The organism is Mycobacterium sp. NGS41, assembly GCF_059812725.1.
In genome coordinates this window covers 1-85,800 of record NZ_JCALDF010000021.1, presented here as the reverse complement: position 1 = coordinate 85,800, position 85,800 = coordinate 1, and the positions used below count along the sequence as shown (strand labels likewise).

General features: G+C 63.1%; 77 protein-coding genes, 1 tRNA gene and 1 pseudogene. 54 read left to right on the top strand and 25 right to left on the bottom strand.

Going from position 1 to position 85,800, the window contains the following annotated elements:
* The first annotated feature begins 1 nt into the window (after position 1).
* Positions 2-988, top strand: a complete 987-nt coding sequence (gene eccE, locus AC5Y21_RS18440; RefSeq protein WP_499914430.1) for a type VII secretion protein EccE — start codon at positions 2-4, stop codon at positions 986-988.
* Here eccE and AC5Y21_RS18435 read toward each other — a convergent pair.
* Positions 975-2,168 carry an alpha/beta hydrolase gene (locus AC5Y21_RS18435; protein WP_499914428.1) on the bottom strand — a complete coding sequence of 398 codons (1,194 nt, stop codon included), beginning with the start codon at positions 2,166-2,168 and terminating at the stop codon, positions 975-977. The two genes, eccE and AC5Y21_RS18435, sit on opposite strands and share 14 nt — an antisense overlap.
* A 139-nt stretch (positions 2,169-2,307) precedes the next feature.
* On the opposite strand from AC5Y21_RS18435, the gene AC5Y21_RS18430 reads away from it, so the two are divergent.
* Positions 2,308-3,090 carry a trans-aconitate 2-methyltransferase gene (locus AC5Y21_RS18430; RefSeq protein WP_499914425.1) on the top strand — a complete coding sequence of 261 codons (783 nt, stop codon included), beginning with the start codon at positions 2,308-2,310 and terminating at the stop codon, positions 3,088-3,090.
* A gap of 18 nt (positions 3,091-3,108) precedes the next feature.
* Here the strand turns inward: AC5Y21_RS18430 and AC5Y21_RS18425 are convergent, their stop codons facing one another.
* The 3 genes from AC5Y21_RS18425 to AC5Y21_RS18415 are packed head-to-tail and all read right to left on the bottom strand — an operon-like array spanning position 3,109 to position 5,797.
* On the bottom strand, positions 3,109-4,569 hold the full coding sequence (locus AC5Y21_RS18425; protein WP_499914423.1) for a sulfatase family protein: 1,461 nt from the start codon (positions 4,567-4,569) through the stop codon (positions 3,109-3,111).
* Positions 4,570-4,602: 33 nt separating this feature from the next.
* Positions 4,603-5,292, bottom strand: a complete 690-nt coding sequence (gene bluB / locus AC5Y21_RS18420; RefSeq protein WP_499914421.1) for a 5,6-dimethylbenzimidazole synthase — start codon at positions 5,290-5,292, stop codon at positions 4,603-4,605.
* Between the two features lie 22 nt (positions 5,293-5,314).
* Positions 5,315-5,797 carry a hypothetical protein gene (locus AC5Y21_RS18415; RefSeq protein ID WP_499914419.1) on the bottom strand — a complete coding sequence of 161 codons (483 nt, stop codon included), beginning with the start codon at positions 5,795-5,797 and terminating at the stop codon, positions 5,315-5,317.
* A gap of 47 nt (positions 5,798-5,844) precedes the next feature.
* Between AC5Y21_RS18415 and AC5Y21_RS18410 the strand changes: the two genes are divergently transcribed.
* A complete protein-coding gene (locus tag AC5Y21_RS18410) occupies positions 5,845-6,546 on the top strand; it encodes a phosphatase PAP2 family protein (RefSeq protein WP_499914417.1) in 702 nt (233 codons plus the stop codon).
* 4 nt (positions 6,547-6,550) lie between these two features.
* Positions 6,551-7,207 (top strand): L,D-transpeptidase family protein, encoded by a 657-nt coding sequence (locus AC5Y21_RS18405; protein WP_499914415.1) that lies wholly within the window; start codon positions 6,551-6,553, stop codon positions 7,205-7,207.
* Positions 7,208-7,228: 21 nt separating this feature from the next.
* On the opposite strand, the gene AC5Y21_RS18400 is transcribed toward AC5Y21_RS18405, so the two are convergent.
* Both AC5Y21_RS18400 and AC5Y21_RS18395 read right to left on the bottom strand, forming a co-directional pair.
* A complete protein-coding gene (locus AC5Y21_RS18400) occupies positions 7,229-7,705 on the bottom strand; it encodes a nuclear transport factor 2 family protein (RefSeq protein ID WP_499914413.1) in 477 nt (158 codons plus the stop codon).
* A gap of 186 nt (positions 7,706-7,891) precedes the next feature.
* Entirely contained in the window at positions 7,892-8,536 is a 645-nt protein-coding gene (locus AC5Y21_RS18395; RefSeq protein WP_499914411.1) for a TetR/AcrR family transcriptional regulator, read from the bottom strand.
* A 38-nt stretch (positions 8,537-8,574) separates the two neighbouring features.
* Here AC5Y21_RS18395 and AC5Y21_RS18390 point away from each other — a divergent pair, with 38 nt between their 5' ends.
* From AC5Y21_RS18390 to AC5Y21_RS18375, 4 genes are all read left to right on the top strand, one after another.
* Positions 8,575-9,801: a hypothetical protein gene (locus tag AC5Y21_RS18390; RefSeq protein ID WP_499914409.1), complete on the top strand. Its 1,227-nt coding sequence runs from the start codon at positions 8,575-8,577 to the stop codon at positions 9,799-9,801.
* A gap of 154 nt (positions 9,802-9,955) precedes the next feature.
* The gene (locus AC5Y21_RS18385) at positions 9,956-11,863 is read left to right on the top strand and encodes an Hsp70 family protein (protein ID WP_499914407.1); all 1,908 of its coding nucleotides are present in this window, start codon (positions 9,956-9,958) and stop codon (positions 11,861-11,863) included.
* A gap of 140 nt (positions 11,864-12,003) precedes the next feature.
* Positions 12,004-12,384: an Rv0313 family protein gene (locus AC5Y21_RS18380; protein ID WP_499914404.1), complete on the top strand. Its 381-nt coding sequence runs from the start codon at positions 12,004-12,006 to the stop codon at positions 12,382-12,384.
* Positions 12,385-12,467: 83 nt separating this feature from the next.
* Positions 12,468-13,496, top strand: a complete 1,029-nt coding sequence (locus AC5Y21_RS18375) for an NADP-dependent oxidoreductase (RefSeq protein ID WP_499914401.1) — start codon at positions 12,468-12,470, stop codon at positions 13,494-13,496.
* On the opposite strand, the gene AC5Y21_RS18370 is transcribed toward AC5Y21_RS18375, so the two are convergent.
* The 5 genes from AC5Y21_RS18370 to AC5Y21_RS18350 all read right to left on the bottom strand — a co-directional run bounded on the left by AC5Y21_RS18370 (position 13,493) and on the right by AC5Y21_RS18350 (position 18,809).
* The gene (locus AC5Y21_RS18370; protein ID WP_499914399.1) at positions 13,493-13,984 is read right to left on the bottom strand and encodes a hypothetical protein; all 492 of its coding nucleotides are present in this window, start codon (positions 13,982-13,984) and stop codon (positions 13,493-13,495) included. The two genes, AC5Y21_RS18375 and AC5Y21_RS18370, sit on opposite strands and share 4 nt — an antisense overlap.
* Positions 13,985-14,144: 160 nt before the next feature.
* Positions 14,145-15,122, bottom strand: coding sequence for an NAD-dependent epimerase/dehydratase family protein (locus tag AC5Y21_RS18365; RefSeq protein WP_499914396.1), 978 nt, complete (start codon positions 15,120-15,122; stop codon positions 14,145-14,147).
* Between the two features lie 3 nt (positions 15,123-15,125).
* Positions 15,126-16,820, bottom strand: a complete 1,695-nt coding sequence (locus tag AC5Y21_RS18360) for a nitric oxide reductase activation protein NorD (protein WP_499914394.1) — start codon at positions 16,818-16,820, stop codon at positions 15,126-15,128.
* On the bottom strand, positions 16,817-17,635 hold the full coding sequence (locus AC5Y21_RS18355) for a CbbQ/NirQ/NorQ/GpvN family protein (RefSeq protein ID WP_499914392.1): 819 nt from the start codon (positions 17,633-17,635) through the stop codon (positions 16,817-16,819). The genes AC5Y21_RS18360 and AC5Y21_RS18355 overlap by 4 nt, the downstream gene beginning before the upstream one ends.
* Before the next feature lies 1 nt (position 17,636).
* Positions 17,637-18,809 carry a spirocyclase AveC family protein gene (locus AC5Y21_RS18350; protein ID WP_499914390.1) on the bottom strand — a complete coding sequence of 391 codons (1,173 nt, stop codon included), beginning with the start codon at positions 18,807-18,809 and terminating at the stop codon, positions 17,637-17,639.
* A gap of 105 nt (positions 18,810-18,914) precedes the next feature.
* Between AC5Y21_RS18350 and AC5Y21_RS18345 the strand changes: the two genes are divergently transcribed.
* The 13 genes and pseudogenes from AC5Y21_RS18345 (at position 18,915) to AC5Y21_RS18285 (ending at position 28,944) form a co-directional block, all read left to right on the top strand.
* The gene (locus tag AC5Y21_RS18345; RefSeq protein ID WP_499914388.1) at positions 18,915-19,517 is read left to right on the top strand and encodes a TetR/AcrR family transcriptional regulator; all 603 of its coding nucleotides are present in this window, start codon (positions 18,915-18,917) and stop codon (positions 19,515-19,517) included.
* Positions 19,518-19,647: 130 nt separating this feature from the next.
* Positions 19,648-20,916 (top strand): aromatic ring-hydroxylating oxygenase subunit alpha, encoded by a 1,269-nt coding sequence (locus AC5Y21_RS18340; protein WP_499914387.1) that lies wholly within the window; start codon positions 19,648-19,650, stop codon positions 20,914-20,916.
* Positions 20,913-21,248: a hypothetical protein gene (locus AC5Y21_RS18335; RefSeq protein WP_499914385.1), complete on the top strand. Its 336-nt coding sequence runs from the start codon at positions 20,913-20,915 to the stop codon at positions 21,246-21,248. Before AC5Y21_RS18340 ends, AC5Y21_RS18335 begins: the two co-directional genes overlap by 4 nt.
* Positions 21,245-22,510, top strand: coding sequence for a metal-dependent hydrolase family protein (locus AC5Y21_RS18330; protein ID WP_499914383.1), 1,266 nt, complete (start codon positions 21,245-21,247; stop codon positions 22,508-22,510). The genes AC5Y21_RS18335 and AC5Y21_RS18330 overlap by 4 nt, the downstream gene beginning before the upstream one ends.
* 11 nt (positions 22,511-22,521) lie before the next feature.
* Positions 22,522-22,974, top strand: coding sequence for a MarR family winged helix-turn-helix transcriptional regulator (locus AC5Y21_RS18325; RefSeq protein WP_499914440.1), 453 nt, complete (start codon positions 22,522-22,524; stop codon positions 22,972-22,974).
* Positions 22,975-23,118: 144 nt separating this feature from the next.
* A pseudogene (locus AC5Y21_RS18320) lies at positions 23,119-23,400 on the top strand (2Fe-2S iron-sulfur cluster-binding protein); the annotation flags it as partial.
* A 35-nt stretch (positions 23,401-23,435) separates the two neighbouring features.
* Entirely contained in the window at positions 23,436-24,179 is a 744-nt protein-coding gene (locus AC5Y21_RS18315; protein WP_499914381.1) for an SDR family NAD(P)-dependent oxidoreductase, read from the top strand.
* Between the two features lie 13 nt (positions 24,180-24,192).
* Positions 24,193-25,464, top strand: coding sequence for an aromatic ring-hydroxylating oxygenase subunit alpha (locus tag AC5Y21_RS18310; RefSeq protein WP_499914379.1), 1,272 nt, complete (start codon positions 24,193-24,195; stop codon positions 25,462-25,464).
* Entirely contained in the window at positions 25,461-25,802 is a 342-nt protein-coding gene (locus AC5Y21_RS18305; protein ID WP_499914377.1) for a hypothetical protein, read from the top strand. The genes AC5Y21_RS18310 and AC5Y21_RS18305 overlap by 4 nt, the downstream gene beginning before the upstream one ends.
* Before the next feature lie 75 nt (positions 25,803-25,877).
* Entirely contained in the window at positions 25,878-26,723 is an 846-nt protein-coding gene (locus tag AC5Y21_RS18300; protein WP_499914375.1) for a TauD/TfdA dioxygenase family protein, read from the top strand.
* A 10-nt stretch (positions 26,724-26,733) separates the two neighbouring features.
* On the top strand, positions 26,734-27,048 hold the full coding sequence (locus AC5Y21_RS18295) for a hypothetical protein (RefSeq protein WP_499914373.1): 315 nt from the start codon (positions 26,734-26,736) through the stop codon (positions 27,046-27,048).
* A gap of 46 nt (positions 27,049-27,094) precedes the next feature.
* Positions 27,095-27,976 (top strand): glycoside hydrolase family 16 protein, encoded by an 882-nt coding sequence (locus AC5Y21_RS18290; protein WP_499914371.1) that lies wholly within the window; start codon positions 27,095-27,097, stop codon positions 27,974-27,976.
* A gap of 149 nt (positions 27,977-28,125) precedes the next feature.
* Complete coding sequence (locus tag AC5Y21_RS18285; protein ID WP_499914369.1) at positions 28,126-28,944, top strand: glycoside hydrolase family 16 protein; 819 nt, start codon at positions 28,126-28,128, stop codon at positions 28,942-28,944.
* A 3-nt stretch (positions 28,945-28,947) separates the two neighbouring features.
* On the opposite strand, the gene AC5Y21_RS18280 is transcribed toward AC5Y21_RS18285, so the two are convergent.
* Positions 28,948-30,390 (bottom strand): glycosyltransferase family 39 protein, encoded by a 1,443-nt coding sequence (locus AC5Y21_RS18280; protein ID WP_499914438.1) that lies wholly within the window; start codon positions 30,388-30,390, stop codon positions 28,948-28,950.
* Between the two features lie 138 nt (positions 30,391-30,528).
* On the opposite strand from AC5Y21_RS18280, the gene AC5Y21_RS18275 reads away from it, so the two are divergent.
* Positions 30,529-30,834 (top strand): hypothetical protein, encoded by a 306-nt coding sequence (locus AC5Y21_RS18275; protein ID WP_499914367.1) that lies wholly within the window; start codon positions 30,529-30,531, stop codon positions 30,832-30,834.
* Between the two features lie 3 nt (positions 30,835-30,837).
* Here AC5Y21_RS18275 and AC5Y21_RS18270 read toward each other — a convergent pair whose 3' ends face one another.
* Entirely contained in the window at positions 30,838-32,259 is a 1,422-nt protein-coding gene (locus tag AC5Y21_RS18270) for an amidohydrolase family protein (RefSeq protein WP_499914365.1), read from the bottom strand.
* A gap of 133 nt (positions 32,260-32,392) precedes the next feature.
* On the opposite strand from AC5Y21_RS18270, the gene AC5Y21_RS18265 reads away from it, so the two are divergent.
* On the top strand, positions 32,393-33,067 hold the full coding sequence (locus tag AC5Y21_RS18265) for a GAP family protein (protein ID WP_499914363.1): 675 nt from the start codon (positions 32,393-32,395) through the stop codon (positions 33,065-33,067).
* Here the strand turns inward: AC5Y21_RS18265 and AC5Y21_RS18260 are convergent.
* A complete protein-coding gene (locus tag AC5Y21_RS18260; protein WP_499914361.1) occupies positions 33,052-34,794 on the bottom strand; it encodes a hydroxysqualene dehydroxylase in 1,743 nt (580 codons plus the stop codon). The genes AC5Y21_RS18265 and AC5Y21_RS18260 overlap by 16 nt on opposite strands.
* Before the next feature lie 64 nt (positions 34,795-34,858).
* Between AC5Y21_RS18260 and AC5Y21_RS18255 the strand changes: the two genes are divergently transcribed.
* Complete coding sequence (locus tag AC5Y21_RS18255; protein WP_499914359.1) at positions 34,859-35,644, top strand: DUF5995 family protein; 786 nt, start codon at positions 34,859-34,861, stop codon at positions 35,642-35,644.
* 14 nt (positions 35,645-35,658) lie between these two features.
* Here AC5Y21_RS18255 and AC5Y21_RS18250 read toward each other — a convergent pair whose 3' ends face one another.
* A complete protein-coding gene (locus AC5Y21_RS18250) occupies positions 35,659-39,150 on the bottom strand; it encodes a protein kinase domain-containing protein (protein ID WP_499914357.1) in 3,492 nt (1,163 codons plus the stop codon).
* Between the two features lie 156 nt (positions 39,151-39,306).
* Here AC5Y21_RS18250 and AC5Y21_RS18245 point away from each other — a divergent pair, with 156 nt between their 5' ends.
* Entirely contained in the window at positions 39,307-40,806 is a 1,500-nt protein-coding gene (locus tag AC5Y21_RS18245; RefSeq protein WP_499914355.1) for a bifunctional phosphatase PAP2/diacylglycerol kinase family protein, read from the top strand.
* Positions 40,807-40,999: 193 nt separating this feature from the next.
* Here AC5Y21_RS18245 and AC5Y21_RS18240 read toward each other — a convergent pair whose 3' ends face one another.
* Entirely contained in the window at positions 41,000-41,758 is a 759-nt protein-coding gene (locus AC5Y21_RS18240) for a helix-turn-helix transcriptional regulator (protein ID WP_499914353.1), read from the bottom strand.
* Between the two features lie 90 nt (positions 41,759-41,848).
* On the opposite strand from AC5Y21_RS18240, the gene AC5Y21_RS18235 reads away from it, so the two are divergent.
* Both AC5Y21_RS18235 and AC5Y21_RS18230 read left to right on the top strand, forming a co-directional pair.
* Positions 41,849-42,526: a class I SAM-dependent methyltransferase gene (locus AC5Y21_RS18235; protein ID WP_499914352.1), complete on the top strand. Its 678-nt coding sequence runs from the start codon at positions 41,849-41,851 to the stop codon at positions 42,524-42,526.
* A gap of 99 nt (positions 42,527-42,625) precedes the next feature.
* Complete coding sequence (locus AC5Y21_RS18230) at positions 42,626-43,696, top strand: hypothetical protein (RefSeq protein ID WP_499914350.1); 1,071 nt, start codon at positions 42,626-42,628, stop codon at positions 43,694-43,696.
* Positions 43,697-43,720: 24 nt separating this feature from the next.
* On the opposite strand, the gene AC5Y21_RS18225 is transcribed toward AC5Y21_RS18230, so the two are convergent.
* Positions 43,721-44,149, bottom strand: a complete 429-nt coding sequence (locus AC5Y21_RS18225) for a hypothetical protein (RefSeq protein WP_499914348.1) — start codon at positions 44,147-44,149, stop codon at positions 43,721-43,723.
* Positions 44,150-44,303: 154 nt separating this feature from the next.
* Between AC5Y21_RS18225 and AC5Y21_RS18220 the strand changes: the two genes are divergently transcribed.
* Entirely contained in the window at positions 44,304-45,062 is a 759-nt protein-coding gene (locus tag AC5Y21_RS18220; RefSeq protein ID WP_499914346.1) for a sensor domain-containing protein, read from the top strand.
* A 22-nt stretch (positions 45,063-45,084) separates the two neighbouring features.
* Here AC5Y21_RS18220 and AC5Y21_RS18215 read toward each other — a convergent pair whose 3' ends face one another.
* The 3 genes from AC5Y21_RS18215 to AC5Y21_RS18205 form a co-directional block, all read right to left on the bottom strand.
* The gene (locus AC5Y21_RS18215) at positions 45,085-45,909 is read right to left on the bottom strand and encodes a class I SAM-dependent methyltransferase (protein WP_499914345.1); all 825 of its coding nucleotides are present in this window, start codon (positions 45,907-45,909) and stop codon (positions 45,085-45,087) included.
* Between the two features lie 612 nt (positions 45,910-46,521).
* Positions 46,522-46,878 (bottom strand): hypothetical protein, encoded by a 357-nt coding sequence (locus tag AC5Y21_RS18210; protein WP_499914343.1) that lies wholly within the window; start codon positions 46,876-46,878, stop codon positions 46,522-46,524.
* 873 nt (positions 46,879-47,751) lie between these two features.
* Complete coding sequence (locus AC5Y21_RS18205; RefSeq protein WP_499914342.1) at positions 47,752-48,573, bottom strand: endonuclease/exonuclease/phosphatase family protein; 822 nt, start codon at positions 48,571-48,573, stop codon at positions 47,752-47,754.
* 126 nt (positions 48,574-48,699) lie between these two features.
* Here AC5Y21_RS18205 and AC5Y21_RS18200 point away from each other — a divergent pair, with 126 nt between their 5' ends.
* Positions 48,700-49,185, top strand: coding sequence for a DUF456 domain-containing protein (locus AC5Y21_RS18200; protein WP_499914341.1), 486 nt, complete (start codon positions 48,700-48,702; stop codon positions 49,183-49,185).
* Between the two features lie 280 nt (positions 49,186-49,465).
* On the opposite strand, the gene AC5Y21_RS18195 is transcribed toward AC5Y21_RS18200, so the two are convergent.
* Positions 49,466-50,287, bottom strand: a complete 822-nt coding sequence (locus tag AC5Y21_RS18195; protein WP_499914436.1) for an alpha/beta hydrolase — start codon at positions 50,285-50,287, stop codon at positions 49,466-49,468.
* Positions 50,288-51,318: 1,031 nt separating this feature from the next.
* Between AC5Y21_RS18195 and AC5Y21_RS18190 the strand changes: the two genes are divergently transcribed.
* The 15 genes from AC5Y21_RS18190 to AC5Y21_RS18120 all read left to right on the top strand — a co-directional run bounded on the left by AC5Y21_RS18190 (position 51,319) and on the right by AC5Y21_RS18120 (position 71,899).
* Complete coding sequence (locus tag AC5Y21_RS18190; protein WP_499914340.1) at positions 51,319-52,551, top strand: DEAD/DEAH box helicase; 1,233 nt, start codon at positions 51,319-51,321, stop codon at positions 52,549-52,551.
* A 787-nt stretch (positions 52,552-53,338) separates the two neighbouring features.
* Positions 53,339-54,841, top strand: a complete 1,503-nt coding sequence (locus AC5Y21_RS18185; protein ID WP_499914338.1) for an ATP-binding protein — start codon at positions 53,339-53,341, stop codon at positions 54,839-54,841.
* A gap of 279 nt (positions 54,842-55,120) precedes the next feature.
* Complete coding sequence (locus AC5Y21_RS18180; protein WP_499914336.1) at positions 55,121-55,942, top strand: ParB/RepB/Spo0J family partition protein; 822 nt, start codon at positions 55,121-55,123, stop codon at positions 55,940-55,942.
* Positions 55,939-56,814 carry a ParB/RepB/Spo0J family partition protein gene (locus AC5Y21_RS18175; protein ID WP_499914334.1) on the top strand — a complete coding sequence of 292 codons (876 nt, stop codon included), beginning with the start codon at positions 55,939-55,941 and terminating at the stop codon, positions 56,812-56,814. The genes AC5Y21_RS18180 and AC5Y21_RS18175 overlap by 4 nt, the downstream gene beginning before the upstream one ends.
* Complete coding sequence (locus tag AC5Y21_RS18170) at positions 56,811-58,172, top strand: DNA methyltransferase (RefSeq protein WP_499914332.1); 1,362 nt, start codon at positions 56,811-56,813, stop codon at positions 58,170-58,172. The genes AC5Y21_RS18175 and AC5Y21_RS18170 overlap by 4 nt, the downstream gene beginning before the upstream one ends.
* 167 nt (positions 58,173-58,339) lie before the next feature.
* Positions 58,340-59,767, top strand: a complete 1,428-nt coding sequence (locus AC5Y21_RS18165) for a hypothetical protein (RefSeq protein WP_499914330.1) — start codon at positions 58,340-58,342, stop codon at positions 59,765-59,767.
* A 467-nt stretch (positions 59,768-60,234) separates the two neighbouring features.
* Positions 60,235-60,516, top strand: a complete 282-nt coding sequence (locus tag AC5Y21_RS18160; RefSeq protein ID WP_499914328.1) for a hypothetical protein — start codon at positions 60,235-60,237, stop codon at positions 60,514-60,516.
* 189 nt (positions 60,517-60,705) lie between these two features.
* Positions 60,706-60,969 (top strand): hypothetical protein, encoded by a 264-nt coding sequence (locus tag AC5Y21_RS18155; RefSeq protein ID WP_499914326.1) that lies wholly within the window; start codon positions 60,706-60,708, stop codon positions 60,967-60,969.
* 69 nt (positions 60,970-61,038) lie between these two features.
* Positions 61,039-63,267, top strand: a complete 2,229-nt coding sequence (locus AC5Y21_RS18150) for an AAA family ATPase (protein WP_499914324.1) — start codon at positions 61,039-61,041, stop codon at positions 63,265-63,267.
* Positions 63,268-63,780: 513 nt separating this feature from the next.
* Entirely contained in the window at positions 63,781-64,221 is a 441-nt protein-coding gene (locus tag AC5Y21_RS18145) for a hypothetical protein (RefSeq protein ID WP_499914322.1), read from the top strand.
* Positions 64,222-64,418: 197 nt separating this feature from the next.
* Entirely contained in the window at positions 64,419-64,676 is a 258-nt protein-coding gene (locus AC5Y21_RS18140; protein ID WP_499914320.1) for a hypothetical protein, read from the top strand.
* Positions 64,673-65,407, top strand: a complete 735-nt coding sequence (locus AC5Y21_RS18135; protein WP_499914318.1) for a recombinase family protein — start codon at positions 64,673-64,675, stop codon at positions 65,405-65,407. The genes AC5Y21_RS18140 and AC5Y21_RS18135 overlap by 4 nt, the downstream gene beginning before the upstream one ends.
* A gap of 145 nt (positions 65,408-65,552) precedes the next feature.
* Complete coding sequence (locus AC5Y21_RS18130) at positions 65,553-66,944, top strand: site-specific integrase (RefSeq protein ID WP_499914316.1); 1,392 nt, start codon at positions 65,553-65,555, stop codon at positions 66,942-66,944.
* A 184-nt stretch (positions 66,945-67,128) separates the two neighbouring features.
* On the top strand, positions 67,129-70,539 hold the full coding sequence (locus AC5Y21_RS18125) for an AAA domain-containing protein (protein ID WP_499914314.1): 3,411 nt from the start codon (positions 67,129-67,131) through the stop codon (positions 70,537-70,539).
* A gap of 13 nt (positions 70,540-70,552) precedes the next feature.
* Positions 70,553-71,899: a phospholipase D-like domain-containing protein gene (locus tag AC5Y21_RS18120; protein WP_499914312.1), complete on the top strand. Its 1,347-nt coding sequence runs from the start codon at positions 70,553-70,555 to the stop codon at positions 71,897-71,899.
* Positions 71,900-71,917: 18 nt separating this feature from the next.
* Here the strand turns inward: AC5Y21_RS18120 and AC5Y21_RS18115 are convergent, their stop codons facing one another.
* Positions 71,918-73,159, bottom strand: coding sequence for a GTP pyrophosphokinase (locus AC5Y21_RS18115; RefSeq protein ID WP_499914310.1), 1,242 nt, complete (start codon positions 73,157-73,159; stop codon positions 71,918-71,920).
* 122 nt (positions 73,160-73,281) lie between these two features.
* Positions 73,282-73,355: transfer RNA gene (locus AC5Y21_RS18110), tRNA-Gly, on the bottom strand.
* Between the two features lie 188 nt (positions 73,356-73,543).
* Here AC5Y21_RS18110 and AC5Y21_RS18105 point away from each other — a divergent pair.
* The 6 genes from AC5Y21_RS18105 (at position 73,544) to AC5Y21_RS18080 (ending at position 81,364) form a co-directional block, all read left to right on the top strand.
* A complete protein-coding gene (locus AC5Y21_RS18105; protein ID WP_499914434.1) occupies positions 73,544-74,203 on the top strand; it encodes a VldE C-terminal domain-containing protein in 660 nt (219 codons plus the stop codon).
* A gap of 39 nt (positions 74,204-74,242) precedes the next feature.
* The gene (gene dcd / locus AC5Y21_RS18100) at positions 74,243-74,815 is read left to right on the top strand and encodes a dCTP deaminase (protein WP_499914308.1); all 573 of its coding nucleotides are present in this window, start codon (positions 74,243-74,245) and stop codon (positions 74,813-74,815) included.
* Positions 74,816-74,926: 111 nt separating this feature from the next.
* Positions 74,927-76,747, top strand: a complete 1,821-nt coding sequence (locus tag AC5Y21_RS18095; protein WP_499914432.1) for a DUF7159 family protein — start codon at positions 74,927-74,929, stop codon at positions 76,745-76,747.
* Between the two features lie 183 nt (positions 76,748-76,930).
* Positions 76,931-78,340: a DUF7159 family protein gene (locus AC5Y21_RS18090; RefSeq protein WP_499914306.1), complete on the top strand. Its 1,410-nt coding sequence runs from the start codon at positions 76,931-76,933 to the stop codon at positions 78,338-78,340.
* 144 nt (positions 78,341-78,484) lie between these two features.
* A complete protein-coding gene (locus AC5Y21_RS18085; RefSeq protein WP_499914303.1) occupies positions 78,485-79,948 on the top strand; it encodes a DUF7159 family protein in 1,464 nt (487 codons plus the stop codon).
* Positions 79,949-80,041: 93 nt separating this feature from the next.
* Positions 80,042-81,364 carry a UDP-glucose dehydrogenase family protein gene (locus tag AC5Y21_RS18080; protein WP_499914301.1) on the top strand — a complete coding sequence of 441 codons (1,323 nt, stop codon included), beginning with the start codon at positions 80,042-80,044 and terminating at the stop codon, positions 81,362-81,364.
* A gap of 27 nt (positions 81,365-81,391) precedes the next feature.
* On the opposite strand, the gene AC5Y21_RS18075 is transcribed toward AC5Y21_RS18080, so the two are convergent.
* Positions 81,392-82,000 carry a TetR/AcrR family transcriptional regulator gene (locus tag AC5Y21_RS18075; RefSeq protein ID WP_499914299.1) on the bottom strand — a complete coding sequence of 203 codons (609 nt, stop codon included), beginning with the start codon at positions 81,998-82,000 and terminating at the stop codon, positions 81,392-81,394.
* A 119-nt stretch (positions 82,001-82,119) separates the two neighbouring features.
* Between AC5Y21_RS18075 and AC5Y21_RS18070 the strand changes: the two genes are divergently transcribed.
* The 3 genes from AC5Y21_RS18070 (at position 82,120) to AC5Y21_RS18060 (ending at position 84,310) form a co-directional block, all read left to right on the top strand.
* The gene (locus AC5Y21_RS18070) at positions 82,120-83,235 is read left to right on the top strand and encodes a mandelate racemase/muconate lactonizing enzyme family protein (protein WP_499914297.1); all 1,116 of its coding nucleotides are present in this window, start codon (positions 82,120-82,122) and stop codon (positions 83,233-83,235) included.
* 111 nt (positions 83,236-83,346) lie between these two features.
* Complete coding sequence (locus AC5Y21_RS18065; RefSeq protein ID WP_499914295.1) at positions 83,347-83,814, top strand: OsmC family peroxiredoxin; 468 nt, start codon at positions 83,347-83,349, stop codon at positions 83,812-83,814.
* A 16-nt stretch (positions 83,815-83,830) separates the two neighbouring features.
* On the top strand, positions 83,831-84,310 hold the full coding sequence (locus AC5Y21_RS18060; protein ID WP_499914293.1) for a hemerythrin domain-containing protein: 480 nt from the start codon (positions 83,831-83,833) through the stop codon (positions 84,308-84,310).
* A 3-nt stretch (positions 84,311-84,313) separates the two neighbouring features.
* Here AC5Y21_RS18060 and AC5Y21_RS18055 read toward each other — a convergent pair whose 3' ends face one another.
* Positions 84,314-84,934, bottom strand: a complete 621-nt coding sequence (locus AC5Y21_RS18055) for a hypothetical protein (protein WP_499914292.1) — start codon at positions 84,932-84,934, stop codon at positions 84,314-84,316.
* A 167-nt stretch (positions 84,935-85,101) separates the two neighbouring features.
* On the opposite strand from AC5Y21_RS18055, the gene AC5Y21_RS18050 reads away from it, so the two are divergent.
* Positions 85,102-85,593, top strand: a complete 492-nt coding sequence (locus AC5Y21_RS18050; protein ID WP_499914290.1) for a hypothetical protein — start codon at positions 85,102-85,104, stop codon at positions 85,591-85,593.
* Positions 85,594-85,800 lie beyond the last annotated feature (207 nt).

Genomic DNA, 85,800 nt, shown 5'->3' with positions numbered 1-85,800 from the left:
CGTGAGCCAATCGATCGTGTGGCCGGGAACCGGCCGCATCACGCTGGCGCTGCTGGCGGTGGTGCCCGCCGCGATGGCCTACCCCTGGCACACCACCCGCGATTACTGGCTGATCGGTATCGCGGCTGCCGTTGTGATCGTGCTGTTCAGCTGGTGGCGTGGCTTGCACTTCACGACCATCCTGGGCCGCCGAGTGGCGATGCTGTTCCGGCCAGGCCAATCCGCGCACGAGTTCGGCAGTACCACAAGCACAACGGCGCTGCTGCGGATCGGGCCGCCCGCCGGCGACTCGGACGTGTTCCCGCTGCCGCTGATCGCCCGGTACCTGAACTGCTACGGTATTCGCGCCGACGCGCTGCGAATCACCAGCCGCGGCAACGGATCCGGTGTCCGGGATACCTGGATCGGGCTGACCATATCGGCGGTCGACAACCTCGCGGCGCTGCAAGCGCGCTCGGCGCGCATCCCGTTGCACGAGACCGCGCAGGTCGCGGCGCGCCGGCTCGCTGACCACCTTCGGGAAATCGGCTGGGACGCCGCCACTGTGAGTCCCGAAGAGGCGCCGCGCCTGGTCACCTCTGCAGGCCGCGAGACGTGGCGCGGACTGCCGCAAGGCCAGGATTACCTGGCGGCGTACCGGGTCATCGTGGATGGCGGGCTGCCCGACAAGTTGGCTGCCATCCGGTCGCATCCGGCGCGCGAGACCTGGACGGCGTTGGAGATCGCCGGGGAGCCAACGAGTTACACGGTTGCGGCCGCATGTGCCTTCCGCACCGAGAGCCGGCCCGAGGGCGCTGGGCCGCTGACCGGTCTGATCCCGCAACGCGGAAACCATCTCCCGGCGCTGAAGGCATTGAGTCTCTTGTCCACTCAGCGACTCGACGGGCACACCGCTGCGCCCGCCGACCTGCTGGATCGGCTGAACTGGCCTACTCCGCTCACTGGCGCCCATCGCGCGGCGCTGACCGAGGTGATTACTCGAACATGAAACTGTGCAGAAACGGGGTCATCCGCCGCAGGTAGTCCAGCTGGCTGATGTGCATCACGTGGCTGCCGGGAAACCAGTGCAGCCGGCAGCGATCCCAATGCTCCCAAAGTGTTACGGCGTGTTCGGGTGGAGCCATTCGGTCGCCGAGGCCGGTGATGATCATCCGGCGATCTTTGGGGATCACCGGCGAATAGTTCAGTGGACAGTGGTAGGCCATGCCGGCATTCAACTCGTCGCGGTTGATGTTGGTGAGCCACAGGCCAAGCTTGACCAGTTGGTTGGCCGGGAACCACTCGTCGAACAACTTCGCCGGGCTGACGACGGGACAGTTGGGAATCACCGCCTCGAGCCGGTCTTCGACGGTGGCAAGCAGTGCGGACGTGTAGCCGCCCAGCGATAGCCCGGTCAATGCCACGCGTTCGACACCGGTGTGGTGCAGATAGTCCACGATTGATCGAAAGTCGTGCACGGCCTGGGCCATCGACTCGGCGAAACCGCTTAGCCCGCTGGCGAAATAGCCGAAGCCGCTGAAGGGCGAATGCCTTTCGGCTCGCCGCCCGTGAAACGGCAAGGTGTACAACAGCACGTCGTAGCCTGACCGGTAGTACCACGGCAGCGAGAAAAACAAGCCATTGAGTACATATGACGAACCCATGAAGCCGTGGATGACGCACAGCGTCGGGCGTGGCCCGTCGTCGTGGCGCCAGTGCTGCGCCCGCACGATGTTGTTGGACCTGAGTCCGCTCCACTGTTTGCGCAGCGCGGGATTGATTGCCCTGAAGCTGCTGCGGAACTCGATGTTGTCGACGGTCCCGCGCGCGAGTCGCTCCGCAATCACGTTGGCCCGACGCGATGAAACCCGCGGAATCTCGGTGGGCGCCGGAAACGACTTGGCCGTGTCCCGCTCGGCCGCCAGGTCGGCATAGAAGCTCAGGTTGCCGCGTTCGCTACCGGATTGGCGTAGGACGTTGGCGATAACGACCGGCGTCACCGTCGTCGTGAGCACCGACGCTACGGCGGTGCGCATCGCGAGGTCGCCCATCGCGGCCGCGTCGACAATCAAGCGCTGGCGCAGCGGCAAGGCGGAACGTGGGGGTAGTCCGTCGGCGTCGGCCGGCACGTCGGCGCCGGGCGCCTCCGCTACGGGAAGGGGCGGATCTATCGTTTCTGCGTCGGACATCGCTGTCAGCTCGCCTTTCTTGCCGGTGAACGAGATGGTATCCCGCCGACTACCGATACGGTGCGCGCCCGAGAACCATTCGGTAATACGGTTTGTCTAACCGTGCCGACGAGCGACGGTGTTGATCGGGAGGACCGACATGTGGGATCCGGAAGTCTACCTGGCCTTTGCGGACCACCGCAGCCGCCCGTTTTACGACTTGCTGTCGCGAGTGGGTGCCGAACGGGCGCGGCGGGTGGTCGATCTCGGCTGTGGACCGGGCCACCTGACCAGGTACCTCGCCAAGCGCTGGCCCGACGCGGTGATCGAGGCGCTGGACAGCTCGCCGGAAATGGTGGCCGCGGCCCGGGAACGTGGAATCGACGCCACCACCGGGGACTTGCGCAGCTGGAGGCCGAAGCCGGACACCGACGTCGTAGTCAGCAATGCGGCCTTGCATTGGGTGCCCGAACACGCCGACCTGCTGCTTCGGTGGACCGGGCAGCTGGCGCCGGGATCCTGGATCGCCGTCCAGATCCCGGGCAACTTCGAAACGCCGTCGCATGCCGCCGTACGGGCGCTGGCCCGTCGAGAGCCCTATGCAAAGATCATGCGCGACATACCATTTCGAGTCGGAGCGGTGGTTCAGCCACCGGTGCACTACGCCGACCTGCTGATGGACGCCGGATGCCGAGTCGACGTTTGGGAGACCACATACCTGCACCAACTGACCGGTGAGCACCCGGTATTGGAATGGATCACCGGCACCGCCCTGGTCCCGGTGCGCGACCGGCTCGACGACGAGGGCTGGGAGCGTTTCCGCCGAGAGCTCATCCCGTTGCTGGACGACGCCTACCCGGCCCGGCCCGACGGCACGACAATCTTCCCCTTCCGGCGGGTCTTCATCGTCGCGGAGGTCGGTGGAGCGCGCCGCCCAGGCTAGCCCAGCCGGGCGTGTTCCCTACGGATTGGTCTGCGTGGGCTGTTCCTCGATGCCCCGGTCGAAAGCGATGGCCGACCGGCTGGTCACCTTCGCATGATGCGTCTTCAGATACGTTTCGGTGTAGCGCGCGGCAATACGGGAACCAGCGAAATCCGAGGGTATGACGTCGTCGGTCCGCTGGCGCCAATCATGCAGGCGCACAGCCAAATCGGTTGCGATCTCGGCTATCACCCCGGAGTGATTAGTGATAAGCAGGTTGTTGGTTTCGGTGGGATCGGCACGCAGATCGTATAGTTCGCGCTCCGGACGTGGCGCCGTGACCAAGGGCGCCACCGCCAGACCGGAGGGGCTTTCCTGGATGTCCCAGGGCAGGTCCAGCATCGGCCGCGGTACGTAGTTCTCGATATAGCTGTATTCCTTGGTGCGGATTGCCCGGATGGGGTCGAACGCATCGTGATAGGTCTTCATGGTGTACACATGGTCGCGCACCGGATCGGTTTCCTCGTCCGGCGCCAGCAGCTGGGGTGCGTGCGACAGCCCCTCGACGTCGGCCGGTACATGGATACCGAGCAGCTCCAGCAGCGTCGGGACCAGATCGACGCCGCTGAACAGGTCGTCATAGATTCTGGGGGACGAGGCCCGGCCGGTGGGCGGACGGACAATCATGGCAATGCCGGTTCCGGCGTCATACAGCGTGGACTTCGCGCGGGGAAACGCCGGACCGTGATCGGTGAGGAACACCACCCAGGTGTTGGCATCCAGGCCAGTCTCGGTCAACGTGTCCAACAGCTGACCGACGGCCGCGTCGGCCGTGGCGATGGAACCGTAGAAGTCAGCGAGGTCCTGGCGCACCTCGGGGGTGTCGGGCAGGTAGTCGGGGAGCTTGACGGCCGAGCTGTCGGCCGGTTCATAGCGCTCCGGCGGAAAGGGCCGGTGGGTCTCGAAGAATCCGGCCGTCAACAGGAACGGCTGACCGGAAATTACCGGGGCGCCCTCGCGCATCCATTCCTGGACCTTGTCCACGACGTACTCGCAATAGGAGTTCGACACGTCGAACTCGTCGAAGCCCAGCCGCTTCGGGTAGGTCGTCTCGTGCTGCATACCGAAAAGTGCTGAATACCAGCCTGATTCGGACAGTATCTGGGGTAGGGTGCGGACCCCGGCGCGGTATTCCCAGCCGTGATGGGCCAGACCGACGAGCCCGTTGCTCTGCGGGTACCGGCCGGTGAACAGTGATCCTCGTGACGGGGAGCACAGCGGCGCGGTGGAATGGGCGCGGGTGAACAAAATGCCCTCTGCGGCAAGCCGGTCTAGCCGCGGGCTGGACACATCGGGGTGCCCGTAGACGCCCAGATAGCGCCCCAGGTCGTGCCAGTGCACCAGCAGCACATTGTCACGGCCGGCCGTCACAGCTTCAGTCTCATTTCGGTCACCTCGACCGGCGACGATACCTGAGTGGGCCGAAGCAACGACGGGCATGTTGACCGCATTAACCGGTCCTGGTGGCCCTCCTCACACCTCGTTGCGGTCACCGTCCGGGGTCTCAGGCCGCTCCCACCGGTTCTCGGAGACGAACTCGGCCAGCGGCCGCGCATAGGCCCATCCGTCCAGTTCCAGGGCGGGCCGGTCCGGAAATTCAGGTACCGGTCCCAGGCACAGGATGGCCACCGGTTCTGCATCCGCCGGCATGCCCAGTAGGTCCGCCAGCCGGCGCGGGTCGAACAGGGACACCCAACCCATGCCGAGGCCTTCGGACCGGGCCGCCAGCCACAGGTTCTGGATGGCGCACGACACCGACGCGAGATCCATTTGCGGCAGTGTTCGGCGGCCGAAGATGTGCGCATCGCGGTCCTCGCCGAGCGCCACCACCAGAAGTTCGGCGCACTCGCGAATGCCCTCGACCTTCAGCCGCAGAAATTCCTCGGCCCGCGGTCCCAGGGCTTGCGCGGTGAGCGCGCGTTCTTCGTCGACCAGGGCGTGGATGCGTCCTCGCAGCTGCCCGTCGGTGATCCGGAGGAAACGCCACGGCTGCATCAGGCCCACGCTGGGCGCGGCGTGCGCGGCCTGCAGCAGCCGCGCCAGCACATCCTCGCCAACCACGCCGCCGGGCACGAACCGGCGCATGTCGCGTCGTTCGGAGATCACCCGATACACGGCCTGCCGCTCCTGGGGACTGAACGCATAGTCGCGCACAGGAGTCATCGTAGAAAATCGCCGATCATCGTCACGGACTGAACGTGACGCCGACCGCGCGGAAGACGTATTCGGCCGGCACTTCGAAGGCCAGCGATCGACTCGGCAGGCGGGCCAGCACCTGTTCGGGGATGGCGTCCTTGTAATTCAACGAGAGGTGACCGCTGAATTTCGGGTCGACGTGGGCGACGTCGAGATCGAGGTGCAGGCCCGTTGGGGAGATCTCGGCTTTGGCGGCGCCGGCCCGCGCCTCGTCCCAGCGTACGTCGATCATGCGGCCGGCCAGCCTCGGCACCACCGACAATGTCGCGAGCGCCCGCTCTGCGGTGAAGGCCAGCGAGCCCACGAAGCTGCCGACGGTGTGTGACACGCGTAGACCGGGGACCGCCCCGCTGAACCGCCTGGTGACCGCGACGTACTCGGCGAGATAGAGAAGCCCTTCGGCCTCCAACTGGGCACGCATGTCGGCGGGCAGCTTGCCAATGCCGAACAGCTTGCGAACATAAACCGCCATACGACAGTATGACGGACCGCGGCGTAGGTGCTGGTATCGATGGAGTGGTGACCCGCCCCCGGATCCTGGCCGTTTCTTGCGCTCTGGTCGCCCTGGTGGTCTACGCCGTGATGTGGCTGGGCTATCGCCAGAACTGGGGCTGGCTGCACAGCTTCGACTGGTCATTGTTGAATGCCGCGCACAGCATCGGGATCAAGCACCCGGTCTGGGTGCAGTTCTGGGACGCCGTGTCGTTCGCGCTGGGGCCGATCCCGTTTCGGGTGCTGGGGATGGTCGGCGCGGTGGTTTCCGCGGTCAAGGGCCAGGTGCGGGCAGCGCTGTTGCTGCTGACTTGTCTGCCGCTCAACGGTTACGTGGCCAGTGGAGCCAAGGGCCTGGCCAACCGTCCGCGACCGGTCACCGCGCTGGTACCCGTACCGGAGACCTCGTTCCCGTCCGGGCACGCGCTCGAGGCGACGGCCGGCGCGCTGGCGCTGCTGACCGTCATGCTGCCGGTATTGAGCAGTTCGCTGCGCCGGGTCGCGATCGCGCTGGCCGCGGTCATTGTGCTTGCGGTCGGGACCGCCCGGGTGGCGTTGAACGTGCATAATCCATCCGACGTGCTGGCCGGCTGGGCGCTGGGATATCTGTATTTCCTGTTGTGTCTGTGGGTAATACACTTCCGCCCGCGAAGATTCCGGTCACGGCGCGGTGACCGAACCGGGTCTAAACCTTTACTTGACCCCGGGGTTGGATCCAGCCGACGATGAACGGATGCGCCGACTGGGAGCTCTGCTGTGCGCTGCGGCATGCCTGGTTGGCGGATGGCTTGTGCTTGCGCCCGTGAGTTGCGCGGTCGGCAGTCCCTGGTTCACGAACTCGGTTGGCAATGCCACACAGGTGATTTCGGTTTTGGGGACCGGCGGTTCGAACGCGAAGATGGATGTCTACCAGCGCACCACCGCCGGCTGGCAGCCGATCAAGACCGGCATTCCCACCCACATCGGCTCGGCCGGTCTGGCCCCGCAGGCCAAGAGCGGGTATCCGGCCACCCCGATGGGGGTTTACAGCCTCGACTCCGCCTTCGGCACCGCACCGAATCCCGGTGGCGGACTGCCGTATACCCAAGTGGGGCCCAACCATTGGTGGAGCGGCGACGACCACAGCCCCACCTTCAACACCATGCAGGTGTGCCAGAAATCCCAGTGCCCGTTCAACACTGCTGAGAGCGAGAACCTGCAGATTCCGCAGTACAAGCATGCGGTGGTGATGGGGGTCAACAAGAACAAGGTGCCGGGCGGCGGCGCCGCGTTCTTCTTTCACACCACCGACGGTGGCCCCACCGAAGGCTGTGTCGCCATTGACGACGCCACACTGGTGCAGATCATCCGCTGGCTGCGGCCCGGCGCGGTGATCGCGATCGCCAAGTAGTACCGCGTCTGCTCGCCGGCCTTAGTCGGCCATTGCGCGGCCGGGCTTGACTTTGAAGTTCATGTCCGCAACCGACATCGTTGCCTCGTAGGTGCGGTCGTAGCCGGTGGCGCTGATCCGCCATCCTTCGTCGGTGCGCCGGTACTGGTCGCGGTAGAAGGCCGCGCCGATCAACATGAAGTTGAATTCCGGGACGATGACCCGGTCTTGCAGATACCAACTGCCCGAGGCGGTATCCCCGGTCACGTCGATTTCCGGATGAGTTACCCGATGTTCGGTGACGACGTTCGGGCCACACGCGGAACGCATGTAGTCCACCAGGTCGGTGCGGTTGGTGAAGTGCAGCTCCTTGCCGACCGAGGACCCGTAGTCGCCGCGGACATCCTCGGTCAGGGTGTCGGCGAAGTCGTCCCAGTGCTTGGTGTCCAGCGCGCGCAGGTAGCGGTACTTGACCCGTTTGATCGCTTCCAGGTCGGCCGCTGCATCGTTGAGGCTCATCAGGTCATTGCAGCACACGGCGATAGAGCCGGCGCCGAGACTTAAGCCAATGTGACGTTCTTCGGCGCGCCGTATGCGTGGTTTACGTGTCGGGAGAATCGAAGGCGCGCGATCATTCGTGCCTCAGCTGGACCTTCGTCGAGACGTAAACCACGCACGCGCGCACCGGCATGGCGTATGCGTGAGTTAAGTGTCGCGGTCTGCCCGGGCGGCGCCCAGGTAATGCGTGACCATGTCGATCAGCGCGCGCCGCTCCTGGCGCCAGTCGACCGCCGTACCGGTGACCATCTGGGCCAGCACCACGCCCCGCAGCGTGGCCCAGATGACCTCGGCCACGCCGGCATTGGCCGGGTCGTCGGCTATCAGCCGTCCGAGCTTGCCGATCGCCTCGTTCATTTCCAGCAGGTGGCGCCGCGACGATTCGTCCGGCCCGCCCCGGGTGGCCCGCAGGATTTCGAAGGCTGCCAGCGAAGTGGGACTGCTGTAGCAGCTCCACGCGGTGTCCACCACGACCTCGATGCGCTCGCGCAACGGTAGTTCGCTGACATCGGCTGACGACAGGCTGTCGACCAGCCGGGCTACCCCTTCGTCGACGACCGCCATCAGCATGCCGTTGCGGTCTCCGAAGTGATATTGAATGACGCCCCAGGTCACACCGGCGCGTTCGGCCACATGCTTGGCGGTCGCGGCGCCGAATCCCTCCTCAACGATGCAGCGGACCGTTTCGTCGATGATTTTCGACCTCGTGTCGTCGCCGCGTTTGCGCGGCGCACTGGTGCGCCGGGTGGGGGCGACGGAGCGGCCGGGTCTCTGGCCTGCGGCAATAGACATTGTTGACTTTATAACATAAACACATCTATTTTGTGCAGGTGAGCCAGTCTCGATATGCGACGTTGTCCCGCGCAGAGCTGACCGTCCTGGTCCCCGAGCTGCTGCTGATCGGGCACATGATCGACCGCTCCGGCATGGCATGGTGCATTCAGGAATTCGGGCATGAAGAAATGCTGCAGATCGCCATCGAGGAGTGGGCGGGTGCCAGCCCGATCTACACCAGGCGCATGCAGCGGGCGCTGAACTTCGAGGGCGACGACGTGCCCACCATCTTCAAGGGCCTCCAGCTCGATATCGGTGCGCCGCCGCAATTCATGGACTTCCGGTACACCCTGCACGACCGCTGGCACGGCGAATTCCACCTCGACCACTGCGGCGCCCTGCTCGACGTGGAGCCGATGGGTGACCAGTTCGTCTTCGGCATGTGTCACACCATCGAGGACCCGACGTTCGACGCGACGGCCGTGGCCACCAACGCGCGCGCGCAGATGCGGCCCGTCCACCGCCCGCCGCGCACGCCGGCGGATCGGCATCCGCACTGCGCGTGGACCGTCATCATCGACGAGTCCTACCCAGAGGCTCAGGGCATTCCGGCGCTGGACGTGATTCGTCAAACCAAGGCGGCCAGCTGGGAGTTGGCCGCTATCGACCCGTCGGACAAAGGGCTGGCGGAGTATTCGGGTCCGCTGTTGTCGGACTTCGACTTCGGCGCCTTCTCGCACTCGGCGCTGGTCCGGATGGCGGACGAAATCTGTTTGCAGATGCACCTGCTGAACTTGTCGTACGCGCTCGCTGTGCGGCAGCGAACCAAAGACGAAGAAACGGCCATCTCGATAAACACTCGCCAGCTGATCGGCCTGGCCGGGCTCGCCGCCGAGCGGATTCATCGCGCTCTGCAACTACCCGCCGGAATTAAAGGAATAATAAGGGTTTTCGAGTTGCACCCGCTACTGAACCCGGCCGGTTATGTTGTCGCCGAAGCGGAATCGGGCCTGCTGACCGTGCACCGCTCGCCGGCTCACGACGACCGCGCCTGGATTTCGTTGTGCTCACCCGAATCCGTGCAGCCGCTGCAGGCGATCGTCACCGCGGTCGACCCCCTCGTCCAGGTTCAGGTCAGCGGGACGAGCACCGACTGGGTTGCTGAGCTCGTCGAATCCGACACCACTGCAACCGAATTGCCAGAGGTCATGGTGGCCAAGGTCAGTCGCGGCTCCACGTTCCAGTTCGAGCCGAGGCGTTCGCTGCCGCTTACCGTGGTATGACCTGACGCCGCCTGTCAAGGGGTTTGTGATACCGCTTCGGTGACGACACGGCATCGACCATGTACCAATGGGCTTGCGACCCAACCGCATCGGACCCGTCCGCGGATATGGTTGACGCTGGCCAAAGACCCCTATCGACGAAAGTTTTCACTGCATGTACGACCCTTTGGGGTTGTCGATCGGTACCACCAATCTCGTCGCAGCGCGTAGCGCAAGTCCGCCGGTCACGCGTCGGGCTGTGCTGACGCTTTATCCGCACTGCGCACCGAAAGTTGGTGTACCGGAAGAGAACCCGAACCTGACCGAGCCCGGCGTGCTGATGAGTGGTTTCGTCGAGCGCATCGGCGACTCGGTGGCACTCGTGTCCAGCGACGGGTCCGCTCACGACCCCGACCTGCTGATGGTCGAGGCCCTCGACGCGATGGTCGGCGCCGCCGGTGCCGATGCGGGTTCGTCGGAGATCTCGATCGCGGCACCCGCGTACTGGAAACCCGCGACGGTACAGGCGCTGCGCGACGCGCTGCGCACCCACGTGGGCTTCGTCCGCAGCGGCCTGGCACCGAGCCTTGTGCCGGACGTCGTTGCGGCGTTGACCGCGGTGGACTGCGAACTGGGGCTCCCGGACGATGGCGTTGTCGGGCTGCTCGATTTCGGTGGCGCCGGTACGTCGGCCACGTTGCTGAAGCTCGGCGCGGACTTCGAGCCCGTCAGCCCCACAATGCGTTCCAGGGATTTCTCCGGCAACGAGGTCGATCAAGCGTTGCTGCTGCATGTCTTCGAAGAACTCGGACACAGCGGCGATACCGCCAGCACCGAGGCGGTTGGGCAGATCGGCCAGCTCACCGAGCAGTGCCGGGAAGCCAAAGAGCGGCTGTCCACCGACCCGGTCACGCAACTGACCACGGACTTCCGCGGGTACAACTGCAGCATCGAGATAACGCGGAACCAGCTCGAGGACCTCATCCAGGATCGGCTGACCAGCGTCATCTACGCGTTCGACCACATGCTGGTGCGCTGCAAGAAGGGCTGGCCGGAGCTGGCGGCGCTGGTCGTCGTCGGGGGTAGCGCCAGTATTCCGCTTGTCACACACCGTCTTTCGAGGCACGCTCGGATACCGGTCCTGACGCCGTCGCAGCCGGCGCTGGCGGCCGCGACCGGCGCGTTGCTGATCGCCTCTCGCGGCGATCAGCTGGATTCGCGGACGCGAACGTCGATCGGCCTGCTTACCGCGGCCGCCGGTACCGGCGTCATCGAACTGCCGGCCGGCGACGTGATGGTGATCGACGGCGATGCCATGACCGACCGCGAGTTGGCCTGGTCGCAGACCGAATTCCCCGGCGAGGCACCGACACGCTTCGCTGCCCCCGAGACCTACGACGACGACGGCGGCCCCGCCGGCTGGTCGATGCGTCTGAACATGATCGAGGCGCCCAAAGTACGCCGGCGCCGGTTCAGGTTTTCGCAACTGGTTATCGGGCTGTGCTCCGTAGTGGCCATGACCGCGATCGGCGGGGTGGCATACACGTTGACCGGCATCGAAAACCGCCCGGCACCCGTGGTGCCCAACATCGCGCCACTGCCCTCACCGCCGCCCAAATCCATGGCCCCCAGTCCCGTCCCCCCGCCCCCGTCGGCCGCGCCGCTACCGAGCGCGGCACCTGTCCCGAGCGCCGCGCCGCCACCTCCGCCACCTTCGCCGCCGTCGCCCACGCCGCCGCCGGTGGTGATGCCGACCACCGTGCCGCCCCCGGTGGCTACGACACCGACTTGGCGGCCTACGACGACCGTCCGGCCGACCCCGACAACCACGACTCCGCCGCCGACCACTACCACGACAACCACGACTGAGACCACGACTGAAACCACCCCGCCCACCACGACGACCACCACGACAACCGTGCCGATGACCACCGAGTGGCTACGTATCCCACTGCTACCGGTGCCGATACCGGTTCAGGTTCCGCAGAACCAGGTACCGCCTACGCAGACGGCGCCAGCTCCGCAGTACCCGCAGTACCCGCAGTACCCCCAGAACCCGTACCAGGGTCCGGGCGGCTACTGATCGCGTATCGGGGCTTTCCGGGGGCACGTGGCGGATCGCGTCGAGTGAGCGCACACTGGGCGGTATCGGCCTAGCAACAAATGGCGCTGGCCAGGACATGACGCTAGCCAAGAAATGGCTTTGAGCCGCAAGGAGGTCGCGTGGGCGACTACGGTGCGTTCGGTTTCGATCCGGACGACTTCGATCGAGTGATCCGCGAGGGCAGCGAGGGGCTGCGCGATGCGTTCGAGCGGATCGGCAGGTTCTTCAGTGCCCCATCGGGTGTGCGGACGGGTTGGTCGGCGGTGTTCGACGACCTGTCTCGGCGGCCGCGGCCGGAAACCGCCGGTGAGGCCGGTGATGGGGTTTGGGCCATCTACACCGTGGACGACGAGGGTGGCGCCCGTGTCGAGCAGGTGTATGCCTCCGAGCTCGATGCGCTGCGGGCAAACAAGAACAATGTCGACCCGACGCGCAAGGTGCGCTTCCTGCCGTACGGCATAGCGGCCAGCGTCCTCGACGATTCTGACGAGCCGACCTAACAGGACTTGTCGGCGGCGTCGAGCCGGCCAGATGCACCCACGTCATCGTTGGGAAGGGGCACGTTCCTCTGTAGTTTCGGGGAGTGCCCGAATTGCCGAACCGTCAGATCCTGTTGCGTCGCCGCCCCGCCGGGCTGGTCCAGCCGGGTGACACCGAGCTGATCAGCTCGCCGGCACCCGAACCCGGCGACGGTGAGGCGCTGCTTCGCACCACCTACGTGGGCATCGACGCCGCGGCGCGCACCTGGCTCGACGACCAGCCCGGCTACCTGCCGCCGGTGCAGCTGGGCGAAGTGATCCGGGCCGCCGGCATCGGCGAGGTGGTGGCGTCGCGTTGTGACGCCTACGCCGTCGGCGATGTGGTCACCACGCTGACCGGCTTTCAGGAGTACGTGATCATCCGCGACGACGTGTTCAGCACGCCCATACCCGGCGAGGACGACCAGCTGGCGATCATGTCGGTGTATGGCCCGACGGGCGCCACCGCGTACTTCGGGATGACGGACATCGGCCGTCCGCAGGCGGGGGAGACCGTGGTGGTCTCGGCGGCGGCGGGCGCCACCGGATCGGTGGCCGGGCAGATCGCCAAGATCGCCGGAGCCCGGGTGGTGGGCATCGCGGGCGGCCCGGAGAAGTGCCGGGCGGTGGTCGAGGACTTCGGGTTCGACGCGTGCATCGACTACAAGAACGACGAGCTGCCGGCCGCGCTCAAAGAGCACTGCCCCCGACGGGTGGACGTCTATTTCGACAACGTCGGCGGGCCGATCCTCGATGCGGTGCTGGGCCGGCTGAACTCCAACGCGCGGGTGGTGCTGTGCGGCGTCATCTCCAGCTATCTGACCGGAGAGCACCCCGGGCCGGCCAACTACGTGAACCTGTTGTCCAAGACCGCGCTCATGCAGGGATTCAACTCACTGCACCAGTGGGGCCGTTTCGACGAGGCCTTCGCCAACCTGCGTACGTGGGAGGCCGACGGACGCTTGCGGCACCGGCAGACGATCTTCGACGGCATCGAGTCATGCGTCGACGCCCTCAACGGGTTGTTCGAAGGAGCCAACATCGGCAAGACGTTGGTCAAGCTCAGCGAACCCCAAAAGCCGCCACCGGCTTAGGCTTTCGAGCTCTCCGCCAGCACGCGGTGCAGCGTCTCCTTGGCATCGGTCAGCACTTCCAGCACCTTGGTCCGGGTTTCGGCGAGCTGTTGCTTCTGCTCGTCGGTACCGCTTCGGGTGATGCTGCGGTCGAGTCCGGCGACATCGGAGAGAGTCTTGCGGATTCTGACGACGTCGCCGGCCTGTGCCGTTCGCGACAAAAATTCCTGAGCTGTCTCGCGGTTGACGCCACGCCACGCCAGCACACGCTTGCCGAGCTCGGTCAGGCTGGCCACGCCGTCGTCGACCTTCACCACGCCGCGATGCGCGAGCAGTCCGATGCCGAGCTGGGCCAGCTCCGGGGGCGGGGCCATTGCGCCGTCGGTCATGTCGGCCACTCGCTCAGCGACCTGCGCGGCGTCCGCCGGCCCGTCGAGCAGGCCCGCCGCGGTACCGAGTGCCACCCGCTGCAGACCACAGCGGTCCCGTTTGCCGAATGGGCCGTCCATGCTAGGGCTCCCGAAACGAGGGCTTCCGAAACCAAGGCGAAAGAATCCACCGCCGAACATATCCACTGCTTCCTTCCCGTGCCCGACACGGTCACCGCCAAATCAAATTACTTGATACCGGAGACGGGCGCAGGTAAACGGAATTGAAGGACAAGCGCGGTTAGCCGACAACGGCGCGCCGGTTCTCCTTGAGGTAAGCAGAACTGCGGGTCACGAACCACGCCGCGAGCGGGCGCACAAGACGGATGACGGGCACCAGCAAGCCGAAGTCTTTCTTCATGTCTGCCAATTGTTCGTCGAGTCCCCGCTTCTGATATTCGAGAAGTCGCTGGCTTTCGTCGGTATCCACCCAGTCGCCGAAAAAGCGGGGAGGCCATGTTCGCACGAAGGCATCGGTCGGGATGGCGCCGATGCCGATCGCAGTCATCAGAGCATTGACGAAGTCGTGGTAGGTCATCCGGCAATTCGGGCCGCCGGCGATGTATAGCGTCTTTCCGAGCGAGTCCGCGCACGCCGCAGCGCGAGCGAACGCCGTTCCGGCGTCGGCGGGATGGAGGAATTCAAACCGTGCATCGGGGCTGAATTCGAACATGATGCTGGGATCCTGAGCCTGCAAGTGAATTGGCGTCACTGCGGACAACCGCAGGATGCTCCAGCGCAGTTGCGACTGCCGGATCGCTCGCTCGCAGGCGACCTTATGGTGCCCATACTCGTCGGTCGGGGAGACCGGCGTGTCGGCGCGCAGAGGTGGTTCACGATCCTGGACGTCGCCGAAGACACCCTGGGACGACGCGAAGACGAGCCTCTTGGCCGTGGGCGAAGCTTCCATCTCTTCGATCAGGCTGCACGTGGCGTCGACATTCACCCTGCGGGCGAGTTCCGGTATTCGTTCCGAAGCGGGCGGGATGATGGCGGCCAGATGGATTACCGCATCCGCGCCGTCGAGGGCGTGGCGCAGCGACTCACGAGAGGTGATGTCGCCCCAAACGAAGCGCACTCGTCCATCGAAGCCGGAGGCAAGCTTTCGCGCCCTGCGGGACTCGAGGTCGAAGGCGACCACATCGTGGCCTTCTGCGAGCAACGCCTCCATCGTGGGAAGGCCGATGTTGCCCAGCGCACCTGTCACTAAAACCTTCATGGGTCATCCTCGCTGTGGTCTCGGCGCGCCGAGTTCTCTTAGCGCAGAGAGAAATAACTCGTCCATCTGTGAGCTCAATTCGGCCAGGGTCGCGGCGCTGGCATAGCTGGCGGAGCCGAAGACGCGGGCGAGCGCGTCGGTGGGAGTGCCGGCGCCGATGGAAAGGCACAGGCAGGCAAAGCCATCCGTGCGGAGCTCCTCAAGTGCCTGGTAAGCGTCGGCTTCCGCGTAGCGACCTTCGTAGCCGTCGTCGTAGGGGAAACCATCCGAGAGGACGACCAGCAGCCGATTCGGTGTGCCGGCCTCGGTTTTGAGTATTTCGCCCGCACCGCGTATTCCGGCGCCGAGGCGGGTGTAGCCGGATGGCTGCAGCTGGTTGAGTCGGGCACGGCCGACGGCGCCGAAGCGTTGCCCGAAGGTTTTGATCGCCGGGAGGTGGACAGCGTGCCGGCTGTGCGAGCGGAATGCGTACACGGCGACGCGGTCGCCGAGTTCTTCGAGCGTGGCGGCCAAGGTGGCGGCCGCGCGTCGCTGGTGGTCATGGATGGTGAGGCCGTCGGAATCGGTATCGGTGGCCGAACCGGAGGCATCGAGCAGGATGAGTACGCCGAGATTGCGGGCAAGCTTGCGGCGTTCTGTATAAACGTCTTCCGGTGGTGAATAGCCGGAGCGCAGATCGATGAACAGATCGATGAGCGCCTCGATGTCGAGCTCGTCGCCATCGGAACGCCCGCGTAACAGCTTGGGTCCCAAGCCCACCCGCGACAGACGCCGGCGCAGCACGGTGTCCTGAGGAACGGCGGCCGCGGACATGTCCGCGGTGCCGGTCAGCGGAAAGTCGATGACCCGGCACCACTCCGGCCGATACCGGTTGTGGTGGACGTCCCACTCCGGATAGAGGGCACCGCCCACGCCGACCGCGGCACCGGGCTTATCGTCGTCGGTGAACCGGATCGGGGTGGGCAGCGGCCGGGCGTGTGGTCCGACCGCGGGCGCCCGCCGCAGGGCGCGAACCTGCATCTCGGCGCCGGCAGCGCCGTCCCCGGCCGTGCGCGAGCCGCCGAGCAGCTTACGGAAGTAGTCCGACAGAGCCCGGGAGCTAAAGAGCGGGTTCTCAAATAGCTTGAGTATCTTGCTTTCTCCGGCCTGCTCCTGATCGCCGTCGTCATCGGACTCAGGCAGGTCGATGGGATCGAATTTCAGGCGCAGGTCTTTGCCGGTGGGCTGCACACCTGGTCCGGAAGAAGACGCGAGCAGCCGCGAAGGTCTGATGACACCAAACCATTCGGGCGGGTCCGCGACTTCCGCTCGGCCTCTTGCTATTTCAAGTGATTCGTCGGCGGTCGCGGTGCGCGGTTCCACCTCGGGGCGCAGCGCGGCCGCGAGCGGTATCCGCGTGGCAAGTTCGGCAAGCACGCGCTGACCTTCCAGAGCCAGGTAGCGGCGCGCTACCGACGGCCGCGCGCGTAACGCCTTGACCAAACGCGGATCCAGGCTTCGCGCACCGAGAAGAGCGCTCTGGATCAACGTCTCGCGGCGTTGCTCATCGACAGAACTGCCCGCCGAGACGAATATGACCTGACCGTTCGTGTGGGCGGCGTCGCCGTTCGATGCCTCGGCTACCTCGACCGACCTACCGGCTACGCAGGTAGCGAGGAGTCGAAACCGGTTAGGGCCCTGTGGGACTGAGCCTGTCACGTCCGGGGCAGCACCGCGTCGACGAGTTCGCACAGGGCGCAGACGACATCGCGGTCGTCGGACAGGACTCGGACGATGGCTGACTGGACGGCGCTGCGCAGGCTCAGTCCTTCGGCGACCAGGCCGCCGGCGAGTATCAACATCCGGGTGGACGACACTTCGCGCAGCGGTGAGCCGTCCAGGTTTCGGATGGCAGTACCGAGCCTGACCAAAGTACGCGCGATCTCGGAGTCGATGCCGGCTTCGTGGGCGACGACCTCCGTCTCGATTTCGGCGGGCGGGAAGTCGAGCTCGATTGCGACGAAACGCTGACGGGTCGACTCCTTGATGTTCTTCAGGACGCTCTGGTAGCCGGGGTTGTAGGAAATCACCAGCTGGAATCCTTGCGCCGCCGGCAATGTCGTGGCGAGCCGGTCGACCGGCAGTTCACGGCGGTGATCGGCGAGCGGATGGATGACCACCGTGGTGTCTTGGCGCGCCTCTACCACCTCGTCGAGGTAACAGATGGCACCCTCCCGCACGGCCCGAGTCAACGGCCCGTCCACCCAGACGGTTTCACCGCCCTTGAGCAGGAAGCGGCCCACCAGATCCGCCGACGTCATATCCTCGTGGCCCGCAACGGTAATGAGATCGCGGCCAAGCTCATGGGCCATGGCCTCCACGAAGCGAGTTTTTCCACATCCCGTGGGGCCCTTCAAGAGAACGGGCAGGCCACGGCGTGCCGCCGCGCGGAATACCTCCACCTCGTCGCCGACCGCCTTGTAGAACGGCGCCTGCGGAGCGGAAAGTATCGGGGTAGGTCGATTGTTCACCATCTTATTTCCCGCGTTCGAGGGGAACGACTTTCGGCAGCTCTTTGCCGTCCGGCAGCACCAATTTGCCGTCCGGACTGATGTGGCCGGAGTTCTTGCCGGGAACCGGGATTGCCGGATCGGGACAGAGCCGATCTGTCCCGTCTCCGCAGATGCCCATCAGGAAGTACGAGCGCTTCAGCAGGTCCTGCGGCCAGGGGTCTTGGTGCAGGGCCAACCACTGGGCGGGAATGTTGTAGCACACGAAGAAGAACATGCTGCATGCCGCGAAGATCGCCAAGAACCGGGTAAGTTGCTGCTTCGCAAATCCGCCTTGTACACGGTCCAATCCCCGCTCCACGAATGTCTGGCCACGATCATCGGTGAAGTAGCGCAGGGCGCACAGCCCTGCCTGGACGCCTCCCCACATGAGGCCTTCGTAGACCGGCCATTGGTAATAGGTGCCGGCATTGATCGAAAGAGACCTGATTGCACCGGGGTAGGTGAAAAGCCCCATCGGCATCAAGAACATGCCCTCCATGACCAGATCGAAGAAAAATGTCCAGACGATCAAAACGCCGATCAGTCCAATGTTGCTGATATTGGGCCACTTTGCCTTGGCCCGACGCATCACCCAGCACCCCAGGATAGTGCACAGCAGCACCCCATAGGAGTAACCAGGCGCATTCATCAGGAATGGTTCGGCCATCATCCGGCCCGGTTCCGCGTACGACGACCAGCCCGGAATGTGCGCGACCCACGAGCCCCGGTTCCACATCCAGGTGTTGTAGGTGCTCCACGTGTTGAAGTAGTTCAGCAACGGATCCTGGAAGAACAACAGCCCGCACGCCACCAGCAGCATGCCGTCAGTCGTGATGCGTCGTTCCCGCCGCCAGGGCCTGATGATGAAGTAGTAAACACCGACCGGCAGGCCCACGATGATGACAGTCGTCCAGGTAATCAGGACCACTTTCATCAGTGTCGGCGGGTCGCTCGGCCCCTTGGGCACCCGCACGAAATACGGCCCGGTGATCCAGCGAATCCACACGTATAACTGGAAAGCCAGGATCGCACCGCCGATGATGGCCCAGATCCGGACCGGCTTGACCTTGGTCTGTTCCTGCGCGCCGAGCGAGGCCGCTTTGTCCAGCGACTCGGTGATTCGGGGCGCATTCTTCTTGTTCGGCAGCACGCTCATGACACCGTCCCCTCTCGAGGTTCTCGCCGGCCGATCCCGCAGTAATCTACTGTGTAGTATCTAAGAAACTCAAGAGACTCTCGGATACTGTGCGACAATCCCTGCATGGAAAAGCGCTGGACCCGGGAGCGACGCCTGGAGCACACCCGCTCGCTGCTGCTGGACGCCGCCGAGGAGGTGTTCGCCGAAAAAGGCTTCATGGCAGCGTCTCTCGACGACATCGCCTACGCGGCGGGTTACACGAAGGGCGCCATCTACAAGCACTTCTCCACGAAGGAGGATCTCTTCTTGGCCGTCAGCGACCGATACTGGCGGCGCTACTTCGACAACTTCACCGAAGTGATGTCGACATCGACGCAAGTGGGAGACCGAGAACGCGGAGACGTGGCCGAGCGGTGGCGTCAGTTGAGTCGCGACCGCGGGGCCCAGCACGCCGCTCTGGGCCAGGAGTTCACGCTGTACCTGCTGCGGAACCCCGGAGCGCGGGAACGGGTGGCAGAGAAGAGGCTTCAGGTCGCTGAGTCGCTGGCGAAGTACATCGTGCAGGGTGTGGAGCGGCTCGGCGGCGCGCTACTGATCCCTCCCCTGACATTCGCTCAGCTGCTGATCGCCACGACCGACGCAATCGTGATCGGCAGCCAGCTCGACGATGTCGACCTGTACAGACCGGCCGTCGATATGTACGTCTCGGTCATCAAGCTGCCTTGAGGACGGCCTTCGATGCGGCAATATCAACTACTTGTGATTCAGCCGTCGGGCATATACCGTCGGCTGCGACGGACTCCTACGGATCACCTAAACCGGTGGCTGCCCAGCACCGGAACGGACAGGAGCGATCATGGCTCGATTCCCCAAGCCGGCTGAGGGTAGCTGGACGCAGCATTACCCCGAACTGGGCACCGAGCCGGTGTCCTACGAGGATTCCATCAACCCGGAGATCCACAGCCTGGAGCGCGAGGCGATCTTCAAGCGGGCCTGGCTCAATGTGGGCCGGGTCGAACAACTTCGACGCAAAGGTAGCTACTTCACCAAGGAGCTCAAGGTTGTCAACACCTCGATCATCCTGGTGCGCACGGCATCTGGGGAGGTCAAGGCATACCACAATGTCTGCCGCCACCGCGGCAACAAGCTGGTGTGGAACGACATGCCGCTGGAGGAGACCAGCGGCGTATGCCGGCAGTTCACCTGCAAGTACCACGCCTGGCGCTACGACCTGGACGGTAACTTGACCTTCGTGCAGCAGGAGGAGGAGTTCTTCGATCTCGACAAGAGCCGTTATGGGCTGGTGCCGGTGCACTGCGATGTCTGGGAAGGCTTCATTTTCGTCAACTTCGCGAAGCAGCCCGAACAGTCGTTGCGCGATTTTCTCGGGCCCATGGTCATCGGGCTGGAGGGTTATCCGTTCGACCAGATGACCTCGCGCTGGCACTACCGCTCGGAGGTGAAGGCGAACTGGAAGCTGTATATGGATGCCTTCCAGGAGTTTTATCACGCACCGGTGTTGCATGCGAACCAGTCGCCGACGGCGTATTCGAAGGCGGCGGCCGAGGCTGGTTTCGAGGCTCCGCACTACCGTCTGGAAGGGCCGCACCGGTTGGTCAGCACATCGGGCGTGCGGGCCTGGGAGATGTCATCCGAGATGCGGAAACCGATCGAGGACATCTGCCAGAGTGGACTGTTCGGGCCTTGGGACAAGCCCGATCTGGGGGAGATGCCGGTCGGCCTGAATCCCGCGAAATGCGATCCGTGGGGCCTGGATTCGTTCCAGCTGTTTCCCAACTTCGTGGTGCTGTTCTGGGGTCAGGGCTGGTATCTGACCTACCACTACTGGCCGACGTCGTACAACAGCCATGTGTTCGAGGGCACGCTGTACTTCCCGCAACCACGGACCCCGCGGGAACGGGTGGCCCAGGAGCTGGCGGCCGTGTCGTTCAAGGAATACGGGCTGCAGGACGCCAATACCCTTGAGGCAACCCAGTCAATGATCGAATCCAGGGTGATCGATCGGTTCCTGCTCAACGATCAGGAGATCCTGCTGCGTCACCTGCACAAGGAGACCGCGGCCTGGATCGACGACTACCGCCGCACGTCCAAAGCGGGAGTGTGAGCGTGGTGTCAATGCTGCCAACGGAATTCGCCGACCTCGAACCCTTTGCGGACTGGTGTCTGCCCTCCGAACCGGAGCGCTACGCGAAGCGGCTGGCCAGCTCGATGACGGAGATGAAAGCCTTTTACGACGCGATCACCCCGCGTGCCGAGGAAGCTCTTGCGTACTGCGACAAGTTCTCCCTGGACGACCTGCCCGAGGATGTCCTGAATCTGATGCACCTGCTGTATTCCATGATCATGGTGTCGTTTCCGGTGGAGTGCTGGAAGCAGCCCCGGGTCCCCGACTCAGGGGCGTCCACCCTGGACTGCGTGTCCGAGCCGGTTCCGTGAGCGGTGCCACCATCCTGCGCGCGGCCCGATGGGCCGACGTCGACGCCGGCCAGGTTCGCTCTCCGGCGGTAGTGGTAATCGACGGCGAGCGCATCGTCGCCGTCAATCCTGAACAGCCGGTAGGGGATTCGGCCACCGTCATCGACCTCGGCGACGTCACGTTGCTGCCGGGCCTGATGGACATGGAGCTCAATTTGTTCATCGGCGGGCCGGGCGGACCGGAGGGGCTGCCCGCACCGCTGCATGGCGTCCAGGATGACCCGGCGTATCGCACCCTGCGGGCGGCGGTCAATGCGCGCACCACGCTGGACGCGGGATTCACGACCGTGCGCAATCTCGGACTCATGGTCAAGACCGGCGGCTACCTGCTCGATGTTGCCCTGCAGCGCGCCATTGATCAGGGTTGGCACGTCGGCCCGCGCATCTATCCCGCCGGGCATGCCGTGACCCCCTACGGCGGTCACCTGGACCCCACGGTATTTCAGCGACTGGCGCCGGGGATCATGCCGCTCTCGGTCGCTGAGGGGATCGCCAACGGTGTGCCCGACGTGATCGCCTGTGTCCGATACCAGATTCGCCACGGCGCCAAGCTGATCAAAGTCTCGGCGTCTGGCGGAGTCATGTCGCACAGCACCGCGCCGGGCTCCCAGCAGTACTCCGACGCGGAGTTCGCCGCGATAGCCGACGAAGCGCACCGGGCCGGCGTTCGGGTGGCCGCGCACGCTGTCGGCGATACCGCGATACAGGCATGCATTCGCGCGGGCATCGACTGCATCGAACACGGCTTCCTGGCCAGTGACGAGACCATCCAGATGATGGTCGATCACGACACCTTCCTCGTGTCGACCACCTACCTGACCGAGGCGATGGCGATCGACCGGATCGCGCCGGAATTGCGCAAGAAGGCAGAGGAGGTCTTTCCGCGAGCAAAGTCCATGCTGCCCAAAGCGATTGCCGCTGGCGTTCGTATCGCGTGTGGGACTGACGCGCCGGCGATCCCGCACGGCCAGAACGCCAAGGAACTGGTTGCCTTGGTGCAACGCGGCATGACGCCCATGCAGGCGATCCAGGCCGCCACGGTGGTGGCCGCGGAGTTGATCGATGCCGACGACGAGCTGGGCCGGCTGGCGTCGGGCATGCGCGCCGACATCATCGCCGTGCCTGGAGATCCGTCGCAGGACATCGGCGCCACCCTGGACGTCTCGTTCGTCATGAAGAACGGACAGATCTCCAAAACCCCCGGCGAGGGCGTCGAACGATGACAGAGCCGGGCATGGAACTCACCGACCACATCCTGTGGTTGCTCAAGCAGGCTTTCTACTACTCGCTGACCACCATCAACGAAGCGATGAGTGCGCACGGTGTGAGCACGGCCCAGATCGGCGTGCTGCGTCAGCTCGCCAACGAACCGGGTCTGTCGGGAGCCGAACTTGCCCGGCGCCTGCTGATCAGCCCGCAGGGGGTTCAGGTGGCGCTCACTTCGCTGGAACGACGCGGTCTGGTGGAAAGGAAGAAGGACCCGCAGCACGGCCGCATCCTGCAGGCCTACCTCACCGGAGAAGGGCGCAACGTCGCCGCGACCGTGGTCAGTAGCGCGTTGTCCGCTCACGGGCAGGTATTCGGTGTGCTCAGTGCGCAGGAACAGGAGACCCTGCGCGAATTGCTGGGACGTGTGGTCGAAAAGGGCACTGGCCATGAGCTTTTCAGCGACTGCGTCGACGAGTGAGGCCCCCTGGCGATGCGCCGGACCGCCACCGACATATCTAGTACTTGAGATTAATCGCAAGTAGTTGATATTGTGCAGAAGATGCGAGATGCCCGTGCTTTGTCCTATGTCGATGCCGCACGGGCAAACGACGCTGATATCGGTGATGCCGCTACCGAAGAAGTGACAATCGAGCTCGGTGGGCGCACTACGACGGTGCCCTACGTCCAGGGCGACACCTTGCTGCAGACCGCACGCATGGCCGGCTTGCCCGCTCCGTCGTCATGCGAAGTCGGTAACTGTGGAACATGTATGGCGCGACTGACCGAAGGTTGCGCGCGAATGCTCAACAACGAGGCGCTCGAGGCCGATGAGCTAGCCGAAGGCTGGGTCCTGACCTGTCAGTCCCTGCCAACCAGCCGGACGGTGCGGGTGGTCTACGAGTGAACGTAGGGGAGACGAACCGCGATGGAGCGCAGTCGATGAGCAGGGTGGCCGTGGTGACCGGTGGCGCGTCGGGAATCGGTGAGGCCACCTGCCACGAACTGGGCCGGCGCGGTCTGAAGGTCGCCGTGCTCGACGTCAACGAGCAAGCGGCGCAACGAGTTACCGAAGATCTGCGGACGTCTGGAAGCACGGCGATCGGTGTCGGCGCCGATGTCACCGACCGGCTCGCCACCGAAGAGGCCTTCGCGAAAGTGCGTACCGAGCTCGGCCCGGTCTCGGTGCTGGTGACCTGTGCCGGGCTTTTCGGATTCTCAGCTTTTACCGACATCACTCCCGAGGCCTGGTCGCGGATCATCGACGTGAACCTGACCGGCACCTTTCATTGCTGCCAGGTCGCGCTGCCGGACATGCTGGCCGCGAAATGGGGCAGGATCGTGATGATTTCGTCGTCGAGTGCGCAACGTGGATCGCCCTTTGCCGCGCACTACGCGGCGTCCAAGGGGGCGGTGATCACCCTGACCAAGTCGCTGGCCCGCGAGTACGCCGCAGACGGGATCACGGTCAACACCATCCCGCCGTCGGGTATCGAGACACCGATGCAGCACCAATCGCAAGCCGCGGGGTACTTGCCATCGAACGAGCAGATCGCCAGCAATATTCCGGTGGGCTACCTGGGAACCGGGGCCGATATCGCTGCGGCGGTGGGGTTCCTGTCCTCTGATGAGGCCCGCTTCATAACGGGCCAGGTCTTGGGCGTCAACGGCGGAGCGGTGTTATGACAGGGAGGTCACGATGAAACGATCGGGGAGACCCACTGGAGGATCCCAGGGGTCTTGGACCGAGCACTACAGCGAACTGAGCACCGGTCCCGTCTCTTTCAGAGACTCCACGTCCGAGGAGTTCTTCGAACTCGAGCGGGAAGCGGTCTTCAAACGAGCTTGGCTCAACGTCGCCCGGGTCGAGGAGCTGCCGCGTACCGGTAGCTACCTGACCAAAGAAATCGAGGTCGCCCGCGTCTCGGTCATTCTGGTCAGGGGCCGAGACGATGTCATTCGTGCGTTCTACAACGTCTGCCGTCACCGCGGAAACAAATTGGTCTGGAACGACTTTCCCGGTGAAGAAACCCGCGGGACCTGCCGGCAATTCACCTGCAAGTACCACGGGTGGCGGTACGGCCTGGACGGGGCGCTGAACTTCGTGCAGCAGCAGTCCGAGTTCTTCGACCTCGATGCGGCCGACTACGGACTGAGTCCAGTGCACTGCGACGTCTGGAACGGCTTCATCTTCATCAACTTCGACAGCGAGCCGCGGCAGAGTCTCCGCGAGTTCCTGGGCCCGATGATCACCGGCCTGGACGACTACCCGTTCGGCAAGTTGACCGAACGCTACGAATGGGTCGCGCACAACAACAGCAACTGGAAAATCTTCGCCGATGCGTTCCAGGAGTACTACCACGTGCCGTCGCTGCACCCGCAACAGGTGCCACCGGAGGTGCGCGACCCCAACGCCGGATTCACTTGCGGGCACTTCCAACTCGACGGTCCGCACCGGCTGGTGTCGACGGCGGGGCGGCGTCGTTGGTTGCTTCCCGCGGAGTACATGTATCCGATCGAACGGGCCACGCAGAGCGGGCTAGTCGGACCATGGCGCACCCCCGACATCGGCGAGTTGCCGGCCGGACTCAATCCGGGCGGCATCGAGCCGTGGGGGATCAGCAACTTCCAGATCTTTCCCAACACCGAGATTCTGATCTACGGCGGCTGGTATCTGCTCTACCGCTACTGGCCCACTTCTTACAACACGCACCGCTTCGAGGCCTACACCTATTTCAATCCCGCTCGCAGCGTGCGAGAGCGCGTCGAACACGAAGTTGCTGCGGTGGTGCTCAAGGAATTTGCGTTGCAGGACGCGGGCATGCTCGGTGGGACGCAGGCGGCCCTGGAGTACGGCGTCGTCGACGAGTTCCCGCTGAGCGACCAGGAGATCCTGGTGCGCCATCTGCACAAGGTAGTCGTCGACTGGGTCAGTGAGTATCAGCGGGAAAAGTCGCCGGTGGGAGTGTGACCATGTCCGAAGCAATGCTGCCCAGCGCCTTCGCTGAGCTGGAAGCCTATGCCCAAACATGGTGTCTGGCAACGGAAACCGAGCGCTGGAACGCCAGAATGGCCAGCAGCATGTCCGAGATGCGGGAGTTCTACGACGCGTTTTTCCCGCGGCTGGAAGAGGCCATCGAATACTGCGACAAGTTCGCGCTCGACAGTTTGCCCGACGATGCGCTCAACCTGCTGTACATGATTTATTCGCTGATCATGGTCGCCATGGCGGTGGAGATCATGCATCAGCCAGCGCCGGTCAACGCTGCCGATGCGGTGATGATCCGCACCGGCGAGCCAGTGCCCTGAGTCGACCCCCCTGCGGCAGTTCGCGTTTCAGTAGATTCCAGTATTTCCAGTAGATTCCAGTAGATAGGTCAGCCCATGAGTCTGCTCACCATCAACAAGCTCACCGACTCGGTCGGTGCCGAAGTCTGCGGCCTCGATCTGGCGCACGCTGCCTCCGACGACCCGATCGGCGAGACCATCCTCGACGCTTTGGAGGCCAACGGCGTGCTGGTCTTTCGCGGCCTGCAACTGGATCCCGAGGCGCAGGTTGCCTTCTGCCGCCGTTTGGGCGAGATCGATCACTCCTCCGACGGCCATCACCCCGTCCGGGGGATCTACCCGATCAGCCTGGACCCGTCGAAGAATTCGTCGGCGGCCTACTTGAAGGCCACGTTCGACTGGCACATCGACGGATGCACGCCGCTCGGGCAGGAGTTTCCGCAAAAGGCCACCATTCTGTCGGCCGTGCAGGTCGCCGATTGGGGCGGCGAAACCGAATTCGCCAATTCCTACGCCGCGTACGACGCGCTGACCGCAGCGGAAAAGGAGCGGTTCGGCTCGCTGCGCGTCGTGCATTCCCTGGAAGCCTCCCAGCGTCGTGTCACCCCCGATCCCAGTCCCGAGCAGTTGGCGCGCTGGCGTTCTCGTCCTACCCACGAGCATCCGTTGGTGTGGACGCACCGCACTGGCCGCAAATCACTGGTGTTGGGTGCTTCGGCCGACTACGTCGTCGGCATGGATCTCGACGACGGCCGCGCCCTGCTGGCCGAACTACTCGAGCGCGCGACTATGCGCGACCGGGTGTACAGCCATGTCTGGTCGGTCGGCGACACCGTCATCTGGGACAACCGCGGCGTTCTGCACCGAGCAGCACCCTACGACCCTGACTCCCGCCGCGAAATGTTGCGCACCACCGTGTTGGGCGACGAACCGATCCAATAGGAAGACGAAAATGGCAAAGACATTACTGCTGGTCGAAAGCAAGCCAGCCACACCACAATTGGTCGACGAATACCATAAGTGGCACGAGCAGACCCACATACCCGAGATGCTCCAAGTCGAGGGATTCGTCTCGGCCCGCCGCTGGCGTGCCGACGACGGCGAGTGGTTCATCACCCTCTACGAGATCGACACCGATCCCGACACCGCACGCGCCAACCTGAGAGCGGCGTTGCAGGGCGGCCAGATGTCCAGGCCCGTCGTCGTCGAGACCCAGCCACCTCCGGTGATGCGCTACCTGACCCTGGTCGGCGACGACCAGGACTAGCGAATCGCCTGCCTTACCGCGGCGCCGCATGGGCTGATATCGTCCCTTGCTTGTGCCTGACATGGATCGTCGACGCATGATGTTGGCGACGGGCTTCGGGGCTCTCGCGGCCATGATTCCCGTCCCGCACGCTGGGGCTACTCCGTTGCGGCCCACCCGCCCAGATGCACCGCCGCCGCCCACTGCGCCGTCCGCGCAGAGCGGGTCGTTCCTGTTCCACGACGAGTTCGACGGCCCGGCCGGCTCGTCGCCGGACCGGTCGAAGTGGATCGTGTCCAACAACCGGACACCGATCCGGAACCCGGTCAACTGGGACAGGCCGGAATTCTTCGGCCAGTACCGTGACAGTCGCCAAAACGTGTTTCTGGACGGTAATTCCAACCTTGTGCTGCGCGCCACCAGGGAGGGCAATGCCTACTTCGGCGGGTTGGTCAGTGGCACCTGGCGCGGCGCCATCGGAACGACCTGGGAAGCCCGCGTCAAACTCAACTGTCTCGGGCCCGGCATGTGGCCCGCATGGTGGTTGTCCAACGACGATCCGGGCCGCAGCGGCGAAGTCGACTTGATGGAGTGGTACGGCAACGGGGAATGGCCGTCGGGAACCACGGTGCACGCAAACCCCGACGGGACGGCGTTCGAAACCCACCCGATCGGGATGGACGGCGCCTGGCACAACTGGCGAGTCACGTGGAATCCAAGCGGCATGTACTTCTGGCTCGACTACGCCGAGGGCATGCAACCGTATTTCAGCGTTCCGGCGACCGGCATCGAGGACCTCAACGATCCCATCCGCGAGTGGCCGTTCAACGATCCGGGCTACACGATGTTTCCGGTGTTGAACCTTGCGGTGGGTGGTTCGGGTGGTGGCGATCCAGCGCAGGGGAATTACCCGATGGAAATGCTCGTCGACTGGGTTCGTGTCTTCTAAACCGCGCCAGACTTTCACGGCGAAGCTGGGTGCAGGCGGGTCGCCGCCTGATGATCCGCAAAGGACATGCGACGATGTTCGGGACTCACGCGCACTGACCGAAATTCCGAGTCGGAGGTCTCGGCTTCTAACGATTGGTGGTATCTGAGATGGATCGTCGCCGCATGTTGTTGACGACGGGGATTGGCATGCTGGCAGCCGCGGCCACAATCCGCGTGCCCGAGGCCGGGGCGCACCCGTCGCCGCCGGACGCGCCGGCCGGTGGGCCCTACATTTTTCAGGACGAATTCGACGGCCCGGCGGGCGCAGGACCCGATCCGGGGAAGTGGACGGTGCAGACCTGGCAGGACGACGTGTTCCCGCAGGTCGAGGGGATCTATCGGGACGATCGCCGAAACGTGTTCCTGGACGGCAATTCCAATCTCGTCCTTCGCGCCACGAACGACATGGGCCAGTACTACAGCGGCAAACTGCGCGGCAACTTTCGAAGCATGATCAACCAAACCTGGGAAGCGCGGATCAAGCTGAACTGTCTGTACCCCGGCCTCTGGTCCGCGTTTTGGGGTGTCAACGAGGATCCTGAGCCAGACGGCGAGGTCGACATCTTCGAGTGGTACGGCAACGGCAGTTGGCCTGCGGGAACCACAGTCCACGCCGCATCCAACGGGAAAACCTGGGAGGGGAAATCGATTCCCGGCTTGGTCGACGGTGGCTGGCACACATGGCGAATGCAGTGGGCTGAAGACGGATTCCACTTCTCGCGCGACGGGGCACCCTACTTCAGTGTTCCGCCGAAGCCCATTCACGTCGCCGGTGGCGCTCCTGACGACTTTCGGTGGCCGTTCAACAATCCCGGCTATTGGATGACCCCCATGTTCACCCTGGCCGTTGGTGGGGTTGGCGCCGGCGACCCTGCGCGGGGCACGTTCCCGGCGGACATGCTCATCGACTACATCCGTATCTGGTGAGCGTTATCGCTCTGCCTTGATCACCTGAACGAGGTTGAACTGCCAGCGCTCGACGAGCCGAAAGCCCAGGTCGCGCGGAACCGCGAAGGCCGGAGTTGCGCCATAGCGTGGGCCCGGCGGGAGCGCCCGCCCCTGCTCGTGAGCGGGCGTCGACCCGTCGGCTTGAGTGATGATCCACACCACTCCACAGTGGCTCAATGGCGTGGCGACCACTTCCGGGATGAGATTGGTGTCGAAGACGTCGTTGCGATCCGTAGCTCGTTGCCAAAGGGTGAGGTCGATCAGCTTGCGGTACGCATCGGGGCGCGCCGCCAGCAAAGGTCGCATCGGGGCGGGCATGAACGTCACGGTGTCGTTCACCAGTAAGCAATCACCTGGTGCTGCCTTGGCGCTGATCAGATCGGCTACCTGGCTGTAGTCCATTCCGTATTTGGAGTACGGGTTACGTTGCGCCCGAAGGTAAGTGGGCGCCGCGACCACGGCGAAAAGAGTAACGAGCGCTGCCGCTATCCATGGTTTGACCGCCAATGCGCCAAGACAGACGCCCAGGATCAGTGCCATTGCCGGCGCGGTGAAGCATAAGTACCGCGGCGTGTAGATCGGATGAACCAGCGCCGACCAAACGACGATCGATGCGGTCGGTATCACGACCCAGGAGACTGCCAAGGTCAACAGTTGACGATCTGGCTCGCTCAGTTGCGCCGATGTGTAGCGCCACAAGACAATAGCCGCAGCTATTACCAGTGCGGACAACACCGCGAACAGCGGGCTCCTTTCGAAGTATTGCTGAACCAGCACATCTTCGATCGTTCGGTGCCCGATCGGTGCTATCCACTTGATCTGCTGAACTTGCCCGACGACTTCAATCACGAACGGGGACACCGCGCAGAGCCCCAGAACCGACGTCACAGCGAATTCGACTAGCACCGTCCGAGTGCGCCGGAAGGCGCACATGAAGACGACGTGCGCGATCAACACCAGTACGAGATACATGTCGAGCACAATCGACAAAGCCAGGGCGACCCCGTAACACAGCCATAGCCAACGGCTTTCACGGCGTGCGGCGACAACGAGCAGTATGGTCAGCCACACCGCGACCATCATCGACATCGCATAGGGGCGAGCTTCGATGCCTGCCCATGTTGTCCGCGGCAGAATGCCGCAGACAACTCCGGCGGTCAGCGCCACCGTGCGAGACGAGAACTGCTTTGCCAGCACCACAATTCCCGCTGCGGCCCCGCCGGCGGCCAGGCCGCTTGGTGCGCGCGACCAGAATTCGGTGTGCGGGAAAATTTGAAACCAGCCGTGCATGAGCAGGTAGTACAGGCCATGCACCGCGTCGACGTTGCCCAACATCCGCCACAGCTGACCAAGGGATCGGCTGTATGAGGCCGAAATGGTCGCGGCCTCGTCGTACCAAAATGACGGACGGGCGGCGCCGCCCATACTTACCGCGGCGGCCAGCACTCCCACGATCAATGCGTCCAGGCGCCGTGACACACCGCCATGTTGCCAGAGGCGGACCGGCCTCCGGCATGCCGAACAAGTTCCTCCGACCCGCCGATTCGAACGTATGATCGATGAATGGCTCCGCTCGGGTCGATCGGATACAACGGGCAACCGGTCCGCGACCCGTTTCGGGTGGTGCGCCCGCCGATCACGGTGCTTATTGACCTGACGGTGCTCTTTCCTCGTGAGCCGCATCGTTCGGGCCGGTACCAGCCCAACGGACTGCAGCTGCACAAGGTCGTCGAGGGGCGGCTGAGCTGTTGGGGCATCTGCGAGCAGGGCGACTGGTGGGGGTTGGTGACCTATCCGATCGCGTACGGGTCCAAGCGGAAGACCGTCACGCACTGGGTACCGGCTTGGACGCTGCGCAAGAAGCGCTGACGATCACCCCTGGACTTTGCCCGGCGGAGGCTGCAGCCGGCGCCCCTGCACGTAAGTCTCGGCGATTGACGTCTCCCGGGTCCTCATCAGCAAACCGAACAGTGTCTGGTCCCGGGCCATGATGGGGTCTTGTGACCGTACGCCCTGAGTGATCACCGCCTTGAGCGCCGGCGTGCGGGTCGGGTCGACGGCGACGAAGTCGGCCTCCTTGCCGACGTCGAAGTTGCCGAAACGGTCCTCCATATCCAGGGCGCGCGCGCCGCCGAGTGTTCCGATGAACAGCATCTCGGCCGGATGCAGGGAAACTGCTGCATCGCCCGGCTCGGATATGTGCACCTTGAACGCGGCGGCTAGTACCTGCGGTATCGGCCATTCATCGCCGCCTCCGAAATCCGTTCCGGCGGCGATGTTTACACCGGATGCCACGGTCCGAAGCCACGGCATGGTCCCCGAGCCCAGGAATTGCTGGGAAATGGGGCAGTGTGCAATCGAGGTGCCCGTCTCGGCCATGCGGTGCAGTTCCACGTCCTGGCAGTGCACGGCGTGCGCCATGATGGTGCGCCGGCCGAGCAGGCTTGATCCGCCCACTTTCGAGCCGGGCAGGAACTTGCCGTCGTAGGTGTCCAGGTAGGTGTCGACCTGGTAGGTCTGTTTGGTTTCGTCCACTTCGCCGGTGCCCGGACGATTGTTCTCGTTGAGATGAGTGTGAAAGTACACCCCGCGGTCTCGGACCGAGTCATACAGCTCGCCAAGGCTTTTCAGTGTCTGCGGTGTGACCGCCAGCGAGAACCGCGGGACGATCGCGGCGTGCAGTAGTGCGGTTGCCGGATCGCCGGTATCAGCCGCGTGCCACTTGGCGATTTCTTCGCGAGCCAGCCGGATGGCGTCCTCTTCCGACGTCATCAGCGGCGCCGCCGCCTCAGGGCCGACGGTCTGGATGCCGCGCCCGCTGACGATGCGCAGGCCGCGGCGCCGGGTCTCGGTGAACAGCGCATCTTGGGCGTGCGGAAACGGAGACCCGAAGACCATGGCCGCGGTGGTTCCCGACGCGACGCGCCGGTCGCAGAACTCGACGGCTGCCTGCTGAGCGAAGCTCGGGTCGGCGAAACGGGCTTCGGCGGGGTAGATGCACTCGGTCAGCCACTCGAGCAGCTGACCGCCGCCGTATGAGTCGCCGGCGAACGTCTGAGGGAAGTGCACATGGGTGTCCACAAACCCGGGAAGCAGAAAGTCGGGCCGGTGATCGGACACCGCCGCAGCACGGTACTGAAACGGGACGTCGGCACGTTCGCCGCAGAACGCGATCCTGCCGTCGTCGTCCACCACCAGCGCGCCCTCGGGGATGGACACCAGCGCCTCGGCGGCTTCCGTTATCAGCGGGGCGCCGGCGAGGTGAAAGATGTGCCCGAGATGAATCCGTGCCATGTGGCCCCCCTGAGTGCATTCGGCTCACCACGCCGGATCATGACACGCGCGGCGGCGTTCCGCTACGCAATCAGGCGGACACGCGGCGCGGTCTGCTGTCCCCGCGCCGGTGTCAGTGCGATGATTGCTGCCCGTGGCAGGAAGCTGGGGTTCCGTGGCAGCCGGGCTCATTTCGCTCGGGCTCGTTATCTCGTTATCACCAATCACGATCATCCCCGCAGTGCTGGTGTTACAGACATCGCGACCGCGACCTAACAGCCTCGCGTTTCTCGGCGGCTGGCTACTGGGCCTGATGGTGCTGACTGCGCTCTCCGTGCTGGCCTCGCGTGCGCTCGGCGGTCTGCACAAGTCGCCGCCGGCCTGGGCGTCCTGGCTGCGCGTGGTGTTGGGGTCGGCCCTGATCGTGTTCGGCATCTATCAGTGGCTGACCCGGCATCGCCACAGCGATCCGCCGCGCTGGATGCGCTCATTTGCCAACATCACTCCAGGGCGCGCGGGCGTAACCGGTGCGGTGCTGACGGTGGTGCGACCCGACGTGTCGCTCATCTGCGTGGGGGCCGGATTGGCCATCGGCAGTAGCGGTCTCGATATTGCGGGCCACTGGGTGGCCGCCGCGTTCTTCGTCGCCGTCGCCGTGTCATCGGTCGCGATCCCGATCTTGGCCTACCTGGCGGCCGGTGACCGTCTCGACGACCTGCTGACCCGTCTTAAAAACTGGATGGAGCAAAACCACGCCGGGCTGATGGCAGCCGTCTCGGTGGTGATCGGCCTAATGGTCCTCTACCACGGAATTCACGCTCTGAAATAGCGGTCCAGCAAGGCGAACGCGGACCGGCCGTGGTGTGCGACTTTGAGCAACGTGCGGCTGGCCAGGTCGGTCGGCCGCAGCTGGCCCGATGGGCTCACGCTGACTGGCAGCTTGACGTCTAGGCCGAGCCGCCAGCGCACCGCGTCCAACATGCGGAACGGCGCCAGCACGGGCGGCTCCCACAGCTTCCAGACGCCGCAGGGCTTTTCGTGCGAATTGTCCGCTTTGAGAATCCCGTTCACCGCGCGTCGGGCCGCCTCGTTGGCGCCTTCCATCGTCGCCAAATCGGTGTTGGTCTGGACGAAGTCGGACGCGAGGAAGAAGTTGGGAATCTTCGTGACGGCCTCCGGCCGGTTGTCCCACGAGCCCGCCGTGTTGACCAGCAGCGGTTCCGCGTTGGTCGCTTGGCCAGGGTTGGGGAACTGGATATCCGGATCGAGGAACCAGCTGACGACATTCTTCTTCGTGAGTACGCCCTTGATGTGGTCACGGATCTGCGCCCGCACCTCGTCGTGAATCTCGTCCTTCGAGCACTCCTGGGCGGGTTTTCCGTTATGCGAACCGGGTGTGGTCCAGTCCGAGATGTCGACCGAAAGGATTCCGTTCACCCGTCCGTTGCCCAGACGGGTGAAATCGATGCCGTGCCAAAACTGCTTTTGCGAAATTGCGGTGAGTGCCCACTTGGAGTCGATGAACAGGATGTGGCCATTGACCAGCGGCATGTCCTCGCGAAGGTAAAACATCATGCCGTTCATCCAGCGGATCTGCAGCTTGTTGTCCTTCACCGGCCGCAGTCGTGGTTCGGCCTTGAGCAGCTCGTGGGTCAGCAGTAACTGCAGGCGCTCGACGGGCATCGCCGAAATGTAGTAGTCGGCTTTGATTTTCTCGAGGTCCTTGCCGCGGCGCGCGGTGACACCGGTGATGCGGCGTCCGTCGCAATGGATCTTCTCGACTGTGTAGCCATTGTGTAGCTCAACGCCGCGGTTACGCAGATAGGTGACCCACGGATCGATCCACATTTCACTAGTCGGTCCCATCAGCACGCCGTCCGCATGCTTGCCGGGGATGCTGGTGCAGAAAATCAACTGCCACAGGATCGAGGCACCGGTGCGCGCCGACATCTCTTCCGCACGGGCGGCCACGAGCGTGCGGGTCATCCCGGTCGCGATGAATTTGTTGAAGGCCGCCGACCGGTGTTTGGCGTCGATGAAATCCATCCAGGACATGCGTTCCCACTGCCCGAGCCGGCGCTCTTGACAGGAAGTGAGAAATATCAGCATCTGCTCGAAGAACGCGATTAACTCGTGTCCCGGGATATCGAGTTGGGTGCCGATTGTCCAGATGAAGTTGGCCGTGAGCTTGAGGTCGTCCAGCGATTCGGGCGGGATCATCGGGCCGATGATTTCGTTGTCGTTGTCGTCCCCGGCTTGGGCGATCATCATCAGCCGCGGCGTGTCGAGGTTGTCGTGAACCGTTCCGTGCCCGTCTGGAATGTGGTGCAGCGTGTCGTAGAGGTGCCTATAGAAGCCCGGGAAGAAGCGGAAGCCGTGCTCGGCCGGGAGATCCTTTCGTCCGGTTTTTCCCGAGCCGGGCACCGGCATCGAGCGTGCTTTGCCGCCGAACACATCGCGGTGCTCGTAGACTTTTACCTTGAATCCACGCTCGACGAGTTCGTGTGCGGCGCTGAGTCCGCCGACGCCGCCGCCGAGCACCGCAACGGTCTTCACGGTGGAAGATTAGGCTCGGGCGCGTCGCAGCACCAGTGCACACGCCGCTGCGATACTTGGCGACATGGCGTTAGACCTGACTCCAATCGACGACGTACTCGACGAAATTCGGTCGATCATCGAATCGTGCAAGAAATCTAAGAGTCCGCTCGGATATTTCGCCGCGCTGTATCTGCGAGTAACGCTCGCCATCAAGAAAGCCATCCAGCAGAACAAATTCGAAGACGGCCAGCGGATGGTGGACTTTGACGTGGCGTTCGCCCGTCGCTACTTAAATGCCTTCCAGGCACACGGTGACAACAAACCCACGCCGGAGACGTGGAAGGTCGCTTTCAAGGATCACGACGGCAAAAAACGCCTCATCATTCTGCAGCAGCTGATGACCGCGATGAACGCGCACATTGACCTCGATCTGGGCGTCGTGACCGACGAGATTCGCCGCAAGTACAAGACGGCATCCGCGGAGTCACTACACCACGACTTCATCGCCGTAAACACCATCTTGAGCTCTCAGATCCCTGGTGTTCTCGACGCGATCTGCGGCGTCTCGCCGGGGACCAAGACATACCGCAAGTGGGCGAACGACACATTGATCAACGCAGGATTAGTTGCATTTCGGGAAGATGCCTGGAGGTTCTCCTGCGTGCTGGCCGTCTTATCGGGGCAGGCCCATAAGAACATGATTGAGCTCCGCGACACCATGTGTGCCGGGCTCGGCGGTTGGTACATCCACCCGGTGCCGTCTGAGGGGATTGTCGACGAAATTCGGAAAACGGAATCCAAAGACGTCGCCAAGATCATCGACCTGCTCGCAGCCGAATCTCCCGAAGTGCCTACGACGCTGTGGTAACTACCCGACGCCGATCAGGTCTCCGTCTCGGCCAGCGCTAACGCGGCGCGGGCGCGCTTGGCCCACAGCGATGTTCGCAGCTCCTCGAACGCGCGCACGGCTTCAGCCAAAGTCGCCGTAGCCGTTTCGCGGTCGCCGCGTCGATGCTGCAGCTGGCCGAGCAAAAGTTGAGTTCGGGCCCGTTCGAACGGCATCGGCAGACCTTCGTGCGCTGCCATGGCCTGGTGCGCCATGTGCTCGGCCGCGTCGAGGTCGCCTTGGGCGGCCAGCCACATGCCGCGGCACCGAGCACCGACCGACAGCAGCCAGGATCGGTTGAGCCGAGTGCCATGTTGTTCCAATGCTTCGATTATCGGCACCGCGTCGTCGAGGCGGCCAAGTTCGACCATCGCCTCGACCGCGTCGGGGAGGTGCCAGCTGAGCATGAGCTCGACGCCGTGCATCGGGTTGAAATTGGCCAGCAGTGGTTCCAGCATCGTCAATGCGGCCGGATAATTCTCGAGTGAGACTTCCAGGAAACCCAATGTCTGAATTGGCCATTCGGCCATCCGTGGCGACTCGCAGCGCTGCGCACCCTCGATGACCGCATCCGCATCGGCGCGCGCTTCGCGAACCCGGCCGACGTAGGCGTTTACCAGTGCGCGAATTGTCAACGGGATGATGAGGATATCGTCACCGCCGAGTTGTTCGGCGTATTCCACTGCATCCGTGGCGTTTTGAATGGCGCCGGTGAACTCACCGCGCCACACATCGATCAGCGCAAGAAATCCGGCCACGGCCATCATGTCACGGTCAGCGCCGCGCTCCAGGCAGTGCTGCCCAAGGGCCTGCACCTGGAGGCGCCCTTCTTCCAACCGTCCCGTCCAGGCCAGGATCATGGCGTTGACGAGGCTGGCGCGGAAGTAAATTGGTATATCAACGTCGCGGTCTTCCAGATCAAGCGCGCGCTGTAGGGCGGCCTGATCCAGCCCGGTTCCGTGCGAGAAGTTCACGAACACCCAATACGCCAGCGCTTGGCTCGTCAGTGTCGGTACCCCGAGTTGGTTGGCAATAGTCACCGCTTCACGCGCGTGGTCGAGCGCTTCGTCAAACTCGCCGGTGTTGACTTCAGCCATCGACAACATCAGGTCGGTGCGCGCGAGCATCACGGGGTTGTCTTTGGCGTCATCGAGTGCGCCCTTGAGCAGGCTTGCGGCATCGTCGAACCTGTTGTCGTAGATGCGAATACCGGCAAGAAGGTTCAATGCCAGCGCCCGCAGCGTGCCTGGCCGCAACCTGTCGATGACGGACTCGAGCGTGGCACGGGCCCGCTGGGTGTTACCGGCTTCGAAGTGATGACCCGCCGATCGTAGACAACGCGAAGGCTTGTCGCCGCCGAGCCCTATTGCCAGATCGAGTAATTCGGCCGCGGCTGCCGGTGCGCCGCGGGCCCGGGCTGCGGCCGCGGCATCGTCGAGCGTTTGCATGATTTCCGCGTCGGCACTGACCGCGGACAGCGCGAGATGTCTGGCCTTCAGCTCCGGCAGGACAACGATATCGGCGAGCGCGCGGTGCATGTGCCGGCGCCGCGCAGGTGTGGCCGCGGTGTACACGCCCCTGGCAAGCAACGGGTGCGAGAACCGAACCAGGTTGTGATCAAACGTAACGATGCCGTTGCTTTCGGCTTCCTCGAGCAGCTCGACGGTCCGCTCGGCGCCGGCGCCGGTGACCTGTGCGAGCAGCTCAACCGTGGGATCGGCGACACACGCGACAGCCAGCAACACATCGACCACGTCCGCGTCGAGACGGCCGATGCGGCGACTTACCAAGTCGGTCAGGGTGCCGGGCAACGAAAGTTCGCCGCTTGGTGACTCATCACCCATGGTGCGGGCCAGTTCGATGGCATAGAACGGGTTGCCGCCGGAGACCTCAGCGACCCGCGCCAATCTTCGTCGCGTTATGGTCCGGCCGAACTTGGTGTTGATCAGCGTCCGCAGGCCGTCTAAACCCATGGGCCGCACTTGAATTCGCTCAACGGCATCGGCTCGGCCCAGATCCAGCCAGGACGCGACGGCATCGGTATCCGATGCGACCCGCTCGGCTACCAGCACGCCGATCGGGCCTTTCAGTCTCCGGACGGCAAAGGCCAAAGCCTCTTTGCTTGAGGTATCGAGCCATTGCGCGTCGTCGACGGCCACCAGTACCGGCGCGTCGATCGAGACTTTTTCCAGTACCGACAGGAATGCCGCAGCGACCACTCGTTGGTCCGTGGCGGGACCATCGCCGTTGGCGCGCAACAAGACTCGGTCCAGCGCCAGACGCTGCAGGGAAGGCAACCGGGCGAACACGTCAAGTTCGATATCGGCGATCAGGTCGGCCAACGACGCGTAGGCCAGGACCGACTCGGTTGCGCCCACCCGGGCCGAGAGCACCCGAAATCCCCGCTCGGCAGCCTCGTCCAGCGCGGCCTGCCATAGCGTCGTCTTGCCGATGCCCGCCTCCCCGGCAATGACCAACCCCGAGACCCGCGCGCGTGCCGACATCAAGAAGTGCGTTACCGCGTGCAACTCGACCGAGCGGCTGACCACACCGGCAGCCGAGAGCTCGATCGCCTCTGACGGGCGTTGCTCGGTTGCCGGCGCGCCGGTGCCGGCGGCATCTTGTCGATCGCGTTTCGGCGGCCAGTTCTGAGCCGCGGTCGGCTGGAGCGCCGAGGTCGGTGCACCGAGGGCGGCGCGGGCCGCGCGGGCCAAATCGGCGACGGTGGCGTATCGCTCGTCGGGATCCTTGGCCATGCCTTTGGCAATGACGTGGTCGAAGGCCTTGGGCACCGATCCGATGCTCGACGGTTGCGGCGGCGGCGCCGCGAGGTGGCCGGCGAGTTGTTGATCGACGCTGTCCCCGGGGAATGGGCAGCTGCCGGTCAAGCACTCATGCAGCACGCAAGCCAGCGAATAAACATCTGAGCGAGTATCGACCTGACCATTGGTGAACCGCTCCGGCGCCATGTAGTGCACCGTCCCGATCAGGCCGCCGCTGGTCGTGGCACCCGCCTCGCCGGTGGCGCGGGCAATCCCGAAATCGATGAGGTAGGCGAAGTCGTCGTCGGTGACCAGGATGTTCGATGGCTTGACGTCGCGATGCACCAAACCGGCGTCGTGGACAGCCTGTAACGCTTTGGCCGTTTGTTCGACGATCAACACCGCGCGCGCCGGGTCCAGCGGCCCAGCCGAAACAAGTGCGTGCAAGTCACGACCATTGATCAGCCGCATGTCGACGAAGAGCCGACCTTCGATCTCACCGTAGGTGTGGATCGGTAGCACATGCGGCTCACTGAGCCTGGCCGCCGCGTGCGCCTCTCGGCGGAAGCGCTTTTTGAACATGAGGTCCGCGGCAAAATGCGAGGGAAGCAGCTTTAATGCCACGACTCGATCGGTGGCAGTGTCATAGGCGCGCCACACTTCTCCCATACCGCCGCGCGCGATCATTTCGATCAGCCGGTACTGTCCGAACGGAGTCCCTTTCACAGAGTCCTCTCCAGGTCCTTTCCAGCTAGACCGGCGACTACTACCTTGGCTGAACGATAGACCTCCGTCAGCAGCGGCCGCAGCCCTTCGCAACCTCCTGCCTCGTCGAGATTCGTCGTGGCGGAACGCCGTCGCGTGCCGGTTAGGGTGGAGCCAATGAACGTCAGGCCCCGGCGCTCGCGCGGCATCCAACAAATCACCCGGGGTCTGGGCTCCCTTGATCGCGAACTGTTCACCGCGATCGCCGACAGCCCCACGCCGCTGCTCGATAGGGTCATGCCGCCCCTCACGAGGGCGGCAGATCATTCCAAGCTGTGGTTTGCGATTGCCGCGGGTCTGTTTGCGACACGGCAACGCTCCGCGCGGCGCGGAGCGGTGCGGGGCATCGCGTCGCTCGGTGCTGCCAGCTTGTTCACCAATCAGGTCGCCAAGCGAATCCGTCAGCGGCCGCGCCCGGCCGACGATTCGGTGCCGCTGATCAGACGAGTCCGTCGTCGCCCGACGTCCAACTCGCTACCGTCCGGACACTCGGCCAGTGCCGCCGCGTTCGCCGTCGGTGTCGGCCTGGAGAATCCGCCAGTGGGTTTCGGGCTGGCGTTGCTGGCGGGCCTGGTCGGATTGTCACGGGTGGCAACTGGCGCGCACTACCCGGGCGATGTCATCGTCGGGTTCGGCATCGGGGCCGGCATCGCCGTCGTCGGTGGCCGGTTGGTTCCGCCGGTTGCCGAGACCGCAGTGCCGCGAGCAGAACCGCTGCGGGTCGAGACTCCGGAACGGCCCGACGGCGCCGGAGTGGTCCTCGTCATCAACCCCGCGTCGGGCAGCGGCACCGGGGCTCGCGTCGCCGACGAGGTGCGCTCCGGGCTACCGCAGGCGGAGATCGTCGAATTGGGTTCAGACGACGATCCGGAGCAGGTGTTGCGCAGCGCGGCAGCACGTGCCGAGGTCCTTGCGGTCGGAGGCGGCGACGGCACGGTGTCGACCGCCGCCGCGGTGGCCAGCGAGGCGGGCCTGCCGCTGGCCGTCTTTCCGGCCGGGACGTTCAACCATTTTGCGAAGGACATCGGCTGCGACACCGCTGCCAAAACCGTCGAGGCGATCCGGCGCGGCAGCGTCGCCTGCGTCGACCTGGTGTGCCTGAATGAAAGCCGCATGGTGGTCAATAACGCCAGCATCGGTGCGTACCCCGCGTTCGTCCGGCGGCGCGAAAAGCTCGAGAGACGCATCGGCAAACCGCTGGCGAGCGTGTACGCGATGCTGCGCACGCTGCGCAACGAACAGCCCGTGCGGATTCGCTACGACAACAAGACCGTGCTGACCTCGCTGTTCTTTCTCGGCAACTCGGTATACCTGCCGACCGGATTCGCCCCGTCCAGTCGTACCCGGATGGACGACGGCCTGATCGATGTGCGCATCCTCGAAACCGGCCGCCGGTTCGCCAGGACCAGGATCCTGGCGGCGCTGGTCTTGGGACGTTTGCAGCGCAGCCCGCTGTACCACGAGATGCAGGTGCCGCAGTTCAGCTTTTCTGTCGTTGACGGCCCGACTGTCATCGCTCATGACGGCGAGGTTGGCGAGCAGTACGACGAGGCCAGCTTCACTGCGCAGTATCGGGCTCTGCCGGTCTTTCGCCCACTGCCCGCCAGGGGTCGTTGATTTACGCCGTTGCGGGCGGGGGCGAGTGTCTAGTTGTGGCGTTGGGTGTGTAGTGGCGGCGTTGGTTGTGTATCCACGGTTTTGAATGTGAAGTGGCGGTGGAGATTTGACCAATCTGCCGCCCAGCACGCACAGTCAAAGCCCTCATTACACACTCAATGCCGCGACGACGATTGCGCCCCGTGGATCACACTCAAATGCCCGGGCGACGGTAGGCTGACGGAGGCTGGCCCCATGCGTTGCGGAACGCTCGGGTAAACGAACTGGCACTGTCGAAGCCGACTCGGGTCGCAACTTGAAGCACGCTCAAGTCAGGATCGGCAAGCAGTGCCGCGGCCCGCATGAGGCGTGCTTGATGCGTGTAATCCCGCCACGTCATCTTCAACTCGCGGTCACACAGTCGGCGCAGCGAACGAGCAGACATGCCCGCCGCCGCAGCGGCATCGTCAATAGTGATGTGCGCTAATGCATTACGCATTCGCTCAAGGGCGGCAGCGAGTTGCGGATGATTGGTCGTGGGCAAGCTGAACGGGCTCTGCGACTCGAGGAGTTCGGCCAGCAACTCGGCGAAGCACTGGAAGTACGCATCGGCCGTTGCATCCGACGACTGGCGGTCGATGGGCCAGCGGCAGGCGTAAACGATCATGTGCCGAATCAGCGGCGATACCACCACGATTCCCGCTCCTCGGCGGGTCGGTTGCAGGAGGATCGGGTGCAGGAATATCGATACGGAGCGCACTCGCGTGTCAATCGTGCTGATGTGCCCGAGCCCGGCGGGAATCCACGCGGCTTGTCGTTCCGACAAGATGTAGGCGCCCGCGTCCGTCTCGACTTCGAGCACACCTTGGACGACGTACTCCAACTGGTGCAGATCGTGGGCGTGGCGCGGCGTGGTCACCCGCTGCCCTTCGTACACGAACGCGCCCGCGGTGGGTCGACCTCCCTGACGCATGTCAACCATCGTCGTGTTGTCCGCTGTGGACAAGTTTGTGGCCGTTTGTGCAGAGAAAGTCATCGCCTACCGATGGTACGACTAGAAGTCATGTCAGTGCAGTCCTTCACCCCGGCCGCCGGTAACCCCAAGTGGACCAAGTACTACGACACGGTCGTCGCGCTGGTTACGCGTGAGGAGCGTTGGCGCTCGGCGGCGGTCCGGCAGCTTTCGCTGGCGCCCGGTGATGTCGTAGTCGATGTCGGTTGCGGGACAGCGTCGTTAGCCATTTTGATGAAGCGGTGCCAGCCGGGAGCCCGTGTCGTCGGCGTGGATCCCGACCCGGAGGTTCTCGGCATAGCGCGTGCGAAAGTCCGCAAAGCCGGCTTTAACGTGGAAGACATCGAATTCGTACAGGGCATGGGCGACAAGGCCGCCGAGCTCGTCGGACCGGGGACCGCGAGCAAGACCGTCTCCAGCCTGGTGTTGCATCAGTGTCCGGTGCCGATGAAGAAGGCCATCATCGCCAACATGTTCAAGCTGTTGCGGCCCGGCGGTGAACTGGTTATCGCCGACTTCGGCTTGCAGCGCAGCGTCCTCATGCGGCTGGGATTCCGGCTGGTCCAGTGGGCCGATGGCAAGGCGGATACGCAGCCCAATGCGGATGGGATCCTGCCGCAGCTGATCGAGCAAGCGGGTTTCGTGGACGTCACTGAAGCATCGGTGATTCCAACGGTGTCCGGATCCCTGTCGATCTACCACGCGACTCGGCCCGCCACGCCGGACTAAACCGCGCGGTCGGGTTCAGGCTCGGCGCTTGTCTATGAGCCTGTTATGTTCCGCGGAACATAGCTGTGAGCCGGCCGCGAACCCTTATAGCCTCGCGGCATGTCCCGGTTGCGGGCCGCAAAGGTGCTGGCGATAGTTTGCGCAGCGGCCATCCTCGGCGGCGGCTGCGGCAGCCCGACGCGACGGTCGACACCGAGTTCGGGTGCTACGTCAAGTCCCGGCGCGTCCAGGTTGACCGGTTCCCTGTTCAGCGCCGCCGTGCCGTGGAACGTCGACGTTTCGGGCGCCGCGAAGTCCGAGCGATCCGATGCGATCGTTCATGCGCTGAGCGCCATGGGTGGCTGGGGGACCGGAGCGTTGCAGGTCGATTTTTCGATTCCTATCTTCTTCGCCGACAGCAACACACCTCGGGTGCAGGTCGTTGGCGCCGACGACTATTGCTTCGGCGGCCGGGACTGCGATTCGGTTCCCGCGCGCATGCCGCTGCCGGCGCAGGCGTATTTCGAGGGCTCGTCCGAGCTCACCTGCGACACCAGCGGTGCCACGGAGAGGCAGGAAGACTGTCATCTGCTCGTCGTCGATCGCGGTCAGGGGAAGCTCTACGAGATCTATCACGGCAATCGATCCGGCGAAAACCTCACGGCGCAAGGGTTTTTCGTATGGGACGTCACCAGGGCGTATCCCGACACGTTGCGCGGAGACCAGTGCACCAGCGCGGACGCCGCCGGGTTTCCGATCGCCGCATTGACACCGACCGCGGATGAGGTTGCCTCTGGCACAGTGAATCACGCGATTCGCTTCATCCTGCCCAACCACCGGATGAAGGCGGGCGTCTACGTGCGTCCGGCCACCCACGCGGGCGGTCCGGACAGCAGTGATCCGAACGCACCGCCGTACGGGGTACGGTTCCGGCTGCGAGCCGACTTCGACGAGTCGGGCTACTCAAAATCCGAGCGGGTCATCATCGCGGCTCTGAAGAAGTACGGGATGCTGCTGTCTGATGGTGGCCAGGTGCCGCTCACCTTCGCCGACGACCGGACGAGCACCAACAAATGGGCCGAATTGGGCATCCGCGCTGAGTCATTCAACGGCATCACGGTCGATCAGTTCGAGGTGGTCCAACTCGGCCCTGAAGTCAAGCTCACCTACGACTGCGTCCGCAACCAGTGACGGCGGGTTCGCGGCGGGGCGTATTCAATGCGCGTTTGCGAATGGAACGGCATGGTGGCCGGAAAGTGAGACAATCGCTGCATGTCGGAAACGCCTGGCAGGCAATCCGGTCACCGAGCAGCGAAGCGAGCCCGAGAGCTTGCTGAGCGGCGAGACGAGCTGGAGACGGGAAATCCGTCGTCGGCAGAGAATGTCGAACGCGCCCGTCGTGCTGCAGATGAATCGCGGCAGCGATCCATAGACGCACATCGGGCAGTCGCCGAGCGGCATCGTCGGGCAAGTTGGGTGCACGAACAAGCCGCCTACGTTCACGAGCATGCGGCGGCGGAAGGTATCGGCGACGTCGCTGAGCATGAGCGCGCCGCCGCACGGCACCGTGAAGCCGCCGAAACCGACCGGGAAGCGGCTAAACATGACGACGCCGAAGCCGACGCCGGCGCGAGGGGTGCGCACCCCAAGCCCTCCTGAATGCAAAACGCCAAAGTCGTACGCGAAGGCGCGCGCTGACTTAGGCTCCATCCAACCGCTGAATAGCAAACGCCTGGCGTGCGCTGAACGCTTGAGGAGCTGACTCAGGAAGGACTCAAGTCAGGAAGGGAAGTTCATCATGCGCCAGCTAACAGCCGCGGTCGCCGTTGCCGCGATCGGAATCGTGGTCGCGGGCTGCGGCGGTGGCCACAAGGGCGGCTCCGCTTCGTCATCGACTGCCGCCACTGGCCCGAGCGCGTCGAAACCTCCCCTCGCCCAGTCCGCGCTGGCGGGTCTGTTGCTCGACGCGGCCGAGATTGACACCGCGATGGGTGTCACCGGGATGAAGGTCACCGAGACAGCCGACGCATTGACAGAAGACAAAACGGCGGCCTTTTTCTCTCCGGCATACAAGTTGCCGCGCGAATGCCTCTACGCCACCGGCGCCGGGGTGGCCCCCGTCTACGCCGGCAGCGGAAACACCGCGGTCCATCGGGACCGTGACGTAGTGTCGCTCCCCTCGGACACGAACGATCTGGACCCTCAGGTCAACCAGGTGGTGACGTTGTTCCCTTCCGCCAAGGCGGCCAACGCTTTTTTCGCGACCTCCACAAAAGGCTGGCAAGCGTGCTCCAACCGACAGGAGACTGCTCCCGGCGATGCCAACAACTTTCAGATTTATTGGCACGTGGGACCGGTCTCCAACACCAACGGGACTTTGAGCACCACCGTGGGCGCGATCGCGACCAAGAATGACACCAGCACGGTCGCAGCTTGTCAGCGGGCGCTGACCGTCCGCAACAACGTCGTGATTGATGTCGAGGCGTGCCGCAAGGACCCGGGCAATGTGGCCGTCGACATCGCCAACCAGATCGCCGGCAGAGTGGAAAAGCAGTAGGGAAGGCGTCGCCCCGACGCCGTTACGCATCCTGCCCGGGATTGCGGCCCCACACGGCGACCACCAACCCGCCCCTGTAGAGGAACGAGGGGTCTTCGAAAGCACGCCGCGCGTCGGACGCGTCGGACGGTGCTACGAATCCGTTGGCGACCATCGCCTCGTCTATCGGCTGGAAGGATTGAATCATCAACTGCGACATCGGGCTACGCCCGTGCCCGACCATAGCGACCGCCTCATTCCCCACGTCGGTCAGGTCCAGGTGCTCCATGTGGGCCGGTAACGTGCGGCCGTAGCGCAGGTCCATAATTCCGCCTGCCAGAAGGAATTTGATCCGCGCCTGAGCGCACAGGTCAAATCCGGCAGCGAACGGATGCGCCGGGTCTGCCGCCTCGACGGTGCCGTTGTCGGTGTCTTCGATCATCAGCCAACCACCTGGCTTCAGCGCCGCGATCATGCGCCGCAGCACTGCAACTGGATCGCGCAGATGTGTCAGGACCGATCGAGCGTGTACAAGGTCATAGGACGCCGGCTCAATGGGGTCTTGAGTGATGTCACAACGACGGACCTCGACGTTTTGTGCGCCGATGTCGCCGAGAAACCGGACATCGAGGTCAGCGGCCACGACTTCCCCAGCGGGACCTACCCGTTGAGAAAGCCAGCGCACCACCGATCCGGCGCCAGCGCCTACCTCAAGGCATCGCCAGCCTTCAGCGACACCGAGCGCGTCGAGCTGACGGAACGTCGACGGATCATTGAACCGTTCAATGAGTTTCAAGCGCGTCAGTTCGTCGTCCGCTTGGTGGTCACTCCAGAAATAGTCACCGCTTCGGGTGTCTTCCTGCCTCAAACCACCCTCCTCGAACGGCCGCAACGTGTCAGGCCCGGTCCGAGGCCCTGTCGTGCTTGGCTACGTTATCGCCCGAAACTGCGGGTGTCTGGCATTCTCGCTGAGCGCCCATGACGTCCGGCAAACGACATCAGGATGCTCGGGCTGACAAGTGACTGCAAGTAGGTCGTGAGCCGCAGCTAACCGTGCGATTTGTTCCAAAGCCGTCACGCAGCCGTGTGTTTGCTGTCAGGATGCTGACATCGCTGAAGAAAGCGGCGATGGGGTCTGGGGCTCCTGGCCGTCACCGCGCCATCATCGACCACTGGAATTTTTCGCCCGAAGCCTGATGTCAGCTGAAGACCTGAGGCAGTTAATCGGTGGAATCACATGTTCGGCAACGCGTAGTCCGCTCGAAAAATTTGCTATTAGGATCAAGATTCTCTGAAAATCCTGAGCATTCGGCTTGGCTAAAGCAGATGAATGTCCCAGTTGAGAAAAATTGCGAAGACTTGCGTGATGGCGCTATCGGCGCTCGATAACTGCGTTTTGCCTGAGTCTTGCGGCGTTTCAGCACGTTGGCACCCTGCTTATGAGCTCTTCCTCTCGCAGGTAGACATCCTCGACGGGATATCAGTTGTGCTTCACCAGCTGGTACTCAATCCACATCATGTCAGCCTCGTCCCGGCCGGCTAACGAGTTGTTGTCAATTGTCGTCGTGTAGCCGGCCACGGGAGAAGGTCCCGTCCACTTACTACCTTGCAGGTGTAGATCAGAAACAGCACCGCTGGGGTGGTGGAGAGTCATACAGTTCGAACCACATGAGGTCGTCGTCCACTCGAATGTTGCCCCTGAATTTCCCATCGAGTCATTGGTCACGGTCCCCGTATAGGCTCCCTCGACGAGTTCGGCCGATGCTGGGCCAGCCAGCCCGATCGCGGCGGCCGAAAGCACTGCGGCGACGGTCAGCCCCTGTCGGAACATTCTCATGTCCTCTCCCTCCCATTTGCCCGGCCCGCAGCTAGTTTGCTCGGACCAGCGCCAGTCCATTCGATTCGTCTTAACCAGTGTTGCCCGACGCGCCGCGCTCCAAACGTTTGTTCAGTTGCTGAAGAACGGGAGGCATTTCACTGTGAAAAGTAGCATCTCAGAAATTCGAGGAGGTCAATTCAAAAGCGCCAGGCGTCCAATTCAAGGTGCGATTCTGTCATTGGGTGGTTCCTCGTGTCGTGACGCGGGTCAGCTGTGACCCGATCCACGTCGCTCTAGCCATCGACGGCGCTGACGAGCCGGTCGACAGCCTGTACCGCGACGACCAACGCGCCCCGGCCTAGCCGGGACGCCGCATCGGCACTGCATTGAGGTCGATCCCGTCTGCAAGCTGGTTTACCAGCACATCACCGGCGAGTTGATCCCGTACAGCGGTGTAGTCCCGCCGAAAATAGGACCAACGAGCACACCATCAATAGTCACTTGGCCGTCGTCGCTCATGGTGGTCATGTGAAACCGGTCTATCGACATATTGGCTTTTCGAACCGATTTTTACGCCTTTCGCAATCGAAAACCATTGTGGTACAAGGTGAGTCGCGGCGTTCGCGAGCGTTGGAAAGCGTTTGCGCGCGCTGGTAAGGGCGGATCGGGCGCGGCGACGGCCAGCTAATGGTTTCAGGGCCGCTGGTTTCAGGACCGCTGGTTTGCAGGCAGAGCGAAAGATTGCGACAAGTCTCAACCGATGATCGAGGATTTGAATGATCGGAAACCGCGTTGAACTGCGGTGATGGTGGAGCCGATGACGGGAATCGAACCCGCGTATTCAGCTTGGGAATTCTCGCGGTCTCTCGACGCAAAATGGTTCCGCCCCGATTATTGCCTGGGGGCAGGGCATGCTAATTGGGCGACGACACCGAAATGATCGCTGGGCCAGACACCGCGGCGCGTCGCGTCGCATACGACGGCCGCGTCCAGCACCTTGCCTGCGCCGTCAGCGGTGCGCACGCCTACGAAGATGTAGTCGATGCGCTGATCCGGTGTCGGGTCCTGCGCCGTGTACGGGTTGGTGTTGTTCCAGGTGAAACCAAGCTCAGCAGGATGGGTCACCTCGAAGGCGTCGAACAGGTGAAGACTGTGACCGTCAAATCCGTGCCGGCCGCTAATGAATAGCACCTCGGTAGATTCCGGGCTTGCGTTGAAGTCGCCACAGACAATCGGGGGGAAATCGCCAGAGCCCGTCCCGACGAACTCGGCGAGCTGACGGACCTGTGCCTCGCGCACCCAGCCCTCGTCGAACCGGTGAGACAAGTGGGTTGAGGTGACCGACACCAGACGGTTGCGAACGCGGACATCGACGGTCAGCGCGCCGCGAGGCTCGATATTTGACCCCGCCAGGGTCAGCTGGAGCGTCCGCGAGTCGACGATCGGCCAGCGGCTCAGGACCGCGTTGCCGAAATCGCTGCGGCCGGAGCGGACGTACGCCGCGGCGTACACCGCGTCCATCCCGGTATGCTCGGCCAGCCACGTCGCCTCACACAATTCCGGTGACCGAGTTGCCTCCTGCAACGCGACCACATCAGGGCGAATCTCGGTGAACCAGTCGACGAGCGCGTACTTGCGCTCCTCCCAAAGGTGATCGCCCCAAATGTTCAACGTCATCACCGTCAGCACATCGTCCTGAGCGGGTGACGTCACACCTCGATCGTATGTGGCACGATTTCTGCGCAGAGATGTTCGCGTCCCGGCAACGATCAGCGCCTGACGGGGCATGGGCCCGTAGGGATGATCCCTGGTAGCGGCCACTCGAGATACGTTGAGAACATGAGTGCTGCCGGCATCGTCCTCGTAGCACTCGCGATCGCCGTCGGAATCGTCGGCATCGTGGTGCCGCTATTGCCGGGCACGCTGCTGGTGTTCGTCGCGATCATGGTGTGGGCCGTCGTCGAGAACAACATCACCGCGTGGGTGACACTCGGCGTGGTGGCCGCGCTGCTCGGTGTGGCGACATTGATCAAATACACCTGGCCCGTGAAGCGGATGCGGGCCGCCGACGTGCGCACGCTGAGTCTGGCAGCGGGCGCGATTGTGGGCATCATTGGTTTCTTCCTAATCCCGGTAATCGGCCTGGTGATCGGCTTCGTGCTGGGTGTCTATGTGGCGGAGCTGGCCGCCCGCGGAGACCAGCGGCTGGCATGGACCTCGACGAAGCACGCCCTGAAAGGTGTCGCGTTGTCGATGGGTGTCGAGCTGGCTGCCGCGCTGCTCGCCACCGCCGCGTGGGTGTGCGGGGTTTACCTAACTCGGTAGGCGCCTTGCTGAGAGCGTTGTACCCCGAATGGTTTCCAACGATTTCGTGCTCTCCTTGGCGACCAGGCCACTGACGATCCTCGATGGGCGCGTAGTTAGTGGTTCCCCAGGTGTCCTTGTGGTTGATAGCAGGATCGATCTGGACCGGTCGGGCCAGCAAACATCGGCGTGAGCATCTGATGTCAAGTTCCGGCACCCGCTTAATGGATAAGTTCCGGTAGGTGCTTTACAGGCAAACTGAGCCTGTGGTGGAGGTCGTCCCCCCGCGTAGCGGCGGTAGCTATAGATACGTCCGCAGGTAGCCCACATAGCTGCGGCTAAATTCCTGCATCGAGGCGACCTTCGAGGCGATGAGGTTCGCGCCGTGGTACATCTTCGGGACGGTGATGAGCTCGCACGGGACACCGCAAGCTTTTAGCTGCTCGGCGTACCGAACACTCTCTTCGTGGAGGAGATCGAGATCGCCTACTCCGATCCACGCCGGAGGCAAGCCGGCCAGGTCCGTGCGCCGCGCTGGTGCCGCGTACTCGGGTGCATCCGACATTCGCGGTTGCCGCCCTAGATAAGCGGTCCAGGCGAACTTGCTCGTCGCCGGTGTCCACATGAACCGGCCGCGTCGGTCATGGTCCTCACGGAGAGCCGTGCGGTCGTCGAGTATCGGGTAAATCAGAACCTGAGCGCGTAGCGGGATCCGGTCATCGTGACTGCGTTGCGCGACAGCGGCGGAGAGACCGCCACCGGCACTCCCGCCGGCCACGGCGATCCGCTGGGGGTCGATTCCAAGCTCGTCGGCGCTGGCAAGCATCCATCGCAGCACCGCCATGCAGTCATCCAGGGCAGCGGGGAACGGGTGCTCGGGCGCCAACCGGTAGTCGGGTGAGACGACGACGGCCTCGAGTTCGCGTGCGAGTCGACCGCTGAACGGCGCCTCGAATTGCGGAGAGCCGAGAATCATCCCACCGCTATGGATCCAGAGCACTGCCGGTCGAGGCGCGTGATGCTCGGCAGGTGTCGTGACAAGCACGCGGACGGCGGGGTCGCCAGCGATACGGCGCTGCGTTACCGTGACGCCTTCCCCGGGCCTGAGGCTCAAGCGAAACACCTTCCGAACGAGCGGGAGCGTCCGCGCGTTCGTTGAACCGGGCAAGAGCGGCAGCAAGGGGCTGCGAAGTTCCGGATCGACGTCCGCCATAGCGTCGCGCATTGCCAGGTAGCGGCGGCCTACGAAAACCGAGGCTCCGAGTCCGGCGAGCGCAGCGACTTTCTTCATGGCTCGATGTAAGCACCAATTGTGCGTAGAGGACCCGCTTCTGGCTCAAGAGTGCGCCTCAGGCTAGCGTGCAACCCCTTCAGGCCAGGCCCAGTCTCGGCAGTGGAAACCGTCAGGATGTTCTTACGCAGTCGGTGCCACCTGCGGAAGCATTTAGTGTTCGACTGACGGCTATGCCTAACCGGGTACGGGACCGATATGGGACCGAGCAAGTCGCGGCCCGGGCGCTCAACGAGGTTTGCGCTGGTCAATGTGGAGCCGATGACGGGAATCGAACCCGCGTATTCAGCTTGGGAAGCTATTCCTAAGCGCGAACGCACGTTCGAAAGCGCATGGTAGGCGGACTGCTGGCTAACGCTAACGCTGGCTAGACGTGCGGTTTCGTACGTCTGGCGCATGGCTGCGGTCCGGCGCTGGTACGGCTCCGGTTCGGTTGCGTTCGGGGTACCGACGGGGTATTTGTGGGCCAACCGTTCGTGAGCGGTGCGTAGCGGCCCGTCGCCGCGACGCCTAGTCATCGCGAGGTGGTTTCGATGAGGGTCCAAGACATTCGCTATGGCGAGCGTTTCGGGCGCAGATCGCCTGTCATAAGTATCCGTAATGGGGTCATCGGGAGTGGACTGCGCTCACGAACCGGCGTGTCAGCCATCTATGTCAGTCTGTGCAGGGTGAGCGAACGGCAAGATGTGGAACGGGTGAAGTTGCCGGAGCGCCTGTTCAGTTCACATGTACTGCGGGTTTCGGTGCCAGTTGATCTAAGGAGGCATCAGAAGAAGTGAGTCGGTTCGAGGGATGTCCGTGAGCGCGGCCAGACCACCCTTTTTCTGCAGCACGGCCCAACCTCGGCCACCCGGAGGTTGATAGTGGCGTCGAGCCCCATTCAGAGGGAACCGACGCCACGCCGATGGCAGTCAAAAGCTCTTGGTCGTTGGCTGGACACAGGCCGCCGCGGAATCGCAGAGGTCGTGACTGGGGGCGGTAAGACGACATTCGCCGGCCTCTGCGCGAGTCAGTTCTTCGATGCATTCCCTTGCGGCCAAGTGATTATCGTAGTGCCGACGGTGGCCTTGCTCGATCAGTGGTTCGTCGCTCTGCAAGATGATTTCGGTGTGGCTTCAGCGGACATCGCAACTTACTCAGGAGAGGGCAGGCCAGCGCAGCCCGCTCGTTTCAACTTGATGGTCCTGAATACAGCGAGAACTGAAGCGCCCGCGCTGGCGGCGCTAGGAACCAACTTCCTCGTCGTCGACGAGTGCCACCGTGTCGGAAGCCCCGAGAATTCTCGATGCCTCGCGGGTGATCACGCAGCAACTCTCGGCCTATCAGCGACTCCCCGCCGCGAGTACGACGACGCGTTCGAGACCGTTGTGCAGCCGATTCTTGGCCCTGTCATCTATGAATATGGGTACAACGACGCCCGCCACGACGAAGTAATCACCAGTTTTGAATTGGTAAACGTGAAGGTCGAGATGACTTCGGAGGAGCAGGCGCGCTATGAGCGGCTCTCACGACATCTGGCGATTCTCGTTCGTCGCTTCCACGAGGGAGACGACGTGGAGGGGCGTATCAAGAAGGTGCTTCGTGATCGCGCTTCGGTGTCGGCGAACGCTGCCGCGCGAATCCCAGTTGCGGTACGCCTTGCGACTAAGTCTTCGAGGGAGCGGGTGCTCGTCTTCCACGAGTCGATCAATGCCGCGAACCAGATCGTCCGACTCTTGACAGAGCGAGGCCTCCGCGCCGCGGCCTACCACAGCAATATTGGACCTGACGTCCGGCGTGACAATCTGCGGATGTTTCGCCGAGGCCAACTCGACGCGCTCGTTAGCTGCCGAGCGCTCGACGAGGGTGTGAACGTACCCGAAGCGTCCGTCGCCGTCGTTGCGAGCTCCACGGCGAGCGGGCGACAGCGGATTCAGAGGCTTGGCCGTGTCCTGCGACCGGCCACGCGCAAATCGAAAGCAATCATCTACACGCTCTACGCGACCAAAATCGAGGAGGACCGCCTCAAGAAGGAGAGCGAGCATCTTGAAAGTGTTGACCGGGTGACATGGCTGACGGCGCAAGGGGGAAGCATTGGCACGGTTGCTCCTACGTGACGAATGGTTCGAACCTCTATCCCTGCACGCTCAGTACGAGACCGAGTTCGAGCGAATTTTGCTGGCGTATGGGGAAGCGCTATTCCCGAGCTGGCATCTCGTTCCATTCAAGATGGACGTTCGCTCCGACGAGGGGGTGAAGCGCCCTGATTTGGCACTTATCGACCGTGACTACCGCCGTTGGTGGGTAATTGAAGCGGAGATGGCGCGTCACGACTTCAATAGCCACGTCCTCCCTCAGGCACGTGTCCTCGCGTATGGGAGATACAACGACACGCACGTAGCTGCGCTCCTGCGCGAGGCTGCCGCCCTTGACCCGACGCGAGTTGCTGCGATGGTACGGGGGGAACAGCCGCGCGTCTGGGTCGTTGTCGACCATCCTCGACCCGATTGGCGACGCCCGCTGGAAGCCATCGGAGCAGCTCTCGGCGTCGTAGAGATCTTCAGGTCCGGCACTAATCAACACGTATTCCGCCTCAACGGCGAGCAACCACAGCCCCCAACCACCGACGTTATCGAGTGTCGGAGAGATCCGAACGTTCTACGGCTGTGGACGGTCGATACACCGGCGCTTCTGCCCATCGGGGGCGGTGAGACGATGAGTATCTACATTGAGGGGACTGGCCAGCCTTTTTCGTGGATGCGACGCGATACTGCCAACACGGTGTACCTCAGCTGCACGAGCGGCAACCCTCTTCATGGGTACAAGCGCGCGAGCTTGGTAAGACTTGAAGATGGGCGATGGATTTTTACAGAGTGCCGATGAGCCACGGAGGGGATTTCTAACATGGTGCACCTTGATTTGGGGTACGAGGCCATTCGCTCATACAAGCGTCTGCCTTATACGCCCTGGCATGCCCTGGCGGAGTTTGTCGACAACTCGACCCAGTCGTACTTCGCCAATCGGAAAACGCTAAATGCCGCGTTGGCGGAGGAGGGACGGCCCTTCGAGGTCTCAATCGCGTATGACCGCGATAACGACTTACTTCGGATCAGCGACAACGCGATGGGGATGTCACTCGCGGAGCTTGAGTACGCGCTTCGCATTGGCCAGCCGCCTGCGGACACATCCGGCCGGTCAAGATACGGCCTCGGGATGAAGATGGCTGCGTGTTGGTTCGGCGAGCAGTGGAGCATCCGCACGAAACGGTTTGGCGAGACGATCGAACACGAAATCGCGGTCGATGTTGAGACGGTGGCCGAGGGGAATAACGAGCTTCCTTACGTCGCTCGGGACGCGCGGCCGGAGTCAGATCACTACACAATTTTGGAGATCCGTAAACTCAATAGGGAGATGAAGGGCAGGACTCTCGGCAAGATCCGGGACTTCCTGTCGTCCATGTATCGCGTCGATCTTCGTAATGGTGATATGCGCCTTGAGTGGAGAGGCGAACCCCTCAAGTGGGATATGGATCAGGAATTCGCAAAAGCGCGAGATGGCTCGGTTTTCCGCCGCGAGTTCGCCTTGAACGTCGAAGGAAAATCCGTCACGGGTTGGGTCGGTGTTCTCGAGCGAGGGAGCAGGGCCAAGGCTGGCTTTTCGATTCTTGTTGCAAACAGAGTGATCAAGGGTTGGCCGGAATCGTGGCGCCCTCAGGAGATCTTCGGCCAGGTTGAGGGCTCCAACGACCTAGTTAATCAGCGGCTGACCGGTGAGGTCCACCTCGATGCATTCATCGTGTCTCACACAAAGGACAACATCCAATGGATGGGCGACGAGGAAGACCTACTTGAAAAAGCTTTGAAAGAAGAATGTGCAGAATACCGAGAATTCGCCCGCAACCGGCGAAGGGATCCGCGGCCGATAACCGATATTGAGGTGCAGACCGCGATCGAGGAATTTCAGGCAGAAATCGAGTCGCCCGAGCTCATCGATACGATTGAATTTACTGAAGTTCCAGAGCCTGAGGTGTTGAAGGCGGACAACGATGCGTATGTCGCCACGATTGACCCGACCGAGCCAACGTTTAGTGCGAGGGCCTCGGTTGCTAATACCGAGGTCGAGATTCTTGGTTTCCTAGATCATGACAAATCGCCTGCTGACCCCTATGTGGTTAGTGAGTCGACGGATCCTAATCGGATCTTGGTTATCATCAACTTTGCACATCCGCACATAGAACAGATTCATGGTAGTGAGAACCTCGTTAATTACTTCCGGCACTGCACTTATGACGCCATCGCGGAATGGCAGGCCCTCCGGCTTCGATCTACCACTGATACAGCGACTATCCGGTTGATGAAGGACAAGCTGCTTCGGGTCCCGTTTGAGATAAAGATGCACAGCGAGTAGATCGAGGCAGCGAGCGATGGTAGGCATCACCCGCTTCGCACACCTTCTGCATGGGCGATTGGCGAAAGGAACAAGCATCCAGATAACCGAGCCTGGCGGGCGCAGCGTCGAGCAATGTAACCGAGTGCCTCGCGAGACTGGTATCCCGACCCGCCCCTACTGTTCGAGAGGTTTGTCGGTGGCATCTCTTAGAATCACAACGCTGTAACTAGAGCAGGCCGAAGCCGGTCGTTGCAATGGCATACCGGGTCGCGACCGGACCAAACGAGAGGGTCGAGGGTGGGCGCCAAGCAGAGTCGGCAAGATGGCTTACCGCGAGTCCAGAACATCCCCGTCGACCGCATTCGGCCAGAAGCCGGACTTGCGCGCAAGAGGGACCGAGTGGCTCACCGTGATCTGCAGCGCTCCATCGAACGATTCGGAGTGCTGACGCCAATTACTGTCCGGCATGCGCCCGACGGCACGGGTGACTACCTGCTAATAAAAGGCCAGGGGCGCACCCTGGCCTGCCGGCTTCTCGGCCTAGACAAAATCCCCGCCATCGTCGTCGACGACAGCTTCGCCGACAACGTAAAGGTCCAGCAGTTCCTAGTCGAAAATGTTGCGCGATTGCGGATGCGACCGGTTGACCGGGCGCTGTTAATAGCGCGCGCCCGGCAGGCAGGCGAAGAAACGGCGGAGGTGGCGCGAAGGTTCGGCGTCTCGGCAACAACTGTGCGTCGACTTGAGGCTCAGCTCGAAGGAGCTTCCAACAGCGAGGTCGCCGCGTTGCGTTCCGGCAGGTTGAAGTTGGCGCTCCATGCGGTGATAGCCCGACACGTCGACGGCAATGAGCGAGCGGACGTGGTCGAAGCTGTCGCCGAACACTCAATTTCAACGAAGGAACTGGAAGCGCTTTTCGTCGCACTTGGCTGGCGCAAACTGATGGAGCTCGGTAACCGTCACCGTCGCCAGCGCCTCCTCCTCTTGGCCTGGGCCTGCAGCTGCCTCGACGAGCTTCCAGCCGGATCGACGAAGGAACGATTACGCCGGCTCGCCCTTGCAATGCCGTATCACTTCGAATCTCACGGCCTCACAAAAGTTTCGGTGGCGCTGCAATGAAACTGGTAGAGATCTCGGTCGATGCGCTCGAGTTAAGTCCAGATTTGGCGAGGACGGGGAGCGCCAAGCAGTTCGAGGACCGTTTGCGGTCATCGATCCAAGCAATCGGCCTCACTGAACCGCTGAAGGTTGCGCCGCTGTCAGCGGGGCGATATCTAGTGATCGATGGCGCGATGCGGGTCCGCGCCGTACGGAGTATCCGAGACGCCGAACCTTCGCGGTTCAATACGGTCGCCGCGTATGTTTTCGACTATGACCGTCGATATGAGCTTAGGTATCAGTCGGATATCTACCAGGACTTGCTTCCGAGCCAGCTAGCACAGCTCGTCGAGCACCTTCATGCGACGGAGCATGTTCGAAAAGTTGATATCGCGCGCTACATTGGCGTGTCACCTGCGACACTCCGCAATTACACTGGCCTCTGGCGACTTATCCAGCGCGGCGGTCTCTTCGCAGCAATTGTCGAGCTGATGGATGTCGAAGTTATCCCGTCATCGAATCCTTATGCCTGGCTCCGTCTGACTTCAGATGGCATGCGGAAGGTGCTTGAGGACAACTTCACCGAGGGCGAGAACGCAGAGATTTGGGTGCAGCGGATCTGCACGGCTGCTCAACAAGGCGAATACATCCGCTTTCCGATCAAGTTCGTCGAAGCAACTACCGACGCTCTTCCTTCCGAGTTTTATAGGGAGGGTGAGGAACTCCGGTCAGTTAAAAGAGACATCGGCCAGAGACGTGGTAGGGCTCGGCCCAAGGCGAAGCCGAAAGTCGATTACACCCCAGCCCTTCGAAAGCTAACTCGTGTCTCGCGCAAGTCGTCGGAACCGGTGTTGCGGACGGCAGCGTTGTCCCTGAAAGAATATTTGCGATGAGACTGTCCACGAGCTGGTGCGACGAAGCGTTTTTCACACTCCCCGAGCCGGATTCGCTTGATGGCGGCACCACCTCAGCAGGAACGCTGTGGCACGGCATAAGCCCACGTTGGGGGCATTCTATGCACACTATGTGCTCCTACCACGGCATGTTTCCCGCGAAGGTCGCTCACTACTTCATTCAGAGCTACTCTAAACCGGGAGATGTCGTCCTGGATCCATTTAGCGGGCGAGGTACCGTGGCCCTTCAAGCTCGCGTCGAAGGCCGTAAGGCCATTTGTAATGATCTCAGCCCCCTGGCTTTCATACTCTCGACAGCCAAGGTTAAACCCCCGACATGGGACGCCGTTATGGCGACGATCGATCAATTAGAACGTCAATATCGAAGAAGGCGGTCTCTTGACCCCGACGTTCCGGCAGACATACGGATGCTCTACCACCCGACAACGCTCCGACAAATATGTTTTCTTCGCTCCTATCTTCTGAAAGAGCCTCTTGTCAGATGGACGTCCGAGGATTCCATGATCGCCGGTGCGTTAGCCGGGATTATGCACGGCTTGTTTCGTCGCGACGGAACGTCGCAATATCTCAGCATTAGCATGCCGAATACGTTCAGTATGTCCCCGTCTTATGTCGAAAAGTATATCCGCGAGAAGGGTTTGGTTCCTCCCGACCAGGATGTGTTCAGCTGTATTCGCGACAAGCTCGCAAGATTGTACTTGGACGGAATTGCGGGTCCTGATGGCAGGTCATTATCAGCGGACGCACCAACACTTCTTCGAGGCAAGAACATCAAGCCGGGATCTGTGGACCTGATTGTTACGTCACCGCCGTACCTTCAAGTCGTGAACTACGGCACCTCAAATTGGATTCGTCTTTGGTTGTTCGGCTTGGACGAAGTCGCTAGAGAGCGAGGTGCTGGCCGGCAAACGTTAAACGCTGCGCTCGACCATCGCCACACATATTCGTCATACGCCGACTTCCTACTAAGAACACTCCGAGGTATGGAACGCGTACTGAAGCCAGCCGGCGTTGCTGTCCTGATCGTCGGGGACGTAGCTGACCCAGGCAAGACGCCGATGCCGCTGGCAGCCCGTATCTGGGAAGATCTGTCTGACAGAACTGAGCTTCACTTGATGGGGATGATCGAAGACCATCTGGCCGCCAGGAACAAAGTCAGTAGGATTTGGGGTGAGACGAGAGGGCAGGCGACTAACCGAGATTGCGCTCTCATCCTTAAGCGCAATTCCGGTGAGCCAGAGCCGACTCCTTTCGCGGTCGACTGGGATGAACCCTATAAAGATGCTGGACCGGATGCGGCGCATGCTCGTCTAGATGAGATGCGCTACGCATCTTAGTGCTAGCCCTCGCGATCGGATTCTTAGTCAGTGGAGTGCTGTTTCCAACGGTTAGCAGGTGCGGCAGAGTTTACTGGCGTAACCCTAAGTCAAATCGGGGTTCGCCGATGTGCTCGAATGGCGAAGTGCCGCTTCATAGTGCGCTAAACCCACGTCAAATCGAAGTCTTGAGCTGGATCGAAGAAGGCTGCCCAGATGGGCGGTGGAATAACTCCGCGTACAAACATGTGGCGGTCGCCCTACAGAGCCGTCGCTTAGTTGAAGTGTCGAAGCGGGGCGGAGCGTGGAGCGCAGCGATACTGCCAGCTGGCCTGCACTACCTCGCCCACGGGAATTATCCACCGGGGCATTGGATTACACGGAGGAGTCGCGCTTCGTCGCCAGACCTTGATCCGCCGGTTCAATCAGCGCGCGTCTCGCCACAGAAGCCAAAGTCACTCAGCGCATCAGGATCGCGCTCGCCGGAAGAGCTCACACCCACACGAAAGCTATTGAAGGACATCATTGACGCTGGCGGCTTCCTGGAGCGCGACATCCAGGACGACAGTACGAGCTATGGCACGTTGGTCGGGATCATCAATCGCAGGAAGATGGCGCCGGACGGCCAGGAAGTAATCCTGCTGAGCGGCGCAAATTATCACCAGCTCATCTTCCGGTTGTCATCCGTATCGGACTGGAAGACGCAGCCGCCTTCCGAAACAGTGGCAGCTGAGCGGATCGGGCGGTGGCATCCGGTGGTGGCGACGCTCCGGTCTGAGAAGCGACTCAATTCCCTCGAGAAGCCGTTCCGCGATAGGGCATTTCGGCTATTGCATGCTATCGCCCGTGAAGCCGAGGCTCGCGGATATTCTGTACGGCTGCCGAACCGTAACTCGCATGGGTATGTTGAGGACTCGAGCCGGTTGATAGGTGACTTGATCATCGAGCTAGAGGCCATCCGCTGCTCTGTGGACATTTGGCAGCCGAAGGACAGGGTGGCACATACACCTACGCCAGCCGAACTCGAAAGGGCGGAGCAATACTCGTGGGACCGGCCACCGAAGTACGACTACGTGTCGGCCGACCGGCTGAGCATCGCGCTGGACACCAGTAGCCGCTACTCATCGAAAATCACTTGGCCAGAGACGAAGACGCTACCGCTGGAACTACGACTGCCGGACGTGATGACAACGTTCGAGCGGTGGGCAGTAATCGACGCAGAGCGCAAGGAAGCCGAACGGCTTGCTAAGATCGAACGCCAGGCAATCCGCGAAGAAGCCGAGCGGCTTGCTGAGTTTCAGCACGCCGAAAATGTTCGGGCCGAAACGCTGCGCAGCCAGCACGCGGCGTGGCGGGAGGCCAGTCAGATCCGGGAATTTCTGGGAGCAATGACGGCAACCGTTGACGCGATGAGCCCTGGTGACCAGCGTGACGCGGCTACGGAATGGGTGGGTTGGTGCCGACGATACGTCGACGATACGGCCGACCCTCTGAGTAGACCGCTAACGATGCCATCGATCCGTCGGCCGACGTGGGAGGAGCGCACCGCGTTAGAGAATGCGTTCGCGCAGGAGCTGGAACGGAAGAAGGCGGCAAGGGGCGTCACGCCACGATAGACGCGAGGGCTCACGACGATATGGACGCGGCACCCCTGGCGACCGCTAGTGGACTGCCAACACCGGCCGACAAGGCGGCTGGGCCAGGGCGATTCACAGAACGGCGATTAAATGATGTTCGTCCACAACCGGTTTCAGGTCTCGCCACGTCTTGCACCCAATAACTCAGGACCTCGAAGTGGCGTCCTCCGCCACCGTGGCCGTGAGGAGCCAATACGGCGATGTCGGTTCTTGGCGGCGGTCAGACGCGACCGTGTGGCCCGGTTCGGGCCAGTTGGTACGCGACGGTACCCACAAACGAAATACGCATAGGCGTACTAACTGCAAATTAGGTGGTCTATATGTATTCGTCGTTTTGGCCCGGTCCGGACACGAAATATATTGCCTTGCACCTAGTTTCAATTCGATGTATTAGTGGTAGTGCTGGCGGCCGCAAACCGCGGCGGGCACTACGAAAGGAAACAAAGATGACGGTGATGAACTGGGGCAACGAGCGCGGACTGGTTGACACTGGCCGCCTGGAGTGGCGGGATGACGTACCGACCACGCTGACAGCGCGGCGGTTCGGGCGTGACGACGGTGATTTGTGGGTAGCGACGCGGTGTGGCGTTTACGTGAACGCCCTCGCGCTTCTCGATAAGCACCGCGAGATCGTGGAAGCCCACCCGGATGCGTGCGTGATCCGGTTAAGCGTCTCGGACTTCGATTGGGTCACACGGGCCGAAAGGCGCGGTCGGCGGATTGCATGAGTGTGTTATCGCGCCGGTGAGAATGATTGGAGGTGATGCGCTAAAACCATTCCGCCGCAACTGCGTTCAGCGTATCTAGGCTCAGCGCGGGGCGACGAATGTAGTACGCTTAGAGGACGGCCTTTCGGGCCGGGGTGTTAAGGCTTGGCGGGCGTGCTCTCCGAATCACACAGGAGGGCGTAACACCAAATGAATGTTGATGATGATCCGGTACTCACCGAACAACAGCTGTTTGAGTATCTGCGCTATGAGCGAAATCTGGTTAGCGTCACACGGCGCAGCATCAAGTATGCCGTGTTGCGCCGTGAAATTGTGCCGACCCAGATAGGCGGAAAGAACTGGTTCTCGCGAGCTGACGGCGATGCGTGGATAAAGGCATGCAAGCAACCGACGCCGACGAGGTTTGTTGGTGTGCATGCGCATCGCACGCCGAAAAAAGCTGCTGCCCAATAAAACTTACCCCGGTTCGGATAAGTACGAACCGGGGTAATAGGACCAACCTGGGCGAAGGACCTGACCGAGATGATACCCGACCCGACCACACGCCGAAAGACGAAGCGGGCCAGCGCGGCGACGAACGGGCACAGGCCTGTCAACTTCCGCGAGCTTGCACCCGTATACCTGCAACGAGGCTATCCCGCACCAATCCCGCTACCGCACGGCCGGAAGTCGCCGCCGCCGAACGGCTACACCGGGCACCACAACACCGGACCGCCCACAGCTGAGCAGATCGAAGAATGGCGGCAGACGCGCGGCGACGACGGCATCGCGTTCGTGTTGCAGGACGGCCAAGTCGTCATCGACATAGACAACTACGAGAAAGGCAACTGGCCGGCTGGCACCGGCCTGTCGACGATATCCGACGTTGCAGAGCGGGCCAGCCATAATTTGCCGCCTGGACCGAAGCTGCGAAACAGGACTGACGGCAGCGAGAAGCGACCTTTCCGGGTGCCCCACGGGTTGAGGTTCCGGAAAAGCCTGGGGCCATGTGTGGATGTTGTCACGCCGACTCACCGTTACGTGAACGCTGGCATCAACCCCGACACCGGCAACGCCGAGCAATGGTTCGACGCCGACGACAACCCGCTGACCGAACCACCGCCGCCGGAAAGCTGGCCGGAATTGCCGTCAGCCTGGCTACCCTGGGTGATTCAGGGCTACCGTGACGGGGCGACGCGATATGCGACCGATGAAGAGGCCCGAGCATGGCTGGACGGCATGCGTGAAGGTCCCGTGGGCCCCCTAGCGCAAGAGCAGCTTGACCACGCGCTGGCTGGGCTTGATGGGCGTTGCCCCAACCCTGACCACGGCGCACGACACGACTGCTCGCAAGAACACGTCCGCTGGCTGGTAGAAATGGGCGCTGCGGGATTGACCGGAGTGCGCGCGGCGCTCGCGTTCTTGCGTACAGAGTTTGTTGAGGCCGTGGGACCTGACCGCGATGGCGGCAAGCGTGAGGCCGCGGCCGAGTTCGACAGCTTCGTGTCGTGGGGCGCTAGGGTGTGCCGGCCGGACGTGTTCTACGCGACACGGGCGATGGACCGGAACATGGCCGCCCACGGTGAGCCAATCAGATTGAACGACACCACCCCCGGAGACCACCAACCCGAAGCCGAACGGGTAACACGGTCGTTGGCCGATGTGACGCCGACCAAGGTGACTTGGTTGTGGTACCCGTGGATACCGCTCGGCAAAGTGTCGATCCTGGAGGGCGAGCCCGGCGAAGGTAAGTCGCTGCTGACGCTCGTGATGACAGCGTTGGTGACAACTGGTGGCGAATGGCCGAGGACGGTCGTTGACGAGACAATACTGCCGCGCAGCAGCTTCGGCCCCGCGGGCGTCGTGCTCGTCGGCGTGGAGGACGACGAAGCGGACACAGTGGTGCCGAGGCTAGATGCCGCTGGGGCTGACCGCAGCCGTGTGCATGTGATGAACCAGCTGACGGACGATTACGGTAACCCGAGGCCGTTCGTGATTCCCGAGGACATCAATCGGCTGCGGCGCGCGATTACCGAGGTGAACGCAGAAGTCGTGTTTATCGACCCGCTGACCGCCTTCCTATCGACCCAACAGGTGAGGGCGGGCGACGACCCGAGCACGCGACAAGCATTGATGCCGTTGGTGACGCTGGCCGCCGAAACAGACTGCGCGATCGTGCTTGTCCGCCACCTTAATAAGGCGACCGGGATGAGCGCGAAGAACCGTGGCAGCGGGACGATTGCCTACACCGGGATTACGCGATCGGTAATTGTGGCCGGAATGCTCAAGGAGCCAACACCGGACGGCGCCACGCACGCGATAGCCCGAACTAAAGGCAACCTGTCGAAAGAACCGAAGGCGATTGGATACCGGCTCAGTAGCGCCCCGGATGACCCCGATAGCCCCGTGATCGAGTGGTGCTCGCCCATGGACCTCACCGCCGATCAACTCGTCGGCGCGGACGGCGCCAAGGTAAGCGATGCCCGCAAGTCCGCACCAGCTCGCCAAGAGGCTCAGGAGATCTTGGAGCAGCTGTTGGCCGACGGGCCGGTGAATGCGGATGACGCAATCAGATTGACGAAGCAGAACGCTGATTGCGGAATCAACACGGTCCGCGCGGCAGCGAAGGAACTTTGTGTTGTGAAGAAGCCAGTGCGGACCGCTGGTAATAGCAGGGTCGACCATTGGACATGGGAGCTGCCGCCAAAACGACTGCGACTGAGCGACTTACGGAATGGAGGTGACGAGAGCCTAGATAACCCTGATCCCTAGACGGGGTGTCAAGGGTATCTAGATAGATCTAGGGGTGTCTAGCGGTATCTAGAGTGCCCAGATAACCCTGAAGTCCAGATATCCCTAGATACCCCTGGCCTTCCCACTATGGAACCAGGATTATCAAGCCCGCCAACGACGCTCGATAGCAAGATATGCGAACGAACTCGGCCGCGGGGATAGAGGATCCTGGTTACCGGTTGAAGATTGCATGACCGTGCATACCCGCATTAGACGACCTCGCAGAGAGATGACCTATAACGGATTGGACCTATCATGAAGTTCTCCGAAGAGTGGTGGGCGAACTATGCACACCCCGAAAACCGGTGTGTTGCACACCGTAAGAATCGCGAGCAGTGCCGCCTGCCCGCGCGCGCAGGGGCAACCGTATGCCGCGTTCACGGTGGCGCCGCACCGCAAGTAATCGCGAAGGCGCGTGAACGCCTGGCACTGGCGGCCGATCGGATGGCCCGTGAATTGCTCGGAATCGCCACAGGCGCAGAGTCAGAGGCCGTGAAGCTGCAGGCGGTGAAGGATGCACTCGACCGCGCTGGCCTGAGCGCCAAGCAGGCCCTTGAGCTCTCGGCCAAGCCACTCGAACCTTGGGAAGAAGTCTTACGTGATGTCGCCTTCGCCAGCATCACACGCGCAGAACATCGCGCCCTGGGTGCCCTGCGCGATGGTGATCTCGCCCGGGCCGCGCGCGAATTGGAGGTAGTGGACGCCGAAGTCGTACCGTTGCAGAAGCCCCGCGCTTACGGGCCTAGAGCCACCGTAGGCGATGCGGACCGACTCGGCGCAGCCGAGCGACCCGCCGATAAATCGGCAACCTCTCTGGCGCCGGTAGCAGCGCTGCGCGCATTGACCCAAGACGAAGCAGCCGACGTGATGCGGGAATCTCGGAAGCGAACCGGCCAAATTCGCCGTAAGGGAAGGATTCGGCGGATGCGGTAGAGACGGGCTGGCCCCATGATCCGCGGACCAAATTCGCGAAGCGGGTAGTTTGCCACAGCGGATAGAGCAGCAGATATAAGGCATATCGAAGTGTGCTGTCTGGCGTAAGCTTCGGGGCGAGGCGCCGCGCAATCTAAAGGTTCAGCGGCCTACCTGGTCGCGGGCCTGCGGGCGACACACCGACGAGAGGAACCGACGTGGAGAACGTGCAATACCCTGCCGACTGGCTCGCTGGCGGCGGGCCACCCATTGAAGACCTAGGCCTACACGAGATGCCCTATCCGCTACGCGAGTACCCGGCGGTGACGCTCATTCGTGACAACGGCTTGTGGAAAGTTGTTGCGGGCGAGCGGAACAGCGTGCTCGCAGAGTGTGATTACGAGGACCTGATGGAGTACCTGGCCACCTACGCCTGGCACGTCGAACACGCCGAGCGGAACGTGACCCGCTCATGAAACTCGTTGCTTACCTGCGGGTCTCTACCATTGAACAAGCCGACAACGGCTATGGGCTCGATGTGCAACGCGAAGCCATCCGCAAAGCCACCAAATCGCTGGATGCGAAAGTCGTGGCCTGGCCGGCTGACGAGGGCAAGAGTGGCGCGCTTGATGCGGCCGACCGCCCCGGCCTGCTCACCGCCTTGGCGCTCGTCCGCCACGGCAAGGCCGATGGGTTGATCGTGCGTGACCTCGACCGGCTCGCCCGCGCGGTAAGTGTGCAAGAGGCAGTCTTGGCTGAGGTCTGGGCCAGCGACGCAGGCGGGGTGTTCACTTCTGTTCCACCGCAGGAGGTTCCGCGTGATGACCCCGACGACCCCATGCGGACGGCCATGCGCCAGATGCGCGGGGTGTTTCACGAGTTGGACCGCCGGCTCATCGCCAAGCGACTCCGCGACGGCCGCAACGCCAAGTCCGCGAACGGCGGCCACGCCACTGGCTCGCCACCGTACGGGTGGCGGGTCGACAAGCCCAACGCCGACAACCCGCACGGTGCGCTGATCCCGGAGCCCGCCGAGCAGGCCGCGTTGGCTCGCATGCGGGGGCTACAGGCTATGGGCTACTCCACCCGCGAGATCGCCCGCGTGCTCGCTCAGGAGGGCCACCCAACCAAGCGCGGTGGTCGGTGGACCAGCCCCGTCGTCGCGCGAATTTTGGCGCGCATTGGCAGGCAGGACACCGCCGCATGAGGCCGCTCGCCTGCCGCACACCGGACGGCCACGCCAGGGCACCTGCCTACAACTACGGCGTCACCCCAATCGAACGTCAGCGCTGCCGTCAGCGGCGACACCTACGTGACCACCGCACCCACACCGACCGAACAGGATTATTGAGATGGCAAGGACGCAGAAGCGCGTAACGCAAAGCGGCGCAATAAGGTATGTGGCGAAGTGGCGCGACCCAGACGGCACCGACCACAGCAAGGGTGGCTTCACGACCAAGAAAGCTGCGACCGACTACGCGCGCAACGCCGAGAGCGCAGCGGCGCAGGGGATCGTGTTCGATCCGGCGAAGGGCAAGATGCTGTTCCGGCATGCGGCGGCGATCTGGTTGGAGTCGCGCAAGGCCGACACCCGCAACAACGCCGAGAACCACCGCTACGCTCTAGCCTCGGCCGCCAGCCGTCGTGGCGACGGGAAGACGCTCGGCATTGACGCAGTGTTCGGCGGCTACCCGCTCAACAAGATCACCCGCGAGTACATCCAAACCTGGGTCAACCAGCTCACCGAGGCGGGCAAAAAGCCATCCACCGTGCGGCATGCGTTCTGGACCGTTCGCATGGTGCTAGAGCAGGCCGTAGTGGATGGCCGGCTGGCGAAGAACCCCGCCGAACACGTCAAGCTGCCCAAGGAAAGGGGCGCAAAGGGCGCGAAGGTGGGCGTGGTGGATCGCATGCAGTTCCTCACCGCTGCACAGGTTTCGGCTCTCGTAGAGGCGACGCCGTGGCCGTACAACGTGTTGGTGAACCTGGCGGCGTGGTCGGGACTTCGCGCGGCGGAACTCGGCGGGCTACAAATCCAGGACATCGAGGTCTCGCCCAATGGGGGTATGAAGGTGCACGTTGAGCGAACCGCTGCCGCCCACGGCCTCACGAAGACGGACGGCTCGCTGCGAACAGTGCCGGTGCCTGGGCCGACCGCAAGCCTGGTCCGCGATTACCTCGCCGATCATCCGCGTCGGCAAGATCCCAGCGCGCCCCTATTCCCCGGAATGCGGCTGACGACGCCCCGGCCAACTGGGGTGCGGGCGACACCCGCCGCGCCCGGAGCGGCCACTACGGCTGTGAGCGAGGCAGCACTGAGCGCGTCGGCGAAGGACTGCGCGCGAAGGCAGGCCGAGGCCCTCGCCGAAATCACCGTGGCGGACGCTGAGAAGCGGTTGGTGCTCGACTGGATCCAGCCGTTACGCCACCCGACGTTCTATAAGGCGGTGTTCCGGCCCGCCGTGCTCCGCGCCAACCGGACGTCGGGCAACGCGGTCCTGCCGGCGGGGTTGCGGTTCCACTCGCTCCGACACACCTACGCGAGCCTGTGTGCGGCGGTCCCCAGCATTTCGGTTCGCCAGGTTGCCGAGTGGATGGGGCACGCGAACCCGACGACGACCGAACTCGTCTACACGCACCTCTACGCCAAGGCCGACCACGACGACGAGATGGCCGCGCTCGGGGCGATGGCGGCTCGTGCGTCAGAGATTTACGACGGGAACGTGATCCAGCTGCGGGTTTAGGGTTGATCGCGTAGTGACAGGGTGCCTGTTCGTATCGCCCCGGTCCACGCCTATTCGCCCACGCCGTGGGCAGACTGCCGACGAGAGTCCCGTACTGTCCTCCGAACTCCAACGAGTCCGCACAACCGGCTAGGTTCACCACGCGTCGGTTCACCACGCTACTCTCCTGCAGAGAAGAGCCCTATTGGAGGCGCAGTTGCCAGAACAAGTCGGCCAGCACTTTTTCCTCGTTGGTGACGACCGTCGCGTGGGCGGCCTCTCTCATATTCGCAAAGCTGTCGATGTGCGAGACGCATCACAAGTCGCGGTCAAATTCATCAATGGCAATTCCGATGAACTCACCCGCAAGGTTTTCGAGAGAGAAACAAGGGCTCTGCGCAAATTGAGTCATCCGAATATTGTTCGGTTTAGGGACTCTGGAATCGACGAATTGGGCAGATATTACGTAGTGCTAGATTGGGTTGACCGCAGCCTCATCGACTTGCTGAACGATCCGCCTTGGAAAAACTGGGGCGAGTTTTACCGGTCGATCGTGGAGCCATTGCTCGATGGCCTTGCGCATGCCCATCTGAATCGAGTGCAACACAGGGACATCAAGCCAGCCAACATCCTCGTAGCCAGTTCCGGTGCTCCACTCCTTGCCGACTTCGGCATTGCCAAAGAGATGAACGAAGAATTCACCGATCTGACGGTGCAGAACTTCCGCTCGGGGCCTTATGCGCCGCCCGAGCAACAAGCCGCACTTCCCTATGTGCGCGACATCTACGGATTCGGGGTGGTGATTCTCCAATGCCTTAGCGATGCGCCAATCGAAGACTTTCCTGATATTCAACGGGCACTTGAGGCGGTGCGGGTACCGGCCGAAATTCGTAACCTACTTGAAGCGTGCGTCAACCCCGAGCCCACGGAACGGCCTGCGAACGCGCGTGTCCTGGCGGATGAGTTCCGGAAGTTAGTTCGCGATGGAATAGCGGACGTCCAGAAGCCACAGAATGCCGTCTGGCTGGACATGACCAATAAGGCTCAAGAGCACCTCGCTGGCGCTCCCCCGGACCGCACGCGAGCGGCCGCAAAGATGAAGAGTGACTTAGCCGGAACTGTCTTCGCCCACTTTGCAATCGACCGTGAATCCGGTGAACTGGACCGCTCCCGAATCATTCTTATCGGCGAAGAACACCGATACAGCCTGAAGCGAGACGAGGGGAGCCCAAGATTTGTCGTGATCGCGGCGCCTGCGCCGGAATTTGAGCAGTTGGAAGGCGGTCGTCGCCACGGACTGGAGCTCCCCCCGATTTTCAGTTGGGTATCGACACAACCTGCAGACGTCGTCGCTGCCGACCGCGGACGTCAGCGGCTTCAAGACCTTCTAGAGGACTTCGCGAGAGGTGAAGAGACACCTGACGAAGAGCGGGTCGATTCCGAGAGCGCCGCGTTGTTCGAAAAGTGGCTACGGCTACTCGAAGCGAGGGAAGACCTCGCCCGCGGCGAGCACCAACCCCTCCAATACAAGAAGGTGCGCAGCGTCGGCCGAAGGAACACTTTTGAACTGAGCAACCCCTGTGAAGCTGATCTAATCGGTACCGACTGGCAGATCCTCGATCAGCAGTCCGGGCGACGGTTTGGCCACGGTGAGATCATCGAGCAAGACTCAGATGAATTAGTTTTGCTCTCGCCGAGAGCGCTCGGCTCGCTTCCGCCCACGGCCACACTGGTGGCCTACGACGCGCCCTCAGCCATCGCACTCGGCCGACAACGTAACGCGTTGGTTGCCGTTCAAAATTCCACGACGCCGAGCCCAGACCTTCGTCGACTAATCCTGGACCCAACTTGCAATGGCGCTCCCTTGAGCGTAAGCGTGGAGAATTGGTTTGAAGCACTCGATCCCGTAAAGATGCGTGCCGTCGAAACAGCTTTGGGCGCAACGGAGATGTTAGTCATTCAAGGTCCTCCGGGAACTGGAAAGACCCGGTTCATCACCGAGACCGTAAAGCAGCTGCTTCGACGAAGCCCCGATTGCAGGGTGTTGATCGCATCACAGACGCACGTAGCGGTAGACAACGCAGTCGAGCGCCTTCACGAAGCAGGGGTTGATCGGCTCGTCCGGCTAGCGGGTGCCGATGATTCGGTCGTGCAGCCTGCCGTACGTGAGTTTCTGCTGGATGCCCAGACGGCCAAATGGGCGGCCAAGGTGCGTGCGCGTGCCGAATCGCACATCGCCGTCAAGGCCAAGGATCTCGGTTTAGAAACTTCCCACTTACGAGCTGTCCTAGCACTGGAACAGCTTGCAGCGCTCGCCCAAGAGTACGAAGCCGTTGAGGAACGCCTATCAAAGCTAGCGCCGTCTGAGTCCGGGCCGACGGACCTTGTCACCGCCATTGAAGAGGAGAACCCCGCCGAAAGCCTACAGGCTCGATTGGATCACCTGGCTGATCGATGCCAAGAGCTTTCCAAGGTCGCACAAACGCATCTGAAAGGCGATTTGACCCTCCCCGAACTCATCAGCAGTGCAGAGGCTAGGAACGCCATCGATGTCTTGCTCGGTGATGACCGCGCGGCCCGCCAACTGGTGAGACGCATTGGCCTTCAAGCACTTTGGCTGGATTCGATCAGCGCTGAGGACAGCTTAGCGACCCTATTTCTGGCTGGCACTTCAGTCGTTGCCGGCACCTGTACTGGATTTCTGCGAAACAAGGCCGTCGGTCAGTTGGAGTTCGATGTATGCATCATCGATGAGGCTTCAAAGGCCACTCTTACCGAAGCCATCGTTCCGATGTCCCGCGCGAAGAGATGGATTCTTGTGGGCGATACGCGGCAGCTTCCGCCAAGCGACGAGGATCTCCTGAGGAGACGGGACCTACTTGACGAGCACAACCTTTCGCGCGCAGATGTCACAGAAACCTTGTTTCAACGACTCGTTGAGCACTTACCGGATCATTCCCAACTGACTCTCACGGAGCAGTACCGCATGATTCGGCCGATCGGGGACTTGATTTCGAGTTGCTTTTACGCGAACGAGCTTCGTTCGCCGAACACTAAAGGTCTCGACGGCTACGACATGGTTATGGGGCGTTCCGTTACATGGATCGACACGGCGCCTCTGGGTGATGGACGTCTTGAGTACGGAACCCAGAGCTACGCAAACCGGGGCGAGGCTCGGATCATCATGGCGCAACTCCAGACTATTGATGCCGCTATCGAGCGGCGGCTGATCAAGACCGACACTGGGCAAAAGCGCCTAGAGGTGTTGGTGATCGCGCCTTACAAGAGCCAAGTCGACGAGTTGCGACGACGCGTCGCGGTCCAATCTTTTAAGCACCTTGATGTATCGGTGATGTCGGTCGACTCGGTCCAAGGCAGGGAAGCAGATCTTGCATTCTTCTCTGTGACCCGAAGTAACCGCCGCCACGAGATCGGATTTCTCGGTCCCGATTACTGGCGCAGAATCAATGTTGCACTCTCTCGAGCCCGGTTTGGGCTCACCATCGTGGGAGATTCGGCTTTCATCAGAGGGACCAAGGGGGCCCTGAAGTCCGTTCTGGCCTACATCGAAAACCATCCGGATGACTGCACGATTCGGACGGCTGAGAATGTCTAGGTACTTTACGTCGTTGCAGCGGCGATTCGGCGGAGCCCGGCCCGGCCTCCAGCTGATCGCATTGGAAGACGCCGTAATCCCGGTGACGATGATTCGTGCGGATACGCTGGCCCAGGAGAGAGCCGAACTTCCGGTCACAGAAGCCTTTGCGCTTCGTTTCGTGAACCTGGGCGTCGATACCCCAACCGAGATTGCGGACTACTTAGGGCTTGATACGGGTTACGTCTTCGACGCCGTGGCCGCTCAGATCGCGGAAGATCACCTTTATCGCACACGTGGTGGAGAACGACTGGCACTGTCGAAGGCTGGCTCAGACGCCGTCACCACCCTCGCGGCGACCCGGCCGGTTCTGCGGCAGTTGCCTCTGGCCTTCGACAGGCTCACCTGGCGGTTGGCTGATTACCCTGAGAGAGCGCTGATCACAAAAAAGGAAGCCCAAGACTTGGGCATGACCATCCTCCCCGCGCTTAAGCATGCCCGGATTGGCAACGACGATGTCACACCTTCCGAGTTCAACCGACTTCTGAAAAGAAGCAACAACGACCGCGTCCAAGTGCTTCGGATCCATAAGGTAGTGACCAGGAAACACCTGTACCTCCCAGTGCAGTTGCTCATCTTCGGAGACGAAAGCCGGCGTGAGATCGAACTTGCGGTTTGCATCGACGATGAACTAGCCGCCGACCACGGCGTTGCCCTAGATCGAATACGGGCAGTGGAGCGGCTCGGCCTGAAGATCGAGCCCGCCGAGCCGCGTCCACTGCTCGAAGGTGAACTTGAGGAACAGCGTTCGCTCAGCGAGTATCCCAGTACTGGCCCTGAGTTAGAGCTCGAGCCGAAGTCGGTCAGTGTTAGTGCGGGGCAGCAAGAGCCTTTCGGCGTCAGCGGCACGACCCCCGTCAGAAGTGTCAGCGTCTTTGAACACGCGGATCTTCTTGCGGAAGCGTTGACTACGGCGAAGAGGCGGCTGCTGATTATTTCCCCTTGGATCCGAGGCGGTGTCGTCAACACCGAATTCATCTCGAAGCTCGAACAGCGGCTGCGCGCGAAAGTTGAAGTGACAATCGCTCATGGAATTGGTGATGATGACTCGGGATCGGATGAACGCGCGCTCCGGAGACTCAAAAATCTCGCAGACCGTTACGGAAACTTCGAATTTGCGCGTCTCGGCAATACCCACGCCAAGATACTTATCTTCGACGATATCTGGGTGAGTACCAGCTTCAATTGGCTTTCATTTCGAGGCGACCCCGATAGGACATACCGCATGGAAGAAGGCACGCTAGTGGCGATTCCGAGCAAGGTTCAGCAACAGTACGAGCAATATCAGGCAATGGTCCGGGACCAGAAGCGGTCGCCGTAGGCGGGCGGTCACTGCGCCTCAACGCGGTCGAGGCCCCGGTTCCTGTCGCTGGAGGCGCACGTTTCGAAATTCCTGGCTCATGGCCGACATTACGAGGCGCGAGAACCCGACATCATCTAAGCGGCGCCCTGAGTCGAATCCTGGGCGCTTGCCCTCTAGAGCAACAGCCCGGTTGCGACCATCTCGGAGAAGCGTCCTAAGCCTGGGCAGGCTAACGACACCCGCTCCCGCTAACTCCTCAACGAATTCGGAATATTGATAGTCACTTGCGGGTTGCCTGTCGCTATACAGACTCCTCAGCAAGCCCTTCAAATTGCTCCGGTCGATTTCGACGTCCGTACGGCTCTCCAAAGCCGCGATTTGTGTCTGAATTGCTGCGGCCTCCTCTCGGGTGACTCGCTGACTGACCCGATCGTCGACGCGATTGTAAAGATGTTCCAGCTCAGCCTCGGTCGCCTCGGCAGCTTGCTCGGACCTATTTACTTGGTCCGCGATAGCCTGAAAGCCGTTGTCGGCGATGTGAAAGAGTCCGGCGAGGGCACTGAATTCACGCTTCAGTTCGTCGGGGATGCTCCTCTCATTCTTATAACCGAGCCTATGCTCGACGACCGCCCAAGCATCCTGGAGGATTGTTCGCACCTGGACCTCAAAGGCGATGCCTTTTATCGCGTCGTATCGGGGGCCGCTGTGCCCTGCCGGTATTCGGCAGTCGTAGTGGATAGACGAGTACCGCCACAATTCGGGCGAGCCCTCTTTGCTCTTGTCTTCGTAGCGAATGACCTCGAAGGCCGACCGCACGGCTTTGTCCACATCAGCGAGAACGCTCGGATACAGGCACACGATCCGTATTCCTACGAGATCTCGCATTTCCCGTAGGGGATCAACGTAGTTCTTGCGCTCAATCTTCTCGCGGAAACTAGCCAGTTCCTTGACCCGGTGTCGAATGTCGTGAACTTGGCCGCGAAGGTTCTGATCTCGCAAAATCATCTCAAGGTCAGCTACCGCCGCTTCCTCAAGTGTCAAGTACTTCGGACGGGCGAGCTCGAACTCGCGTACCCATCTATCGAGGTGCCGGTGAGGTGCATCGCTCGTCATGTGCATAAGTATCCTGATCTGTTGGGGAAAGATTCGGGCGGACTTGGGCGGCAGCATCACGGCCAGTTGTTCCCCCATCTCGACACAGATCCGGAGCCGCGACATTTCGGCCCGCTGGACTTTCGGTGCAATGCCGTCTAGCAGGAACAACGGCGAAGTCGCCACAGCAAACGGTTCTGTGCCCTCAGCGTGGTGAGTGTTGCTGAATCGGGGGTACCGCCGGGGTACCGCCGGCCCTACCGAACCGGCTGTGCCACTCCGAAACATAGAGTGAACTGCGAAAACGGTGGAGCCGATGACGGGAATCGAACCCGCGTATTCAGCTTGGGAAGCTGATGTTCTGCCATTGAACTACATCGGCGCGCTCGCCTGAGAAGGCTAGCATCCGCCGTCGTGCCCGCGGCCGGGCTCCGTCCGGTGTCGCTCCCCCCGCCCGACGTGACTAAGCGATCCGATTAGCCGCGACACACGCCTAATAAAAGTCTGTCAAATCTAAGAGGCCGACGTTATAGTTTCGTGATTTCGCCGTGATCTCGTATTGTGCCTTACGTGGGAAGGCACTCATTACCAAGGAAACGCCGAAATCGTTCGGTGCACCTTGCTCTCCTGCTCGGTCCTGCCGCAGTGTTCTTAGCCGCCGCCGGAGACGTTCAACCAGGTCCCGCCCATTCCGTTGCCAGCCCAGCTGCCGTCGTTGACGACGCGCCTTGCTGCGCGCAGGTCGTAGGAGCGCCGGCGCCCATACCGAAAATTTCGAGTGACGCGGCCGGAATGGATGACACTGACGGCCAATTCATGGCGGCATCGAGATTGCGAATTGGATCACGTTTCTTGCCCATTGGGGTCGCCTCGGAGCACGGCCTACAAGTAAGAACCATCTTGGCGGCGCGCGCCATCAGTGCGGCCTTCCCCGAGATCCACGAAATCGGCGGCTGTCGACCAGATGCGCTGCCGTGGCATCCCAACGGTCTGGCGATCGACGTCATGATTCCTAACCCGGACAGCGAAGCGGGCATCGAGCTGGGGAACCAGATCGTCCAGTTCGTACTGACGAACGCGGATCGATTCGGGATGCAAGACGCGATCTGGCGCGGCGTCTACTACACGCCGAGCGGTTCACAGCCAAGCCGCCTCGGCCACTATGACCACGTCCACGTCACCACCACCGGTGGCGGCTACCCCACGGGGCGGGAAGTCTATCTGCGCTGAGCCCCGGGGCACTCGTCAGCGGAGCGCTACGCTCGTCGGGTGCTGCTCTCCGATCGTGACCTCAGGGCCGAAATCACCGCCGGGCGAGTGGGCATCGACCCGTTCGACGACGCCCTGGTGCAGCCGTCCAGCATCGATGTGCGTCTGGACCGCATGTTCCGGGTGTTCAACAACACCCGCTATACCCACATCGATCCCGCGCAGCAGCAGGACGAGCTGACCAGCCTCGTCGAACCCATCGACGGAGAGCCATTCGTGTTGCATCCGGGCGAGTTCGTACTCGGGTCGACGCTGGAGCTGTTCAGCCTGCCCGACGACCTCGCCGGCCGACTCGAGGGCAAATCCTCCCTGGGCCGGCTTGGCCTGCTGACCCACTCGACCGCGGGCTTCATCGACCCCGGCTTCAGCGGTCACATCACGCTCGAACTGTCCAACGTCGCCAACCTGCCGATCACCCTGTGGCCGGGTATGAAAATCGGGCAGCTGTGCATCTTGCGGTTGACCAGCCCGTCCGAACATCCTTACGGCAGTTCACGTGTCGGATCGAAGTACCAGGGGCAGCGGGGACCGACCCCGTCTCGCTCCTACCAAAACTTCATACGATCTACATAGCTTCGGTAGGGTGCAGCCATAGTCACGATGAGCAATAATTAGATTGTCTGTGCTTCTCCTCCGCACGGACAACGCCCAGCTAAAAACCTTGGAGGGGTTGCTTTGGATATCGTGCTCGGGATGTCGATGGCACCAGCATCGATCCGAATGGTTCTGCTAGAAGGCGAAAACGCGGACGGCGCCACGGTAGAAGAGGACGAGATCGCCGTCACCCCCGCGGGTGAATCGAGCACCTGCGTATCCGGTCAAGCGATCGCCGCCATGCTTGGTACCCGAGAGGGTGCAATCGATGCCGGCCTACGACTGTCCTCCATCGGTGTGGCCTTTACCGACCAACTGGAGGCGCACGCTCTGCGCGACGCGCTGGCGGCACACAAGATCGAGAACGTGATGCTGGTCCCGGCCTTTCTGGCCGCGGCCGCGCTTACCCAATCTGTCGGCGAGGCAATGGGTTACGAAAGCACCGCGGTGCTTTACCTGGAGCGTGACAGCGCCACTTTGGCCGTCGTCGCCACGAACGACGGTTCCATCGCCAACGTTCGCAAACGACCGCTGAACTGGGATGCTGGCCAGACTGCCATCGCGGACGTCGTCAACATGGTCGTCGGGCTCGAGAAGCTGGGCTCAGCCGTGGGCGGCGTGTTCCTGATCGGCTCCGGCGTCGACATCGCATCGCTCAAGGCCCATTTGGATGCGGCGACATCGCTTGTCGTGAACGTGCCCGAGGAACCGGAAACGGCGCTGGCCCGAGGAGCGGCCCTGGCGTCGGCCAGCGCACCGTTGTTCGTGTCCTCAACCACCGCATTGGCCTACTCGCTAGACCCAGGCACCGACGCTGTGGACCCGTCGTTCCTGGCCGAATACCTCAAGTTCCCCGATGTTTCCGTGGATGCCACGGAAGGTGGCGAACAACTCGCCTACAGTGCAGTGCCGGACGAGGACGCCGATGCCCCAACCGCGGTGATCGGCAACGTCGCCGGTTCCGGCGGGAGGCGCGCGCGTCGCAGGCCGATGCTGCTGCTCGGCAGTGGGGTGGCGGTGGTCGCTATCGCCGCGGTCGTGGCGCTGGAGATAGCGACGGCGGTCGGCATCCGTAAGGATGTGATCGCTTTGCAGCCCAGCCCCGCCGAAAACCTCATCGTCCCGACGCAGCAGGCGCCCCCGCCGGCACCTGTTGAGGTGCCTGCCGCCCAGCCGAAAGTCGACTTGCCGGCACCGGCGGCCGCACCGAAGCCCATCAACCCCGTGGTTGCACCGGCGGCTCCGGCTCCGGCGCCCGCGGCACCCGCGGTTCCGGCTCCCGCGGCCGCGGCACCGGCACCGGCGGCTCCCGTTCCGGCTCCGGCCGCTCCGGCCCCAGCGCCGGTGGTGCGAGTTCCAGTCGTGGTGCCGGTTCCGGTACCGCCGATACTCGCACCTCGCGAGCCGGTAACACGTCCACCGTTGGTGCAGGTTCCGCCGCCGCAATCGCCGCCGCGAGCTGTAACCTCACCGCGCGGCCAGGAACCGGCATCGCCACCGCAAGTCGGCGGCGTGGTTCCCCAGCCTCCCGTGCATCAGACCCAGCCTGGGCTGGGAACACCACCCAAGGCGATTAACCCAGGCGGCGGCATCGGAACCGGCGAGCCCGGCGGCGGCCCCATCAAGGCCCCCGTCCCCGCGCCGAGCGGCCCCTTTGGTGGCGGCGGCCTTAATCCCTTCGGCGGAGGTGGCAATCCGATCAACCTCCCGGCCCCAGCCCCTCGCGGGCCTTTTGGCAACGGTCCCTTTGGCGGGGGCGGCCGTGGACCGATTAGCGCTCCGGCCCCGGCACCCCGTGGCCCATTTGGTGGGGGCGGCTTCGGTGGCTTCGGCGGCGGTGGCCACGGCGGTGGCGGCGGGTTCGGCGGCGGCGGCTTTGGCGGCGGTGGCTTCGGCGGCGGCCACAGGTAGTCGCCAGCAACCCGAATACGCCTTGGGCCTCAGCGGCTTCGCGAGTAAAGTTGAGCGGCACGGTCGGCTGACAAATTCGCGCCGTTTCGTTGTCAGATAGAACTTGATAGCGCCGCAGCTAATCCTCATGCCGCCCTCGAAGATTCGGGCGGCTCAGCAAACTACTCAGAAGGGGCTTGAGCGGTGGTGGACATCGTGCTTGGTGTCTCGATGGCACCAACGAAGGTCCGCATGGTGCTGCTCGAAGGCGAGAACGCCGACGGGGTCACCGTCGACCACGAGAACTTCGACGTCATCGCCGAGTCGTCATGCACTGCGCACGCCCAGGTCATCTCGGCCATTTTGGGTACCAGGGAAGGCGCCTCAGCGGGCGGCTGTCAGCTGCTGTCTAGCGGCGTGACCTGGACAGATCGCGCCGAGGCCGCCGCGCTGCGCGACGCGTTGGCCGCTCGCAAGATCGAGAACGTCATGCTGGTGTCGGCCTTTATGGCCGCGGCAGCGCTGGCTCAGGCGGTCGGCAACGCAACCAGCTACGCCCGCACCGCGCTGCTGTTTGTCGAGCCCCATGCCGCGACGTTGGCTGTGATCGACTCCTCCGACGGCTCGATCACCGACGTGCATCGAAAGCTGCTACCCGAAGACGACGAACGGGCGGTAGCCGAGCTGGTCGGCATGGTCTCCGCCGCCGAATCGCTGCAGACCCATCCGGAGGGTGTGTTCGTCGTCGGTTCCGGAGTCGACATACCGCTGATCAAGCCGGCGTTGGAGGCCGCAACATCCCTGACGCTGTCGGTGCCCGAAGAGCCCGAGATGGCCCTGGCCCAGGGTGCGGCCCTGGCGTCGGCGAATTCGCCGTTGTTCGCGTCGTCGACGGCGGCGCGGGCTTACGCGCTGGATGAAGACACCGTTTGTCGACCGGAATACCGGCTTTCCTACTTTGCCGCCGACGACAGGACCGGCATTGACAACATTGCCTACAGCGCCCTTCCCGACGATATGGCGGACGAAGCCGAAGACGTCGATCTGGACGAGAACCCGCCGCTGCGTAGGCGACTCCTGCTGGTAGGCAGCACGCTGTCGGTTGTCGTCATCAGCGCGGTGGTAGCGCTGGAAATTGCGCTGGCGATCGGCATCCGTCCCACAGTTGCGTTGCGGCCCAGTCCCAACGAAAACATCATCGTCCCGACCCAGCAGTCACCGGCCCCGCCGATTGTTGCGAAGCCGGAGATCAAGCCATCCGCGCCGGTGGCGGAACCGCGAGCGGTCGCCCCACGGGTGGCGGCGCCTGCGCCTCCGCCGCCGGCCGCGGTTGCCGCCGCCCCGCCGCCGGTGGTGATTCCGATGGCACCCATCCGCGTGCCGGCCGCCCAGCCTCCGGTGCGCGTCGTGCCGCGCGCTCCGGTGGTCCAACCGCGAGCCCAGGTGCCGGAGCCGCAGCCACCCCGAGGGCCGGTGCCCAGGCTGGGCGGCGAGCCACCTCGCGAGCGAGGACTGTTGCCGGGCCTTGGTGGGCGTCGGCCCCTAGGCGGCGGGCTGTTTGGTCGTGGGCTCTTTGGCGGCGGGCACGGCTTCGGCGGCTTCGGACGCAGGTAGCCATCCGCTTCGCAGCATGGCCAGCGTTACCTGGGTCACGGCGTCGCGGCGCTCTAACGGGTAGAATTGCGCCATTCGGGGAAATCAAGTGGTGAAGAACCACTTCTGGTGCGCTGCCCGGCAATCAAGACTATTGGAGGAGCTGTGGACACCGTCTTAGGTGTGTCGATGGCGCCAACGGCAGTCCGGATGGTGCTGGTCGAAGGTGAAAATGGCGACGGCGCAACCGTCGACGAGGACAATTTCGAGGTCGTCGACGAAGCGCCGGTGGCTGCGGCCGGCCAGGTCATCTCGGCGATCCTGGGCACCCGGGAGGGCGCCGCCGAGGGCGGCTATCAGCTGGCATCGACCGGTGTCACCTGGACCGACCCGACCGAGGCCGCGGTCCTGCGCGACGCGTTGGCCGCCCGCAAGATCGAGAACGTCATGTTGGTGTCGGCGTTTCTCGCGGCGGCCGCACTTGCCCACGCGGTGGGCAACGAAACCAACTACGCGCACACGGCGCTGTTGTTCATCGAGCCCGAAAGCGCGACCTTGGCCGTCGTCGACACTGCCGACGGGTCCATCGCCGATATCCAGCGCTACCCGCTACCCGAAGACGACGACGCGGCAGTGGCTGAGTTGGCGACGATGGTGTCGAGCGCTGAGGAGCTGAGCGCGCGGCCGGAGGGCGTTTTCGTCGTCGGCTCCGGCATCGACATCCCGCTGATCAAGCCAGCGCTGGAGGCTGCGACAACGCTTCCGTTGAGTGCGCCTGAGGAGCCGGAGACAGCGTTGGCCCGTGGCGCGGCGCTGGCCTCGGCTCACGCGCCCCTTTTCTCGTCATCCACCGCGGCGCAGGCATATGCCCAGGATCCCGGTACGGGCGTCGTCAACCCGTTTGTCGCCGATGCCGGCTACTTCGATGTCCCGCCACCTTCCGAATCAGGTGAGCTGGCACTGGCCTACAGCGCTGTCCCCGACGAGCCGCTCACCGGCGGGCAGGCCGCGCTGACCGGCATCGTCGATTCCCCTGAGCGTAGGAAGTTCGCGCTGGTCGGGAGCGTAGTGGCGGCGGTCTTCATCGTCGGTGTGGCGGCACTGGTGGTTTCGCTGGCGCTCAGCATCCGGCCAACGGCCGGGGTGCGGCCCGCGCCCGACCGCAACATCGTCGCCCCGCCCACGCCGGTACCGGCGGCTCCCGCTCCGGCACCTCAGGCGCCGACTCCGGAGCCCAAGGCGCCCGCTCCAACCCAGCAGGCTCCCGCCTCAGTGCCCCAAGAGCCCGCCCCGGCGCCGCAAGCTCCCGCTCCGGCGCCTGCGCCGGTGCCGGCAGCGCCGGCACCCGTGCCCGTGCCGATCCCCGTCCCAATACCGGTGCCGGGAGGCGGTGGGATCCCCGGCGGCGGGGGTCACGGCGGTGGTATCCCCGGTGAGGGGGGTCACGGCGGCGGCCATGGCGGCGATGGCCCCCGTGGCGGCGGCGGCGGCATCCCCGGGCTTGGCGGCGGCGGCATCCCCGGATTGGGCGGCGGAGGTGGCGGCGGCCACGGTGGCGGCGGTGGCCACGGCGGCGGACACGGCGGCGGCCGCGGAGGGTTCGGGATCCCGGGAATCCCCGGCCTGTAGCCCGGCCGGTTCTTCAGAGCTGTCACTTGGCGTTTGCCAAACGCTCAGCGGCGCGATGCGGTTAGCTCATTGCGGCAACCTAGACACGGTTGTATGCGATGCACCGTGTTCGGCACCGGTTATCTGGGCGCCACCCACGCCGTCGGGATGGCGGAACTGGGGCACGAGGTCGTCGGGGTCGATATCGATCCGGGTAAGGTCGCCAAGCTTGCCGGGGGCGACATCCCGTTCTACGAGCCCGGGCTGCGGAAGCTGCTGGCCAAGAATCTGGCCGCGGGACGACTCCGGTTCACCACCGACTACGACATGGCGGCCGACTTCGCCGACGTGCACTTCCTCGGCGTCGGCACACCGCAAAAGAAGGGCCAATACGGCGCTGACTTGCATCATGTCCACGCCGTCATCGATGCGCTGGTGCCCCGGCTGACCAGGCCAGCCGTTTTGGTCGGCAAGTCGACGGTCCCGGTGGGCACCGCAGCCGAGCTGGGTAACCGGGCCGCTGCGTTGGCACCTCAGGGAGTTGACGTCGAAATCGCCTGGAACCCCGAGTTTCTACGAGAAGGTTTCGCGGTCCGCGACACCTTGATGCCCGACCGCATTGTGCTTGGCGTACAACCTGATTCGGTGCGCGCCGAAGCGGCCGTTCGCGAGCTCTACGCGCCCCTGCTCGACGCCGGTGTGCCGTTCCTGGTGACCGACCTGCAGACCGCTGAGCTGGTCAAGGTTTCCGCCAATGCCTTTCTGGCGACCAAGATTTCGTTCATCAACGCGGTCTCCGAAGTATGCGAAGCCGCGGGCGCCGACGTCAGCTTGCTGGCTGACGCGCTGGGATACGACCCACGCATCGGACGTCAATGCCTCAACGCGGGTTTGGGTTTCGGGGGCGGCTGCCTGCCAAAGGACATCCGCGCATTCATGGCGCGCGCCGGCGAGCTGGGAGCCAACCAGGCGCTAACCTTCCTGCGTGAGGTGGACAGCATCAACATGCGTCGGCGCACCCGGATGGTCGAACTGGCCACCACCGCGTGCGGTGGCGCGCTGCTCGGCGCGAACATCGCCGTGCTCGGCGCGGCTTTCAAACCCGAATCCGACGACGTCCGCGACTCGCCCGCGCTCAACGTCGCGGGGCAGCTGCAGCTCAACGGAGCCACCGTCAACGTCTACGATCCCAAGGCCCTGGAAAACGCGCAGCGCGTGTTCCCCACATTGAATTACGCGGTTTCGGTGGCCGAGGCCTGCGAGGGCGCCGACGCGGTCTTGGTACTCACGGAGTGGCAGGAGTTCGTCGACCTGGAACCCGAAGACCTGAGCGAGCAGGTGCGGGGCCGGGTAATCGTGGACGGCCGCAACTGCCTGGATGTCACTCGTTGGCAGCAGGCCGGTTGGCGGGTGTTTCGGCTGGGCGCGCGACCGTAGCGGGGGCGTTGGGTGTGAGTGAGCGCGTCAATCCGCCGTGGAGAGCTCCGAGGTCAGCACCGGCGCGACCCAGCGTCGCAGGTAAGCCCGTAGCACCTCACCGGTGCGCTGCGGCCGGCCCGGGTCGATCATGAAGGACTGCAGAATCCGCAGCAGGTACTCGACCAGATCGTCGAGATCGGTGCCGTCCAGCCCGTACTGCGTCCAGTCGACGTCCAACATCGCGAGCATGGCGTGCCCGAATTTGATGCCCACATCCGATGTGACGCCCGTCGAGGCCTTGGGGAAGTCGTGCACCAGCATCAGTTGGACGTGCTTGTCGCTGGGCAGCCACTCCAGGCTGTAGGCCAGAATTTCCACCAGCGCATCGACGGGATCGGTGAAGCGGGCCAGGTGTTCGCCCATCCGCTGCACAAACCGCATCCCCGACCGAGTCGCCGCGGCTTCCAGCAGACAGCTGGTCCCGGGGAAGTAGTTGTAGACGGTCTGGCGCGACACGCCCAGGGTCCGTGCCACGTCGGCTATCCGGATGTCGGCTCCGCGTTCGTCGATGGCATCGCTGGCCGCGTCGAGGATGCGTTCGATCGCCTCTTCGTCGCTGGCGGGCGTAGCGCCGCCCCACCCATGGGTGCGCATGACCAAGAGCCTAGAAGGTGGCTGACTAGCCGGTTGGGCAGTGGTGCGCGGTTGGCAATGCCTACGCCCGTGCCACGCTGGCGTTCGAGGAACTAGCCAAATAGCCGAAGGAGTCGCACATGTGTCCCGTCGACCGCACCGCCGTCATCGCAGACATCGAGGCGATTCCGCTGCGTATCCCGTTACGGGTCGGCAGCACACCCGGCGCGTCCCTTTGGGGCGACCAGCTTTCTGCCGCAGACTCGTTGCTCGTCAAGGTGACGACGCGCGACGGCGTGGAAGGTTGGGGGGAAGCCTTCGGTTATCGCGCTGTCGATTCGGCCAAGCTTGCTGTCGACGAACAGATCGCGCCGCTGTGCGTCGGCCAGGATGCCACTCGAATCGGGCCCCTGATGCTGGAGGTTCAACAAAAGCTGCACGTTTTTGGACGCGGCGGTGCCTTGACCTATGGGCTCTCTGCGGTGGATATCGCTTTGTGGGATATCGCGGGCAAGCTCGCCGACGCTCCCGTGTGTCAGCTTCTTGGCGGCGGAGTGTCCGCCATGACTTGCTACGCAAGTTTGGCCTGCTATTCCGATCCGTCGCTGGTCCGCGCCGTGGTTCGGCAAGCAATCGATGCTGGATTTCAGGTGGTCAAGCTGCACGAGTCAGACCTGTCGGCGATCCGCGCAGCTCGCGAGGAAGCTGGCTCGGACGTGGAACTGATCGTCGACGCCGGCTGTCCCTGGACCTTGGCCGAAGCCGGTGCCTTGGCTCAAGAGCTCAGGGCGGTTGGGGTCAAGTTTCTCGAGGAGCCACTCTGGCCGCCGGAGAATTTCAATGGTCTTGCGGAGCTGCGAAGAACCAGCGGCCTCCCAATCTCGGCCGGCGAGAACGTTTCCACCGTGCTGGAATTCGAGCGAATGCTCGCCGCGGGAGCGGTGGACTTTGTTCAGCCCAGCCCGGCCAAAATGGGAGGCATAAGCGAGTTGTGCAAAGTTTTCCCGCTCGCGGCCATTCGCAACATCCCGGTGATGACGCACTCCTTTTACGACGGTCCAGGCTTGCTCGCTGCGGTTCATGCGACCGCGGCGCTGGGTACGGCTGAGTCCATGATTGAGTGGCGCCGGTTCGATTTGGAAGCGAACATCTATGGCGATGCCCTCATTCCGAAGGCGGGCCGGATTTCAGTCCCGCCGGGACCGGGCTTGGGAATTGATCCCGACCCCGATGTCATAAGCGGTTACCGACGGTAAACGACGCCATGACGGAAGTATGGGTCTAGCCAACGCAAGCCGCGACGGTCTAGGGTTTACACAAGTACGACTTGTAAAAATAGCTGGCGCGCCCTGGAAGGAATGGATGATATGAGCATTGCGGAACGAGCCATACACACCACGTGGGAAGGCCCGCTGGCGTCGGGCGGAGGGAAGCTGTCGGCGGGCAGTAGTGGTGCACTGGATGGCCTACCGTTGACCTGGGCGTCCCGGACTGAGCAGGCTGGCGGCAAAACCAGTCCGGAAGAGCTTGCGGCAGCAGCGCATTCGTCGTGTTTCGCGATGGCGTTGGCGTTGAAGCTGGGCGAGAGCAACACGCCGCCGCAGCGACTCGACGTCGCGGCCACGGTGATCCTGGATGCGGTCGATGGAGTCCCGACGATCACTAGGTCGCGGCTGAAGGTCCGGGCGCAGGTCGCCGGACTCGACGCCGATTCGTTCGCGGCCGTGGTGGACTCGGCTGCCGCCCTGTGTCCGGTGTCGCGATTGTTTGCCGGTGCCGAGATCAGTGTCGACGCCGAGCTTGACGAAACCGCAGCGTCGCGCACCGCGGGCTGACCCGGAGGGGCGAACCATGTCAGCCCTGGCGCTCGCTGACGCCCTGCAACGCGAACACCGCGAAATCGACAGTGGGATAGCGGCGTTCATTGAAAAGCTCGATCGTGGCAGTCTGCAGCCCGAGCTGCTGACCGCGGCCTTGGAGGCGCTGCGCCGGCACATCTATCTGGAGGAGGTCATTCTGTTCCCGCCGATCCGGGAGGCCGGGATGATGATGCCGATCTTCGTGATGATGCGCGAGCACGGCGAGTTGTGGCGCACCATGGAGTCCTTGATCGGCCTGCTCGACGGGGGAGACGACCCCCGGCAGTTGGCGGATACCTGCGGTGAGCTGATGGAACAACTGCACCGGCACAACTCCAAAGAGGAGCCGATCATCTATCCGCAAGCCGACACCGACCTGCCGCCTCAAACGAGTGCGGAATTGGCCCGATTCATCGAGACCGGTCGCGCTCCCGATGGCTGGGTTTGCCGGCAGGCCATCACGCAGACATAGCTTCTATTGCGATTCGTCGCTCTTCTTGCCGAACCATCGCCGCTTGGGTCGTGGCTCCTCTGGCGCCGGCTGAGGAGGCGGAGGTGTCCATGGCGGCGGACCTCCGTACATCGGTGCAGGCGGGCGCTCGGAAGGTCCCCACTGCGGAGGGCCGCCAGACACCGGAGCTGGACGAGGTTCGGGTTGGTAGGCGTCCTGCCCACGCGGCGGCATCGAGGCGTTGCCGGAAACGCCGCGTTCTTGCAGTGGAAGTACGAGAGTCGGCGCGGGTCGTGGCGGAGGCTCGGAAGGTCGAGGGCCCTGATCAATCGTCGGCGGCGTCGGTGGGGTTTGCGGCGTCGGTGGCGTCGGCGGCGTCGGCGCTGCCCGCTTTGCCTCTGCGTCAGGCGAACGCGATTGTGCTCGGTGACGCCAGTACCCCGCCGCGTCGTATGGGAACGGCACCCGGGGCGGCTGCCACTCGATCCTGGGCAACTCACCCGGCTCCTGGTCGCCGGAGCCCACCCGGGAACCCAATTCGGTGTCGATTACCGCCCTGGCGGCCGAGACGGCCCGCTCGGGCGTCTCGTGGCGACCCACCTCAACACCACGGAAGGTCACGATGAACTGCGGACTGGTTGCCATCAACCCATGATCGGCGTCATGGCAGGCGAAGGCAACGCTAAAAGTGTGGTTGTGTTTGGTGTCGTGGGCGAGTTCACGTCTCCCGAACGGGATTTGTTGGTTCCGCGACGTTGACGACGCATGCGACGTCGTGTCGGACCCTGGCGGAAAACAGGAGGCGTGGATATATGGGTAGCAGTTTCGTGGATATGACTCTCGCCGATCGCGGCGAAGTCGGCTTCTGGGTCCGCGACTGGCTCCTGGGCACTTGGCTGGTGGCGTTGGCGAACGCCGCGAACGCCGTTCCAGCGGAACGCGAGTCGTGGCTGGCCGACGCCGCCGAGCACTGGCGGCTCCAGGGCGTTGAGCAGTTTATGGGCTGTATGGATGCAGGCTTGGACAAATACCTGACGTCCGATGATCGGGTGGCCATCGCGACAAAGGTCGCCAAATGTGCAAGGGCGACCCTGATCGCGATCGCTGAAGACGGATACATCCGTCCGGCATGGTTGGTTGCCAATCAGTTGGGCGGGAATGGGTTGGGTGATAGCGAGTATGAAAGATACGGCCTGAGGCTGGATCTTGTGCTGCAAGTCGCGGACGCCTTCATCGATCTGCTCGGTGGCCGCATCACGAGGACGCCCGCCACCAGCCCGGTGCTTCCGATACTCAAAGGCTGAGCGAAGCCGACGTGCTGTCTCGCGCTGAATTGTGATCCTCGACTGTTGTTGGCGAGTACGGCGCTTTAGCTGCCTGCCTTACATTGCTCGCACACGAATGTCGGTTGGCTGACTGGCACCGTCTGCACATGCTGGCAGTGCAGACACCTCACCTTCGTGGTAGGCGTGTCGGTCTTCTCTGCGGCCTGAGCGGCGCTGTCGGCACGG

Coding starts and splice junctions, on each gene's coding strand:
- AC5Y21_RS18435 (WP_499914428.1), bottom strand. CDS start 2,168: ATGTCCGACGCAGAAACGATAGATCCGCCCCTTCCCGTAGCGGAGGCG.
- AC5Y21_RS18430 (WP_499914425.1), top strand. CDS start 2,308: ATGTGGGATCCGGAAGTCTACCTGGCCTTTGCGGACCACCGCAGCCGC.
- AC5Y21_RS18425 (WP_499914423.1), bottom strand. CDS start 4,569: ATGCCCGTCGTTGCTTCGGCCCACTCAGGTATCGTCGCCGGTCGAGGT.
- bluB (WP_499914421.1), bottom strand. CDS start 5,292: ATGACTCCTGTGCGCGACTATGCGTTCAGTCCCCAGGAGCGGCAGGCC.
- AC5Y21_RS18415 (WP_499914419.1), bottom strand. CDS start 5,797: ATGGCGGTTTATGTTCGCAAGCTGTTCGGCATTGGCAAGCTGCCCGCC.
- AC5Y21_RS18405 (WP_499914415.1), top strand. CDS start 6,551: ATGCGCCGACTGGGAGCTCTGCTGTGCGCTGCGGCATGCCTGGTTGGC.
- AC5Y21_RS18400 (WP_499914413.1), bottom strand. CDS start 7,705: ATGAGCCTCAACGATGCAGCGGCCGACCTGGAAGCGATCAAACGGGTC.
- AC5Y21_RS18395 (WP_499914411.1), bottom strand. CDS start 8,536: ATGTCTATTGCCGCAGGCCAGAGACCCGGCCGCTCCGTCGCCCCCACC.
- AC5Y21_RS18385 (WP_499914407.1), top strand. CDS start 9,956: ATGTACGACCCTTTGGGGTTGTCGATCGGTACCACCAATCTCGTCGCA.
- AC5Y21_RS18370 (WP_499914399.1), bottom strand. CDS start 13,984: ATGGACGGCCCATTCGGCAAACGGGACCGCTGTGGTCTGCAGCGGGTG.
- AC5Y21_RS18365 (WP_499914396.1), bottom strand. CDS start 15,122: ATGAAGGTTTTAGTGACAGGTGCGCTGGGCAACATCGGCCTTCCCACG.
- AC5Y21_RS18355 (WP_499914392.1), bottom strand. CDS start 17,635: ATGGTGAACAATCGACCTACCCCGATACTTTCCGCTCCGCAGGCGCCG.
- AC5Y21_RS18350 (WP_499914390.1), bottom strand. CDS start 18,809: ATGAGCGTGCTGCCGAACAAGAAGAATGCGCCCCGAATCACCGAGTCG.
- AC5Y21_RS18345 (WP_499914388.1), top strand. CDS start 18,915: ATGGAAAAGCGCTGGACCCGGGAGCGACGCCTGGAGCACACCCGCTCG.
- AC5Y21_RS18340 (WP_499914387.1), top strand. CDS start 19,648: ATGGCTCGATTCCCCAAGCCGGCTGAGGGTAGCTGGACGCAGCATTAC.
- AC5Y21_RS18325 (WP_499914440.1), top strand. CDS start 22,522: ATGGAACTCACCGACCACATCCTGTGGTTGCTCAAGCAGGCTTTCTAC.
- AC5Y21_RS18315 (WP_499914381.1), top strand. CDS start 23,436: ATGAGCAGGGTGGCCGTGGTGACCGGTGGCGCGTCGGGAATCGGTGAG.
- AC5Y21_RS18310 (WP_499914379.1), top strand. CDS start 24,193: ATGAAACGATCGGGGAGACCCACTGGAGGATCCCAGGGGTCTTGGACC.
- AC5Y21_RS18300 (WP_499914375.1), top strand. CDS start 25,878: ATGAGTCTGCTCACCATCAACAAGCTCACCGACTCGGTCGGTGCCGAA.
- AC5Y21_RS18295 (WP_499914373.1), top strand. CDS start 26,734: ATGGCAAAGACATTACTGCTGGTCGAAAGCAAGCCAGCCACACCACAA.
- AC5Y21_RS18285 (WP_499914369.1), top strand. CDS start 28,126: ATGGATCGTCGCCGCATGTTGTTGACGACGGGGATTGGCATGCTGGCA.
- AC5Y21_RS18280 (WP_499914438.1), bottom strand. CDS start 30,390: ATGGGCGGCGCCGCCCGTCCGTCATTTTGGTACGACGAGGCCGCGACC.
- AC5Y21_RS18275 (WP_499914367.1), top strand. CDS start 30,529: ATGGCTCCGCTCGGGTCGATCGGATACAACGGGCAACCGGTCCGCGAC.
- AC5Y21_RS18270 (WP_499914365.1), bottom strand. CDS start 32,259: ATGGCACGGATTCATCTCGGGCACATCTTTCACCTCGCCGGCGCCCCG.
- AC5Y21_RS18255 (WP_499914359.1), top strand. CDS start 34,859: ATGGCGTTAGACCTGACTCCAATCGACGACGTACTCGACGAAATTCGG.
- AC5Y21_RS18245 (WP_499914355.1), top strand. CDS start 39,307: ATGAACGTCAGGCCCCGGCGCTCGCGCGGCATCCAACAAATCACCCGG.
- AC5Y21_RS18240 (WP_499914353.1), bottom strand. CDS start 41,758: ATGCGTCAGGGAGGTCGACCCACCGCGGGCGCGTTCGTGTACGAAGGG.
- AC5Y21_RS18235 (WP_499914352.1), top strand. CDS start 41,849: ATGTCAGTGCAGTCCTTCACCCCGGCCGCCGGTAACCCCAAGTGGACC.
- AC5Y21_RS18230 (WP_499914350.1), top strand. CDS start 42,626: ATGTCCCGGTTGCGGGCCGCAAAGGTGCTGGCGATAGTTTGCGCAGCG.
- AC5Y21_RS18220 (WP_499914346.1), top strand. CDS start 44,304: ATGCGCCAGCTAACAGCCGCGGTCGCCGTTGCCGCGATCGGAATCGTG.
- AC5Y21_RS18210 (WP_499914343.1), bottom strand. CDS start 46,878: ATGAGAATGTTCCGACAGGGGCTGACCGTCGCCGCAGTGCTTTCGGCC.
- AC5Y21_RS18200 (WP_499914341.1), top strand. CDS start 48,700: ATGAGTGCTGCCGGCATCGTCCTCGTAGCACTCGCGATCGCCGTCGGA.
- AC5Y21_RS18185 (WP_499914338.1), top strand. CDS start 53,339: ATGGTGCACCTTGATTTGGGGTACGAGGCCATTCGCTCATACAAGCGT.
- AC5Y21_RS18175 (WP_499914334.1), top strand. CDS start 55,939: ATGAAACTGGTAGAGATCTCGGTCGATGCGCTCGAGTTAAGTCCAGAT.
- AC5Y21_RS18170 (WP_499914332.1), top strand. CDS start 56,811: ATGAGACTGTCCACGAGCTGGTGCGACGAAGCGTTTTTCACACTCCCC.
- AC5Y21_RS18160 (WP_499914328.1), top strand. CDS start 60,235: ATGACGGTGATGAACTGGGGCAACGAGCGCGGACTGGTTGACACTGGC.
- AC5Y21_RS18155 (WP_499914326.1), top strand. CDS start 60,706: ATGAATGTTGATGATGATCCGGTACTCACCGAACAACAGCTGTTTGAG.
- AC5Y21_RS18150 (WP_499914324.1), top strand. CDS start 61,039: ATGATACCCGACCCGACCACACGCCGAAAGACGAAGCGGGCCAGCGCG.
- AC5Y21_RS18135 (WP_499914318.1), top strand. CDS start 64,673: ATGAAACTCGTTGCTTACCTGCGGGTCTCTACCATTGAACAAGCCGAC.
- AC5Y21_RS18130 (WP_499914316.1), top strand. CDS start 65,553: ATGGCAAGGACGCAGAAGCGCGTAACGCAAAGCGGCGCAATAAGGTAT.
- AC5Y21_RS18080 (WP_499914301.1), top strand. CDS start 80,042: ATGCGATGCACCGTGTTCGGCACCGGTTATCTGGGCGCCACCCACGCC.
- AC5Y21_RS18075 (WP_499914299.1), bottom strand. CDS start 82,000: ATGCGCACCCATGGGTGGGGCGGCGCTACGCCCGCCAGCGACGAAGAG.
- AC5Y21_RS18070 (WP_499914297.1), top strand. CDS start 82,120: ATGTGTCCCGTCGACCGCACCGCCGTCATCGCAGACATCGAGGCGATT.
- AC5Y21_RS18065 (WP_499914295.1), top strand. CDS start 83,347: ATGAGCATTGCGGAACGAGCCATACACACCACGTGGGAAGGCCCGCTG.
- AC5Y21_RS18060 (WP_499914293.1), top strand. CDS start 83,831: ATGTCAGCCCTGGCGCTCGCTGACGCCCTGCAACGCGAACACCGCGAA.
- AC5Y21_RS18055 (WP_499914292.1), bottom strand. CDS start 84,934: ATGGCAACCAGTCCGCAGTTCATCGTGACCTTCCGTGGTGTTGAGGTG.
- AC5Y21_RS18050 (WP_499914290.1), top strand. CDS start 85,102: ATGGGTAGCAGTTTCGTGGATATGACTCTCGCCGATCGCGGCGAAGTC.